Origin of the sequence: Arthrobacter sp. 18067 (assembly GCF_902706295.1) — a bacterium.
In the GTDB taxonomy this organism is placed as follows: Bacteria; Actinomycetota; Actinomycetes; order Actinomycetales; family Micrococcaceae; genus Arthrobacter.
Window position 1 is genome coordinate 57,672 of sequence record NZ_CACSJJ010000005.1, and the last position, 115,343, is coordinate 173,014.

The window sequence follows — 115,343 nt, forward strand, 5'->3', positions numbered from 1 at the left end:
GCTGCTCTTTCCGCTGCCGTAACCACCCGTCAAGGCGATGTTGCGGATCCGGCCCGAGTCCTCGCCCTCAAGGGCATTCTTCAGATGGCGGACGTAAGCGCCGTGCTGCGCCTCGTCATACCCAGGCGCCAAGAGAAGTAACCCTGTCGAAGAGTCTCCAGTTGCCGAAGTTACTGGCTCCTTGGTGGGAGATTCGGCTACATGCTCAGGGTCTTCCGTGTCTTCGCTCTCGGAAACGGTCTGAGCAACAGAGGTGTCCATGCCAAGAATCCTATTTGGCAAATGCCTCATTTCTTGACGGCAACCGCACAGGCGCTCTGCCCGAATGAGCTGAACGTGCAGCAGCGATTGATGGTTCGGAAAACTCTTGTGATGTTTCAGCTAGAACCTGAGCGCAAGGAAGACCTCATCATTGATGCCCGATTGGTGGTCACTTGAAGCTGGCGACCTGCCATCGAGTCAGGCAGCTTCTCTACGCCCTCAGTGAGTAAACCGGCATGTTGCGACCCATCAGCGAAGCTAACTTGCGGGTGTTACCGACGGACGCAAATCTTCGCGCCCGAGAACCAAGAGCTCCAGCCCGGCTTCCAGGCACTTGCGCTCCGCGAGGACCCGCGTCTCATCGCTTATCTCATCTGGCGCGGCCATCAGATAGACGTCCGCTCCCAGTCTGCTTGCGACAGCGACGTCTTTTTGAAGCTGCTGATCCGTAAATTCAGACGCCGAGGTTTTCACCTCGCCGACGGCGAATTGGCCTCCATAGAGGCCGATCACGTCTGCCTCGTTTTTTACGTCATCGTGGAAAACCATGTCCACGCCGGGCAGGAACCAAGAGTGGGCTTCCTTCCGGGTTAGGGCGGAAATTGTGAGTAGATGGGGGAAAACACCTTGATCGCTGGCACGATCAACAAGACCATCCAATCGATAGAAAATGGTAGGTCCCGATGGAGTGCGTGTGTAATGCTGCGAGTCGTCACACGCCGGGCATGTCGCCTTGGATTTTGCGACGACAGTGTCCAACTCCAGGAAGCTAGACGTATGGCAAGTAGTGCACTTAATTTCCAACCCGCGTTCGGCCCAACCAAGTTCGCAAAGGCGCTCCAACGCAGCTGCTGCCTCCGGCCCCTTCATGCCTTCAACCCTAGTTACGTTCTTGTAAGCCCTCTTGCCTAGGACGGCCCAGCTTTGGGCGAGCTCCAAAATCTCTCTACCCAGTTCTTGCTCGCCCAGAACCTCAGCTAACTCCCGTGTGAGGCTCTTCGAACGAGGTGTTGTAAGTGCGCGGATAGCTTCGAAAAGGTTTGGCTCGAGCAGGGCATCCATTTCATTCCCACGTCGCTGAAAGGCAGCGGCCAGACTCCCCTTATCTGAGATTGAATGGCTTCTGACTTGGTCTTGAAGGAGTACCGCCAACACTTCAGGCAGGCGAGGAACATTCAAGTCAAACTTGAACTTTGCAGTTGCGTAGGCACCAACTTGAAGGGAGCCATCCCGCCACGATGCTCCGTCGATGATGAGCGAGGCAACACGATCTCTCCGCGGAAGCCCGTCAAACATCCGGCTTTCCAGCTGGACCAGGGTACCTCCTTCGACGACGAAGGTAACAGGCGAGTCGAATGCAACCGAGCTCTCCTGACCAGTGAGAAAGTGGGCGTCAGCACCCAGCACTACGCCGTATCTGCGATCGAAGTTAATGAACCTACGAACATCTGGGCGAACTGTATAAGAAAAGGGTGCCTTTCGTCGTTCAGTTGTCACGGGAAAACTTCGTGACGTCGTTATCTCGGACTCTTCACGTCGGAGGTGGAGACTCTCAGCGAGATCGTGCAGTTTGGCTTCGGGAGTGCTCAAACTTGTGACAATCACATCAGTTGAGAATTCGTTGGGCCGGTCCAGGCTAGAGAGCAAATGTTTGTCAAACTCCCAATGGAGGACGTCCTCGTACGGGACTAGGAAGATCGGCATGTTTGCAAAGGTGCGTGGACTAAGTGCCCGTGCATTCCAGAAGTGCCAATTGTCCTGAAGGTCGTCGCCACTCGTGACCCACAAGACTGTTGGCGTGCTAGGCACGGCAGGGCTTGCATATGTTTCGTTCAGAGAGACCATGGTTCTGTCCAGCCACGTATGGCCCAGAAGTTGGTCCCGTGCGATTCCATCAGGACTCTGATTAGCCAATGCAAGGTCCTGATTCTTCATCAGATCTAGATGTTCGTCTGATAATTCTCCTGCTGCCACGGCTTGCCACAACTCGCTGGAAGGCTGGCTGACTGCCCAAGATGTCGGGTGAGCGGGAGCTTCCAGCCAGCTGGGATGGGAGGTCAACCTGACTGGACCGTAGTTATCAATGTGGACAATCGATACCCACGGCAGGCCGAGTTCGGACGCTGCGGCTTCGGCCTCATCTATGCTGAGGTCGACGTTCACGAGTCCCTCAACAGCTGAGATGGAAACAATGTATTTTGTCCACTCATCAAGTTGACCTTCTTCACCAACTGGAAGGATAGGCTCAGTCACCCCACCCCACCGCGTGCTAGCTTCCTGGATAGCTCGCCGGAAGCCCGTACGGCTGTCGGCCTTCACTAGATAGGCCGCGCGGGCAGGAAGTATGGTAGCTCGAACCGGAACCAGACCTTGATATTCGACTTCGCTCACAAGAATAGTCTTCCAGCCTCATGAGCAATCTAAGGCATGCATCGCCAGGTTCGGATCGATCAGATATATCCACTCCGGGCCAAAAAGAATACCTGAGAGCGACAAGCAGGCCCTGAATGAAGACCCGCATCGTGGCAAGGAGTGAGTGATTGTCGGCGGGTGGTGAGAGTATCTGGACATGATGTTTGAGGATGACCGGACAGCCGTTCCGCGCGCTTATGTGGCGCTTCCCCACGACCACCTCTATGAGGACCATGACAAGGACCTGGGGTCGGCCATCACCTGGTGTCTGAGTCACGCCGATGGGGATCCGCGCGGTGTCGGGATCCAGTCGGGCGGTCGCGACGATCTGGAGGACGCGCCTATGCTCGCTGCCTTGGTCAAGGCAGGGGCAAAGATTTACACGGACTCCCGCGGAAAAATCGATGCGCTTCCGTCCGGGCCGGTGTTCATGTACCGGCCGCAGCCCGCGCACTTGTGGCAGGTGGAGAGGAAGCGGATGCCCTCGGCCGTTCTGGCATTCGGCATCACAGGACCTGCCCATCACGACCGGCACTATGGAACTGAAGGGATGGTCGGGGCTCAGCCGTGGATCACGGCGTTCAAGCCAGATCATCTTGGCGGCCCGGTAATTGAGGTCAAAGACCCGGTCATCGCTGACCCCGTCGTCGCAGCGGCCATGGACACGTTCACGAACAGCATCAATTCCAGCACCGGCCTATCCCACAGCAGCGACCGCTCCACCGTGACCGAAGGGCTGACCAAGCTCAAGGCAGCTGGCCACCGGTTCGACCCCAACGATCTGTTGGCCGGGGCGTTGGCGCGCAACTGGAGAGGTGAGGCAGCACTGGAACTGGTGACATTGGCTACTGAAATCAACGCCGGCAAGAAGAAGCGCTTCGACACCAGGCTCAACCCCGACATCTTGGAGATCTGGCGGAACAAAGCCGCGAAGGTAGCTGGCTAAAGCCCGAACCGCTACAAAATCCCACACTATCCGCTTTTATCTTGAAATATGGATAAAAGCCGATAGTGTGGGATTCATGATCCTGAACGCCCCTAATCCCTTCCGGCCCGGCGCTGGTCGGGTGCCCCCGGAGCTAACCGGCCGATCCAACGTGCTCGCCGACTACACAGCCGTTCTTGGTTCCGTGGCAAGCTCTGGAGAAGGCGAAAGGCCCTGGATCATTTCCGGGCTCAGGGGCGTCGGCAAGACTGTGCTGCTGAACCAATGCGGCAGAGACGCTATCGACGCCGGATGGATCGTCATCAAACTCGAAGCCTCCAGCAGCCAACCACTGGCCGTGCAACTGGCCAAGGAAATCTATGTAGCTCTCCGGAAAGCGGCCACGGCGTCGGAGAAAGTCAAAAAGGCATTCAAGGGAACCTTCGCGGTTTTTCGGTCCTTCCAGATCAAGGTCGACCCGAACGGTACCTACGGATTTGGTTTCGATGTCCAGGCTGCAGCCGGTAAGGCCGACAGCGGACAGCTCTCAACGGATCTGGCCGAAATGCTTGAATCACTGGGCCTAGCCGCCCGAGCCGCCGGAACCGGTGTGCTGCTGGCAATAGATGAACTGCAGGAAGCGCCCACCGCCGACCTGGAGGCAATGAACGTCGCCCTCCACCAGCTGGGGCAGGACCTCCGGCCCGTACCGCTGATGTTCCTCGGCACAGGGCTCCCCTCACTGCCAGCAGTCCTGGCCAAAGCCTCCAGCTACGCCGAACGGATGTACCTCTACCGGACCCTGGACGTACTGAGCCCAGAGGACACCAAAGAAGCCCTCCTCGCCCCCTCCCAACGCGAGCGCGTGACCTGGTCCGCCGGGGCCTTGGACATGGTCCTGGAAACCTCCGGCGGCTACCCCTACTTCGTACAAGCCTGTGGCAAACACATCTGGGACGTCGCAGCATCACGAACGATCGACATCGACGACGCCCGCATCGGAATCGGCAGGGCACGCGACGAAGTCGACGCCGGCCTCTACAAATCCCGGTGGGAACGAGCAACCAGCGCCCAACAGGAATTCATGAAAGCCATGGCCCGGGACAACGACACTCCCTCCCTGGTCAGCGAAATCGCCGCCCGCCTCGGCAGGGCCCAAACAGCGATTTCCGCCCCGAGACAATCCCTTATCCAAACCGGGCTCGTCTATACACCCCGCCGCGGATACCTGGCCTTCACCGTCCCCGGCATGGCCGACTACATCAACAGGCACGGACACTAGAGGCAAATCATGAAAAATGCCCTCTCCAAACGCCTGGACCAGGAAACCTCACGGATGCGCGCCAGCGACGGATTCAATCCCTTCCCCCTCGCCATCGCAGCAGCCATAGGTATGGCCGGATACGTCCTCATTGCCAGCTCCGCAGGGGCCGACGTTCCTTCAGCAGCGCGGGCAGCTGTCCTGGTCGCAGTGCTGGTCTTTGGTGTCTGGGTAGGGTGTGTCGACGCACGGTCCCACAGGATCCCGGACGCCGTGACCATTCCCATGGCGGCCGCCGTCGTTGCCGGCGTCACCACCTGCACGCTGCTAACCGGTGACTGGGCGCTCGCCGGGCAGGCATTGCTGGCCTCGGTGGCACTGGGCATCATGTACCTGGTGGCGGCCATCGCCGGGGGCCTCGGATTGGGTGACGTCAAGCTCGCCGCGATCCTCGGACTTGCCCTGGGTTTCAACAGTTGGACGACGGTGCTGTGGGGCGGCCTGCTTGGCCTGGTGTTTGCTCTTCCGCACGCGCTCGTAGTCCGAAAATCCCGCAGGCTCATCCCGTTGGGCCCTTACATGGCAGCCGGAGCAATCGCTGCGCTGGCGGCTGATCTCGTCAAGGCATGGATGGTGTCCTGATGCCCCGAATGGTAAAGCGTCCGGGAATGGCACCTACGTGCCGTAAGTGTGTAAACCATGTCCCACGAAAGGGATCATTGTGAAAATCGTTAAGGGACTGGCTTCCCTGGTACTGCTGCTGGTGCTGGTCATCGGCATCCCGGCGGTACTGGTTCTGATTGTCGGGAATCCTCTGCCATCAGGGGAGACCCTCCAAAACCTGCTCACGACGCCCGACTACGGCGGCCGCTTCCTATTCGGGAGCTTCCTGCCGATCGTCGCCTGGGTAGCGTGGCTGACCTTCGCCGCCTCAGTGATCGTCGAAGTCCCATCGGCCGTCGGCGGGATCCGGGCTCCAAGGATCAAAGGGCTGGGTGCGCAACAAGCACTGGCTGGTGCCTTGATCGGCGCCGTCCTTCTTATGTTCACCGCAGGCTCGCTCATCTCCGCGCCCAAAGCCCAGGCAACTGCCCCGGAACCATCGGCAACCCAGATCTCCGCCCCCGTGAGCGTCGAAGCCAACACACAAAACAAAGCCCCGGCCCTCAACCAAACACCCGAGCGGACCAAAGCACTTCCAAAACACACCGTCGTGGCGGGGGAGTCGCTCTGGTTGCTGGCAGAAACCTATCTAGGAGACGGCGCCCGCTACGGCGAAATCGCGGAGCTCAACTACCGCGTAGCCCAAGCCGACGGCGGGGCACTCTCCGACGGGCACTGGATAGAACCCGGTTGGGTCCTCAACCTCCCGGCGAGCGCACAGGCCGTTGAGAAGCAAGCCACCACGCACGTAGTCACTGAAGGTGAATCCCTGTCGTCGATTGCCGAGCACTACTACGGAGACGCCGGGGCCTTCGAGCAGATTTTCAAGGCATCGCAGGGCGTGGCCCAGCCCGGCGGCGGATCTTTGACGGACCCCGACGTCGTACTTCCGGGATGGGTGTTGACCGTGCCCGCTGCTGCGGTGGTTGCGTCGGCCTCCGCCGCGCAAGCGGCCACGCCCCCGGCAGTTGCAGCTGAAGTTCCGCCGCCGGAGGCAGTTCCTGCCCCTGCCGTGGAGGCCCCTGCGGCTCCCGCCGCACCCGTAGAGACCCCTGCGCCCGCGGCCCCGAGCGTGGAGCCCCCAGCGCCTGCAGTGGAGCCAGCCCCCGCTGCGGCGTCACCCATCCCGGGGGCGTCGTTGTCCAGCGGACCTGTTGCAGCAGATGAGGCAGAAACAGTCGAAGAGATACCTGTGGATTCTTCAGCTGAGGCCGAATTTCCGGTTCGAACCATTGGCGGGATCGGCGCGCTCCTGGCCTCCGGACTCCTGTCCGTCCTGGGACTTCGCAGAATCGCACAGCGACGGCGGCGCCGTGCCGGCGAGCGCGTGGCTGTACCTTCACGTGAAGACGAGAACCTTGAGCTTCAACTGCGGGCCGTCGAGGAGCCCAAAACCATCGACGACCTGGACCGGGCACTGAAGTTCCTCGCTGTGTGGGGACAGGACCACTCCATAGCTCTGCCTCAGATGTTCTGCGTTAGAGTCGCTGCCGACGAAATCGCGATCTATCTGGCAGCTCCGGCAAAGCTCCCAAGCCCGTTCGTTGCCGTCGATGACAGCAATACCGTCTGGACAATTGAACCGGCGACCATCGGAGATCTGGACCGCGAACCGACAGCACCCTACCCCGCCCTCGTCACGGTCGGGCAGGACGCCAAGGACGCTCATTTGTTGATCGACCTGGAATACGTTGGAGCCCTCGGAATTGCAGGTGAAGAGGAACTTGTCTCCAACGCTCTGACCGCGCTCGCCGTGGAGCTTGCCACCTCGAAGTGGGGTGAGCAGCTGCAGGTCACTATGGTGGGTGTCTCCGATGAACTGCCTGCTGCGCTCTCTACGGGCAAAGTCCGCCACGTCGATGACATGGATGCCCTTTTGGTGTTGCTTCGCGGGAAGGCCAAGGCAACGAAGGAGGCGTTCGCGCGCCTGGGGGTCAGCGGGGTCGAAGAGGCCCGGACCTTGGGTCGGGATGCAGAAGGTTGGATGCCTGAGATTGTCATCCTGGGCCAGCAGCCGTCAGCGTCGCAGCGGATTGAGCTGGAAGAGCTGGTCACCGCAATCCCACGGATCGGTATTGCCGCGGTGAGTGCCGGAAAGGTGACAGGGGATTGGGAGATCCGTATCGGCTCCAAGGGCTCAGCGACGCTTGAGCCCCTTGGGCTGGAGATGGTCCCGCAGCTCATTACCGACGACGAGGGCAAGAAGATCATGTCTTTGCTCTCCGTCGCTTCCCAGGACTGCCAGCCGGGCCCGGACTGGGCTGCCAGCAGCACCCAGGACGATATTGCCGTTGAAGATGTACCCGTGGCGGCGGCCGAAGCCGGGCAGGAGGAGCGCAAACTCTACGCCCTGCCCCCTGAAGATGCTGCTGTGGCTGAGCCCGTCCCCGAGGTCCAGGAGGAGGAGCCGGTCCCGTCGGAGCTGGTGGCTCTTATCGATCAGATTGACCCGGCAGTTGAGGGTGACGGAGCGCCGATCATTGCAGTGTTGGGCACGGTCTCGATCATCAACCCCCAAGGTGAGGCTCCCCGGACGCCGGGATCCGGATCCGTGTCCGCGGCCGCTGTGGCACGCTGCACGGCGCTGGCAGCCTTCCTGGCCTTGAATCCAGGGGCGTCGATGGAGACCTACCACGAGGCATTTTGGCCGACGGCTGATCCGAACGGGAAGACGGCTTCTTCGAACCGGAACAAGCTCTCCAACCTGACAAGGAACTACTTGGGCCAGCGTGCCACCGACGGCGAAATGTACTTCCCGCACGTAGGGCCGGCCGACGGCTATAAGCTCCACCCGGACGTCACAACGGACTGGCACGTCTTCTTGGATCTCATCGGCGAGGACCTGGCCAGGACCAGCACGCCGCGCCTTGTGGCAGCCCTCCGCTTGGTCCGTGGCCGGCCGTTCAGTGGCGTCAAAGACCAGCTCTACACGTGGTCAGAGCACGTGATTGATGGCATGCTTTCGGGCATTTGCGATGCGGCTCATGAACTGGCCAGAAGGTCCCTGACCACCGGAGATACGGCCAACGCACGGCTGGCAGGATCCGTGGGCAGGATTGTGGATCCGGCCAACGAGCAAATGTGGCGGGACGCCATCCTGGCCGAGCACGCAGCGGGTAATAGCGCTGGCGTCGAGGAGCTCGTGTCAAAGCTCCACACGTACCTTGATGGCTTCAACGAAGACTACGAGCCAGACGAGGAGACACAGGAACTCATTGAGGAACTCCGCCGTCACGGCCACCCGATCGCGAGCTGAATAACCACGGCGAGGACCGGACCAGAGCCAAACCCTCAATTAGTTGATATCATATTAACTAATTGAGGGAGTTTGAATGAAAGTCACCAAAGCGAAATTAGTGGATGTGCCAGCGCTGGCTTGGACGTCAGCGCTGGCTTTCACTCGTCTGGAAGGCCGCGACAGGCCACTGCGGGCCGCGCTCGAATACTTCCTTCAACTCACTGCCACGCTGGGACAACAGAACAACGGCAGCCTCTTCCATCACGAACGCCGTGTCATGGTCGGCATTGAGAACCACCGGAAACCGCAGCTGCAGTCCCGGCTGGTCGGCTCCCTGGCGCTCCTCGTCCCCATGCTTGTGGTGTACCTGGTGATTTCCCCGGTCGCTGGACCGGTGGTGGGCATCATCGCCGCGATGGTGGTGCTGTTCGTGCCGATGGCGCCGGCCTTCGCCCGGATGCTGGGGCCAGAAGCCCGTACCGCCGAACGGGTGCACCAGAAAGCCCTCAACGCGCTGCCCGAGGACCGGCAGGTATACACCTACACCCAGCTGGCGCGCCGACTCACTGCCCCGGCAGGATCAGCACAGGAGCTCCTGAGGGAAGTCCTTGACCAGCAAGTACCCCCGGGGGCTGCGATCTCCTGCATTGCAGCGGACCGGCGTCTGATCCCGATCTACGAACGAGTCGGCCTCCGTCAACAGGGCGACTCCTTGGCCATGCTCACCCCCGAACCCAGCGCTGGGGCAGCCGAGCACAACGGGATGACCCCCGAGGCAGGGGCAAGGGACACTGGAACCAAACGCAACCCGCCGGGTAGCAATATGTAAATCCGGGATCAGGCATACCTACACCAGCCGACGACGCCATATCGGCGTCCACGGCGGGAGCAGGGGCCACTTTGACTGACCACACCTGCGACGCCGCGAAAGGAGGACACCATGACCACGAATGAAAACAACACCGACGCGAAGATCCAGTTCGGTAAAGACCCGAAGGAAATGAGCAAGGACGAATTCGTCCAGCTGCTCAAGGACATCAAAGACGGGACCGTTACACCGGCAGTTGAGATCGACGACATAGGACAACGAAGCAATCTCCAGCCAGGAGACGCGATCACTTTCCTGCCAGCACCCAACGGGGGTGCCTAAGACATGTGCCGTCCCAAGAGTCACCCCCGCGGCGGCTACCAGTGCAAAGATCCAAACAGCATCGCCGCGGCTGCAGCCGGTGAACTCCAGGCCTACATAGGGGCCACGCCCTTCCGGCCTGAAAGCTCCGAACTGCTCTCCCTGGATTCCCGCCCCTCCTACTACTCCTCAGAAGAATGGCGGGAATACGACGACACCATTCGAAACGCCGGGGCGTCCCACGACATAGAACTCCTGGACGATAAGCCGGCAGATGGCCTGTGGGAAGGCGAAACGGAACCCGCTGGCGCCTACACGGTGCGCGGATCCGAAGAATGCATCAGATCCTGGGCCGCAGAAATCGCCGGCCGCTACAACCAGGACTCCGTCATGGTCGCCTTTGTCGATGAAGCCGGACCAGACCGGATGTACACATTCGGCGGAGAGACGAACATCGACGCCGACGACGCGCTCGATACCCTCAGGCTCGCCGGGATCCCCGGCGGCAGGGTCGTTGATGGCAGGCTGCAGATCCTCCAGACCGATGGCCAGCCTGACAAACTGGCCCTCTACGCCATCCAATGCCGCTACGGCAGCCCCCAATGGACACCCGTCCGGGCCGAATTCGTAGAAAAGAACACCGACTACGCCAGACACGCCCCCATCCGCGAAATCCAAAAAATCCGCCAGGACTACCGCGAGCGCCACGGCTTCACTGCACGGACGGAAATGCCGCACATGTCCGAGCTTGATGACATCGCCGCGGCGAAGGCCTACGGGGAAGCGGTCCATGATCCCCGGGATCCAGTGGTACGGCGTTCGTATCGTTCCCTGGGGAAACATGTGCAGGAGCAGTACTCAGACTTTGTCTCTGCTGGCTTCAGCTTTGAGCCATGGGAATCAGTCAGCAGCGAGCAACCCTATGCCGATTCGGCCGAAATGTTGGCTGATCTGCGGGAGTCCAAGCATCTGTTCTATTTCCGTACCGAGGTCTCGGACGATACGGAAGGTGCGTTGCCGGCAGGGCATCCCATGGCGCGCACCGTGACCGTTCCCGATGGGTGTGGGGGGACCAGGCATGTGCCGCTCAATGATGCCTTTCGAGCTGTGCACGACGCCATCGCCCATGGCGATGGCCTGATGTTCGGGCCTGAGGGTGAACGACGTGCGTGGTGGACACACCGGACATGCCTTCCCAAGGAGGCACGGCTCGCGTTGTTCTGTGAGACCAGGGGACAGAACACCTGGACTAACGCGGGACCTCACATGCGGGACGGTGATCGGGTACTGCAGCGCGGGGATCACGGCTGGCTGGCACAACCCGAGCGCCCCTATGCGGTTCAGAAAGCAGTGAGGATCCCCAAAGGTCTCTGCTGACAGGTGAGCTCCTTCAGGCAGTCCCGCCCACTCCCTTGCAAAAGCGGCGGGACTGCGATCTATCCGACATGATGGCGACTGAAACGCCTGACCCGAATGCCGCGCCGTCATATGTGACGCACCATGAGACGGCGTATCAGGGGAGTCCGAGGGTGTATTACGCTGAGCTCGAAACGTCATCCTGTTGTGGGTATGGCACCCGCGCGGGGCAGAAGAGGCGGCTAAATTTGCCGCTTCACGGGCTCCCCCACAAAGATGTGGAGAAACCTTCTGTGAATGATTACGAACGTGGCCTGAGCGCATGGGATGAATTTGAGCTGACGGGCGAAATTGCCGTACTTGTTCAGGCGGTCGGGCTCCTGCGCCGGGCCGTCGATACGGCACGGGGGGATCTCCTTGTGGAGCGAACGGGCAATCTGGGCCTGGTCTTGGGCCGGTTGTACGACCAGACCTATGATCTGGAGGCTCTTCGGGAATCCGTGGCACTCCTTGGAGCGCGTTCGGGTTCATTCGTGCCGGACCAGCGGGAGTACGGCTATGCCTGTGCGCTGCAGAAACTAGCCGCAGAGACCGAGGACTTGGAGATTCTTGATCGAGCGATCGGACGGCTGCGGTCGCTGTCTCTGCACGCGGCCACGGATGAGACTATGCGGGCCAGAGCGTTGTCGGCCCTCAGCACGGCGCTGCAGGACCGTTATGAGTACGGCTCCGATAAGGCGGCTCTCGCGGAGGCAGTGGATCGGGCTCGTGAGTCGGTGGAGATGACGCCGGCCGAATCGCCGCGCCGCGGTCCTCATTTGTCCCATCTGGGCCTTGCTTTGCGGATGACTTTCGAGAGTTCGGGGGACATCGCTGCCCTGGACGATGCCATAGATGCCAGCCGGGCCGCAGTCCAGGCCATAAATGATGATGTGCCCAGCAAAGATATTGAAATGAGCATGCTGGCCTTGGCATTGAGATTCCGATATGAAGCTCTGGGGGACCTGGAGGCACTTGAAGAGTCCTTCAAATGGCAACGCCAGGCGATAGCCCACCTACCGCCCGGCAATGGCAGGATCGCAGCGCATCAGTCAAATCTGGCCCTTGCTCTGTGGACCCGTGCCGACCGTACAGGCGATACGGCAACGCTGGACGAATCGATCAGAGTGGCTCGGAAGGCGGTGGCGTCAACGTCTTCGGAATCTTCGGACCGTAACCTGTACGCCAACAACCTTGGTCTGTCACTGATGACCGCAGCGCGGACAAGGAGGGAATCCAACGAGCTCGACGAAGCGATCCGAATCTTCCAGGACATCATCCGGAACACTTCCACCGACCGGACCCTGGTCCACGAAGTCGCATCCAACCTCTCTATCGCCTTACGCCAGCGTGGACGCGATGCCCGCGATTTACTGGAAGCGATTTCTGCGGTTGAAATGGCAAACCTTGCAGCACCCGAAGGGCATATAGGGCGAGTGCGGTACGGGACCCTGATAGGAGTTCTCCACCGTGAGGCTGCCTTGCAAGGAACAGACACCAACTCACGCCTGTCGGCTTCGGTCACCGCTCTACGTGCCGCCATTACCGATGCCGGTTCCGACAACCCTGACCGAGCCATGGCCCAATTCGAGCTTGCCTCCTCACTGATGGCCGGGCCACATGATCCCGCCGCACGGGCCGAGGCCTTGCGTCTTGTTAGGGAGGCCTCCTCAATGACCTCGGTCGCCCCACGGGTGGCAATCGATGCGTCGCGGTTCGCTGCTGAGATGTTGGCAGAAGACAACGAACTCGAAGAAGCACTGGAGTTCTATGAAAGGGCTGTCCACTCCCTATCCCGTGTTGCACCGCAAACCGCTGACCTCGCCGATCGGGGCACGGAACTGGAGCGGTTCCTCGGTATGGCGTCGGAAGCAGCCTCGCTGGCCCTTGAACTGGGTGATACCGGGCGGGCACTGAACTTGCTTGAGCGTGGGCGGAGCCTTCTTTTTGGGGCCTTGCTCGATGATGTGCCCCTCATGGGACGGCTCCGGATGCACCACCCCGAACTGGCGCATGAGTTCGAGGGGTTGCGGCAAATGGTCGACATCGGGGGAGTGGACGCCCTGTCCATCCCGGACGTGGAGGACCGACACCATCACCGGAAGAAATGGGACGAAGTCGTAGCCCGGATCCGCGCACAGGATGGATTCGAAGACTTCCTTCTACCTTCCGTGGCCGTGGAGACAATTCAAGTCCAAGACCCCGTCATCATTCTTCTCGGTGGCCGCGCCAGATGCGATGCTCTCGTCATTGCAGGAGGGACGATAGCCAGAGTCCCGCTACCAGGCATCGACCAGGCAACAGTACGAGCGAAAGCGCTGGTCCTACGTCAGCAAATTGATGCGTTAGCCGAAGCGAGCAACGCGGGCAGGCAAGCTGCCGAACACCATTTCACTGAATTGTTCGGGCAGAGTTCGGCATGGATCTTTGACCGAATCATCAGGCCACTCCTTCCGCACCTGGCCAACGCGACCCGGATCAATTGGATCCCGACAGGCGCCTTTTCCGGGCTCCCCCTACACACCGCCGGCGAACATGTGCCCGGGGATAACCTTGAGAGGTTCACCTCCAACTATGCCGCGAGCATCGGCTCACTCACACATCCGGGATGGAATCTCTCGCACAGCAGAGTGAGCGTAATCGGCGGCGAAGACCCATCACTGCGGGGCGCTGACCGCGAGGCCGCCGTGGTTGCCGAACGCTTAGGGGCGCAGGTACCGCTCAGCTCCGTCGACGCGACGGCGGAGGCCGTGCTCACAGAGTTCCGGCACTCCGGTGTCGTTCATGTGGCAGTCCACGGCTTCACCAACCCACGCAAACGATTTGAGGGCGGGCTTGCCCTGGCTGATCGCGATGTGCGGGCAATTGAGGTGGCACGGGCCGGTGCTGACCTCAACCTTGCCTACCTCTCGGCATGCGACACAGCATCCGCGGACGAACACCTCAGCGACGAACCGCTCCATCTGGCTGCGGCCCTGAGGGCCGCCGGTTGCGCCAACGTGGTCGCCGCCATCTGGCCCCTTGACGACCAGGCAGCAGCCCAGCTTGCTGAGGAATTTTATGCCGACGGGATCCCCACCGACCCTGCAGCAGCCTTGCACCGCGCCCAGCTGCGCCTATGGACCCAAAACCCGCAGCGGCCCTCAGCCTGGGCCGCCATGACACACTGGGGCCCGGCCCGGTGACTATTCAGCGCATCGTCTTGGACAGCGACGCCCTGGAAAGCAACTCATCCGGTGGTCAGCCCGCCCGGCCCGGAGCGCACTTCACTGCCTCACAGTCCATAGTCCCGGAGATGGAAGGCGCAACACTTGAGGTGCTGCATGTCCTGGGCGGCGACAACGAATTCCGGGCACTCGAGGGGTTACGGGTCGATGAATGCGATCAGCTGAACCGGCACCTGGAGCGGCATCCGGTAGAGGCTCTGGTGCTGGATTCGTGCTGGACCCCTGAAACAGGAGAGCTCCTGGCGAAAGGAGCGAGGACGGTCATTGGCATCCCGGCCCGAATCGGCCGCTCCGACGCAAACCAGTTCCTCTCAAGTTGGTTCCAAGCCATGGCAGAGGGCGCCGAGACCACCGACGCGTTTGAACGTGCCTTCATGGCCATCGCGGCGTACGAACTTCCCGACGACGTCCAACCCGTGCTCTTCTCGCGTGGAATCGATGCGTACGGCTTCCGGGCAGCGCGTCGAGGCAGCCTGGTGGACTTGGCATTCGGGACCAACCGCACAGTTGATGCCAGGCGAAAGGAGCTCACCTCCCGCCCCGGGCCTTCGCTTAGAGGAACCTGCCAGGTTAAGGTCTTCTCAACGGCGCGGATCGGCCGACCCCGACGGTCCCTCGGCCGCGATGACACTCCCATACTCTCAACCCACACCTTGGTGGACAACACGGCGTTCACCGACGCTATGACGGCGGCACTCGACGCGGACACCACAAACCGGCGAGCAGTCCTGGTGTACGTACACGGATTCAACACAGGCTTCCCTGAGGCCGCGCAGCGCGCCGCACAGATCCACGTCGATCTAACCGTCCCCGGAGCAACCGTTCTGTTCAGCTGGCCCTCCCGTGGAAGCGGAAACCAACGCGCCTATACCGCCGACGAAGACTCAGTCATCGCCGCCGAACGCCCTCTCTATGACCTGCTTGCCGAGCTACACAACCTGCCAAACGTCGGGCCCGTCCACGTGTTGGCCCATAGCATGGGCTGCAGGGCAGCTGTCAGGGTGGTGGTGAGGGCCGCTGAAGCCGCTGTGCCTCCTTTCGAACTGGGCGAGCTGATCCTCGCTGCGCCCGACGTCTCCGAAAGCTACTTCACGCAAGTCTCTCCTCTTCTGCCCGATATTGCCCGAAGGACAACCGTCTACACCTCCCTGCGAGACAGGGCCTTACGCACTTCCGAGTTCCTCCACAATGCCGCGCGCGTCGGCAACGGAAAGCCCAGCCTGTTCGTCCCGGAAATCCCCGCGGGGATGACATTCGTCGACGCCGAGAAAGTTGACGTCTCCTTCATCGGGCACGGCTACTACGCCGCATCAGCTCCCGTGCTCCGCGATCTCAGCTGGCTGCTGTACGGGCTGCCCGCCGATTCGCGCTTCGGCATCGAAAGCAACACTCCTGGACGACTAACGCTGCGATCCAGCCGCTGACCTCTGGTTCAAGGTAGCCGGGCACTGCCCCCAGGCAGCCAAGGAGACACACAGTTTTCATATTTGTTAGTGTCTTATCAACAAAAGTCGGGATCGACGTGGCGTTGATTCCATAAAGAACCCTCCAAATCCAAGGAAAGGCGATTCGATGAGCAAGCGCAATGATGATCTTGCAGAAGTGATTGCGGATCATTTTGGTGTGGAGGATCTGGACTCTTGTGAGGATTCCGAACTCGTGGAGAGCATCACGACATTGGTGAAGAAGATCCACGCGGCTGGCCTAGGGCCATCGAGTGTGAAGGGGTTAGTGAACACGGAGGGTGTCAGGCAGATTCTTGGTCTGGCCAGCATTGAATCTACGCGGGTAACAATGTCAAGAGACAAGGCTTTCCCCACTGCGGTTGTCACGGAAAAGCTATGGAAGGCCGACGAGGTTCGAAAATATAGCCTCGAACGGGAAAAGACGCGCCTTGGGGCACCGGGCAGGCCGCCTATATCCTCACGACGTCATGCAGAGGGAGCGTAACGGCGCGGCGCAATCCCAGCATTAATTCGGATCTTCCTGGTTTGCTCGGGGGTGATCCCCGCGAGTCGAGCCAAGTCTTTCACCGGAGTCGTTCCGCTTCCTGCCACCTGGACAAGAATGCGTTCTACTTCCCGCAGTGCCGTATCTGTTTCCCTTAGGGCCGCGGGTAGCTTGGAAGCGACGTTCATCAGCGATTCCAGTAGTTTCTGAGGCGGCAGATTCAGCTGGACTTCGGAATTTTTGAGCGCGTTCAGGCCGAGATCCCGAACCAAGTAGAGCCTTTGGCGTGATAAGCCGGCGTGGCCGGCTAGCTCGGTCGCCGGGAGCTTATTTTTGAATCCTTGGGCAACTAGAGTCGCGCGTTGGGAACGCAGGGACTTCAGCTTCTCCTTGGCTTCTCTGTAGGCGGCTCCTGCCGCTGCGAGTTCGATAAGAGTTGCAGGGGTTTCTGGGGTGGTCATGGAGCGTTCTCCTGTGTCACTTTCGGCGGTCTCGCCCTCGGGGTCCTGTTCGCTGATCCGACGGAGGCAACCCTATGGCGGCGGCTGAAAAAGTGTCAATAACGTTTGGTTTTGCTCCCACCTGGCTTGAGGCTTGTCCGACTGTCCATGCGAGCGCTGCTCCATCAGTCCTACGTCGCCGCCATAATCGTCGCCAGGTGAGGCTTCTCCTTGTCTGGTGGCCGGGTACACCTAGCGCCCGAGGGGTCGGGCCGGGGGCCGGCTAACTTGGTGTAGATGGAAGGAATGCTGACGTTTTTCACATTCTTTACCATGCAGAATCTACCAATCGACGCGGTCTAGGGAGGTATCGTGGTAAGCATGCGATCCACCCCCTTTGATTCTTTCCACCCTGGCGACCCTGTCGAAGCGGCACTCGTAAACTTAGCAAGAGCCGGGGTGAAGGGAAGCCCTAGCAACGTTCGGAAGGTCGCCAACCAACTGATTCGGCGGGTACCAGAAGGTATCTCTGACGCAGAAGCCTTCCGCATTGCGCTGCATGACGCAATCAGCGTAGTTCCTGGTAACGAATTGTTGATGTCAGGGGAATCACTCCCCATGGAAGCCGGCGGCGCAGGTCCACTAGTGGACGTAGACCTATCTCCCGACGGATCAGGCCTAGTCTTGCCGCCCAAGGTTCAAGCTGAATTGGACGAGATCGTGCTTGAGCGGAAAAGGGATAGCCTCTTAGCCCTCCGCGGCATGACACCTTCACACTCTGCTTTGTTGTCAGGTCCACCAGGCGTGGGAAAAACCCTCGCTAGCCGATGGGTTGCAGAACAAGTTGATCTACCTCTGGTATCTCTCGACCTAGCGGCCGTTCTCTCAAGTTACTTAGGAACCTCTGGAAGAAACATCAGGGACGTGCTGGACTTCGCCAAGTCGACGCCTTGCGTCCTATTGCTCGACGAATTTGACGCGTTGGCTAAAGCTCGGGACGACGACAGCGACGTTGGCGAGTTGAAGCGAATTGTGAACGTCCTCCTCGTCGAACTGGACCGGTGGGAGAGTCGCAGCTTCCTGATTGCAGCTACAAACCATGCCCAGCTTCTTGATCCAGCAATCGGTAGACGATTTGATCGAATCATCAATTTCCCATTGCCCGGGCTTAGGGAGAGAGAGCTCCTGATCGCAGATAAGGCAACGGGAGCTGTGGACACAGCAATTATCCTGGCAATCGCCGAAATCACCGAAGGCAGCTCACCTTCTGACTTGACCCGTTTGATCGAAAGAGCGGGGAGACGAAGCATCCTGTATGAGGCCCCGTTTGAACGAGTACTGCTTACAGAGCTAATCTCGGCCTCGCCTGCGTCCGGCAAGAAGCGCGACGTCATTTGGGAAAGACTTCACCGAGAATTTGGTCTATCGCTGCGAGCGATTGCAGACTTGGCTGGGGTTAGTCATCCGACTGTGTCCCAAGCAATTCGACGCATCGAAAAATAGGGGAAATATATGGCTGAGCTCGGCGAGACGGGACGCCCATTTCTGTACAAAGGCGAAGCCTTGCGGACTCCTGCGGAGAAACCCCCGGCTGGCGGCGGAGACAAATTTGAGCCCCAGACCGCCGTTCAGGCCCGTGCCATACTACTGCCACAGATCCGGTCGGTGCGCGAGGAAGTGGCAGCTTTAGATAACCAACTTCGCGTTCCAGGACATACGTTCATCGAAGCAAAGCTTCTACCGAACTACCTTGCGGCATCTTCATTCCCTGGCCAGCTCATTAACAAGCTTGGTGCCATGCCTGTCGGATCTCGGGCCGAGGAAGGCCTCTATGTCACGGCAACCACATCGAAAAATGCCATTACCCGACGACTTGTGCTCTCGGTACCAGACGATTCCCTAGCTGAGCTGGAGCATCTCATTGAATCACAGGGAACCAACCGAAGTGAGCGGGCCGCCTTTGAGGAGATTCGCAAGCTCGACGAGCTTTCCCTGCCCTCACAGGCTGTCTTGCGGGCAATCACCGAAGTTGAGAATCCAGAAGACGAAATTATTCTCTGGGAAACCGTCCTAAACCCTATCGGTCTGCAAGGCGAAGCCCTTGTCCCTGCAACTGATGCAGTTATTGATCGCTGGGCTGCCGCAGTTGAGAACGAAGGAGGCAGCGTTGAAAGGGGCTTTATCCGACAAGTTGGAGGATTGACTTTTGTACCCGTTCGGGCAGCAAAGGGATCGCTCGAAAACCTTTCGGGCTTCAACGCACTTAGAATCGTCAGACCCATGCCAGCAATCCCGCCTCGACCTATCTTTGGCACTAGATCGTCCGCGGTGTGGCACGGACCAGGCTCGCTGGCGACAAGAGCCACCGGCTTCAAGATCGCAGTGTTCGATGGTGGGCTTAATGAAGCAGCGAACTCCAAGAACCACATGGTTGCGGACTCAATTGACCTGACAGGCGGCCAATCCCATCCCGATTCCCTCGTGCATGGAACAGCTGTCACCGGAGCCGCCCTGTACGGTCTAGTGCGTTCTGGAGATCAAACCAGTGCTCCCCCGCTCCCTCTTGACAGTTTTCGTGTACTTCCCGCTCCTGCAATCCCGGGTGACATGTACGGTTACTGGGTACTAGACCGGATTAAGGAAGTGGTTTCTCGGGACGAGCACAAGATCATTAACCTGAGCCTCGGTCCTACGCTGCCTGTCAAGGACGATCTTGAGCCAAACCGCTGGACTAGCGAACTGGATACGTTGGCCTGGGAGCGCGATGTCATGTTCATCGTGGCTGCCGGAAATGACGGACATCTCGATCCTGAGAGCGGCAGGCACCGAGTTCAAGTTCCTGCCGATATGGTCAACGGGTTCAGTGTTGGCGCTTGCGATGTTCCCTCACCGGACCGTCCCTGGCACCGCTCTTCGTATTCATCCGTGGGTCCCGGGCGCTGGGGTGGCAGAGTCCAACCGCTCGGTGTTCAGTTTGGTGGGTCCGATGCCCAAAAATTCCCAGTACTGGCAGCAGACGGGACCTTTCTGGAAGCAACTGGAACCAGCTTCGCTGCGCCCTTGGTCACCTATGCGATGTCTGAACTGGCGATCAACCTTCCGACTGTCAATACCAATGTCCTGCGAGCATTTGGTGTGCATTTTGCGGAACGACCAGCTAGGGGCCACAAGCAGCTTCAACCCGAAGTTGGGTACGGTCGAATTCCCAGCGATTTCCTCGGTACGTTGACCTGTTCGGCCGATGAGGCTCATGTCTTATACAAGGACTCCAGTGAACGCGGTGAGCTGCATGCCTACAAGCTACCAGTCCCTCGCGGCCTCTCTGGGAAACTTGAAGTCCGAATCACCCTGGCCTACCTATCGCCCGTCGAACCCACAGAAGCAACGGAGTACACGCGGGCCTCAATAGACCTCACCCTCCGACCGCATGCATTTATGCACCGTTTCACCTCGCCCCACAACAACCGGATATTTCAGACTCTCGATCGTCGGAGCCAAGAGGCACTGCAGCTGATCGGACAGGGGTGGCGAGAAAGCCAAGAGCCAGTCACAAAGTCCTTGGGCTCATCGAGCGGAAGAAACGAGGCCAGCCTTCGCGAAGGTGGAAAGTGGGAGACGCTACGGCACTACCGTTTCACTCTCTCTCCCGATGACGTCGAGGATCCCCGAATCGAACTGACATACCTGACACGAGGGCGCGGTCAACTGGACAATTCGCCGAGCAAGCTGCCGTTTGCGCTTCTGATATCCGTGACTGATACATCTGGAGCTGGTCAGCTGTATGACAGCGCGGTCGCACAATTCCGTGCACTTCAGCCGGCCGGCCGTACGCGAGCCAGAGTCGGTCTAAGGTCGCAAGCGGAATCCCTCTGGGAGGAGTGACAGGAGGAGACCCCTGCCGCGAGCCTTGCTCGTCCCTGTCCGCGCACTCCTGGCGGCGTGGGCACTCCTGGCGGCGTGGGCACTCCTCGTGGATTCTCAATTGCCGAAGCCCGATCAAATAGCGGTTGACCGAAGCTTCAACGAGATTATCCCCGACCCACTTTGGAGGTCCCTGGGAAGAACCAGCAAGGCCCCGAGACACTCCACATCATGGGGAAACGCCTGATGGCATCCCCCACGACGCTGTTATTGGCTCAGTCCATTATTGCTTCTCTTGGCGCCCACGGCTGCCCCGCCGCGCGTCTTTCTGGCCTTGGTTGCCTTCCCGGTCGTCACGGCTGCGTTGGGGTGTGTGCCCTCGCTGCGAGCGGCCGCGAGGCGGCCACATATCTGGTTTCGTTGGCGCCGGTATCGGCGAGTGACTCCGCCAACTTCTCGCGGTGTTCAGCGGAACCGTAGCCGTCTTGTACAGCGGGTTCGGTCTTCAGGCTCTGGTCTTTTGGCCGGCTACTGTCGTTGCCGGTGACGCGGTTCTCGATCTCGCGGCCGATGCCCTCCATGCGGGCGAAGAGTTCCTTTTCGGCGCGCTCGTAGCGCTGTTCCTGGTTTGAATATTTGCCGCCTTTGAAGCCGCCCTCTTCGAGCAGTTTTGCTTCGTGCAGGTTCTTGGCGGCGTTCGCGAAGGCGGGGTCGTTGAAGTGTTCTTCGCCGACCCCGTTGATGCCGTCCTTGCCGATGATGAACATGCGCTCTTGGACGGCGGCGTTCCGCTATCTCCAGCGCCTTGGGGGTTTTCGCGCTGTGGGCGTGCTGGAGTGCTTTGGCCAGTTCGGGGTTGGCCAGGTATTCCACGGGTACTTGGTGGCGTTCCATTTCGGCGCGAGTTCGCGGCTTGGGCGCGGAGTTCTTCTGCGCGGGCGGCCGCGATCAGTTGCGAAGCCTTCTCGTGTTCAATATCCTTTGCGCTCTTCTACCTCTCCGCATATCTGGTTGTCTTGGTCTTTCGCGGTCGCGGCTGTGTTGATGCATCAGCGATTGCCGCAGTCCGCCGTCAATTACGTCGTCGATTCCGTCTGATTCACTCATTGGTGTGCCCGGAACTTACTGACGCAGCAAAAAGCGCCGCGTTAGGAAGACCACGATTGTCAGATCAACAGCCAAGAGCCAGACGGGGCGCCTTTGTCGCCCAGTCTACGGCATCGCGTCGCTTCAACAGATCGCAACTTCTTCCCCAAAACCGGCACCACACGCAGGGTGGAAGGGAGGCAACCTTCTCAGGCGTTGTGCTGAGAATGGATTGTTCGCAGTGTTTGGAGACCGGGCGTGTCGTCCTGCATGTATCTGGCGGATGGCTGAGAATGATACGCCGGCAGCGCGCGCTATGGAGCGCAATGAAGCATGCTGTTGGTTACGAGGGCATTGATGTGTTCGCGGGCCTGGATTGCGGCGGTTCGCCCCTGACCCAGGTGGAGGGTAGTTGCGTGGCCATATCAGTCGAGCTTTCGAAGCTCGTAGCCCAACGCGTCCGCAAGAGCGATGAGCAGGAGCTCGCTGGAGGGGAGCTGCATCTCGGAGCCTCGCCGGCGTTGTTCAACCAGCTCGTGCTCCTCCGTGTTGGTGCAAGTGCAGTCGGCGGTGATCCTGTCAGACTCGCCGCGGGCACTCTCCAGGGGCTCGTCGTCAGTCATGGAAGGATCCAGCACCCATTGACCTTGGTCTCTGACGAGATTCAGCACGACGGCATCCTGGATCAGATGTCCGAATTCTGGGGCTGTGGCTTCTATGCGGGTCATGGCAGGGTCCTTTCAAGCTTTCGGTATGGAACACAAGCAGGGCCCGGAAGTGCGGGCTCTATGCTGCGTCGATAAAACGCTGGATGGTGCACTCAAGAGCGAAGTAGGCCGCTGCGGCGTTTCTTGCTTTGGCAGCCTCCATCGCGGCGACGTCTTCTTGCGCGTGACTGAGGAGAGTCTTGAGCTCATCAGTGCTAAGTGTCTTGGTCGCCACCTCGGCCCCTTTTGTTAATTTTGTATAAATATATTATGTGGCGCTCGCATCCGATGTCAACAACCTTGCGATTAACCCCTGGCGAGCATCACTACTGAAGTAGGTGGCGACCGAAGTGCTTTTTCAATGGGGGTGATCCACCCGTCACCTAACTTCCGTCTTTGAAGAGCGCCAAGGAAGATCACCTACCAGGGATGGCACCCACAGCGGGTCAGGCCTGCAGCTAATGGGCGAGCCGCTCACTCTCACTCCTATGGCTGCTGAATCAACACGGCCGGATAGGCCGGCTGGTGGCCGCCAAGCCCTCCGGGGTGTGGCATAAGCCAGACCCCGGAGGACTTCTTCTAGGCCTTCAGCAGTTCAAATGCGCGGGATTTCAGGTTTACGACGGGGGCGCTGAGAGCGCGCATCGCCCTGGCGGTATCGAGGCTCGTCGTCCACTTGTTGCGCTGAACGGGGGCGAAGTGATCGACGTACTCAGTGACAGCCTGGTACCCGGCCCAGCGCGTTCCACGGATCGCCTTATTGGTATTGGCTTCGGTGAAGAGCCTTTCCAGCTCGTTAGTCCGGTCTGTATGGCGACGCTGGGTGGTTGCGGGAGCGTCAGAGGACGGGGCGGGGAAAAGCTTGTCCACAATGCCCATGAACGCGACATCGGTCAGGGTCTGCTCAATCATCTGCTCCGCCTCGATCTGGAACGCGTCCTGATATTTGAACGTCAGACCGAGGGCCTGACGGGCTTGGGCGATGGCTGCTGAAGCACCGCGGGTGTGGCGCACCGAGAAGGTTGACCGCGCGGCTCGGAGGGCGGCAGCCTGCGTGTTGGCGCAGACGACCCGAACTGGCGTGACGAGGAATCGGAATGCGGAACTGCCGTCGTGACTGTTGAGGGCGGCAAGGTAGAGGTCAACGCAGTCGACCCCGCCAATGTTCATATGCTGGGGCATCTTCATTGTGACGAAAACTTCGCGCCCGCCCTTGAGGGATCCGGCAGTTTCGAAGTGGGCCCCGGATTCGTCGACCAGAGCATTGAGCAGATGCGTGTGCTCCTCATTCTGGATGGGCTGGTACTTCTTGCCGACGACCCCGAGAACATCAGGGGTTCCGCTTACCGGGTTGGTTCGGACGGTGGCGAACTGATCCGGAACACTAAGAGTAGTGACGCCTTCCTCGGAAAGCATAGGTTCGGTGCGGAGGGCGACCTTTCGAACGTCCCAATTGGTAAGCAGCGCCAGGTCCAGCGCCTCTTGAGCATTCATTGCGCCCTTGGTGACGGTGCCGAGTCGGTGCCATGCGTCCTCGCGAGCGGAGACGAAAGCGGCTGTGCCGTTCTGGAAGATTTCGATGCGGTGAGTCATGGTATTCCCTTGCTTAATTTGTTGATCTGACATAAACATATTAACCAAGGGTCTCCGTCAGTGTCAACACTGTTGCGAATTTGGGTGCGGCGAGGAGGGTATTCCGTGCTCTTGATCCCGCTGCTTGGCCAGTTCAGGCGCTCGCGGACTCGTTCATTGGCCTACCAGGAACTGTTATTGCATGTGCGCGCGCCGCGGACCTTTGATCCGGCCGGCACCTTGGCGATTCATGCCATGTTCTCTAGGCATGGTGTTCCTTTCAGATGAAGTACTCGCTAAAGGAGGGGTGTCAACGATGGACCCGCACGCTCACACCCGTCCGTGGGGCAGGGAGGGACGAACGGTGCAGGCGATGACTGTAACTGGGAGAATTGCTCGTGGCTGTGGAAGAGGTAATAGATCTTCTGCGGCTCTACAAGTAGATTTGCCATCGCATGGCAGGTGGCCACGTTCGACAGAAACCGAACGAGCGCTGGAGGTGGCGGACGTACGTCTGAGTACAGGAAGGACGGCCGTTGAGAACCTGTTTCAGGTTGTCGACATGCATAGGGGCGTAAGTTCCGCGGATCGGCGGCAAATTGATGCTCACAGGTGAATGGGGGATTCTGTGCAGCTGGTGGCTTATCTAAATGGTGAGCGGATCGACGCAACGCAGGTGGCCCATGAGCAATGGCGCGCGCTCGTGGACGACCGCAATTATGCGAGCCTGGTGCTAATCGAGTGTGGGCTACGCGCCAGCCGGGTTACGCTACGTGGGCTGCAATTCTTCAGGCACCACCGTGATGTGGCCTGCTCCATCGAGCACAAAGCCGAGTCGGAGCAGCACCTAACAATGAAGCGGGCGCTGAAAGACAAGATAAACGCGGCTGCTGGCTGGCACGCCGAGGTTGAGCATGCCCATCCGGAGCGGGCATGGATCGCTGATGTCATGTCCATCCATATCAGCGGCAAGCGACTCGCGTTCGAGGTACAACTATCGCCGCTGAGCGAAGACGAGTACATTCGCCGATCACAGCGATACGCAGACGACTGTGTTGGTGTGGTGTGGATCGTTCCCGACAACCTCGACTGGTTTCGCATTCAGATGCCGATGATCGTGACGGGATTCGGCAAAACCAGCGCCCTGCCCGAGCCGCCCGAATTGCTTATGGACCTGGCCCACTTCCAGCCGGTGTTCGGCAAAAGGGCATCCGTGGGCGCAGCACTGGACGCTATTCTGGCCCCTTCCTTCCGCTGGCCCTATGGAACACCAGAGCACCAATTGGATGAGATCTCGAAGCTGGAGGAGATAAGGGCAAAGGCTGCGGCTGAACACCAAGACAGGCAAGCACGGCTGGCCGAAGAGAAGGGCCTGGACGAGGAGAAGGCCAAGCTTCAAGCCGAAGAACTTGCGGCCAGGTTCATCGCGTCCGCCGCAACTCCGGCCATTAGTGCGGCGGGACCGGTCCGCGCTGCGAACCGCATTTGGGCCACCGAAGTCCGCTGCCTGAAGGCCGGCCATCCCATGCTGATCTGGCGGCTGACGGAACCACCCCCGAAGAGAACGTCCGACGGCCCGATGTGGCGGCCTACGATGGAGAACTTCGACAACGTGCGTGCTCATGTCGATACATGGTTGGCCGTTGCCGGGAGCAGCCTGGCTAAAGCGAAGGTCTTTCGGGTGGGTGGCTGGCCGGTACACCGGACGTTCGTGTGCCCCGAATGCAACCAACTTATTCAGGGCCGATGGGTGTCCGCGCTCCCACCGGCAAAGTGGACGCTCATCGCAGAAACAAGCGTTTCCACCGCCTGGGCCCGCGACGTGCCTTATCGGAAGACGCCCGCTCAAACGACCCACACTCAAGAGAAAGCACCAGCGCAACGGCCGCCCGTGAAGGTCGAAGAGAGTGACTGGAGATTCATTGGCCCACGCCGCAAACCGAACTGGATTACCGAGGCGGGTAGCGAGGAACTGCCTTATTTTCTGGTTGCCAAGAAGGCCCATGCAGAAAGAATGGAGCAGCTCAGAGCTAGCCCCCGATACCGCGTTAGCCCTAACGGATTCCGATTCGAGTGCGCAGACTGCGGAGGAGAGTTCGAGGACGAGAAGGAGGGCATCCACGCTGATGGGGGATGTCTCATTCTTGGCGCCCGTGGATTGGGCGGGCGGTGACTACGGAACATGGAAGCCTCTGGCCGTCAATGTCTGCCAGCCCCCGTAGAGTCATCCCATGATCAACGAAAATGAACCCTTGCCCGAAGACATTTTCGCAAAGCTGCCCGGTTCCGCTGCTGTGATGAGCCACGCGGTGTTCGTGGATAGTGACCGTTGGAAGCGCGCGCTTACCGCTCGCGGGTTGCCGCCAGCCGAGGGGAAGCTCGGCAACGCAAAGCGTATATCGGTGACCCGCAAGGAAGTATTCGACCTTGGGGATCAGGCTCCGACAGTCGCGAACGCTTTCCAGTTGTTCTTTTACTCTCTGGCTTGGGGCTTGGGCACGCGCGCGCCCCGGCTTCATCAGCGGCTAGACGGACTATCCGCCGAACAGGAAAAAGCCGGGAAGCTTCTTGTGACAGCTTGGACTTTGGTTAGGAATGGAGCCCCTACCGGCGAGGCATACGGCACCTTGACAACCAATCGAGGCGCGGGACGAATCCCATGGTTTGGACCAGCATTCTCCACCAAATTCCTCTACTTCGCCCAGGGCAGTACCGCGCATCCACGCCACGTGATTCTGGATCAAGTTGTGTCAAATAATCTGCGGCAGGACGCGTGGCCACAAGCGCCGAAGGCAGGATGGTGGCCAGAGACCTACGAAAGGTATTCCGGCTTGCTGGGTCGCTGGGCCGGTCAAGCAGGCGAACGGCTTGAGGGCACACGCCTGGTCCGAGCCGATGAGATTGAACTGACCCTCTTCCGGCGGCATCGGTCGAACGGATAGAGCGCTGATGGAGCCGAAGACAAAGAAAAAAGTTGCCCTCCTTTTCAGCAGTGCACTGTCCAGCACAAAACTCCGGAGGGCAACCCCGCGCACAGCCGACCGGTCGGCCAGCAGGGCCACGATTCCCAGCTTGTGGTTGATGCATGGATAGAGCTGAAGACAGCGAACTGGAAGGACAGGCTTCGATTAATGAACTACTTGATGAACCTGTGGGCGTCGCATTCATTCAGATGGTCCTACCACTTCATATCCAGCTCTCGGAGGGCAAAATCCGGCGTTTATGAGCACTATCCTGCCGAGTAGCTTGAGGACATGAACAATGAAGCTGAGCCAATCAGTATGACTGTCTACCCGAAACCAGACGGAACGTGGTAGGTGCTAAGAGGTAGGTTTGGTCGCCTTCCACGCCCGCCTTTGAGATTGATGAACACAGCGCGCTCGAGAACAACGGGGGAATGACGCAGCCAGAACTCATCTTCGAAGCACGATAGGACACAGGTAGATTGGGGCCACGAAGAACGCCCGGCACGAGATGCACCGGGCACTCTTGTCAGCCCATGTCGTCCGGCGGGACATCGCCAACGGATACGAATGTGGCTATGTACTCGAAGTCATACAGCGACGGGAGTTGGATCAGCTCGCCGGTGAACTTGTCCGCGAGCACCGGCCCAGCTCCGCAGTACAGAAAACTAAGGTCTCTGCCGATGGTCCATTCCCGATCTCCGTCGACGATCAGCCAGTGCTGTGCGCTCTCGAAGCCGTAGTCAGCGATCATGTACGTTCCCGCGCCGTCGCCCCTACCCAGGTCAAGCCGCGCCCGCGCGACGATTTGGCGGGCGTCCTCGAAGCTGACCTTTGGCTGCACAGTTTCGGCTGAACTCAGAAGCTGCCCATTACTGCCATGACAGCGTCTCCCAGCACCGAGCCCAGGGCGTCGCCCGCAGCGCCCACACCAATGCTGTGTAGTGTCTGTAGGAAGCCCTTGAGCTTGTTCGTATCGGGAACTGGACGGTCGACCTCCGCTTGGATTTCCGCGACGACCTGAGTCAGTTTAGAGTCGTTTTCGGCGTCCAGTTCCAGCAGCGGACGAGCTTGCTGAAATGAATCGACGATCTTCTTGATCTTGTTTACGGTCTCTTGCGAGATGCCCACAGACTGATTGACGTAGTTGCTGTTGGCCGCAATGTTGACGCCGGTTGATCCGTGAACAGTGACATTGGTGTTGTTCGCCAGCGTTTGGGAGCGGTTCAGATACGACTGGACATCAGCGGAGTAACTGTCGGCGCAGTCGATACCATCAGAGGTCAATGAAGGACGCAAAATCTCACCACCCCATGCTGCGTATCCCTTGACCAGTTCCTTGTCTTGGAGGTAATCCGCTGCGGCACTCAGCTCGTCTTGCGTATAGGAGACGCCAAAGAAGGACGCGCGGGGGTCATCGACGAAGTCGGACAGGCCGGATGGTTCTCCTACGCTGCTGAGCCAATCAACAATGCCGTTGCGTAGGGCAAGGCGTCGTTTCCCGGCATTTGTGCTTGCTGTTGCAATTTCCCGCGCCTTCGCCGTAGCGGCACCGGTGGCAAAGACGCTGTTCATCGAGGGAACGTTTGCCCGGTCGATATCGTCAGCGAGCCCCGAAGCCCAAAATTCCTTCAAGATGCCGTAGAGCAGATCCTCATCAGCGTCCAGTTCCTGTGCCGCATCCTGCAGGCTCTTACCGCTGCTAGTCGGCTTCACAGACCAAACCAACAACCTGTATGCAAGCACGTCTTCCTTAGCCGCTGACCAACCCTGTTGTTGTAGCACCTGACCCCCTTGATTTGTTCGAACGGTTCACACAACACATTAATGCGAGCCGCCGACATTCTGTTGTTCGAAGAGTTCTACACATAGAGGGAAGAATCGGGTCATACAGACCCCTAGAGCGCTCGCAGTCATCGGGTACATGCGCGTTTCAACGTCGAAACAAGATGTGAGCCCAGAGATGCCACAGGCACTTGAAGCAGCGCGGCACGGCTGACCCCTGATCATCTATCTCGAGAATGCCGCGTCAGCCAAGAACCTGAAGAATCGCCCGGCGCTCGCTGAAGCTGGGGCGCTTCGATGCCCTGGCAGTCTCGAAGCTCGACCGGTCGAGCATCGGGGATCAGGTCCTAGACCACCAGGCAGGTACAGCGGCCTCGTCCGACGGTTAGTCGCGTCGGATTTGAAGCCTGCCCAGCGGGTTGGCGTCACCGAATATTTGCCCGGTGTGGTCCGGTCACGGGCACATTGATTTCATGGCCCTGTGAGCGCAGGTACACCACATGGCTGGCTGTTTCGGAGACCGCCAGGCGCAGCGAGAATGACCGCAGGGACTCCCAGCCCCGTGACCACGTCAAGTGGCGGGCAACGTCCCATACGGTGTCGGGATGGTTCCGATTCAGCACGCCGAGGACTTCGGCGGAGCGTTCCCGGTGGTGCTGGATCAGCTGTGCGGCCCGCCGTTGCATGCCGATAAATCGGTATTCGTGCGCAGGGCAAACCTCCATCTCGTCCTCGAATGCGATCAGGTCCAGGGACTTGTAGTAGTCCGCCAGCGGATTGGGTGGACCGGGCAGCTCCAGCGATATGTGGGGAGAGATGCGCGGCAGGACATGGTCCCCGCTGAATATCAGGCCATGAGGCTCATCCACCAAACAGATATGCCCCGGCGAATGTCCGGGAGTGGTGATCACCCGCATCTCTAGCCCTTTGATGGGCACGAGGCTACGGTCGCTGAGTCGTAGGTCTGGATCTGCGAGGTTCTTCACATGCACCAGGCTTGTGCTGTCCATGGCCACCTCAGCTAGCCGGTCAGCCGGCACGCCCCACAACGTAAGTTCCTCGCTGTGGGCCCGCAGGAAACGATCAGGGTCATCGTAAGCGGCGAGCCGGTGCACTTCGTGCTCGCCCAGAGCAACCCAGGCACCGGAGACGTTACGCAGACGGGCAGCCATCCCCAGATGGTCCGAGTGAAAATGGGTTACCACAATGCCCGTCAGATCCGAGAGCCCAAGGCCCGCCTGCCGCAGACCGGCCGTCAGATGCTCCATGCCGACATCACTGTCCCAGCCCGGATCGATCAGAACCGCCTCACCGTCGCCCAAGAGCAGGTAACTGAGGGTGTAGCGCATGGGATTGTCGGGGAATGGAACAGGGACGGACCACACATTCATGTTGAGTTGCTCCACGGGTGGCAGCACTTTGTTCTGCCACGCTTCCTTCTGGGCGTGACCCGTGACGGCAATCTGTGGCAGACTCATCAGTTCCTCTCGAGGACTCAAAAAATACAAAGACACGGACGGAACCGACTCAGTTTAGTCAGTTCGGAGGTGAACATAACTGGCTCGCAGCACTGACGGTCTCATTAAGGAAAAACTCCCTAGTCTTCGGTCAGATCATCGCCCCTGCCGTCATATGCGCGGGACACGCCTCCGTCGGCGTGTCCATTCTTCCGCGGTATGGATAGTGAATTCCCGTTGAACCTCCAAACCGCATCGTCCTGGCCTTGCCATGGCAACTCTCGCCGGACCGGCCAGGACCTCGCGAGTCATTTTGGTCAAAGAGGCTGAATGGAAGTGCAGGGTGAACGGCGCGTTGGCGGGCCCTATAGGCGGATCATAACTGACTTGAGCTCGGTGAACGCATCTAGCGACTGTGCGCCGAGTTCGCGGCCATGGCCTGACTGCTTGAATCCGCCGAACGGGAAGGTCAAATCCAACTCGCCGTGAGTGTTGATCCATACGACTCCAGCGCGGAGTCGCCGCGCCAGGGTGTGGGCACTGGATACGTCGCGCGTAGCGACCGCGGCCGCCAGCCCGTACGGCGTGTCATTGGCGATTCGTACAGCTTCATCCACATCGCTGAACGGGATGAGCGCTGCCACCGGGCCGAAGATCTCCTCCCGTGCGATCCGCATACCGTTGTTCACGCCTTCAAACAAGGTAGGCTCCACGAAGTAGCCACGGCTGTTGACCGGTTCGCCGCCACTGGCGATCCGACCGCCCTCATCCTGGCCGGTCGTCACATAGCCAGTCACCCGGTCAAACTGCTGCTTGGACACGACGGGACCAAGTGTGGTGCCGTCATCAAATGGATCACCGATCTGATAGGCGGACATCGCCTTGATGAGAGCTTCTGCGAACTCGTCATGCACGCTGTCCTGAACCAGAATGCGTGTTCCTGCCACGCAGACCTGGCCGGACATCGCACAGAACCCGCTCGCAGCGTTGCGCGCCGCCAATTCGATGTCCGCGTCGGCCAAGACGATGTGCGGTGACTTCCCGCCGAGTTCCAGAGTGACACGCTTCAGATTTCCTACCGAGGCTCCGAGGATTTTCTTGCCTGTCTCGGTCGAGCCTGTGAAGGACACCTTGTCGATGTCCGGATGGGCTGCGATCGCAGTCCCGGCCCGCTCACCGAGCCCGGTCACGACATTCATCACGCCAGGCGGCAGGTCGCATTCGCCCAGGATCTCGGCAAACCTCAGCGCCGTCAGTGATGTCTGCTCTGCAGGCTTGAGGATGACTGTGTTCCCTGTGGCGAGCGCTGGTGCGATCTTCCATGATGCCATCACCAGTGGGCCGTTCCACGGGACGATTCCAGCGCAGACGCCCAGGGCCTCGCGCACGGAGTAGCAGTGCACGGAGTCGCTGACAGGATTGACAGTGCCCAGGATCTTGGTTGGCCACCCAGAGTAGTAGCGGAATGTGAGGGCGGTGCTGGCAACCATGCCACGAGTGATGCTGATCGGTATGCCGCCGTCCAGAGATTCCAGCTGTGCCAATTCCTCGGCATGGGCCTCGATCGCTTCAGCCATGTCTAGCAGTACTTGGCTCCGCGCATGTGGGTTAAGGTCGCGCCAAGTCGATTCCTCGAACGCGCGGCGAGCTGCCGCCACGGCCAAATCGACGTCCTCGGAGTCCGCAGCGGCTATCTCGGCGATCGTCTCCCCATTGGCCGGATTGATTGTTGTGAACGTACGACATGATTTGGCGGCCACCCATTCGCCGCCGATCAGCATCGGCTTTGCGCCTGGTCCATCAACAAAGTCGATCTTCGGCGGCGCGGCGACCTCGAAGTTTCTCATCATGTGCTCTCCTATTGTCTTGTGACGGTCGACAAACTTATTTTGGGGTGAGACCGATCATTGAGCGATTTCAACCCACCCAGGTTTAACGCCGCCTGCTCGCCGGCAGCCAAGCCGGCGAGCAGGCGGCGGTGGCGTTAGCCGTTCTTGGTTCCCGGGATGGCCTTGATCTGGATCGGAGCGTCGCCCGTTGCGGACACCAGCTCGTTGCCTGTGACCTTGACCATGTAGGTGCAGTTGCCTGGGAATTGTTGTTGCGTGTCCCCAAAAGTCGAGTAGTTGACGGGGCACGTCAGGCCACCATGGGTATCATGGGTGACCTTGCGCAGCGCGGAGACGAAACCGGCGGGGGATGTGTCATTTTCCTTCGCCGCGGCGATTAGGCCCGTGACCGCCGTATCGGCGGTGAACCAGCCCCACTCATGGCTGACGGAGGGGTACGGTTTTGACCAACCGGCATATGTCCTGAGCGCGTCCATCATCCGCGTGACCCCAGGGGTTTTCAATGAGGCGGGTGTGTACCCGGCTGCCATGTACAGACCCTGGGCAGCAGCGAGGCCTGCCGGGTCGTCCAGAAGCTCCTGGCCATAGCCGCCTTGGACGAATGAGGCCTTGAGTTCAACTCCAGCGCCCTTGAGGGCTGTGAACAGCGAAAGGCTGTCAGCGACCTGCATTTGAGTACCGACCACGTCGCACTGGGCATTCTTGATCGAGAGCGCCATGGTGCTGAAGTTGGCCGATCCAGGGTCGAAGCTGAAGTCCACAAAAGGCGTGGGCATTCCGGCCGCCTGCACCGAACCGCTCATGGCCTTTCCGTTGGCGATTGTCGACGGAAAGTTGTAGCCGACCCCGCAGTACGTCGTTCCGCCTTTGCTCTTAAAGAATTCCGGGAGACCTTGATAATTTGGAAAATTGTTGTCGGAGCTACCAAACGTTGCAAAAATTGTCTTGTTATTTGGGTCTGCGCACTCAGGGCCGTCGATGCAGTCACCCACGACGGCAATTTTATTCTGCACTGCATAGCGGTACGAGCCGTAGAAGAACGCGCCGGCTGCAAGAACGATGTCGGCGTGGTCTTGCTCGTGGAGCCGTTGGAGCGCCGCAAGGGAAGTCTGCGGGCTGGTCCCCTCGTCCTCACTGACCAGTTTCAGAGTCACACCTGGTATCTCATGACTGGCATTGGCCAGCTCGATGCGTGCCTTGGCTGCATCGATGGTCTTTTGGCCGAAAGATGACGCTGCCGGGCCGGTCAGTGGCGTCATGATTCCAAGAGTAATTGTGGTCCCGCCGCCGCTGTCGGAGGCGGAAGTCGAGCCACAAGCCGCGAGCGTGCTTGCGGCCAGCAGCGCGGTGACCGCCCCCGTCAGCATTTTTAGTTTGGTCATAAGTACAGAGCCTTTCCTTGGCGTGGACGCCCTCAGTGCACGACGTCGTGTGATGTTGCGATGCCTACCACCTGCTTTTGAGGCTCCGTCATTGAGCCCCACTCTGCGCGTTACCTCCGGACCTCGTTGTTTATTGACAGCTCAACTAACATCCCGAACCACGAACCGCGTCCTTGACTGCGGCTAGCGTCGATCGCCAAAAGCCACCATTAGCTCTTTGCGCGTCAAGTTGGATGGCACGGTCACTACCATGTGAATGACGTCACTTGTGCATACACTATTACAGACATCGTGACCGACGTCACGAAGTATTTCTCAAGCGATCGGGTCATCCCGACGAGGAAAGGTGACAGAAGATGCCAACACAGACTCGAGCCGCAGTGTGCTGGGAAGTCGGCCGTCCGTGGGAGATCGAGGACTGCACGCTAGCCGACCCGCGGCAAGGCGAGGTGCTCGTTAAGCTGGAGTTCGCAGGCCTTTGCCATAGCGACGATCACAACATCACGGGAGACTTCCCGGCCGCGCTGCCGGTCGTTGGCGGCCACGAAGGTGCCGGAGTCGTTGTCGCGGTCGGGGAGGGCGTTGACCGGGTCCAAGTCGGCGACTCGGTCATGCTCCTTCCCCTGCCTTCGTGCGGGAAGTGCCGCTATTGCGCCGAGGGGCGCAGCTACATCTGCGACGCAAATCTGGATGTGATGACGGGCGCCCGCGCTGATGGCTCGTTCGCGTTCACCTCTGCAGACGGCCAGCCGATCGGTGCATATGGGCAGCTCGGAACATTCTCGGACTACACGCTCGTGCAGCAGATCCGAGTCCAGCGCTACGAACGAGACATCCCAGGGCCTGTCGCTGCCATCACGAGCTGTGCCGTCATCACCGGCTATGGCTCCGCGGTGCGCGCAGCGGGCATCCGGGACGGCGACACCGTCGTTGTGGTCGGCGTCGGGGGAGTCGGGATGAGCGCCGTGATCGGTGCAAAAATTTCCGGTGCTGCGCATGTGGTCGCAGTCGACCCTGTGCCATTCAAACGGGAACAAGCGCTGAAGCTCGGGGCGACGCATGCGGCTGCTGACATCGAAGAGGCTATGGGTATCGTTTCGACCCTCACAAGGAACAGAATGGCCGAGGCGGCAATAATCACCGTTGGTGTCCTTCACGGCGACATGATCGGCCCAATCACGCGTCTGGTGAGCAAGGGTGGCAATGTGGTTGTGACCTCCGTCTCTCCGCTCGGTGAGGAGACAGTGTCGATTCCTTTGGTCGAGTTCGCCATGTCGGCGAAGAATCTGATTGGGGTGGTCATGGGCCTCACCCGACCCACGGCAGATATCGACCGGATTCACGCGTTATACCGTGCCGGCAGGATCCCGCTGGATGACTTGGTGACCCAAACGTACAAACTCGAGGACATTAATGTCGGCTACGAGGACATGCACAAGGGCCTAAACCTCCGCGGCGTGATCCAATTCTGAGGCGGACGTGATGCGGGCGGGGCACAATGTGCCTCCGCCCGCATCACGTCATCCAAACCGAGAAAACCATTGGTCCGAGCGGTGTCGATCCTGAACGGCGAGTGCCGTCGAGCCTCTTCGCCCGCTACATCAACTCGGCCGGGGAATGTTTGATCCGACGTGAGATCAGTCCTTCCAGGCCTCGATGACTCTATCGAACTTGGCGCGATTCAACCCCGCATACCCGAGGCGCCACTCGGGCCATGGGCATGCCCGGACACTTCGCGGGATGGCCATTTGGTGCCCTAAAAAACTTCGTGACGTCATTCGATATGTCTGCCATACTGCATCCATAAATGTGGCCAAATGCTATGGATCACGCGCATCCATGTTGGCCGTCGAGGAGTGAACAATGACGTTGATGATCGACTATGACCGCTGTCAGGGACACGGACGGTGCTCCCTGATTAGCCCCCAGCTGTTCGACCTGACCCCCGACGACGGCCTGGGTGTCGTCCTCATCCCAGAACCAGGTTCCCAGTTCGCGCAGATTGTGGCTCAGGCCGTAGGGAACTGCCCCGAGCAGGCGATCAGCTACGTGGAGAGGAGCTCATCATGATGGGTTCGTCGGATCCGTCGGCGATGCCGGTCGAAGAGCTCACACCGCACTTCGATTTGTTCGAGCCTTCACACAGCTTGCGTCTGTGGGAGGTCCTCGACTTCGCGCGCACGTCCTGCCCCGTAGTCAAGACGGACGCGGATGACGGCTACCACATCGTCACGCGCTACGACGACCTACGCGCCGTGTTGACAGACGCCGAGACCTACAGCTCAGCGGAGGCGGGCCTGCGCGGCACGCCGATCCCGATGCCGCCTTTGACGGAGGACCCGCCGAACCACATTGAGTTCCGGCGGGCGCTGAACCCCTACCTCATGCGAACTTTCCTCGCCCGCTACGAGGAAGATATTCGCCGCCACGCAAGCGAGCTGCTCGACAAGCTCGTCCCCCGCGGCCGATTTGAGTTCATGACCGAGTTCGCAGTCCCGTTCACGACAGGCAACCTCGCCAGAGTGATCCTCGATGACGACAATGAGGTCCGTCTACAACGCGCAATCGACCTCGCCACAGAGATCAGCAGCTACGGCTGGAATGAAGCCTTCTTCGAGCTGGCAAGTCTTGCGCAGGAACTCCTTGAGGAGCGGCTGGCCTCCGGCAGCGAACGGGACGACATTGTCAACGCTATCCTGCGGGCCACGGTGCACGGACGTCCATTGACGATGGAGGAACGGGTTGGGGCGACAACCATTCTGTTCACAGGGGGACTCGACACCACGAAGGCCGCCCTCGGCAACATCGCCCGGCACATCGCTGACGACCCATCCCTTGAGTCACGGGTGCGCGACCCCGAGTGGATCAAGGACGATCTGGACGAGTTCCTACGCCTGGACTCGCCGATCGCCTTCATGGCCCGCACCGTTACCAAAGAGACGGAGCTGAATGGATGCCCCCTGAAACCGGGTGACAGGGTTGCGGTGCACTACGCATCGGCCAATCGGGACCCATCGCGGTTCGCGCACCCGGCGGAGCTGGACTTCGAGCGTGAGCGCAATCCACATGCGGCATTCGGCCTGGGTCCGCATCGCTGCATAGGGCTGCATTTCGCCCGGCTGCAGATCGAGATCGGCTTTCAGGAGCTATACAAGAGAGTCACCCGAATCCGTATCCCAGAGGGTGAGACTGTACACACGGCGACAGGCGTGGTGCAGTCGCATGAGTACCTACCGATTGAGTTCGACGCAGTCCAGATGGACCAGGCCGTCGCCAGCTAGACCGAAGCTACCTAGAGCAAGACGCCGAAATCCCTGTGTGGACGGGAATCCGGCGTTTTGCTGGATGGATTAGGGCTACTGTTGGCGGGCGACAGTGTGCTGGTCAGTGAGTCCTGGGACTGAGCCTGGGTGGGTGGGTGGCCGGGCGAGTAGCGGTAACAGACCCCTATTTGGTTTCATCGAGAGTCAACGCGCAAACGTCGCCGGGGACGGCGCATTCGGACGCAAACAATGCTTCGAATTATCCATAACTATCCTATCTTTCAGATAAGTATGGATGGAGGGGGATTCATGAGTCTGAATGCCCTGCATCCCTGTTCTGCCGCTACTGAGTGGCGTTGATCGTTCTCATCCCTTGGCCAACGTCGAGTCGAGGGCCGGCGTGCGCGACGTCCAAGAGCCCGCTATTTGCGCTGGCGTGCATTGGCCTGCTTACAAGGTGCAGCGACCAGCCTTCGCCGTTCAGTCCGTCAAGCGGTCGCCGCCCGTGTGATGAGCGCCGGTCAAGTGCGGACGAGGGTTCTGAGGAGTCTGAGCAGAACGGAAATTGAGGCTAAGTCCACAGGGCCGGCCCCTGTGACTTCGGCGGACATGTCCTTGATCCGAGCTAGCTGTTCTTGGCGTCCGCGTTCCCATGCCAGGACGCGCTCGAGGGAGTCTGCGCGTCCTAACTCGCCGCTAGAAGTGCTCCGCAAGACGGAGATGGCCATGTCAGCCGCGACTGAGTACACATCGGCGCGCAGCGCGGCCCGAGCGAGTGCGTCCCAGCGGCTCCCGCGGGGAAGATCGGTGATCCTCAGAAACAATTTTAGGGCGCCGATGCGCTCGAGCACGGTGGAGTACAAATCGGCAATCCTCTCGAGGGGCTCATCGATCTGTTCTGCGATTAGGGAGATATCCAACAAATGGACGCTCATGGCAATGCCGACTCCGCTGCGCGCCAGATCGGACGGAATCCCTATGGCTTCCCAGCGTGCCTGCAGGTCCTGTGCTAAGTCGATGTCATCGGCCCGCAGGTAAACGAGGCTTCTATTCCCCAAAAGGTCCATGGTGGGCATTATCCTGCTCAGGGCCTTTTCTACCGGTTGGTCCCTATGATCGTGGCTCATGTACCAGCGCGTCGCCCGATCCAGAATTCTTCGTACATACAATGCCAATTCCGCGCCATGATCGGACGGAACGGCTGGAGGAAGCTCGGCGATCCTGCCTGCGACCCGCTGGAGACCAAAGGCCTCGCGTATCACCATGAAGGCCCTTGCGAGGGCGGCCGCGCTCCCGGCGGTTTCCTCTATGGCCCGGAAGGCGAAGGTGATTCCGCCCTGGTTGATGATGTCGTTGGCGAGCACGGTGCTGATAATCTGCCGGCGGAGCGGATGTGATTGGAGCTCAGTTCCGAAGCGGTCTACGATGCGGGACGGGAAGTAGCCGCGAAGGACTTGATTGAACCAGGGATCGTCGGTGACGTCGCTGTCGTTCAGTTCCTTGGCCAGTGCGATCTTGGCGTATGCAGCCAGCACCGACAGTTCTGGAGAGGTGAGTCCCTGGCCTGTCTGCAGGCGTTCATGGAGCTGGTCGGTGGTGGGCAATGCTTCAAGAGCACGGTCAAGGCCGGCGGCTTTTTCCAGCCAGTCCATTGTCCGTTCGAAGCCCGGGCTCCAGTTCAGGACGAGCTGGCGGTCGTTAACGAGCAGGGTGTTCTGGTCGCGGTTGTTCTTCAGCACCAGGCGCGCGACGTCGTCGCTGAGGGAATGGAGGAAGTCTGTGCGCTCGCTGGCGGCCATCCTGCCTGTCGCGATCATGCTGTCGATGAAGATCTTGATGTTGACTTCGTGGTCGGAGCAGTCCACTCCAGCTGAGTTGTCGGTGGCGTCCGTGTTCAGCATGACCCCGTTCAGTGCGGCTTCCACCCTGCCTCGCTGGGTCACGCCGAGGTTTCCGCCCTCGACTATGATCCTTGTCCGGAGTTCGTTTCCGTTGATGCGGATCCAGTCGTTGGCTTTGTCGCCCACCTCGGGGTTGGTCTCGGAGGAGGACTTGATGTAGGTTCCGATTCCACCGTTGTAGATAAGGTCCACTGGTGCCCGGAGGGCTGCCCGGATGAGCTCGGGCGGGCTCATTACCGTCGTGCTCGGCGGCAGCCCCAGTGCCAGTTGGGCTTGCGGGCTGATGGGAATCGATTTGGCTGTGCGCGGATGCACCCCGCCACCGGGGCTGATGAGCGCGGGGTTGTAGTCGGCCCAGGACGAGCCCGGCAATTTGAAGAGGCGGCGTCGCTCCTCAAGGGAGGCCGCTCCATCGGGTGCGGGGTCTAGGAATATGTGTCGATGATCAAATGCGGCTACGAGTTGGACGTGTTCTGAGAGCAGCATGCCGTTGCCGAATACGTCCCCGCTCATGTCGCCGATGCCTACCACCGTGAAGTCTTCGTTCCGGCAGTCGAATCCGAGGTCGTGGAAATGCTGAATCGCGGACGCCCAGGCGCCCCGAGCCGTGATGCCCATCCGCTTGTGGTCGTAGCCCACTGAACCGCCCGATGCGAATGCGTCGCCCAGCCAGAAGCCGTACTCGCTGGCCACTTCGTTGGCGATGTCCGAGAACGCGGCGGTGCCCTTGTCGGCGGCCGCCACAAGGTAATAGTCATCGTCGTCATGACATACCACTTGCGCGGGGGGAACGACGCGTCCTTCATGGCCCCGGGCACCACGATCGTCAGAGGACCCTGCGACGTCCGGCAATGCCAGATTGTCCGTTACATCCAGCAGCCCGCGGAGAAAGTCCTTGTAGCTCGCTATGGCCTCGGCGAGCCACGCGGGGCGGCCGGCGTCCGGATCTGGAAGCCGTTTGGGGTAGAAACCACCCTTCGCGCCGGTCGGGACGATCACTGAGTTCTTGATGATCTGGGCTTTGGCGAGCCCGAGAACTTCGGTGCGAAAATCCTCGCGCCGGTCCGACCATCTCAGGCCTCCGCGGGCTGCGGGCCCGAAGCGAAGGTGTACGCCCTCCACGCGAGGCGAATAGACCCAGATCTCGAATTTCGGCCGCGGGTAGGGTGCACCAGGAAGGTGGGAAGGCTGGAGTTTGAAGCTTAGGTATGGCCGGTCGCGGTAGAAGTTGGTTCTTGTTGTGGCCTCGATGAGGTTCAAGAAGGTTCGCAGCAGGCGGTCCGAATCCAATGAGGTGACGGCGTCGATCGCCTCGGAAGCCTCCGAGCGGGCGGCCGCTGTATCCCGGAGTCGTTCGGCGATTCCAAGCCCCGGGCGGAACTTTGCCTGGAACAAGCCCAGCAGCGCGCGGGCAGCCCGAGCGTTGTTCAGGAAAGTATCGGCGATGAAGTCATAGGAGTTTGTGGTCCCCAGTTGTTGGAGATACTTGGCGTAAGCGCGGAGGATCGCGACCTGCTGCCATTCAAGGTTCTCTTGCAGGACCATGGCGTCGAAGCGGTCTGATTCCGTGTCACCGCGCATGGCTGCTCCGAAAGCATCTGCGAGCAGGGAGCTAGTTCGAACGGGGTCCACACCAAGCGGATACCTCACGCCCAGGTCATACAAGAACAGGGGCCTGTCCGTACCACGCAGGATGTCGAACGGTCGCTGGTTCTGCACTTCAAGGCCTAGATTGTGGAGGTACGGCAGGATCTGCGTAAGGCTCTGGGGGCTTGTGAGGTAGAGCCGGATCCGCAAGTCAGCGCCCGAGGCCAGCCTGCGGGCAGATTCCGGCCGCGTTGTTAGAGTCAGCATGGGATCATCGAGGGGGCGTCCGCCGGTTCCGTCCAGATTGAACATCTCGAATCGTTCGATGTCCTCTATTGCGTCCTCAAGGGCGACATCCGCGCGATAGCTGGCAGGAAATGCTGCTGACCAAAGAGAGAATAGCCGGGCGGCTTGTGCGGTGGGAAAGTGGCTCCGGAGTGCCTCATCCAGTCCCTCGGTCCAAGTTCGCGTGGCGATGATGAGGCTACGTTCAAGTACAGACGGATCGATGGTGCCGGGCCCTAGTCCTGCCGGCAGGAGGATCCGGAAGAAAACACGGGCCATCGGCGAATCGCTCAGCCAGACGTCGAACTCAAGGGTTGGAGCGTTAAAAGCGTCCTTGAGTTCCTGCGCTAGGCGAAGGCGCACTGCGGTGCTGTAACGGTGGCGGGGAAGGAATATAAGGGCCGATGCGAAGCGGCCATAGTCGTCGGTACGCAGGAACAGCCGTGTCTGTCGGCGTTCCTGAAGCCGCAGGATCTCCGTCGTGAGTCGGGTCAGATCGTCAACGTCGACCTGAAAAAGCTCATCGAGGGGAAATGACTCAAGGACGGCCAGCAATTCAGTGCCCCGACGTGATTCTGCGATGAAACCGAGGCGCCTACGCACGGCGGCGACCTTTTCCCGGATCATTGGTATCTGACCCACGGATTGGGCTGCCGCTCCTGGAGCGAACAAACCGACAAAGCGCTGTTCACCCGCCACGGCCCCGCTGTCGTCGAAGATCTTGATGCGGATCTCATCCAGATATGAGGGCCGCTCTACTGTGGACCGAAGGTCGGACGTGGAAATCGTCAGGATCTCGCTGGTTCTGAAAGTCGGTTCGTCTGTGTCATTGGACGGAGTGTGCGCATGCAGAAGACCCAGCTCCGTCCCCGCCCTCAGCCGAAAGACGTCAGAGCCTCCCGCGGTTTTGAGCTCGTGTTCGCAGTAGCCGAGGAGCGTGAAGTTTCCGCTCTCAAGCCAAAGCAGGAAGTTCCTGAGCTGCTCGGAGGAAGGCAGGTACCCGCTGGGTAACCGGTCCAGTGACGCGATGGCGATAACCATCTGGGCGTGTACCTCACGTGCGTCCTCTGCAACAGTGCGAACGTCGGTGAGGACCCTCTGCAGGCCCGCTACGAGATCCTCGGCGCGGGACGAATCGGTTAGTCCGCTAATCTCCACGGCGATCCAAATCTCCGCGGTGCCTTCCATAGCCGCCGCGGGCTCGGGCGCATCGTGCTCCGTCAATGCGGCGGCGCTTCCGGCGTTGAAACGTGTGCGCTGCGGCCCATGACGGAGCTCGATGATCTCATGGCTTGCCGGATCGCGATGAACTTCGAACGTGGGGTGGACGACGAGTCGGATCGACATGCCTTCTCGGATGAGCTCTGCGGTGACCGAGCGCACCATGTGTGGCATGTCATCGGCCACCACGAACAGCATCGCGGTAGTGCGCTCATTGACCACTGCGACCGTGAACGTTCTAGGTGGTCGGACCGCGGCCAGACGGAGGTGTTCACGCGCGCGGAACTCAAGCGTTTCTACGCTGTGGTCGTGGATGTCATCTGCGGCCACATGCTCGTAATAGGCGGTGAAGAATTCTTCGTCAGTCGGTGACGGCCCTCCTGCGAATGAGTCCGACGGTGTGGATTCGTGTGGCATACCCTTTCACCTCCAGCGCGCGGAACCACTCCGACTGGCTATACGGGACGGCTCCTCGCGCTTTTCTTCATGATGGCCATCTCCGCGCTCGCAGTCCAGAGGCCTCAATGACGGATTTCGGATGCTTTCGGCAGACCCTAGCCGTTCTCACGGATTCCGACCGGGCATTTCGAAATGTTCAAGTAACTTGATCAAGCTTCTTGTACAGTTGGGGGATGACGCACGACCTACTGGCGGACCAACTTATGACAGGCTCCTTTTTCGAGGCGCTGATCCCGCTGCTGCGGAGACGGAATGCCGAACGAACGCTTTCCCCGGGCAAGCTGGGAGTGTTGCGACATTTGGCGGAGCAAGGGCGGGCGACGACGTCGGAGCTGGCCGCGATCATTCAGGTCAGCCCGCAAGCAATTTCGCTTGCAGCGCGTGAACTTGAACGTCTACAGCTCGTCATGCGTGTGCCTGATGCAGAGGACCGGCGCCGGATTTGGATCGAGATCACCGAGGTCGGCCGGCAGAAGCTGGCCCAGGAGTTGGCGGCCGGTGAGGGGTGGCTTGATCAGGCAATCAGGGAGAAGCTGACCAAGGATGAGCGGGAGACTCTCCATGCGGCCATCGTCATCCTCTGGAAACTCGGATTGGAAGTATCCGTTGACTGAACCGCGAGCGCGCCTGGTACCGGCTCTGGTCTACGCGGCGCTCTCCACCTCAGTCGTGAGCTCGCTAGGCATGCTGTTGGTGCCCACAATTTCCCGCGAGATGGATGTTTCGGTGGGTACGGCGCAGTGGATGCTGACTATCAACCTCCTGGTCGGCGCGATCGCGACGCCCGTCATGGGTCGTCTGGCCGATGGACCTCACAAGAAGCGGCTTCTGCTTTGGGCGCTGTCGATAATCCTCATCGGGTCCATCATCGCCGCGGTGGCACCAAATTTCACGGTGTTCCTGATAGGGCGTGCACTGCAGGGGCTGACTTACGGGATCGTTGCAGTGACAATCGCCTTGGCCCGCCGATATGTCGCTGCTGACAAGGTGCGGTTCTCTATTTCAAGCCTGTCCGTGACAGTATCAACCGGTTTGGGGATCGGATACCCCTTGACCGGCATCATCGCGGGAGTGTTCGACTTCCGGTTCGCTTTCTGGTTCGGCGCTTTGTTCGTGGTCACCGCCATCATTGTGGTCTTCCGAGTCGTTCCGGCAGGACCTGATGAACGTGCCCCGCGCGCACGACTGGATTATGCCGGTGCAGGCCTGCTCGGTCTTGGCCTTGGGGCTTTGCTCCTGGGTATCAGTGAAGGGCCGAACTGGGGGTGGGGCTCTCCTTGGATCATCGCCACGTTCGTTTTCGCTGCAGCCGTTCTAACAGCTTGGGTGGGGGTTGAGCTGCGGACGCGGCATCCGCTGGTCAACCTTCGGGTCCTTCGGAACGGAGATGTGCTTCTGGCAAACGGCACGGGTATGGGGCTCGGGGCCGCGATGTATATAGGAATCTCGATCTCCGGTCTGGTCGCCCAGGCCCCGGATTCCACGGGATATGGCGTCGCGCTGCCATTGTTTTGGGCCGGTTTTGTGATGTTCCCGCTGTCCGTAGGAAGCTTCACGGCGAACCGTTTGGTGCGCCGATTATCGCGCCGGATAGGTCTGACCACTCTGCTGCCGATAGGCGCTGGCATGGTGATGGCAGCCGGAATACTCCTTTGGTTTGCCCATGCTGAGCTTTGGGAGATCCTTCTCGGAATGCTAGTGATGGGGCTGGGTATGGGGACAATCAATGCCGCCATGCCGGCGCTGATCGCTCGTAGCGTCGCTACCGAGGATCTCGGTAGTTCGGTGGGCTTCAATCAAGTCCTCCGCACTGTGGGAAGCTCGTTCGGCACCGCTGTTTCGGGCGCCGTGCTCGCAGCAAACATCGCGCCGGATTTTCGACCGACCGGTGCCGGAATCACCACGACGCTCGGGATCGGCGCAGTCCTGTGCGCGGCGGTGTTCCTCACCTTGATCATCCACATCCTGACGACGAATTCCCGCTCGGTAGCCGCCGGCCGGACTGATGCCCGAGTAGGTTGAACCCTGTACAGGGCCGCAGGCGAGGGCGCCGATAGTGCATCTCAGCCAGCTGTTCCGCCCCACGGGTTCAGGCCGCCCAGAGCATCCTCAGCGGATCCCTCATGCATCGTCAAAAGCATGGACAGGAGGGCGAGTGCGGAAGGGCAAATCGTTTCTCATACGGCCCCGGGGGGCCTCGCATTCTTTGTCCGGCTAGCCAAGGAACGGGCGACGCTTAGCCTGGCATTGGCAGCAAATTTGCGGGGGTCGTGCCCCATGCCCTGTCCTTCAGCGGACTACAGGCCCAGCACCACCTCCATGGCTGGAGGTTTCAACGGGCGGACTTGGCTAAGGCCACGGATCGCGCCGCGGACAACGTCCTAATGCGGCGTTCGGTCAAGTCTGCGGGCAGAATCAGTCCCGCGGCGACTGTCAGAGCCAGGAGCATGAGAATGCTGCCAGCAGTGAGCGCGGCGCTGACCTCCGCCGTCAGGTGCTCCTTAACTGGTCCAGAAGGGACGGTAGCCGCAGCCGCGACCGCGATGCCAAGCCCTAGACAGGTGCCCACTTGGTGGAACGTGTTTACCAGGCCGGACGCGGCGCCCGCGTCGGACACTGGCGCATCGACGATGCCGAACGAGGTAAGAGGGGCAAAGGCCAAGCCTTGCCCGGCTCCAATAAGGACCATTGGCAATGCGACGTCCGTCCAGTACTCGGCCTCGATCCCGACGCGGCTCAGCCAGAACATCCCGGCAAGGGTCAGTAGAATCCCGGCCAAGAGAGCAACCGAGCTCGGCAACTGCTTTATGAGACCCGGGAGGCATATTGCCACAGTGAAGTTCACTGCAGTCATGGGAAGGAACCCTAATCCGGCCTGGAGCGGGTCGAAGCCAAGTGCTTCTTGCATGAACTGGGTGGTGAAAAAGAAGAATCCGATCATAGCGCCCAGGTAGAGGAAGCGCGCCACGTAGGCGCCGGTTCGGCGGCGGCTCCGGAACAGGCTCAGCGGCATGATGGGCTGGGAAGCCCTGCGTTCGGACAGCACGAAGACGATCAGGAGCACGACGCCGGCGCTGACGGTTGTGAGCGTAACCGGCGACTGCCAGCCTGCTTCAGCGGTGTTGATGATCCCGAACACGACTGCGCCCACACCGAGGGTCGCGCTAAGCGCTCCGAACACGTCGAAGCGACCGCTGGCCCGTCCCGTCTCGGAGAGGAACCGGGGAGCTAGGACGACCATCGCAGCGCCGATGGGCACGTTGACGAAGAAACCTGCTCGCCAAGAGACCCAGTGGGCCAGCGCCCCGCCGATGACCAAGCCAAGGCTGGCGCCGATCCCCGCAGTCGCACCATACAAAGCTACGGCCCGGGTCCGCTCACGGCCTTCGGGAAAGCTCGCGGTCAGTAGGGACAGCGAAGCAGGTGCCACGATCGCCGCTCCGATACCTTGGATCGCCCTCCCGGCGATTGCCCACCAGCCTGTAGGGGCCAATCCGATCAGCAAGGACGCGATCGAGAACACCACTAGACCGAACACGAATACGCGCCGCCTTCCGAGCAAGTCACCAGCCCGGGCGCCGAGAAGGAGGAGACCCCCGAGGGTTAGCGTATAAGCGTCTTGAACCCAGGAAAGTTCACCGGTGCTGAGCTGCAGATCTGCCTGAAGGCTCGGCAGCGCAGTGAAGATGACTGAAGTGTCCAGCAGGATCATGAAGTAACTGGCAAGGATTATCGCCACAATCGCGGTCGGATTTACAGTCGTTGTCGGTGTACTTTCCATGGTTTCAATGCAAGCGTGATTTCTTAGGGGCTGGGAGTCACTATCGTTCCGGGTACTGCCATCCCCTCCCTCGAACATCAGCCGACACGTACCGTGGATGTCATGACACATAGCGACGACGTGCGGAGGTTTCTGACCTCCCGCCGAGCCAGAATCACGCCTCAAGAGGCAGGACTGCCCGTCTACGGTGGCAACCGCCGTGTCACCGGCCTACGTCGCGAAGAAGTCGCGATGCTCGCCGGGATGAGCGTTGACTACTACGTCCGCCTAGAGCGCGGAAACCTCTCCGGCGCCTCCGACGGCGTCATCGAGGCACTCGCCCGGGCATTGAAGCTAGACGACGCCGAAACGGCCCATCTTTTCGACCTTACCCTCGCAGCCACAGCTTCCCCGCGAGTGCGGCGCAAGCGCAGCCCCCGGGCATTGCGGCCAAGCGTGCAACGGGTCATCGATGCGATCACGGCCGCGGCCTGGGTGCGTAACGACCGCGGGGATGTCTTGGCCGCCAACGAACTCGGCCGAGCCCTTTACCTGGATCTAATGGCTGAACGAACCATCCCGCCGAATACCGCAAGGTTCACCTTCCTGAACCCGAAAGCGCAGGAGTTCTTCGCCGATTGGGAACGCAGCGCGGACGACATCGTCGCCGTTTTGCGGTCCACAGCCGGAGAAAACCCCTACGATAAAGACCTCACAGACCTAGTCGGTGAACTCTCAACGCGCAGCGAGGAGTTCCGCATCCGGTGGGCTCGGCACGATGTGAAGCTCCACCGGAACGGCCGGAAGCGGCTCAATCACCCAATCGTCGGGGACCTGGAGCTAGGCTTCGAGGCACTAGAACTACCCGGTGACCAAGGACTGCGTATCAACGTATACATGGCGGACCCGGGAACGCCGTCAGAAGATGCGCTGAAAGTCTTGGCCAGTTGGGCAGCGACCCAGCGCGAGATCACGGCGACCCTAAAGGAGAAGCAATGAACCGCTCGTCCTTCTACGGGTATCTAGCGGATGTTATCTTCCTCGGAGGCCACGAGGCGTAGATGGTGGGCTGGATTGCTGTCCTTGGTATCACGGCCGCGACAAGGACCAGGCGCTCGTCCTGTCGCCCGACGATATGAGCTGGGGGTTTCTGAGCTGGTCGCCAGTTGTTTCAAGGATTGTCGGTCGTATTCATGTCCGATGGCCAGCTTGCCCGAAGAGCCGACGGTCGATGCCTTTCGGCGGTGGATTTGAGGGAGCGCTGGGGGTTAGCTGTGGTCGGCCGCCCGGCACGCGTCGATCTCGGCCTGAACGATTGCCCCGTAGTGCGCCGCAAGTGCGTCGACGTCCCAACTGTCGAACAAGCCCAGCGTGCGAACCGCTTCACCGAAACCCAACATGAGCGCTACTACCGTGGAGGCGTAGCGCCGCTCCGGCGTCGTGTCCCTCATCAGCCCAGCGATACTTGTCAGGTACCGCTCGCGGGTCTCCAAACGGACAGCTTCCGGCGTGGGGGAGTCCTGGATGGTGAACGGTAACATCGCCCAAGGCTCCTGGAGCCCGCGTTCCCGCCGCATCAGAATGCGTAAAACGAGCGCACCGCCAAGGTCTGATACCGGCATATCCGGTTCGTTCAGCAGCGATTCGTCAGGCTGGGCTGCCGCGAACAGCTGTGCCTTAGAGCCGTACAGCTTCATCACGAGCGCTGCGGATACGCGGGCGTCGGAAGCTATGTCCCGGACGGTCACTGCACGATAGCCTCGTTCGCCGAACAGCCTTCCTGCGGAATCCAGAATGGCGTCCCGGCTGGAACCGCCCACCTGTCTGGCGGCGCTCATGCTTCCACCAGTTGTCCGGCCGTGCTGTCTAGCGCGAGGTCGGTGCTCATCGAGCGGTTGCTCACGGCCAACTTCCGCGCCATGGCTTGATGGGTCAAGGGATGAAGCATGGTCACTATGTATCGGCCGTGGAGGGGCAGCGGCAGCGAATATCTGCCAGCGGGGTCAGTCTTCGTTGTCGCCAGATGTTCCCCGGAGCCCTGCAGCAGCGTCACCACAGCGCCCTCTATGGGGCTGCCGTCGAGAGTGGCCACGCCAGCGAGTTCCAACTGCTTGTTCAAGTGGAAGTCTTGCCGCAGCGTGCGGCCGTCGAAGTCAAACACCTCGGCCAAGGGTGCCCAACCAGCTGCATTGGCCACCACCAGATATTTACCGGAGCCCGGCAGAGCGACAGAGTAGTTTCCGTCGCTGTCCACCCGGCTCCAGTCGACCGGCTCGCCCGAGGTCTGCAGGACGGTGACGACGGCGGGTGCCAGGGGGAGCTGATTCGCGGTCAGGACGCGGCCCTGCAGCACAAGTTCGCGTGTGACCTCGGCCAGGATCGCGGGCTTCGCCGCGACGGTGCGGGGAATGAACATTGCTGCGCCCATGGATGCTGCCGATGCCAGGGCCGCCATCCAAAACACGTCCTTAAAGGATTCGAATGACGGGAGGCGGACTGTTCCAATGGTGATTGTCACCGAAGTGAGGATGGCTGCGACTGCGGCACTCGACGTCGAGGTGCCGATCGAACGGACCAAACTGTTGAGCCCATTCGCGGAAGCAGTCTCGGTGATGGGCACGGCTCCCATAATGAGGGTGGGCATGGCCGCGTACGCGATGGCCGTCCCAATACCGATGACGGTGGAACCGATGATGACCCAAGCGATGGAGTCCCAGAAGAAAACCCGCCCCACGTATCCCGCAATCATGACCGCTGCCCCGGCAATGAGGGCAGGCTTCCCGCCAAAACGTTTGATGATGCCGCCAGAAACCGGGGCAAACACCACCATGGCCAGTCCCGACGGGACCATGCACAGGCCGGCCGTGATGACGTTCAGCTGGAATCCGTAGCCGGTGGAGGTGGGCAGTTGGAGCTGTTGGGTGGTCAGGAGCATGTTGGCGAACATGGCAAAGCCGATCAGCAGTGAGGCGAGGTTCGTCAGCAGCACCGGCCGTCGGGCGGATGTTCGGAGGTCCACCATCGGTTGGCCGGCTTTGAGCTCATAGGGCACCCAGGCCGCCAAGAGCAGAGCGGCGGCAAGGAACAACAGCAGCACCGGCTCCGAGCCCCAGCCCCATGCACCTCCTTTGGAGATGGCCAGGAGCAGTGCAGCCAAGGCCGCTGAGAGCACCACGGCTCCGAGGTAGTCGAAGCGGCCCGGGGTCCGCACCTTGGACTCGGGAACCACCATCAGCACGGCAGCGAGCAGCAGGGAGCCAGCACCGGCGGACACCCAGAAGATCGATTCCCAGCCCAGGCTTTCGTACAGAATCCCGGCCAGCGGCAGCCCCATGGCGCTGCCAATCCCCAGCGTGGCACTCATTAGCGCCACTGCCGATCCCATTTTCTCCTTGGGTAGTTCATCGCGCATGATGCTGATTCCCACAGGAATCAAGGCCGAGGCGAAGCCCTGCAGGGCCCGTCCGAAGATCAGCCAAAGGAAGCTCCCGCCGACTGCCGCAAGGATGGAACCCACCACCATGATGGCCAGGCACACCACCATCATCTTTCGTTTGCCATACATGTCCGCACTGCGGGAAACGATCGGGGTGGCCACCGCGCTTGAGAGCAGTGTTGCCGTGACGAGCCACGATGCGTCCTCGGCGGTGACGTTGAGGATCTCGGGAAAGTCCGGCAGCAGCGGCACGACAAGGGTTTGCATCAGGGCAACAACGGTGCCGGAAATTGCGAGGACCGCAGTGATGGCCCTTGGCGATTGGGGCACGGTGCTTTCTTGCGTCATAGCGCCGAACTTTCCGCAGGGGTGGGGCGCTCAGCAGATGGTGAACGCGTGTTTACTCTCCTAATGAGTGAACCACTGTTCACCCGTCCTGGCAAGCGCAGCGAGAGTATTGCTGACGTCATCAGCCGGATCGCCGGCGAAGTAGATTCATTCTTGTGAAGCTGAACCATGACATGCATGATGACACCGTGAGTTCCCGGCCTGTTCTCTACCTGCTGGTAGGCCTTCCTGCTTCTGGCAAGACAACTGAGGCTCGGAAGTTGGAGAAGACCCGTCACGCCCTCCGCCTAACCGCGGATGAATGGATGCTTCCCCTGTTCGGCCACAGTGATTCCGAGCGCCAGCGGAACATAGTCGAAGCTCGACTCATTTGGATTGCGCTAAAGGCCCTCCAAAGGGAGGTCAGTGTGGTGCTGGACCTTGGTCTCTGGGCGCGCGATGAAAGATCTGCGTTGGTTTGGCTATCCGAACGTCTAGGTGCGGAGTCATCAATCCTGTACCTCCCCATAGACGAGAAGACGCAACTCGGACGGGTGACTCGGCGTTTCCTCGAATCTCCGCAAGAATCATTCCCCCTCTCGGCTGAGCGACTCGCTGGCTTTCGCCACTATTTCCAGATTCCTCAGGAAACTGAGCTTGACGGCACGATTCGCTTTGACCCTCCCCCTGGTTGGAGCACCTGGTCCGAATGGGCTTCCAACCGTTGGCCTACGCTTCCTACGCTTGAGGAAATTAGAGAAGACTCCCAATGCCAAACAGAGAGTTAGCGCCTTAGGTGAATCACCGACGATGGAGCAGCTAGGAAGCATGGCGGTGTTCTGTCGAGATCTGTTGCGCAAGGCCACGTTCGCTTCCGGGTTGGCGCCGAACTCCGCGTCTAGCCTTGGGGACCGCTGGACCGCCTGCATCGGCCCCGCCACGAAGTCGTCATGGGCAGCTGGAGGACTTGTGATAAGCCCCATTACCGAGTTCGCTGCACCTGACTATTCTCATGGCTTTGTCCCCTGAGCGATCGGATGGATGCGCCTACGCTTTGAAGGATGGCGCGAATGTGTCGTGCTCCCGACGAATGAAATCAGCGATACGCTCGCCAATGAGGATGGCGGTGGCTGCTGGGCCTCGGCTTGGGGCAGTGGGCAAAATTGAAGTATCGGCAATGCGGAGACCCTCTACTCCGTGGACGCGGCCGTACTGATCGACCACAGTGTCTGGGTCATCTGGCAGACCAAATTTCGCGGTTCCGCAAAGGTGGATGGCGGTTCCGAGGTGTGCGCGTATCCAGGCGTCAAACCGGTCATCGTGCTGAAGTGTGTCCTCCGTCAGTTCCGTGAGACTCTCGAATATCTGGCTGAACGCCGACGACTGAAGAAGTCGGATAGCAATGCGGATGCCCTCCCGCATCCGTTCTATGTCGCTTTTCGTAGACAGGTAGTTGAAGTCGATACGGGGCTGGATATCTGGATCCGCTGATTCCAATGCAATTTTTCCGCGCGAGGTTTCAGCCTGCAGGGATACGAGGAAGGCAAGGTCGTCTTCGTTGCGAACCTGTTCGGTCAATCGATTGGGAATTAGGCCATCCGGCCCGCCGATGCCGCTTGTCTGCTTCCCCGTTAACATATAGCCCATGGGCTTGAGGAGCGGGATTATTTCAAGGTCACCTGTGCAGGGAGAACCACTGGCCGTGAAGTTGAGGACTCCTGCCATCGATTGTGTTGTGTCGTAGTCGATCAGGGAGATCTTGGACCTCCAGCTAATGGCTATATTGGGGTGGTCGCTGAAGTTTTTTCCCACCCCAGGCAAGTCGCGGATAACCGGAATGCCGAAGGCCTCCAGCTCTGCTTTGGGTCCCAGCCCGGAAAGAAGCAGGATGTGTGGCGTCTTGACTGCGCCAGCGGCGAGAACGATTTCTTGGGCTTTGATCGTGGTCAGAGCTCCGTTGCGAAGAACTTCGACGCCAGTCGCGCGGGTACCTTCGAATAACACCCGACGCACCAAGGCATTTCCCTCAACGGTCAGGTTGTCGCGATCCCGTACCGGATTGATGTAGGCGAAGCCGGTGTTGATCCGTTGGCCGTTAACGCTATTAGTTGGCATGGGGCCGTAACCCGGCTCATCTTGACTATTCTTGTCCGGTTCCATCGGAAAGCCGAAGTCTTTGACGGCACGTGCAAAAGCACTGATCACGGGATGATCTTGCGGTGGCCGCGAGATCGTCATAGGACCAAGGGCGCCATGCCCTTCTCTGTGCCCAAACTGAAGATCCCTCTCAAGTCTTTGGTAGAAGGGCAGCACCTTGTGCCAGGTCCACTCGTCATTTCCTCCCGAGGACCACTTGTCGAAGTCATGCTTTCTCGCACGGATGAAGTAAGTTCCGCTTATTGCCGTTGAGCCACCAAGGATGCGGCCGCGGGCTATGGAATAGGGGCGGTCGGGCGTCAGATGGCCCATGAACGACCAGTTGTTGGGATGACCGGGCATGGCCCCTTGCACCGTACCGGCATTGAGTAGCTCAGGAGGGAACGACTCCCTGCTCTCAGGGACCGGTCCCGCTTCCAACAGCAGTACGGAACGTTGTGGGTCCTCGCTCAGCCGGGCGGCCAGCGGAACTCCTGCAGCACCGGCCCCGACCACGAGGACGTCAAAATGCCTGTCGCGGTTTTCATCTCCGTGTATCTCTCTCACCCGGCCCCCCGCCTGATCTGCTATGCGCTACCCGATGGACAAATTGGCCGTTCTTGGGAAGACACTGCCCGGGCCACCTCAGTTGGGGTTTCTCCTTACATCCGGAAGCAAACAACGTAAAGACCTGCCTTTCAGCGCACCGAACCAAACGCCGGCCCCGTAAGCCAGATCGTCCAGCCGGCGTGCGACGGCAAACCGGAAAGGATCGAGCCGAGGTCGTGTGCGGCGGTATTCCAATGCTGCATCAGCTATGGCGGACACTATGAGGGCTCGCCGCAGCCTGCGGGAGAAGATGCTGCCAATGACTGCCAAGGGCCACCAATGGCGAACAAAGAGTGCTGTGGTTTGTGTTTCTGCGGCCAATACTCCGCGTAACGCCAGGCTGGCCCCGAGCCGGATCGGATGCGCACTTTTGCCGAGTTTCCTCGAAATGCGCCAGCCGGCGAAGGCAGAAATTGCCCCCGCTGCTGGAACCGACCATCTGCGCTGGCAGAGGATTGCCCCGACAACCGCGACCGACCATGGCACGAAAACCGCTGGCGCAATTGCTTCGGAATGCCGGAGCGAAAGGATGTGAGCCGAGCTTCCGTAAAAGGCTTTTCGTGTCAACCAGTCAATGACAGTCTGACGGTGCTCATGCCACACTTCCGCCTCAGGTTCAAACCGCACCCTCCACCCGTGCTCCACTAGACGCCATACAAGGTCAACGTCCTCTCCTACGTGGTTGTCTGGTGTGAATCCTGCCTCCAGGGCGTCGACTCTGGCGAGAAGAAAAGCGCCTGGAAGCCAGGAAACCGGAGAACGCGGGCGGACCGTGGCCGGGTAAGGACCCAGGTCGAGCGACGATCGGGCCTCCTCATATCGCTCAATCCAGTTCATTCCTTTGCCGCTGTCCAATCCGCGTACGCGGGGACCGGCCAGGGCAACCCTTGGGTCATTGAAGTGCTTAAGGAGTAGCGGGATGGTGTTTGGTGCGATGACAATGTCGGAATCTGCAAAGGCAACATACTGGGTGGTTACACGTTTGAGCCCTTCATTGCGGGCACGGGACACGCCGCCGTTGACGACCAGGCGTACGAGCTGGACGTCGTGCTTCTTGGCCACGGCACTGATGGCTTCTGGATCGGGAGAGCAGTCATCTACGACAATTACTCTGTGCTGGCTTCCGATGCTTGACAGCAATCTATCCAAGGCAAGGGGGCGTCCGAAAACCGGAATAACCACCGATACTGATGAGATGTCGAGGTCCGGGAGGGACGATAGCACCGGGTCGGCCATGCCGGCCTCTAGCAGCCGGTCAACCAGCAAGGCAGTGCCGGGGTCGGTGACGACAGCTGTTCTGTTCACAATCATCTGGCTGGCTGTTTTCGAAAGGTAAAGCACGCGTGTGGGGGAACCGCCAACAAGTTCCCGGCCCTCGCCGGCAATCCTGACTCGCCGGTTCAGTTTGACTGCGAATCCCGTGGCTAGTTCTGGTCGAGGGGCGCTCATGCCCAGTCCTCGGGTGCATGAGATCGTTGTGAAAAACCGAATCGGCCATCGAATCGTGTGTCGACGAATTCGTCCACGAGGTTTCGCGATTGGAGTTGCTTTGAAACTGGCTGGGCTAGGCAGTCAGTAGACATCGGGCTTTCCTTTTGTTGTGCTCATCGTCTTTTATACGAGATCCGCGGGCTGTGACCAGGAAATCCGTCGCTTTCTTAGATTTGAGTCTGCGACGTGGCCTTTTGCATATTGGCTGTGAGCATTCCGTGCTTGTCCGTGACGCCTTCTGAGATGCGGCGCAGAGCGTTCTCAGCCATTTGCTCCAGCGAACGCCGACCTTCAGCAGCGCTTGCTCCGGTGGGATCCCCGAGCACTCCGGAGGGGGAGACGGCGCTGATCCCTTCGGCCTTCAACTGGGGGAGAATGTCAGGAAGCAGCCCCATGTTGCCTGCCCTGCTTCGTTCCAACCGGACCGTGTCTGGCCTGAGGTGAAGCATGAGCGAGGTCTCCGTCCGTCCGGCGTGAAGATCGCCGCCTTCGGCGACGCAGGGCAGCCAGGCAACGTTATGTTGCTCGGCGACCAGCTGGGGCACAGCCTTTGAAAGAGCAGCAATGTTTCCACCGTGTGCGTTGATGAGGATGATTCGTCCAGCCCAGGTGGATAGGGACCGGACAAGCTCGACTACAAAAAACGACAGCGCAGCAGACCCAATGGACGCCGTCCCGGCGAAGGACTGGTGCTCCCCACTGGAGCCGTAACTCACCGGGGGAGCCACAAATGCATGGTGGGGGACTCTGGAGGCGACCGCCTCTGCGACGGCGGTTGCGACGACAGTGTCCGTGTTCAGCGGCAGGTGAGGCCCGTGTTGTTCGGTAGACCCGATTGGGACGATGACCGTGGGTCGCTCACGAACATCAGGCCAGGCGAGGTCACCAAGCTCTTGCTGGCCGAGTATCACGAAAGAACTGTCGCAGGAACGCCCAGTTCTCGAACAAACCCGGGGGGAATGACAAGGTGCTCCGGTCGCAGGTCATGCACCGAAGGGACGCTAAGTCCGAGCAGTGCAGAGTCGATGCCTCCGCGCATGATGTCGAGGACGTTTTCCACCCCTGCCTGTCCGTTCGCGGAAAGTCCCCACAAGTAGGCACGCCCGATCATCACAGCCCGGGCACCGAGGGCCAGCGCCTTGACGACATCACTGCCGCGGCGGATCCCGCCGTCAAGGACGATCTCTACGTGCTCGCCCACGGCAGTGGCAATGGAAGGTAGGACGCGGATGGGTGCCGGGGTGCCATCGAGGTTGTTGCCTCCGTGGTTGGAGACGGAGATCGCTGTGACTCCCGCATCGACGGCCCGCAGGGCGTCATCGACACGGCAGATGCCCTTCAGCATCACGGGGCCGCCCCATTCCGTGGTGATCCATTTAATGTCGTCCCAGGTCGGTGGCGGCGTTTTCATCCATTCGTAGTACGCGCCGAAGAATGTGGGCCCTTTCTCGCCCACAGGGACGAGATTGGGTGCGGTCAGGTCCGGCAAGTCGCGGGCGAAGGACGCCAACCAGCGGGGCTTGAGCGCCACTTCGGGGGCGAGCCTGATTGCGGCTTTGAGGTTCACCTTCTCGGGGATCTCCGGGCTTCCCCAGTCGCGTCCCATCGAGAAGGACCAATCTGTTGTGACGATCAGGCCTTTGGCCCCGGCGGCACGGGCTCGGTCCATTCGACTGACCATTTGGTCCTTGGTTCCGGTCCAATACATCTGGTAGAACGTCTGGGGATTCGCTGCGGTTACCTCTTCTATGGGCTTGGACGCGAACGAGCTCAGACCCACGGCGGTGCCACGGGCGGCGGCGGCACGGGCAACTGCGATTTCACCATCGGGGTGAACGGCCTGTACGCCAGTCGGTGAGATGATGACCGGGAGAGAGATAGGCTGACCCATCACTGTTGTAGCCAAGTTCCGCTCGGCAGGGTGGCCTACGACGTGCGGTGCAAAGCCGAGTTCACCGAAGGCACCGGTGTTGTCGTCGAGTGTCAGTCCACGCTCAGACCCGGCGACCAAGGCCGCGTAAACGGAGGCAGGTAATTTCTTTTTGGCGCGACGCTGCGCCTCGGCTACGGATTCGAACCAAGGGTTCTGCGCCCAGGGATTCTTAAACATGTTTGCCTTTCGAAATGGTTCTGGGGGCTACGGCTGGAAGCCGGCGAGCGGACTGGCGGCGCAGGCCGAAACGGGGGGAGACGATATGTCCGGCCGCATTCCGATCTGCACCATGACAGGCTGCGCACGCTTTGGGAGCGCAGAGCGCGAGTGGTCTTGACTGGGTTGCGGTCTGCTGCGTTCTCCAGCCAGGGCAGCTTCGCCGTAGCCCTGGACACATTCGGGGTCCGGTCCGTCCAGGGGCAGGCCCGTGAAGAATTTTGCGGCCATGCAGCCGCCGCGGCAGGCATCGAAGAACGAACATTTGGTGCAGGCGCCGGAGGTTTGTGGGGAACGGAGTTCTGTAAACAGCGCCGATTCCTGCCAGACCTCCTTGAATCCTCCTTCGCTGAGCACGTTGCCGGCGAGAAAGGTTTCGTGGATGGCGAATGGGCAGGCGTAAACGTCTCCCACTGGATCGATAAGGCACACGACGCGGCCGGCGCCGCACAAGTTTAGGCCCGGCAGGCTCTCCCCAAAGGGCGCGAGATGGAAGAAAGAGTCGCCGGTCAGGACGTTTTCTCCGTTGGCAATCAGCCAGTTGTAGATGGTGCGCTGCTGTTCGGGCAGCGGGTGTAGCTCGTCCCATACGTCGGCCCCGCGGCCGGAGGGGCGGAGTCGGGTGAGACGCAAGGTGGCACCATGCTCATCGGCGATGCGTTTGAACTCATCAAGCTGGCCAACATTTTGCCGGGTCACAACGACGGAAATCTTCGCATCCTTGAAGCCTGCTTCTTTGAGGTTTTCCAAGGCACGGATTGCGGTGGCGTATGACCCGGGTCCTCGGACGTAGTCGTTGACGTCGGCCGTTGCACCGTCGAGGGAGATCTGGACATCGACATAGGGTGTTGAGGCCAGAAATGCAGCCTTCTCCTTGTCGATGCGGATGCCGTTCGTGGAAAACTTCACGCCAACCTGGTGGTCGACCGCGTACTGAAGCAGATGCCAGAAGTCCGGTCGAATGGTGGGTTCGCCACCGCCGATGTTGACGTAAAAGACCTGCATGCGCTGAAGTTCGTCAATTACGGCTTCGCACTGCTCCGTGGTCAGCTCGCGCGGGTCGCGCTTGCCGGAAGAGGACAGGCAGTGGACGCAGGCCAGGTTGCATGCGTAGGTCAGCTCCCAAGTCAGGCAGATCGGGGCGTCGAGTCCGAATTCAAATTGGTCCACCAGGGATCCGCCCGTAGGACGAACCAGTGGGGTGGTGATACCTATGCTCATTGCTTGTTTCCTTCACTGGCGCGGATCATGTCGGTTGCGGCGAGACTATGCAACGCGGCGATGTACGCGTGCCACTGGGCTTCGGGAATCCCAGCTTGCATCAGCGCTGCCCGGACGGTCGTGCATTGATTCAGTGAACGCACAACGCTGACGAGTTCGGGTTTCTTGAGGAATGTCAGTTTTCGGTTGCCGAAATGGTAAGCCATCGCACCGAACGGCTCTGGCCGCAGCGCGACGGCCGGCGACAATCCCCACTCTTCATCGAGCATGGTGTCAATGACGGTCGTTGTCATGGGGTCTACCCGCCGTCTAGTAGACGCCGCACATTCCATCGATGGACACGTCTTCGACCAAGTCTTCGATGACCAAGTCGGCGTCCTCAGACGTAGTTTTCTCATGGTTCGGGTTCACATATTCCACAGTTTTTCTCCTGTACCGACGGATCTCCACAGAGGTGCGGAGAGGTAAGAATCAGAATAATGGCACTCAGCGCCAAAAAGATAGGGGCAGGTGCGAAGACTGCTAAATTGTTCTTACAATGACCACAACCACGAATCGCTCCCCGGGCCGTCGGGCCGTTACGGATCATGGCTCGATTGAGCGTGCTGCCTTCAGGTTGTTTGAGGAACAAGGCTTTGACGACACGACAATGGAGCAAATAGCCGAGTCCTTGGGCGTAGGACGTCGGACTCTTTTTCGCTACTTCCCCTCCAAGAACGACATACCCTGGGGCCAGTTCGACCAAAGCTTGCGCGACTTTGCCGCGCAGCTGGCAAGCGTTCCGCTGGAGGTACCGGTTTCGGAGGCCGTTCACCAGTGTGTCGTGGCCTTCAACGATTTCGATGAACAGTCCTTGCCCCAACACCGAATCCGAATGAGGCTGATTCTGGATACGCCAACACTCCAAGCGCACTCCGCCCTCCGGTATGCCGCTTGGCGGACCGTAATCGAGGACTACGTGGCGGCCAGGCTGAACATGAGGCCGGATGGGCTAGTGCCCCGACTTGCCGGACACGTGAGCCTGGCGTTAGCGGTCTCATCCTATGAGCAATGGCTTTCTGAACCCGACAGTGACCTGACCAGCATTTTGCGGTTGGCGATGGGCGAGCTGCGGTCATATCTTGACTAGGCCCCACGCAAAGCGATGAGCATCCTCCTGTGCGATCCAGCCCCTAACGAGCTCAGGTGTAATCATGACAAAAGGCCTCCTGCATCGATTTAGTTATGTTGGTAACGGCGATGCCACTTTCGTCACGCTTATCGGGAGAAGCCCTAGACGGGTTTGACTTTGAAATTGGTGCACAATCGGTGCCTCCGGCGACAGTGAGCCTCGACCAGGTGCTACCTCTTCGCAAGGGTTGGTAATCGCTGGCGTCCGAGACTCCCTGCGATACCGCGAGCACCCGCCCGGCGGGTGAGCGCAAGGGGCTCGTCGGGGGAGTTATGCGCGGCGGCCCGTACGTGCCCTGCTGGGACAGTCGGCGCTCGAGCTGCCCTACATCCCTGTAATCGACTGGGCAATTGGTTTCCTCAGGCATCGCTGGTGTCTGATCTGCAGCGGCTTGCAGCCGATCTGAAATCCGCCTTTCCACACATGCGCGGGTTCTCCCGCTCAAACCTTTTTACATGAGAGCATTCGCTGCCGTCTGGGACTTGTCGGATCCATCCGTGCTCAACCGCGGTGAAAGGGCTGCCCTGGGGTCACATCATCGAGCTGCTCAAGCTGAAGGATCCCGTGATCCGTGACTGGTACGCAGAACGGGCTGTCGAGCACAAATGGCGGCTGGAAGTCCTTGAGCACCAGATCACGACCGGCCTACACCGCAGAGTCGGGGCTGCTCCGAACAATCTCGAAGAACGCCTCTCCGAGGATGGAGCGGCGCTGGCCCGGAGTGTGGTCTAGGATCCGTTGGTTTTCGACTTCCTCGGCCTGACCAATGAGGTCGAAGAACTGGCCATGGAGGAGGCCATGACTCAGCGGATGTCGCACCGATCGACGAGCGCTTTTGAACAACGGGACTTTGTACATTCTGGCCAATGGCAGGACGGATCATCCAGAGACCCCGGCGCCCAAGGACAAATATTGTGTGTTGGTAATCGCCTTTGATTCGCCCCACGCTTCCGATCCGCTTCGTGCTTCGAATGGACGTCCATGAATCCTCGCCTGACACCACCCCCGCCCCGCCCGGCTCCGCTGGAAGGAATTCTCGTGGCGGACTTCTCTCGAGTCCTTGCCGGACCGCTCGCCACCATGACACTGGCTGATATGGGTGCCCGTGTAGTCAAGGTTGAAAGGCCAGGCAGCGGAGACGACACTCGGAGTTGGGGGCCGCCGTTCTCAGCTACCGGATCCACCTATTTCGAAAGCGTGAACCGCAACAAGGAATCGTTGCGTCTTGACCTGACCGACCCGGCCGACGTCTTCCTTGCCCGCGAGCTCGCTCTTAGAGCTGACGTCGTCGTAGAGAATTTCATGCCGGGACGAATGGAAAAAATCGGCTTGGGTTACGAAGAGCTCTCGGGCATCCGTCCCGACCTGGTGTACGCCTCAATCTCCGGATTCGGCAGCGCCGGAGGCGCTGCCCTGCCCGGTTACGATTTTGTGGTCCAAGCCCTGGGCGGCCTCATGAGCATCACGGGTTCGGCTGATGACGGGCCGGTGAAGTCGGGCGTTGCCTTGGTGGATGTGCTGACGGCAAAGGACGCTACGATCGGCATTCTCGCGGCGCTGCAGGCACGCGGCGTAAGCGGGATGGGCGCCCGCGTGGAAGTCAACCTGCTCTCCAGCCTGCAGGGCGCGCTGGCCAACCAGGGACAGGCTTATCTCGGCGCGGGAATAGTCCCCACCCGCATGGGTAACAAGCACCCATCGATTGTGCCCTACCAATTACTGGAATGCGCTGACGGGCCCTTGGCGGTGGCCTGTGGAAATGACAGACAGTTCGCCAAGCTCACCGCAATTTTGAGCTTGTCCAAGTTGGCGCATGATCCCCGTTTTGCCACTAATACCGCCCGGGTACAGCATCGCCGGGAGTTGACGGCGCGCCTTGAACAAGCTCTTTCCGCTGCACCGGCGTTGTACTGGCAGGAGCGACTCACCAAGGCCGGAGTCCCGGCCGGCCACGTCTCAACCATCGCCGAGGGACTCGAGTACGCCGAGTCCCTCGGCCTGTGTCCGATCCTCGAAGTGCACGATTCTTCCGGGGTCACGGTAGGTCGCCAGATCAGGAATCCGATCACGTGGTCCCCCGTATTCCGTCTGCGCAAACAGGCACCGCCGGAGCTAGGGGAACACGATCACAGCATTCGTTCCTGGTTGGAATCAGCAGGGAGAACAGCGGCTTCTGACTAGCGGGGCGCCCGGACCCTGGCGATGCCGCGGAGGCCCAACAGCTGGCTAGGCCTTCCGCACCGCCAACCAGAGGTGGGCTGCCACGTCCGGGTCGTCGAGATCGGCCTGGATGAGCTTGGCAGCAATGGCAATCCGGTGACGGAGCGAATTCCTGTGGAGTTTCAACTCCCGCGCAGCCTGTTCCCACTGCCCACGATGCCGAAGGTAGCTGCGGACGGTCGAGATAAGGTCAGCTCTTGCGTAGTTACGCAACGCAATTACCCAAGCCTCCGCTCGGGGATCCACGGCGGCCGTCGACGGCGTGGCTACGGTCCCGGGGGGCACTTCCCTGACGAACGCACTCATTTCTCCCGCCTCCGCCGCAACCCGCTGCAGCGTCATGGGCTGGCTCAGAGCCGCCGCGGTACCAGAAGAAAGCCGTCTGGTATCAGAAGGGGCACCCTGCGGGACCTTCAAACTCCCGACCTGCCGGCTATCCGTAGAACCCGGGCCGGCGTCAAGGAGGAAATACTCCAAATCATCCTTCAGGAAACGCAAACGACAATCCCGCACTGACGTCTCCAACCACGGCATTACATGGACGCCTTGCAGGCTCGCAAGCATCGAAGCGGGATCGGCGGAAGAGCGGGCATCCGCATCTGCCTTCAGGACCAACAGCCGGACATATCCAACGGGTAAGGGGACGCCCAGATCAACCGCGAGTGCCTTCCCGGCATCAAGATGCCCACCCAGCAAGAGGGTAGCCACCGCTGAGTCGAGCCCTGCCGCCGTTGTCAGGGCTTCCGCCTGTTGCTGAGCTTTGAGCGAAAGCAGGACACACACAGTCTGAATCACCTGCCGGTCAGCTTTGGTGAGTTTCCGGCCGGCTCCGAGCGCCAAAAACCCTGCGATCTTGCGCCCAACGAGCACCGGATGCTCGACGACGTCCGTGCCGTGTATCTGAAAGGTCGCAGCTGAGTGGAGCCCCGCCATGTTGAGCCGGGCGGTTTCAAGGCGAAGCTGGGGCAAAACCCCACGCATCGTTGGCGGCCATAGCGTCTCTTCTCCTGAATCCACCGGGAGGTAGACGGCCCATCCCCCGAGTGCCTGAGCGAGCGCCATAACTACCGAGGCCAGAGCGTTCGGCAGTGTTGCCGCCCGCGCTAGAGCCGTTTGGGTACCCAAGCTGGCAATTAGGTCGGTCTGGCCGGCTTTCGCTATCAGGTCCCAGTACGCCCTGGAGACGTTCATGAACGGCACCCCGCTCGGCACCACCAGCAGTTCCAAACTACTCCGCGAACAGCTTGTGACTAGGGCTTCTGGTATCTCATCGAGGCCTGCACCCAAGCCCAACCCTAGTGCGGCAACCTTCCGTTCCGCCAAGCGATGAACGTAGGCCTGGATCTTGTCAGCAGTTCCCCTGGCTACGGGGATCCCTGTCGTGAGTAACAATTCGCCGCCCTCGAGATACGGCGTAGGGTCGTCGAGCTCTGAGATATGGACGCCGGAGATCTGGCGACGTGCTACCTGGTGACCACCGGCGGGACGGAGATCGTCGCCGAGATGATGATGAAGCTGAGCCAGACTAATCATGCGACGAGGGCCTTTCGATGACCGTACCTTTGGGCAACATCCTTGGATGATCTAACCGAACTTATGAAGAATACTGGATGGATCATCCAATGTAGATGCCGCTCCGGACGGTTACTTTGGAGTCCATGACAACCAGCGCAGTCCCTCTCGTCCAGGCTCGGCATGTCGGGACCGCCATTCCTGGCCCCCGTTCAAAGGCTCTCCATGCCCAGCGTGCGGACCAGGTAAGCTCCGGTTTCGGAGTGACTCTGCCGGTCTTCATCGATCGTGCCGAAGGCGGCATCCTTCAGGACGTGGACGGGAACCGTTTCATCGACTTCGCTTCGGGAATCGCGGTGACCAGTGTCGGCGCGACACACCCGATGGTCCAAGCCCGCGTTGCCGAGCAACTCGGGAAGTTTACTCACACCTGCTACATGGTCACCGAGTACGACTCGTTCACTAAGGTAGCAGCCTGGCTCAACAAGCACGTTCCGGGCAACTTTGACAAGCGGACAGCTCTCTTCTCCACCGGTGCAGAAGCAGTCGAAAACGCCATTAAGATTGCCCGGGCTGCCACTGGACGGAACAAAGTCCTGGTATTCGAAGACGCCTATCACGGCCGTTCTCTGCTGACGATGGCAATGACCGCCAAGGAAAACCCGTACAAGATGAACTTCGGTCCGTTTCCGGGCGAAGTGCTCCGCGCTGCAACCAGTACGTCTCTGCAATCCAAGACCACCGACCCGGGCGAGGCCACTGCTGAGGCCCTCATGCAGGTCGAGCGGCTAATCACTGCCCAGGGCTCGGACGGTTTCGCCGCGATGGTCATCGAACCGATACAAGGGGAGGGTGGGTTCATTGTTCCGGCTCCGGGCTTTCTGGCAGCGCTCCGCGAGATCGCCACACGGAACGGCATCGTGTTCGTAGTGGATGAGATTCAGTCCGGCATGGGACGGACCGGAAAGCTGTTCGCCAGCGAATACGAAGGCATCGCCGGTGATATCACCCTGACGGCCAAGGCGCTGGCTGGCGGGCTGCCCTTAAGCGCTGTGACTGGTCGTACAGAACTCATGAACGCTGTGCATGCAGGAGGACTCGGCGGTACCTACGCGGGCAACCCGCTAGCGTGTGCTGCTGCGCTGGGGGTTTTTGATGCCTTCGAAGACGGAATCCTGTTGGAGAACGCTCGCACCATCGAGGTGACCACACGGGAAATGCTGGAACCTTTGCTCAAGGAAGTAGACGCCGTGGGGGACATCCGCGGCCGCGGCGCCATGCTGGCCCTTGAATTCGTCGACCCCACGACCAAGATGCCGCGACCGGACCTGGCTGCCGCCATCAACGCGCACTGTCATCAGCAGGGCGTGCTTACTTTGGTTTGCGGTACGAACGGCAACGTCATCAGGCTGTTGCCACCGCTGGTCATTGCCCACGGACTCTTGCTCGACGGTCTCGCCGTCCTTCGGGACGCAATCGTGGCAGAGTCCCGCATTCTCCCTAGTACGGGCGTCACAATTCTCTGATCTCGTCCTTCCCACCGAACATTGCTGGAGAACCACATGCTCGACACCTCTGACCTTCTTAACCTGGATTCCCTGTTCAGCGCCGAAGAACTCAACCTACGAAACGATGTCCGCGCTTTCGTGGACAGCAGCATCCGCCCCCACATCGCAGAGTGGTATGAAAACGCTGTCTTCCCCCAAGAGATCATCCGCGAGCTGGCGCGGCTTGGTTTGTTGGGCATGCACCTCAAGGGCTACGGATGCCCGGGCCGCTCCGCTATCGAATACGGGCTGGCAGCCATGGAACTTGAGGCGGGCGACTCCGGCTTGCGCACTTTCGTCAGCGTGCAGGGTTCCTTGGCAATGAGCGCCATCCACAAACATGGCTCGGAACTGCAAAAGAACAGGTTGCTGCCTCCCATGGCCGCCGGTGAGGTGGTGGGCTGCTTCGGCCTGACCGAACCCACAGCGGGTTCCGACCCGGGCGGCATGCAGACGTTCGCCCGCCGCGAGGGCGACGCGTGGATCCTCAACGGTTCCAAACGCTGGATCGGCCTCGCCTCAATTGCCCAGATCGCTATCATTTGGGCCATGACAGACGATGGGGTTCGGGGCTTCATCGTCCCCACCGACACCCCCGGCTTCAACGCCACGCCTATCGAGTCGAAGCTTTCCATGCGCGCATCTATCCAGTGCGACATAGAACTCAATGACGTGCTCCTTCCCGCGGAGTCCATCCTCCCTGGGGCTAGGGGACTCCGCGGACCCTTTGAATGCCTCAACGAAGCTCGATACGGCATCATCTGGGGTGCCATGGGGGCCGCCCGCGACAGCTACCTCACGGTCCTCGAGTACTCACAACAACGCCTTCAGTTCGACAAACCGTTGGCCAGCTACCAACTGACCCAGGAAAAACTTGTCAATATGGCACTCGAAATCAACAAGGGAATGCTGCTCGCCCTGCAGATCGGTCGCCTCAAAGAATCCGGCCAACTCAAACCGCATCAGATTTCCATGGGCAAGCTCAACAACTGCCGCGAAGCGATCAAGATATGCCGGGATGCCCGGGCCATGCTCGGAGGGAACGGCATCACCTTGGACTACGCACCCTTCCGCCATGCTAACAACCTAGAGTCGGTGCGCACCTATGAAGGCACGGACGAAATCCATACCCTCATCCTGGGTAACCACATCACCGGCATCCCCGCATTCCGCTAGAGGCGAGAAAATGAAACCCGCATTAGAACTTCAGCACTATGTTTCCGGTCGCTGGCGTGCCGGCACCGGAAGCACCATCACCAGCATCAACCCCGCGCGGCCGGACGAGACAATCGCCCAAGGCTTGCAGGCAGGACCCACCGACCTCGGCCATGCCGTGGACGCTGCCCACGCCGGTAAGCACGAGTGGGCACGGACTCCGCCGCACGAGCGTGGTGCTGTCCTGCTCCGCGCTGCGGCAATTTTGGAACAGTACGCGGCTGCCTGGGGAACAGAGTTGGCCCGCGAAGAAGGCAAGACACTGACTGAAGGCCAAGGAGAGGTGCTGCGGGCCGCGCAGATCCTGCGGTATTACGGCAACGATGGGGACCGCGAGGCCGGTGCGGTGTTTTCCTCCCCGCGGCGTGGCGAACGTATTCTCGTGACACGAAAGCCACTCGGAGTTATCGGTGTCATCACACCCTTCAATTTCCCGATCGCGATCCCTGCTTGGAAAATCGCCCCGGCCCTCGCCTACGGCAACACAGTCGTGTGGAAGCCCGCCAGCACTGTGCCATTGTTGGCCATGAGACTAGTCCAAGCGCTCGATGATGCCGGCCTGCCGGGCGGTGTATTGAACTTGCTGATAGGACCGGGTCTGCTTGGTAACGAACTCGTAAAACATCGTGGCCTCGACGGGCTGACGTTCACAGGGTCGACCGTAGTCGGCCGGTCATTGGCAGCGCAGGCCGCCGGACATGGTGTGCCGATCCAAGCCGAGATGGGTGGGAAGAACGCCGCCATCGTCCTTGCCGATGCTGACTTGGAGCTTGCCGTGGAACAAGTCCTGCTGGGCGCTTTCCGTTCCGCCGGGCAAAAATGCACCGCCACCTCGAGGCTCATCGTGGCGGAGGGCGTCGCAAGTGACTTCCTGTCCATGCTACGGGCCCGAACCGAAAGCCTCGTCGTCGGCGACCCTCTGGATTCCAACGTTCATATGGGCCCGGTAGTCAACGCCGCTGCTTATGACTCCATAAATAGGGGTATCGAAACTGCTCTGAGTCAAGGAGCCGAAGTGTTGACGGGAGGCACACCCTACCCACCATCAGACCTCACTGCCGGCTACTTCATTCAGCCGACCATTTTGGAGTTGCCCCGGGAAGGTTCCATTGATGTCTGGCGCGAAGAGCTTTTCGGTCCGGTGCTGAGCGTGCGCAGAGCATCTTCGACCCAGGCCGCCTTTGATTTGGCCAACGACAGCGAATTCGGGTTGTCCGCGGCCCTTTTCACCCAAGACCTTTCTCAGGCACTTCGAGGACTCGACGAACTCGATGTAGGTATCCTCCACGTCAACTCCGAGTCTGCCGGCGCGGATCCGCACGTACCGTTTGGCGGAGTCAAGAAGAGCGGCTATGGGCCAAAAGAGCAAGGCCAATCAGCGCGAGAGTTCTTCACCCATACGACCACTGTCTATCTTCGGGGCGGTCGAAATGGGTCATGAGACTGAAACGGAGCCTGCACATACAATCCTTTTGCGGGCCGGAACCGTTGGCCCTAGCGCACACTGTTTGGGAGCATCCTCATCGTCGGATCAGCGACATGTTCGCAGGTCACCACTTCAGCTGCCTGCCTTGCTTTGACGACGCTCCAGGACCTATTCCAGAAGAATTCGCAGCGGTACAAATCCCGACCGCGATTCGGATAGTCTGTGGCCCGGAAGGGAAAGCTCTCCGCAGTTCTGACAGACCTGGCGGTTGCAAAAGGAGCTGGCAAACCTATGCTGCTAAACAAGGAATTTCCGGGCCACGTTGCACACAAAATGAGGGGGCAACGACGGTTCAGATTCTCCGCTATCCCGTTCGTTTCCGTCTGCCAGGAGACTTGTCCATGTGCTGTGTCACCTCCCGAGCGACCACGCTGGCCCATCGATCGGCGACTGTCGACCAAGTAGTCCGCAACTCGTCTTCGTCCCGTTGCATCGGGTCCACGACCTCGGGTCGGGTTAGCCCGAGCAACCTGAGAGCATCGCTGTCGGGGCGAGCCCAGTCAGAGGCGGTCTTCGTTGTAGCCTCAAGATGAAACTGAGTGCCCCACGCCACCCGTCCCAAGCGGAACGCCTGATTCGTACATCGTTCGCTCGTGGCGAGTGCAACGGACCCGGCTGGAAGTTCAATGATCTCCAGAAAGTGCCACTGAAGGGCCTTCGGTTGCGGTGGCAGAGTGCCGAAGAGTGGGTCATCGGCCGCAGCATCGGTCAGCCGTAGTTCGCCGAGGCCAATTTCTGGATAGCGGGCACGGATGACCGAGCCGCCTGCGGCGACGGCGAGTAGCTGCCCACCAAGACATACACCGAGAAGGGGTACTTCGCGGTCCAGGCAGGCGGAAATAAGCTTCCGAACTCGGGGGAGCCACACTGCGGTTTCGTCGTCGGTCGGTCCCGGGGTGCCGCCGAGGACGACGACTCCGTCAAATCCGTCTGGCGCGTTCGGGACCTCACGGCCAGTTTCGGGGCCGACTATGACCATGCCGATTCCCGCAGCGTGGAGCCGGTCGCCGATTATGCCCACACCAGCATTCGCTTCATGCTCAACTATTAGTACTCGTGCCATTAAGTCTCTCTATTTTGTACGTTTGGGCAAAGGAAGTGATGTGCGTTTTCCGAGGCAAGTACTGACAATTCACATCACGGTCCATCCTCGCGCTGGGAGTTGTATTTCGTGCGGAACGAAGTCGTTTCTCATCGTTTCTCAATTGCGATGTGCTGCAGTTCCGGCAGGGCTCGGGTGGCCCCAAACCCAACTCAAACGTGACCGGCGTCCTTGTGCGCGGGCGGAATTGGGCGGACCACGCTGCTGGCGCCGAGGCGTCATCTCCATCCATCGACCCCGGCTCAAGTTCGTATGGATCCAGGGACCAGGACGAGTGCCGTGGGTTCGTCGGTTTCGATGCGGACGCCTGCTGACCTCCATATGAGTACTGTCTCGCGTCCGCCATATGCATTTCTTACGAGCCGGAACTAGTAGCCATGAGTACCTGGTTTAGACCTTTCACCGGCCAGCAGCAGCCCAACTATTCCAACTAGCCAGGCTTAGGACCCTCCGGGAAATATGTTTCGGAGTCGTGTCGGATGCCATCCGGGTCCCGGTACGCAGCTTCGGAGCAACTTGGTGTACTCGGACTGCGGGTTGTCGAGCACCGCGCCTGTCTCTCCGACCTCGAGCACCCTACCGTGCTGCATGACAACGCAAGTATCAGTCAACTGTCGGATGACCGCTAGGTCATGACTGATGAGGATGTATGCAATGGAGGTCTCAGACCGGATTTCCGCGAGCAGGTTGAGTATCTGTGCCTGGATCGAAAGGTCCAGCGCCGAAACCGACTCGTCCAGAATTATGGCACTAGGCTCGACGGCCAGCGCACGCGCGATCGCCACCCGCTGGCGCTGTCCTCCCGAGAGCCGTCGTGGAAGCGCTCGGCGTTGGCGACTGTCAAAACCTACCATGTCCGCGAGATCGTTCATTCGGCTGAGCCGGCCCTTCCGGTTCAGCTCAGGCCGGTGAAGTCGCAAAACCTCGTCAAGACATGAATCAACGGTCTGTCGAGGGTCGAGGGTCGAGTATGGATCCTGAAAAACGATCTGTAACTCGCGGGCCCGACGACGTCGTTCGGCCACTGATGCATGAGGCATGCGGTCTCGACCGCCCACCCGGATGGTGCCTGCCGTGGGCACCTCCAATCCCACAAGCATCCTGGCAATTGTGGTCTTGCCCGAACCTGACTCGCCCACGATGCCGACGGAGCCGCCCTCAGGGACGGTAAACGTGACGTCGTCGACAGCTACATGGTTCCCGAAGCGCTTTTGCAGGCCAGAGACCTCCACGATGGAAGCGGATGATGTCATAGAACTGCACCTTCTGTCGCGTTTAGTATGAGGTCATCTGCCCGGAAGCAGCGCACGGCTCCTCCGGGTTCGTGTTTGAGGGTCGGCTCGCTTGCTATGCACTCTTCGGAGGCGAAGCGACACCGGTCGGAGAATGCACAGCCGTTTTGAACCTCGAACGCGGCGCGTGGCCGCCCCGGGATGGCGTTCAGGCGCTGGACACGGCGTGAGACGTTGGGTTTGGCCCCCAGAAGCCCCGCAGAGTAGGGGTGGCGAGGATGTTCGACAAGGTCCGTGCTCCCCTGAACTTCGACGATCTGTCCTGCATACATGACGGCGGTTCGATCGCAGATCGCCGCGGCCAGCTCGAGATCGTGAGTGATAAACATCAGAGCCATTCCTCGGCTCTTGCAAAGATCATCGATGATAGCCATCACATCAGATTGGGTCGACACGTCGAGTGCCGTTGAGGGTTCATCGGCGAGCAACAGCCGAGGTTCGCTAGCAAGCGCCGCGGCGATCATGACGCGCTGTAGCAGCCCCCCGGAAAGTTCATGCGGGTATTGCCGCAGGCGTCGGGTCCCATCGGGGATGCCAACTTCGTCCAGCAATTCGATGACCTTGTGTTCGGCCGCCTTCTTTGAGGATCCACGTGTGTTCACGAGACCCTCAACCAGGAAATCACCGATTGTTCTGACGGGATTGAGGTGCACGCGAGGATCTTGGAATATCATCGCCATCTCTGCTGCTTGAAACCGGCGGAGGGCAGCGTCCTTCAGATCGAGAACCTGCCTGCCATCAAAGAGGATCGATCCGCTGACAACCGCCCGTCTGGGAAGCAGCCGGGCGATTGCTCGCGCGGTCATTGACTTGCCGGACCCGGACTCGCCAACGATCGCTACGGATTCGCCGGCCTCAAGCTCCAGATCGATACCACGCAGAACAACACGGCGTTCCTTATCAACGGGAAGGCTTACTTTAAGGTCCTTAATCGAGAGCAAGCTCATGCTGCGATCGCCTCCCCTCGTCGGCTGATTCGTTCTCCGAGAAGGCTGAATGAACAGATCGCGATGATCAAGCAGAGTCCAGCGGACACGGCTTCCATCGGGTAGCCCTGAAGGACTCCGGTTTGACCGTTCGCTAACATGATCCCCCAGTCGGCGGCTGGCGGCTGGATTCCCAAGCCGAGATAGGACAGCCCGGCGATGTCGACCGTCGCCCAGGCCACTGTTAGTACGGCCTGGCCCAGCACAATCGGCATGATGTTAGGTATGACGTGTCGTACGCAGATTGTGAGAGCCGAGAAACCCTGGACGCGAGCAGCCGCAACATAGTCCTTGCTGATCTCGGTGATGGCTGCAGAACGCACGATCCGCGCCATGTATGGGGTATAGGCAATCGAGAGGGCGATAACAGTCGACTGAATGCCGGGGCCGACGATGGCCACGACCATTACGGCAAGCAGAAGGCCAGGGAAAGCCAAGGAAGAGTCAAGAATTCCAGCGAGGGTGGCATCGATCCACCCTTTACGCCAGGCTCCAACGATAGCCAGAGTCATTCCGGCGGTGCTCGCAGCAGCGACGATGATCAGCGGCCCGAGGAAGCTGGACCGCGCTCCGTGGAGAAGTCGGGAGAAGATGTCGCGGCCTTGTTGGTCGTATCCGATCGGGTGTTCGGTGTCGGATCCGCCGTATGACAGGGATAGGTTAACTGCGTTCGGGTCGTGGGGGGCAATCAGTGGACCAAATGCCGCTAGACAAGCGAAGAGGATAACTAGCAGGACTGCGACGTGTCCGACCACATCCAGGCCTGGGATGGGACGGATGGTCCGTAACACGCGAGCTGGCGCGATTGGTGTATTCAGGGCGGTCATTTTCTGCTCCATGAAGTTTGGACTCGGGGATCGAGAGCGGCGTACAGCAAATCGACGACTACGTTGGTCACGGCAAACACGGTGACCAACAGGAGCGCAACAGCCTGCGCGACGGGGAAGTCGCGGCCTGTAACCGACGTGATGAGGAGGCTGCCGAGCCCGTTCAGTTGGAAGGCGCTCTCAACAATGGCTGTGCCGGCGACTAGCCCAGCAAACGACAGTCCAATGACGGTGCTTATCGGGATCGCGGCATTGCGGAAGACATGCCGGCGGACAATGTGCTGAGGTGTCAGCCCGCGAGATCTGGCGGTCTCGACGTGTTCACGTTCATGCTCCTCGCGCATTGAGGCTCGCGCTGTCTCCCCGATGACGGGCCACCACGCGATGGTGAGGGCGACGGCGGGCAGGACGAGGTGGTGGATGCGATCGCCAATGTCTGTGCCTGGGCCAAAGACCGGAAACCACCCGAGCCCTACAGCGAAGACCGAGATAAGAAAGATGGAAGAGACGAACGCTGGTGTTGCAAGGGAGACTGTCATTGCCGCCATGATGCCGTCGTCAATGGGACCACGACGGAATGCCGCGATTCCTCCAAAGAGGACACCGACGACAACAACGAGAATGAGAGTCATGATGACCAGCAAGATCGTGGTCGGCAAATTCGCAAATATCAGGTCGAGAACCGGTCTACGGCGGGCTATCGACTCGCCGAAATTGCCCTGGAAGGCGTCAGTAATCCATTGCAAGTAGCGATGAAGGAAAGGGTCGTCCAGGTGGTATTGCGCCGCTAGCGCTGCCCGGAGTTCAGGAGAGGACGGTCGTCCTGCCGTAAGGAAGCTGATTGGATCGCCAGGTGCGAGGTAGAGACTTGCGAAGATGACGAAGCTGGCTCCCGCGACCGTCAGGACACAGATGATTATGCGTCTTGCAAGGAATCGGCCCATTGTCATCGCCTCGCCTGGTTTGCAGCGTCGGATGACACGAATGACCTGAACAGGTGGGCAAGGCCGGCGCGGGAGGCTGACTCCACGTTCTCGGGTTTCGGTGTGATCACAGCGTAAAGGAACAGCCCGTCTAAGGTAGCCGAGAGGAATTCCACGAGCTCAGGTTCAGGCTCCCGGCCGAGAGCAGTCAGCAGCGCAGCGTAGGCGCCCTCCTGTGCCGATTCCCACCGCGCGAATGCCACCCGATCAATAGACAGACGGGGAATCTCAAGAGTCAGGGCAAGGCCCGCCAGAGCCCGATCGCGACGTACGTGCGATCGCTCCGCGACTTCCTTCACAAGAATCTCGGTGAGCATATCGATGTCACCCGAAGCCTCGTTGATACGGGTTTGGAGTTGCCCCATCTGTTTAGCTTCATCGGCAGCCAGGGCGTCCAATGTTGCGGAGATCAGGGAGTCGGTCGAACTGAAGTAGTAAGTAATTAGCCCTACGGACGCTTCCGCTTCCGCGGCCACGCGTCGATGGGTGACGGCGCGCACGCCCTCAAGGGCGATTACTCGGAGAGTCGCGTCCAAGATGTTGGAGCGCCGAAGCTCTCCGCGCGACATTGCATTAGAAACCATGAAGTCAAGATACACGAGTTGAGCTTGTGTTCAACTTAAACCTGTGCAATCGTTCAATTTGTCGCCGATGACGTCGACACTCCACACCTCATGAAGGGTGCGCAATGACAACCACCATCTGGCGGAAGCCAGCCGTCACCGCGGCGGCACTCATCGCCGCCGTAACGTTTCTTACCGGCTGTGTCGGGAAACCGCACGACTCGGTCAACGTCCCGGATGACCAGAGCTGGGCAACCTCAGCACCGGCCGCAACCAAGGATGTCGACAGCATCAAATGGAACCTGGTCGGCGGTGAACCGGCGACTCTCGACCCGGTGAAGGTATTCGCAGGGTCCGATTTGCAGGTTGCAGCCAACTTGTGCGAAACCCTGCTCACCATGACCGACACCGGAGGCGTCAAGCCCGGACTCGCCGATTCGATCGTCCAGCCATCACAAACCGAGTACATCGTTCACCTGCGCGACGGAGTCAAGTTCAGTGACGGCAGCGCGGTAACGAGCAGCGATGTGGTCTTCAGCCTCAACCGAATCTTGGATTCCAAATCCGGGTCCTACTGGGGCGCTTTCGGAGAGAATGTCGCGTCGGTCACAGCAACCGACGAACACACAGTGACGATCCAGATGTCAAAGCCCGACGCCATCTTCTACCGCATGCTCACGACACCTCTCGGGCAGGTCATCAAGAAGGCCTACGTTGAAAAGGTCGGCGACGCCTACGGCAGCCCAACGGGAGGTGTGATGTGCACCGGACCTTACACTCTGGAGAAATGGAATCCAGGCGACACCATCGTTCTGAAGGCGAATGAGAGTTGGTGGAATATTCACGAACAGCCGTTGCGGACCAAATCGGCGACGTTCACGTTCCTCACTAACAATTCGACAATCACCTCAGCGCTGCTGAACGGGGACCTCGACGGGAACATGGACATCGCCAGCACCAGCCTTATGCAGCTTCAGAACGCAAACAACGGGAAACTATATGCGGGACCCTCGACCCGGCAGTTCGTTCTCATCCCTACTCAACTCGGGGTTGACAGCAAGAGTCCATTGGCCGACCCGAAGATCCGTCACGCTCTCGCCAAGTCCATCGACTACAAAGGCTTACTCTCTACGGTTTGGGCTGGACTGAGCAAGCCGCTGCGCACGATTGTCCCTCCGGGAGGCTGGGGTTCCGGCGCCGACATCTACAAGCCCGCATATGAAAAGTTCACGGACCCGGTACGCGATATCGAGGGTGCTAAGGCGCTCCTCATGGAAGCTGGAAACCCGCGCCCCAAGATCGTGCTGGCAGTCCCCGGAGACTTCCAGCAGTACAAGACGGTCGGTGAAAGCATCCAGAGCAACGCCAAAGAGGCTGGCTTCGACGTCGAGCTACGTGCACTTCCGTCCGCCGAGGCCAGCGCCCTATTCACCCAGGAGGACGCCCGTAACAAGGTCGATGCTTTCCTATCGGACTACTACGCCGATATCGCAGACCCGACCGAGCTCTACATGCAGATCGGTATCCCCGGTGGAGCAGCGAATTTCAACAATTACAACAACCCCGTGGTGGCGGGCCTGCTCGAAGAGGCCCGGAGCACCGCCGATGACACCAAACGTGCAGAACTGACAGTGAAGGCCCAGTCAGTTATGACCGAGGAACTCGTTTGGTTCCCCATCGCGTATCCGCTGCAAAGCGTGTTCCTGAACAACCGCCTCGGCGGGTCCACGGCGGCGTTCCCCTCCGTGCTCTACACGCCATGGCTAGCAGCCATTGGCGGGGTCTGACTGAAAGGACACAATCACGATGGACTTGGCGAACGCGCTTTGCTCCCTCGCGTCGGAACCTAGGTTTCCGACAATTCGAGAAATTGACGCTCGCGTCGGTGCGTTGGCTCGCGCCTTCCCTTCCCGGGTGCAAGCCGAAACTATCGGCCTATCCCGCGAGGGCCGGCCGCTCCACCAACTGACAGTCGGGTCAGGCGCACGTCACGCCGTAGTCATAGGAATGCCACACCCAAACGAACCGTCGGGAGCGCTTGGTGCGCTGGGTCTGGCCGAATTGCTGAGTCGAGACGACGCCCTCCGCGAAGGTCTGGGCCTGACGTGGCACATCTTGCCCTGCGCCGACCCCGATGGCGGCGTTCTGAATGAATCCTGGTTCGCGGGGCCGTTCAGTCGGCAGTCGTACGCTGGCGGAATATACCGCCCTCCACGGAATGTGGACTTCGAGTGGACTTTCCACCGGAGTGACCTGGCTGAACCCGGGCTGCCGCCTATACCGGAGACTCGGGCGGTGATGGGACTGCTTGATGATGTGCGTCCTGAGTTGCTGGTCTCGATGCACAACACTGAGGCAGGCGGCCTATACGCCAACGTCACCGAGGCCTATCCGTCAATCGTAAGTGGGTTCCGGGAGACCAGTCGCCTCACCGGTCTCCCCGTCGACCAAGGATTCCCGGAAGCCCCTGCGGATATTCTTGCGCCCGGGATCTTCCACGAGAAGCCTTTGCTCGAGGGCGGGGTGATGATCAGCAGCACTGACTACGCCGCGAAATATGGCACCTTCGGGGTGGTGGTGGAAGCACCGCTTTGGAACGTCCCCTCAGTAGCTGACACCTGCTTGACACAGACCACGGCGGCACAGCTGTATGGCTCTATCGAGAAGGAACGCAACGAGGTCCGTGGTGAGTACTTCGGCTGGCTAGAACGCCTCGACCGGCACACGCACCTGGATACTGCGCGCTGGCGCGCCGTCCATGCCGGTTCCGAGCATGTCGCCCAAGTTTGGCATCCCCCGGTCGATGCCGGCCAGCGTCTCACGGTCGCTGAAGTGTCAACGGTCAAGCGGTTCCGCGATCTGGAACGCCTGCGTCTTGCCGGCCATATTGTCGCCGCAATCGCCGACTCCCCAGAATGCGACAATGAATCCGGACAAGCTGTGCAGCGCGCGGCTACGGTCGCTATAGAACGATGGGTGGGAACCGCAATAACCGGTGTGTTCTGCGGTTTGGAAGCAAGCGTCGCAGCACACGTGGGAATCGCCCTTGCCAGCGCAAAAGCCCTCGCCGGTCGAAGCTGACGCCGGTACCCGGCCACGGTGTTGTTGACCGAGGCCGGGTACCGGCTGCCATTTCGTTGCAGGCGAATCCAGGCCCCCACGTGAGGTGGCCGTCCAGCCGATTCCACAAGGCGGATGGCGTAGGGCTTACCGGCGTCATGAGAGTCGCCGGCATTTCGCACGCCACGATTTCGTGTCATGTCCACCGAGCTCGAAGAACCCGCATTAGGAGATACGGGGTCGATGCAAAAACCTCCGCGGGCGGCGTCGGCGTAGCAAACCCTCAAGTCGTACATGAGGTGAGTGGACCTGAACCCCAGACTTGGGTGCAGCTCTCACTCTGGTGCTCGTTTCCACTCTGGCCCTACGCTTGTGGCTTGCTTGGCGTGAAGAGGTTGACTAAATTGCCATCCGGATCGCGGAAGAGAAGCGACTTGTTACCCCAAGGCATGTAAGCGGGTGCGTTGATGAAGACTTCGATGACAGATTGAAGCCTGGCGTACTCGTAATCCACATCATCGACGAGGAAGTCCAAAATGATTGAACGGTTCGCGCAGGCTTGTGCAACCCCCTCGCCGAGCATCGGAACTGTGGCGGAACTCGCAATGGCGAGTACACCCATTTCCGTACGCAGCTCGGCAAATAAGGGGTGCAGCCTTACGACCGCCACCCCGATGACGTTCTCGTAGAAGCTAACCAATCGGTCGACGTCGTCTGTGATGATGCGGGTAGCCGCAAACTCCATGTTCTTCTCCTCAGTTCGTTCTGGTGTCAACGGCCAAGAAGCCGCGAAAGCAACGCTACGAGGATTACCGGACACTTTTAGCCCGGTATTACATATGAGATTGAATGTTGTTATGTCTGTTCCATCAGGGCGCATGCTCCGTGTAATCGAGATGCTTCAGTCCGCACCCCTGCGTACAGTTCGAGAGCTCGCCGACGGTCTCGGCGTGGATGAACGCACCGTCAGACGCTATGTCCGGAAACTCATTGATATGGACATACCACTTGAGTCCGTGCGTGGACGCTATGGCGGATACCGACTCGCGGCAGGCTATCGGCTGCCTCCTTTGATCCTCACAGATATCGAGGCCGTCGCCGTGGTCCTGGGTCTGTCTCGTGCGCTGGATGTATCAGATGACCCGGACATATCAGAGCGCACCGTATTGGCGAAAATTCGACGAGTGCTCCCAGCTGCGTCTGAAGAGCGTTTCGACCGTCTGCTGGAAGCGATCACATTCGGGCGTCCGTCTGTACTTGCCGCCCCGGATGCTAATGTCCTGCTGGCAATTGCCGACGCTATAGGCAAAAACTCTCCCTTGGAACTGCGGTACCGGAGTTCCAAGAACGAACTCTCAAAACGGACGGTGCACCCCTACGATTTAGTCTCTTATTCGAGCCGGTGGTACCTCATCGCGCTGGATGTCTTAAGTGATGAAGAGAGGACCTTTCGCGCGGACCGCGTCCTAACCGCCCGGCCGGCGCAGGGTTACTTCACAAGACCCACAAGACCCGATGTGGTGAAACGGCTCGTGGAGGGCTTTGCCTCCGCCGATTATCGCTGGCGTGCAATCTTGAGAATCCAAGCGTCCGAGGAACGGATCCGAGCGTACCTGCCAAGCGCAATCGCAGTCCTCAAGGACCTCGAAGGCCCAGTGAAGCCCGGTGAGGAACGGTGGCATCACATTGAAATACACGCGGAGCGTCTCGACTGGTTGCCTGCAATCATCTCTGCCCTAGGCTGCCCGGTTATCGTCGAGGGCCCCGCTGAGTTGAAGGCACTCCTCCTGTCCAACGCGAAACGAATGCTCAGCTACATTGGCAACGCATAAGGCTATCAGCCACTGGGGTGAACGAAGCCTTGATCCGCTCATTTGTTGCCGCTCGCGCAAGGGCAGACCCCGGCACTGCGGTCACCGTGGTTGGAGCAGACAAGAAGAAAGACCCGCTCAGCCTCGGCCTCGAGCGGCGTTGACGGATTCAGTCAGGCACTGAACATTAGGCGCCACTACTGAGTCAAGAACACTCGGTCGAATCGGCCAAAGAATAACCCGAAAATACTTACAAATGAACAAAGACCAGGGTTTCAGGGGCCGTTAGATTTCAACTGGATGAATGCAACGAGATTGGTTTGGGAGAGTCATTTGTGAAGATCACGGTCCGGGCTTCCCCGCTGTCCAACAGCCGTGTCAGGCGCGGCATGGCTGAGATGCTCAAGGGCGGCGTCATCATGGACGTCGTAAACGTCGAGCAAGCCCGCATCGCTGAGGCTTCCGGTGCCGTAGCCGTCATGGCGCTTGAGCATGGTCCGGTCGACGTCCGCAATCAGGGCGGCTTTTCACGTTGGTCCAATCCCGACAGGATCGATGCGATCCTCGCAGTAGTGTCCATCCCGGTGATCGCCAAGGCACGCATCGGCCATTTCGTGGGGGCCCAGGTTCTGCAATCCTTTGGCGTTGATTACATCGACGAATCCGAGGGGCCGACCCCTGCGCACTACCTCAACCACATCGACAAATGGAAGTTCAGCGTTCCCTTCGTCTGTAGTGCCAGGAACTTCGCTGAGGCGCTTTGCCGCATCACCGAGGGTGCGGCCATGATCCGGTCCGGTACCGCGTCGCACATCCGCCAGATCCAGGCGGGGATCGCCAAGCTCGCTGGTCTTTCGGAGGACGAGCTGTCCGTTGCGGCCAAGGAATTGCAGGCCCCTTATGAACTGGTGCGGGAAATTGCCGCTACCGGGAAACTCCCCGTCCCGCTCTTCATCGCAGGCGGCATTGCCACCCCGGCTGACGCTGCGATGATGATGCAACTCGGGGCAGACGGCGTGTTCGTCGGTTCGGATGTTTTCACGTCCGGCAACCCCTCTGAGCACGCTGCTGCGCTGGTGAGGGCCACCGCGTTCCACGACTATCCAGAGATTATTGCCATGATTTCCCACGGACTGGGCGAATCCATGGCGGGCGTCCGCGCCGCGGGGATCCCGCAGGGTCCCGCCTTGCCGAACACGGCTGATGAACGGGGTATGTACGCGTACAAGAGGTGGAGCCTGCTCAAAGGCGAACCCGTCGAGGTGCGGTTCTCCGGAAAAACCGTACGCAGCGGATTCGTTGACACCGCGATGCCAGATGACTCTGCGTTGTGGCTGGCAGCAGAAGGAGCAGATGGTCGGAGGCTCTTCGAAGCCGCCGATGGATATGAAGTCTGGGTCGCGTCTGAGCTTTTCCGGAAACTCGCGTAGGAACCAGGTCGTTGTAACCTTCCTCGATGAGTAAGAGGAAGTAGATAATGCAAGATCAAATGACCGAGTGCGAGGTCGTGGATGCCTCTCCGGGACCGCTTCAGGAGCTCCTGACGGAGGCCGAAAGGTTGATGCGCTGGGTTGCAGCGGTCCCTGGATCATCCGGAATTTTGGTGACCCGGCATCATGCTAGCCAGGGCATGGCTTCACTCGATAGGGGTGTGCCTTTCGGTCAGACAGTGGAACGAACCAAGGTTTGACTGGCGTGATGGCGCCGCACCTGGTCCGTCGGAAATTACTGTTGTCGGACCGGCTACAGGACAACAGTGGAGTTTGGCGGTTTCGACGAACCGAACGGCGGGGGCCTCTGCCATGGTGGCTCCATGGATATCGCAAACAGGCTCTTAGAACTGGCTCACCAGACTGTGCGCCCCGGTCAACCCGGGTTGGCAATCGGTATTTATACGGACGGTGAGTTGGCCCAGCACGCCACGGCAGGATTGGCGAGCGTGGAGTTCGATGCTCCGGTCACCACCCATACCCGGTTCGACATCGCGTCCGTCAGCAAGCACTTCACCGCCACGGCGGCGTTGCTTCTGTGCCGGGACGGCAAACTATCTCTTGACGACGACATCCGAGTGCACTTGCCGGAGCTCAATCTGCAAGTACCGGTCACCGTCGCGCAGAGTCTGCGACACACCGGCGGACTTCGTGACTGGTTGGCCCTCACCGAACTGGCCGGCCGTCCGCTCACCCGGATGACGCAGAAACAGACACTGGCCTTCGTGGCTGGGGTGACCGGCCTGGACTTCGAGCCTGGCAAGCAGTTTTCCTACTCCAATACAGGCTATGTTCTGGTCGCATCTCTGGTTGAGCGCCTGACCGGGATGACTTTGGGCGAGTTCACCACGGAGCGGATGTTCATCCCGCTGGGCATGTCCGAGACCCTGTTCCGGGAGGACAGCCAGCTGCCTCTGCTTCGGTTCGCCAACGGTTACGACGTCGGCGAAGCAGGAATGCGTAGGGCGGACACGGAGGAGTGCGCTGTGGGTGACGGTGGCCTGGCTACGAGCCTTGCCGATTTGGCTCCCTGGTTTGGATTTCTGCTCGACGGCAGGGTGTTGGGTGCGGACCTGCGGGATGGCCTTCTGGAGCGCGTCAATGACATCGGCGGGGGGCCACGATCGTATGCTTTGGGCCTGTCACATACGAGTGTTTGTGGGGAGCCGGCTTTCGGGCACGCAGGTGGGGTTCCCGGATACCGGTCCCAACTCCTGTTCCTTCCCAGGTGCGGTATCGGTGTGGCGGTCCTGACTAACAATTCGTCGATCGCACCCAGGCCCGTGGCCGCGGAGGCACTACGACTGGCAGCCGGACTGGTCGCGGAGGAGCCCGCGGAACGGGTGGACCGAACGGCCGCGACTGCCGGGCTCACCGGCTACTGGATGGACCCAAAAACAGACCGGACCATGCGCGTCGAAACCACCCGAGGCGGCCTCCTGAAGCTGTCCGGTGAGATAACTTCAGCCGAGCTCGCTTTGACAGTGGACGGCACCTGGCACGGCCAGGGCGCTTCGGCTGACTCCAGACTGCAGGTGACAGGAGACGGCCTCCGGCTCGGCTCAGTGAACCGACCGGGAGATGACGCCCTGTACCGGCGGTGTGATCCGCCGGTCATCGGCGCGACTCTGCCCACAGCTGTCTATCGCAGTTCTGAGTTGGGCGTGCTGGCCACCGTCACGGCGAAGGGCGAGCTGGAGCTGGGACTTCAGATGGTTACGCAGATCAAACCCGCTCCTGATGGAGCGTTCACGGCGGGCGGTCTCACCCTCCGGCTGGACGGTGACCACCTGCTGATCAGCACCCCGGGTGTATATCGGATGCCTTTCGCCCGGCAGCCGGACGGGACAGTACCGCTCGGTGTCCCGTCCGGGTTCAACGTCGCCAGTTGAACCGGGCCGGAGCATCTTAGGCAAACAAGGGCTCACCAATCCTGGGGACCGCGGCGAGCAGTTCGCGGGTGTAGTCCTGCTTGGGTGTGTGCAGGACATCGGCTGTGGCTCCGGCTTCTACCAGACGGCCGGTGCGCAGCACGGCGACATCGTCGCACAAGTAATGTACGGCGGCCAGGTTATGGCTGATGAAGAGCAGCCCGAAACCCCGCTCGGCCTGCAGCTCCTTGAGCAGGTTCATCACAGAGCCCTGCACGGATACGTCCAGGGCCGAGGTGATCTCATCCGCCAGGATGAATGCCGGTTCGGCGGCCAGTGCACGGGCGATTGCCACCCGTTGGCGCTGGCCGCCGGACAGGGCTCCGGGGTACTCGGCGGCCTTGGCAGAGGGTAGCTGCACGGATTCGAGCAGCCCGGCTATCTGGGCGGATCGGCCGGCGACAGTGCCGGGGCGGCGGTCTCTGCGCTCGGCCGCGCGGATGGCCTCTACCAACGATGCACCGACACTCATCCGCGGGTCTAGGCACGATGACGGGTCCTGGAACACCATCTGAACCCGCCTGCGAAGGGCCAGGGCACGGCCCCGTGCATTGACGAGTTCGGTGCCATTCAACGCAATGGACCCGGAACGGGGTTCGCACAGGCCGACGGCGGCGCGGGCCAGCGTTGACTTGCCCGAACCGGACTCGCCCACCAGCCCAACGCTGCGGCCGGCAGGCACGCGCAGTGAAACGTCGTGCACGGCCGTAAACTTTCGGGCACCGTGGCCAAAGCTCACTCTGACCTTGTCAAACACCAATGCGCTCATGCGTGTGCTCCTTCGCGCTCAATTGCGTCCTTGTCCGCTGTGGACTGCCTCCGCGCTGCGAACCTGTGTTCCAGGTCGAACCGGAGATCCGTATCAAAGTCCTCACCGTCAGCGATAGTGGGCATCGGCACGGACCGTTCCGTTTCCAACGTGGGAACAGCTGCCAGCAGCGCACGGGTGTAAGGATGCCGGGCATTGCCAGCTACCAAGTCCTCGGTGCTGATGTCTTCAACGATCCGACCCCGGTACATGACCATGACGCGCGTGCAGAATCCTGTAATGACAGCCATGTCATGGGAGATCATCAGCACAGCCGATCCCGTTTCCCGGTGCACCCGGTGCAGCACCGTCAGGACTTCGCGCTGCACTGTGACATCCAGGGCAGTTGTGGGCTCGTCCGCAATAATCAGCGCAGGGTTGCCCATCAGCCCCATGGCGATCATGGCCCGCTGGCGCATGCCGCCGGAGAGCTCGTGGGGGTGCTGTTTGGCCCTGCGCTCCGGATCAGCGATTTGCACTTGGCCCAGAAGTCGTACGGCCTTATGCCATGCCGCGCGGCGGCTGAGCCCGCCGTGGAGGAATCCGGGCTCGGCCACTTGTCCGCCAACCCGCAACGACGGGTTGAGGGAGGACATGGGGTCCTGAAACACCATGGCCAAACGGGTCCCCAGCAGCCGGGACACTGCGCGCCGGGATCCGGCCGGGGCTGTGCCGCGGTAGATCTCCTGTCCGTCAAAGCGGATGCTTTGGGCGCTGACGTGCAGTGGATGATCGGCGAGTTGGGCCACAGCCATGCAGGTCATTGACTTGCCTGAGCCGGACTCGCCCACCAGGCCTACGAGTTCTCCACGCCCCACATCGAAACTGACGCCACGCACCAGTTCGGCCCAGCGGGATCGGCCCGGGGCTGCAATCTGAAGGCCGCGCACCTGCAGGACTGCATTGTTGTCCTCGATGGTCAGCACTGCGCTGATTTCCCGGGGCCGCAGCCGTGGCAGCTTGTCGCTGAAAGTCCTCGTGACGCCCGTGGCGCGGGCGATTGTTTCGCCCACCATGGTGAAGATGATGCCGGAGACGACGACGGCGATCCCCGGTGCCAGCGCGGTGGCGGGGTTGACGAAGATCTTGAGAAGTCCCTCGTTGAGCATCCTTCCCCAGTCGAACTCAGGCTGCTGGACGCCCAGGCCCAAGTAGGACAATCCTGCGAAGGCGGTCAACGCGCCGCCGGCTGTCACCGAAGCATTGACGATCAGGGGTGCTGCGATGTTGGGCATGATGTGGCGCAACAGCATGCCGGCCCGACTGACGCCGAGCACGCGTGCCGCAGCCACGAAATCCCTGCCGCCCACAGAGGCTGCCAGTGTGCTGGTGAGCCGGGCGTAGGCGGGGAGAATGGCCAGCCCGATCGCGAAGACCGCCCCCAGGACGCCCTGGCCAAAAACGACGGACAGCACCACAGTGATCAGCAGGCCCGGGAACGCGAGGGCAAAGTTTACTCCTGCCAGGATGGCTCGCCCCAAGGGACGTGGCAACACGCTTGGCAGCGCACCCAGCAGTGCCCCGCCCAGGACGCCCATGGCACTGGCCGCCAGGGCCATCAGGACGCTGAGCCGGGCCGCCGTCATGGTGCGGGCAAACACGTCGCGCCCGCCGGCATCTGTGCCGAAGGGGTGCGTCGCACTGGGTTTCTGGGACAGTGCCGCCGGGTTGGTGGTGGTGCTGATGTCCCCCCAGATCACGGGCCCAAGAACCACCAGGAACAGCAGCACTGCCATGCCGGCCAGGGCTGCAAGGCCAGTGGGTGTCAGTAGGGCCGAGCGCCAGCGCCCGGTCATTCCAGCTGCGCTCATCAGGAATCCTTAATCGTGGAGCGGGGGTCCAGAACTGCCAGCAACACGTCTACCGCCAGATTGATCATCAGTACGATTGCGCCATAGACCACCACGAGCGCCTGGGCCAGCGGAAAGTCTTTGGCCCGAATGGATTGCACCAGGGTCATGCCCAGTCCCGGCCAGGCAAAGATGCTCTCCACCAGCACGGTCCCGGCAATGAGCGAGCCAAGGAACAACCCGGCGTTGGTCATGGTGGACGTCATCAGGTTGGGCAGGGCGTGCCGCAGGTACTTGCGCAGTACCGGCATCCGTTTTCCGGCTGCAGTGCGCATAAAGTCTGAGCTGAGGACGTCCATCGCCTCCGCACGGACAATCCGGGACAATGCAGCGATTGCACCGATGGACAGGGCTGCAACCGGGAGGACGTAGCTGGCAGGTCCGCTGCGCCCGGCCACCGGCATCCAGGGGACGTTTACAGCGAACAAGTAGACCAAGCCCACGCCGATCAGGAACTCCGGCGCTGAAGCGATGAGCCCGCTGGCGCTGTTGAACGTAAGCTCCAGTCCGCGCCGACGTCCACCCTTGGTGAGGGCCGCGGCCAGCAGCCCAACAGGAATGGCGATCGCCAGCACCACCAGAACGGTCAGGAGTGCCAGTTCCACCGTCGCCGGAAGCCGGCTGGCGATCACGTCTTCAACGGGCATCCGCAAGCTGATCGACTGTCCAGGGTCGCCGGTGAGCAACCCCTTCCAGAAGGCCAAATATTGCGTTGCCAGCGGCTGGTCGAGGCCCAGTTCCTGCGTCCGTTCCGCAACTTGGTCCGGACTGGCCGTGGGGCTCAACGACTGTCGGGCGGGATCGCCGGGGATCATTTGCAGCATCAGGAAGGCCACGGTAATCAGGATCGCAATGGAGACCAAGAACTGGCCGCCGCGCCGAATAGCGAAGCGGGGCCATGCATTCGGGGCAGCCTGTGCCCGGGTAGTGGTTGGGGTCGGGGATATTGCTGTGGCGGTCATCGGATCGGCTCGCCTACCTCTTGACCCGGACAAGGGGGCCGCTGGCCAACGTGTCGAACACTGCCGACGCTTTATGTAGGTAAGTGGTGGACGGGGCGGAAGCAAAAGGAACTACATCAGCGGAGGTGAAGAGGGACTTCTCAGCCTCTCCCCAGGCGGCACACGCCTGTTCGCCCGTGAGGGCGGAGGCCTTCGCTACACTTGATTCGTAGCCAGCATTGCGGATTGAACCGAAGTTAAGCCCTTCACCTGGGGCCGGGCCAGAGATCAAGGGCACGATGGTGCTGGGAACGGAGACGTTGACGTTTTCCCAGGCGATGTCCCAGTCGGCGTTGTGTTTGCCACTGAGGAGCTGCTCTATCATAAAATTCTCGTCCCCACCCTTGATGGACACAGAGGCCCCCAACTTAGTCCACTGCTGCTGCGCGAATTCTGCAGCGGCATTCGAGGTGTCGGTCGCATTGTTGTAGATGAACGCCAGTTCCAGGACCTTGCCGTCCTTGACCCGCTTTCCGTTGGCGCCTGGGACCCACCCGGCGGCTGTCAGCGCAGCGGCCGCGCCATCAAAGTCCGGCTTGGGAAGCGCTCCGGTGGTTTCCATCTGACACCCCACCGGGGAAACGCCGGAGAGTTGTTTGCTGACTGCGCCCTTGTCCGCAGTGATGATCTTGGCCAGGTTGGGAATATCGACTGCTTTGGTCAGGGCCAGCCGGACGGCAGGATCGGACGCCGGTTTTCCTGTCAGTTGGTTGTAGAACATTTCGCCCATGGGGCGGTCGGTACTCAGCGTCGCCAGTCCTGCCGAGGCCAAGCGGTCCTCATCGGCGCCGGAAATCACTGCTGCATTCAGCTCGCCTGAGAGGAGCAGGTTGGCGGCAGTGCTCGGATTCGTGATGACCTTGAAAGTGACCTCCTTGGGCACGCCAAGCGTCTCCGACGTTGTCTGGTTGTCAGGGCCCCAGCTGTAACCTGCGCGGCGGGTGAGGGTGTAATGATCGTTCGGCACGACTTCAGCCAAGGTGAACAGGCCAGTGCCATCAGATTCCGTCGCCACGGCATCCGGCTTTTTCAAACCTGACTGGCACAGGATGCCGATCGAGGCGGTATTGACCAGCATGAAGGGTGATGGTGTAGGGGTCTTGAGAGTGACCGTCCCGGTGGTGTCGTCGGCTGTGGCAACAAGGTCACCGGGCACAGAGAAACCTCGCAAGGGTGAATTGTTCGCCTTGTCGGCCACGAAGGTAAAGTTATCAGCGACAGTTTGCGCGGTCAGGGGCTCGCCGCTGGAACAGGTGATGCCCTTCTTGAGCGTGTATACCACTTCACCAGGCTGCTCGCTCCAGGATTCCGCCAACCAGGGCTTGACGGCCCCCGAGGCAGGGTCGACGAAGACCATTCGGTCGTATAGGTAGTTAATAACTCGGCTTGCCGACGTCGACACTGTCATCAGAGGGCTGAGTGTGCCGGGATCGGAATCAAGAGCCATGGAGAAACTGCCATCCTTGGCCAGCTCATCTCCGCCGCTGCCCGCCGAGCCTTCACCCGAACAAGCGCTCAGCGCGAGGGCGGCACTGCCCATCAGCGCGAGCACCGTAACAAGTCTACGATTCATAGTTCCTCCACAATTCCAGGCAACCGACCGTGCGCCGGCGCCGTAAGTCCTCCGGACAACCCTTCCTCGGGCGGCCGCTGAATCCATTGGTTGATCCGACAAACACTGCCATTTGATGTCGGCGGATCCGCTAACGGTTTCTGAGGCGAACATGGCACAACGGAAGCCAGGGGGTACGGCACCAACGGGTGGCCAGCGAGTGAATGAAGGGGACGTGGTTACTTCAGCGTTTAGATAATGTGATCAGTCAAGAGCCGACAAAGCTGTCGGTGCCGGGCTTGAAGTCAGGACTCATTACGGGTAGTAAGAACTCGCGAGGTCGCTGATCCGACGCGCTCTTGCCAGCATGGGAAGATATGAGCCGTCTATGCTGTCTGTTCTACCTCGGGAGTGTGTTTTGAGCACGCTTGCAGCCCAAGCAATGTCGGCAGAGCTAGGGGCCAACGCGGCGTTGATCGTGGGAGAGGTGCCAGCGGCAAGGCATAATTTACCCGTCATCCCCATTGAAAGTGTTGTCCGACAAGCAGTTTCCAGATCCCTTCCTTTCGCATCTACGGTGGGGCCGTCGATTGGCCCTGGTAGCCCTGCAGCCCGTGAGGCAACGACTAGCCGTCCACGGGCATAGGCCAGCGCCATGGCGTCATCGGATGCGCCCGTGTCTCTGCGGAAGTCGCCGATGCCGAAGGCGAGCCTAAAGGTCCCAGGAGCGCGGGCAATCGCTGATGCATTATCTACGCCCAACGCAGTCTCAACGAGTGCGATGACGGGCGTCTTGGAAGGGAGCTGCAGGGACGTTTGGACCACCTGGTGGGGTTCTTCGGTCATGGCTAGCATGACGCCTCGGAGTCCGGGCTGGCCGGCTACGGCCTCAAGGTCTGCAGCCCAGTCCTTGGTCCCTTCAGTATTGATCCGGACCCAGGCCTGCGCGCCGTTATCCAACGCGACAGCTACCCTTTCCCGGGCGGCGGCCTTGCCGGCCTCGGGTACACCGTCTTCAAGGTCGAATACGACGGAATCGGCTTCGGAGGCCAGCGCGGCATGAAGATCACATTCCCGGGATGCCGACGCCAGCAGCCAAGAACGGGAGAGGTTGGCTGGCAGATTTGCGGCACGAGTGTTCCTGACAAACATGCGCGAAGACCGTTGAGTTGTCTTTGAATCCGTGAGCATCATTGGTCCTAAACGGTGGCTTTGGTGGGAGGCTGGGGGTGGGTCAGATATTCGGGACGGAGCAATTGATCCAGTTGTCCCTTGGTCAGCAGTTGGCGTTCCAGGACGATGTCGGTCACGCTGCGGCCGGTGGCCAGTGCAGTGCGGGCAATGGAGGTGGCGGCGTCGTAGCCGATGAAGGGGTTCAGGATGGTGACAATTCCGATGCTTCCTTCGACCTGGGACCGAAGAAACTCGGTATTGGCGGTAATACCGTCTACACAGTGGCTGGCCAGTGTTGTGCAAGCCGCGGTGAGGTGGGTGAGGCTCGCGAACAGGGACCGGCCGATGATTGGTTCGAAAGCGTTGAGTTGGAGTTGGCCCGATTCAGCGGCCATGGTGACGGTCAGGTCGTTGCCGATTACTTCGAAGGCGACCTGATTCACAACTTCGGGGATCACGGGATTCACTTTGCCGGGCATGATGCTTGACCCGGCCTGGCGTGGTGGGAGGTTGATTTCGTTGAAACCAGCGCGAGGACCGGAGGAGAGGAGTCTGAGGTCATTGCAGATTTTGGACAGCTTCACCGCTACACGCTTGAGGGTTCCGGAGAACTGGACGAAGGATCCGCAGTCTTGGGTAGCTTCGACGAGGTTCGCCGCTGTCACAACCGGCAGACCCGTTATCGAGCGCAGATAGGTGCAGGCAAGGGCGGCGTAATCGGGGTGGGTGTTGATTCCCGTGCCGATGGCTGTGGCTCCCAGATTGACTTCGTGCAGGAGTGTTGCGGCTTCTTGGACGCGCAGTTGGTCTTCCCCGATCATGACCGCGTAGGTGCTGAACTCTTGTCCCAGCGTCATCGGAACGGCATCTTGAAGCTGCGTTCTCCCGACTTTGAGGACGTCGGTGAATTCTTCGGCTTTGCGTTCGAAGGAGTGGCGAAGGTGGTCCATGGCGGCCAGTAATTCCCGGGCACCATGGATGGCAGCGATCCGCAAGGCAGTGGGGTAGACGTCGTTGGTGGACTGTCCCATGTTCACATCGCCGTTCGGGTGAATGGCGATGTATTGGCCCTTTGGCAGACCGAGGTGTTCCAGAGCGCGGTTTGCTATGACCTCATTGGCATTCATGTTCGTGGACGTACCAGCGCCACCCTGGATGACGTCAACGACAAACTGGTCGATGAACCGACCGTTTTCGATTTCGGCGCACGCTTTAGTGATAGCGCTCGTCTTACTAGGGCTGATCAGCCCGAGGTCGAAATTGGCGAGTACAGCTGCGTGCTTGACCTGGGCCAAAGCCTTGACGAAGACGGGGTAGGAAGAGATGGCGGTGCCTGTGATGGGGAAGTTCTCAACGGCACGCAGCGTTTGGATTCCCCAGTAGGCAGAATCGGGGACATTCCTGGTGCCGAGGAAGTCAGTCTCCTGCCGCCCGTTGGGTCCGGTCGTTGGTGTCGGTGCGGCGTCGGGATGCGTGGTCATGTCAGTGCTCGGTTCACTCAGCCAGCTGGGCTGGCTCTCGGGTAGTGGGGTTGCCGGAGACCATCTTGGGGGCTGATGGCCTCCGGCAGCTTTGGGTTCACGGCGGAGCTGGTGCTGGCCTCCCAATTCAGCCGGGACAGGCTGAATTTGGGGGCGGGCCCGGGGAGATCCCCGCTGTGGGTGGTTTAGGCGGGAAGGCCTGCTATTGCGTCGTACCCGGATTGTTCTGCTTGAGTAATCCGAGCGTCGAAGGGGAGCGCTGCGAGGGCGGCGAGGCGTTCCTCGTTCCATTCCAGGCCTTCAACGCATTTTTCCTGAAGGACCGGGAGCACGGAGATCAGCTCGGTAAGAGCAGGGGACAACGAAGCCACGATGGAGGGTGTGTTCGAATTGAAATCTGGTTCACCGCCGGCGACGGCCAGGCTGACTGTCGTTGCTGCTGCTCGTATCGAGAAGCTGACTTGGCCGACCATGCTGGGCACGACAGGGTTGATTTTTCCCGGCATGATCGAGGAACCGGGCTGGAGTTTCGGCAGGATGAGCTCCGACAGTCCGCCGTTCGGTCCTGAGCTCAGGACCCGGAGGTCGTGGGAGAGTTTGTACAGGATCGAGCCATAGCGGGCGGTGGTGTCGGCAAGGACTGAGTATCTGTCGGCGTGCGCGAACGCGTCTATGAGGCTTGGGCTGGAATATAGGGGCAGCCCGGTGACGGTCGCCAGTTCAGCTGCAACTTCCGAGGCGAAGCCTGCCGGTGCGCCCACGCCGGTACCCAGAACAGTCCCACCGAGAGGAACAGCGAAGAGGGTTTGGGCTGCAACGTCGAATTGATCTGCGAAGCGCTCCGTTACGAGGGCTTGTGCCCTGTGGATTTCGGGCACGGAGACCAGGACAGCGTCCTGCCAGCCGGTGCGTCCCATCCGCTCCAGGCCTGCGTGTCGTTCGGCCAGCCGGTAGAAGCTGCCTGCCAGGCTTCGCAGGGCTGCGGCAACATTGAGTGCCTGCCGGGCCAGTAGGATCCTCGCCGCTGTCGGATAGGCATCGTTGGAGGATTGCGACCGGTTCACATGATCATTGGGATGAATGGTGAGCGAGGTTTCGGCCGGTAGGAGCTGCATCGCTCTGGTGGCCAGGACTTCGTTGACGTTCATGTTTGTTGACGTTCCGCCGCCGGTGGCGACGACCCGCAGCTGGAACTGTTCCAGAAGCCCTCCCTCGGCGACCTCGATGGCGGCTTTGGAGATTGCGTTGGTACGGGTCGTGTCAAGGAGCCCCAACCGGCAGTTGGTGCGTGCTGCCGCCAGTTTCACTTCGGCGAATGCCTTGATGAAATCGGGGAGCTGATACAGCCGAAGCCCGAGTGCCGGCGAGTTCTGGAGTGCGAGCGATGTCACTTTGCCCCAAAGGGGGGACTGCACATTGGTGGTCGGGTCTGACACTTTCTTGCCTTTCGATTGGATGGCGGCGCGCTCGACTAAGGGCTTGGGCGTCGCCAATGCGGATGGCTATCCTGCTCAGTGATGAATGTTGAGCGGGGCAGCTTCCGTGTAGTGGGTATTTGTTTGAAGATGACGACGTCACCAGAGGCGGTGAACCTAGCGAGGTTGCTGGCTCATCTCATAGGACTCGGGCGAGGAAGGCTTTGGTCCGTTCGTTCTGGGGGTTGTTGAGCAGTTCATCAGGGGTACCCCGTTCGACGATCCACCCATCGGCCATGAAAACAACGACGTCGGCTGCTGCGCGGGCGAACTCCATTTCGTGGGTGACAACGATCATGGTCATGCCGGAACGGGCGAGGTCATTCATCACCTGGATCACTTCGCCGACCAGTTCGGGGTCCAGCGCGGATGTGGGCTCGTCGAAGAGCATCAGCTTCGGTTCCATGGCCAGGGCGCGGGCTATAGCGACGCGTTGCTGTTGACCGCCGGAGAGCTGTCGTGGGTACGCCTCGGCTTTGTTTTCCAGCCCGACCCGTCGGAGCAGGTCCATCGCGCGGGCCTTTGCCACGGAGCGCTTTTCCTTCTTCACCCGGGTTGGTGCTTCGATCAGGTTTTCCATGACCGTCATGTGAGGGAAGAGGTTGAACTGCTGGAACACCATGCCGATCTCGGTCCGTCGCCTGCAGGCTTCTGATTCCTTGATTTCATGGAGAACATTGCCGCGAAGTTCGTAGCCGACGTGTGCGCCGTCGACGGTGAGTTCTCCGCCGTCGATTGTTTCGAGGTGGTTGATGCATCGAAGCATGGTGCTCTTGCCGGAACCGGACGGGCCGATAAGGCAGACAACCTGTCCTGACTCGACGGTGAAATCGATGCCTTTGAGTACTTCGTTGTGACCGAATGCTTTGCGGACGCCCGCTACGCGGACCAGGGGGGTGCTCATCGTTTACGCTCCGTTCGTACGGCCGTGAGGGTGGAGTTTCTTCCGGCGCGTGTCTGAATCCATTTAATGAGGGAAGACGAGGAACTTGGAGTGCGGGTGTTGCCGCGTCCGAAGCGTCGTTCCAGCATGCCCTGCAGTACGGTGAGTGCTGCTGTTAGCACCAGGTACCAGAAGGTGGCCACGATGAGCAGGGGGATCGTTTGGTAGGTCCGTGCGTAGATGGTCTGTGCGGAGTTAAGCAGGTCTGGGACCGCGATAATGCTTACCAAAGACGTTGTCTTCATCATGCTGATGACTTCGTTGCCCATGGGAGGGATGATTGCGCGCATTGCCTGGGGGAGGATGACTCGGCGAAGGGTCATCAGGGGAGGCATCCCCAGCGCTGTCGCTGCTTCGCGCTGGCCCGAGTCTACTGAAACGATTCCTGCCCGGACGATCTCGGCCGTGTAGGCCGCCTGATGCAGGGACAAACCCAGCAGGGCTGCGGTCCACGGGCTGATGACGTCATTGGCGGACATGCTGAAGAACATCTCGCCGCCTGGGATGCCTATCCCGAGTTCGGGGTACAAAGCGCCCAAGTTGTACCAGAACAGCAACTGTACAAGGGTAGGCGTTGCCCTGAAGATCCACACGTACGCTCCGACGGCCCCTGACATGATGGGGTTGGGGGAGAGCCGACAGATTGCCAAGAGCACTCCGAACACGGTGCCGATGACCATTGAGGTGATCGTCAGGTTAATGGTGTTCAGGATTCCGTTGAGGATCGAAGTGCTGAAGAGGTACTTTGCAACCACGTCCCATTCGAACCGGGGGTTCGTGACCATGGAGTTCACGGCGATGAGTGTGAGCAGAAGGACAACGATTGCGCCCACCCAACGTGAAGGGTGGCGGAGCGGTTGGACCTTGTAGCCGGAAGTGACAGCTTTCAGGTCAGTGCTCTGTTGAGAAGCCATTAGAGAGTTCACTTTCAATTACTTAGCCGGGTTAATCTCGGCGGTGGGGATGGCGTTGTCCTCAAGCCCCCACTTCTTGAGGATCTTTGTGTAGGTGCCGTCGTCCATGAGGTGCTGCACTGCTGCGTGTACGACCGGAGTGAGTGCTGAGTTCTTAGGCAGGGCGGCGGCGACGGTCGTGCGCTTGTATACGCCGGCCACTCTGACGTCGGGATTCTGCTTTGCGCTGTATCCCACGATGGAAATGCTGGCGTACATGACGTCGGCACGTTCACTGCTGATGGCAAGCACTGATTGGTTGTTATTCGGGTAGGGCTGAACTGTGTAGTCTTCAAGCCCTGCGGCTTTGCAAATGCCTGCACTGTCGGCCAACGCAGTCTGTTGGACGGAACCCACGCTGACTGCCACGCGGCGTCCGCAGAGATCTTCGAGCTTGGTAATTTCGAAGTCTGTCTTCTTAGTCGCCAGGAATCCCTGGCCACCCTTGTAATAGGAGACGAAGTCGATGCTCTTCTGACGTTCGGGGGTGACTCCGATGGTCGCCAGAGCCATGGTGTACCGGTTGGCGGCCAGGCCGGGAATGATGGTGTCGAGACCGGCTTCGGTTGTTTCGAGTTTGACGTCGAGCACCTTCCCGATCGCGCGGGCCATGTCCAGATCAAATCCGACCAAGGTTTTGCCGTCTTCAGCGACGTAGGTCATGGGCGGGCTATGCGGGTTAGTGACCACGGTGAAACCGGAGTCGCGCAGATCCTGGGGGACGCGCGCCGCCAGCTCAGCAACGGGCTTGACCTCTGGAAGGGCAGTAAGCTCCGAAGAGGCTGCACCGGATTCGCTTGAATTTGATGCGGCATTGTCAACGACTGGGCCACATGCACTCAGGCCCAGTGCGACGATGGAAGCCAAGGTAACAGCGACAGATTTCTTGTGTAAGGACACGGCGATGCGACCTTTCATGAGTGGGGATGTCTACCCCCCAAATGTAATCCGCGTTACACTGAAGTGTCAATAGATGTAATGGAGATTTCATGAATTCAATATCGATCGAAGAGCGTTTGGAAGCTAACCGGGAGAGCATGTCGCCCGCGGCTCTCCGCGTTACGCGGTTCCTGGTGGAGCATCCGGAGCGGGCGCTGATGGCTACGGCCTCTGAGATTGCAGAGGCCGCTGAAACCAGTACCGCAACGGTCGTCCGCGCGGTCCAAACGCTGGGATACGCTGGCCTGCCCGGTCTCCGGAAGGACATCGGTGAACGCTTGGCTGGCCACTACGACCGCCGAACGCGGTGGGAAGACCGCTTTACTCGTGTCAGTGCCGACCCGAAGTCTGTTCTCGATTCACTTCTTCACGACGCCACCGACCTGATGGGGGAAATGCGAAGCGCCGACCACGATGAGTTCCTGGCCGCCGTGAAGCTCCTCGCTGACGCCGACGTCATCACCTTCTTCGGGTGGGGTGCCGGAGGGACGATGGCCGAGTACGCGGCCCTTGGCATGGTTCGGCTGGGCTCCTCAGCGACCAGCGTTGTCCAGTCGGGGTACCTCTTGGCAGATTCTCTCTCGAGGCTTCAGCCAGGGAGCGCCGTTGTTGTGCTGGCACCGCTGCTTCATCTACACGAAATCGATGTGGTACTCAGCAGGGCATCGGCTGTTGGTGCGCATTGCATCCTCATTACCGAGGTGTTGGGCGAGAAGCTGCGCGCGATGGTCGATCACGTGTTGACCTTGCCGTCATCGCAGCGATTCACCGTGAGCGAGAACTTGGCCCTGCTCCTGGTCTTGGACGCACTGCTCCTTGGCGTCGCAGTGTCCAACCCCGATCGCGCACGCTCCACCTGGGAAGTCATCAACGAAGTACGCGGCGCCTTCTCGACGGAGTCGATCGGATCACGGCGACTTGGGCTTACTTCTTCGGACGACTAACTGGCTGAAGGGAACGCCGGTTTCAAACTTCATCCCCATCGCCCGAGTAGCGACCCGCAATAGCCGAGGCCACGAGCCTCTTGAACTACTCGGGGCTGAGGTTCGAACCCCGCGTTCGTGCAACACCTCCAAGGAGCGGCATCCGGCTCGATTTCCTAGAGCGGCACCCGCCCTTTGGTAGCCTCAGTACACCCGCCTCTGCGGCCCAACATGCTATTTATCAAGAGAGGACACCGCCGTCGATGAACTCAGTTGACCAGGTCAACGATGCGGTGATGCCTTGGGATGGCATCACCGTTGGAGTATTGCTCGACACCTTGGGCCCCGACGTAGTACGCCCTTTGGCGCTGCCGCACGGCCCCTCGGTAGTAATCGGTTCGCCGTCGATCCATGACACAGACCAGGCTCACGTTGAGCTGACCGATGCCGTCCTGCTAGTTCCCGGCCGACCCAGCGTGGATCTACTCAACTGGGCCGTGGATGCACACGTCGCTGCGGTAGTGGTGCGTGCCAGCGCGGCGGACCCTGAACCGATGACCACGGCAGCCAATCGCGCCGGAGTGACGCTGCTGGAGTGCAGCGAAGAGCTCTCCTGGGGTCAGCTGTATATGCTGATCGACGCATTGCGTGCGGTTACCGGTCCGGTGCTCGAAGAGGATGACCGGGCTGCCGACCTTTTCTCGCTGGCCAATGACATTGCTTTGCGGGCAGGCGGTGCCGTGGCGATCGAGGATTTGTCCATGCGGGTTCTGGCCTACTCGACGATTCCAGGCCAAGTGGTCGATGATCTGCGGCGGGATGGAATCCTTGGGAGGCGGGTACCGGATCACCCGACGAATGCTGAGGACTACTCGGTTGTCTTGCGCGCTGAAACGGCGATCTGGATCCGTGACCAACTCGATTTCCGGCCTCGACTGGCAATCGCCGTCCGCGACGGCGGCGAACCACTGGGCAGCATCTGGGTGATAGAGGGCGAGAACCCTATAAGCGCTAAAGCACCAGAGGTGCTGGCCGAAGGCGCTCGCTTGGCTGCTCCGCATTTGGCCAAACTCAACGTCGCTGCGGACGCAGATCGGCGGCAGCGGGCGGAGCGGTTGGGGCAGTTGTTCCGCGGAACCGGACCGAGACGGAGGATTGCTGAGTCGCTCGGTCTGCGCTTTGACGCCGCTGCGACAGTAGTGGTGATCGGCCGGGACGAGAACCCCTCGACCCATTCACGGGGGATGTCGGCGGCATCGGCCGCTGTACATGTCAGCGTTCTGCTGCGGATGGCGCTGTCCTCCTACCGGATTCCGGCCGCGGTCGGATCCCTCGACGGCCAGATGGTTGCTGTCATCGGAACAGCAGCTGAGTCGCCAGTATTGCAATCGATTACCACCACAGTGCTGGCTCGGTCTGAGGAGAGTGTTGGAGGTGGTTGGCGGGCAGGGATCAGCCGCACTCTGGAAAGCGTGGCTGACGTGCCTGCCGGATTCGCCCAAGCAAAGCAGGCACTCGGTGTGGTGAGTGGGCCATTTGGCCATGGGGAGATCGGTAAACATCAAGAGTTGGGCGCGTCATTGTTCCTTCTTGAGGTATTTGACGCATTGCAGTCGCAGTCTGCTTTGGACGCCGAACCGCTCTCCGTAGTCGCCGATCACGATAGTCGGCAGGGCACCGACTACGTCCGGACACTCAGCAGTTGGATCGCGGCGCACTACGACGTCGCCCGTGCAGCGGAGGCACTGGTGCTGCACCCCAACACCTTGAGGCATCGTCTACGCCGATTGGCTGAAGTCGTTGATATCGAAGACCCAGACGTGCGGCTGGCGCTCGCTTTGCAGCTGCGGCTGCAGGAGATCAATGCAGAGATGATTGACTGAAACCATTGGCGGTTCGCTGGCCCCATAAACCTTTTCGACCGGCGCTCCGGTCGAATTACTCAAGACCGCGGCACCGAACCAATCACGGCACCCCTCACAGGGCAAGAACGAGCGGGTGAAGCCAGCCCTTACGCCGGTACCGGCACTAGGGGACCGCTGGCCTCATCACCCGGCAGAAAGAGGATCCGTTGTCACCTAATTGGGTGAGTCCTTCGAGATCCAGTCGTACGCCAAAACCCCGGGCGGCGGGTCCTCAGTGACCAGATTTTTCACGAACTCCCCCCGCTCCTGCTTGTGGAGTTCATTGTTCAGTTTGGACGGGAACCCGTAACTCCGGCACCAGCACACGTTGGCGTCAGGATTTTTGGGCCCTCCATGGCTTTCACGTCGTCGAACACCGTTTGCGGGGCGAATTTCGATTGGGGCAGTCTCGCCATCGAAATTCTTGCGGCACCGTGTCCAGAAATCCCGTCAACGTAGCCCTTCAAGTAGGCACCATGCTCAACGGTGAAAGGCGATGTTGTGCCGCGTTAGTGGGCGTGAGTACCGTCACACGAAAGGCGCCCGTGCCCATCCGCGCGGTTCAGGGGGACCAGCTCCGACCGCTGCCTAAGACGACATGACAAAGGTGTGTGAACCTTGCTAGTAGATGAGCTGAGCCTTTCAACAGGTCACGACGACCTTCCAGATTCCGAGGGAGACAACTTCATCCAGTTGATCGCTCCTGACGGTCGGCGCAGGGAGAACGTGGAATTCGACCCATGGGTGTTGGACGTTTCGGATGAGCAGCTTGCCTCGCTGTATCAAGACATGGTGGTCATCAGGAGGATTGACACGGAGGCCACGTACCTCCAGCGCCAAGGCGAGCTCGCCCTCTGGCCGCCACTCCTGGGGCAGGAAGCCGCCCAGATCGGATCCGGCCGCGCGCTTCGTGAGGACGACTTCGTGTTCCCCAGCTACCGGGAGAACGGCGTGGCATATTGCCGGGGGGTGAACCTCGGGGACATCGTTCGTGTTTGGCGTGGCAACGCCCACTCAGGATGGGACCCCTATGAGCTGAACATGGCCACGCCGCAGGTCATCATCGGCGCACAGTCACTCCACGCGACCGGCTACGCCATGGGCATCAAGAACGACGACAGCGACGCTGTTGCACTGACCTATTTCGGCGATGGCGCAACAAGCCAGGGCGACGTCAACGAGGCCATGGTTTTTGCGGCCAGTTTTCAAGTGCCCGTCATCTTCTTCTGCCAGAACAACCAGTGGGCAATCTCGGAGCCCGTGGGCTTGCAGGCCCGCGTTCACATATCATCCCGTGCTCCAGGCTTTGGCATCCCCTCGATTCGCGTGGACGGCAATGACGTTCTCGCCGTCCTGGCAGCCACGCGGATGGCCATGCACCGAGCCAGGACAGGCGGGGGACCTACGTTCATCGAAGCAGTGACCTACCGTATGGGACCGCATACGACGGCGGACGATCCCACCCGGTACCGGGACAAGGCAGAGATGGATCAGTGGGCTGCCAAAGACCCGATCTCCAGGCTTGAGGCCCTGTTGAAGAGCAGGGGAGTCCTCACTCCGGAACTCGAATTGTCCGTCACAGCAAAAGCAGACGCTGTAGCCAGGGAGATGCGCGAAGCCTGCATCAACATGCCGGCCCCCGCACCCATGGATGTCTTCAGCCACGTATACAGCGAGCCGAATTTAGCGCTGGACACCCAAAAGGAAAACTACGCCCGCTACCTCCAATCTTTCGCAGCTGACCACGTTGAAGGGACAAACCAATGAGCACCATGACCTTTGGCCGGGCGATCAACGCTGGCTTGCGTAAGGCATTGGAGGATGACCCGAAAGTCATCCTCCTGGGAGAAGACATCGGCAAGCTGGGTGGAGTCTTTCGCGTAACTGACGGGCTCCAGAAAGACTTCGGAAGCCATCGCGTGGTCGATACGCCCCTTGCCGAAGCCGGAATCATGGGATGCGCCGTTGGACTGGCGTATCGCGGGTACCGCCCCGTGGTAGAGATCCAGTTCGACGGGTTCATCTACCCCGCGTTCGACCAGATCGTGTGCCAGGTGGCGAAGCTGCACTACCGGACCCAGGGCAAGGTCACCATGCCCATCACCATTCGGGTGCCGTTCGGCGGTGGGATCGGTTCGCCCGAGCACCACTCCGAGTCACCGGAGGCCTACTTCACCCATACTTCCGGTCTGCGCGTCGTCGCTGTGTCCAACCCCCAGGACGCGTATTCCATGCTCCGGCAAGCCATTGCTTCGAATGATCCTGTGCTCTACTTCGAGCCGAAGCGCCGGTACCACATCAAAGGCGAAGTGACCGAACACCCCGAGCCGGGCAACGGACTTGCCCTGGGGAGTGCGCAGGTGGTGACCCGCGGCGGCGACATCACCTTGGTCACCTACGGTCCGCTGGTGCGAACGGCTTTGGACGCCGCCACTGCCGCTGCCGACGACGGCGTGTCCGTGGAAGTTATTGACCTCCGGTCCCTGTCTCCCATCGACTTCGACACGGTTGAAACCTCCGTCCGGAAGACCGGCCGCCTGGTGATCGCGCACGAAGCCTCCCAATCGGGCGGCTTGGGAGCCGAAATCGCCACCACCATCACCGAGCGCTGCTTCAACTACCTGGAAGCACCCCCGGTGCGGATTACAGGTTTTGACATTCCTTATCCGCCCTCGAAGCTGGAATCACACCACCTGCCGGATCTGGACAGGATTCTTGACGGAGTGGACCGGGCGCTGGGCCGCCAAAACTCCCTTTCGGCCTGGGAACGTGACCGCGATGACCATTAAGGAATTCAGATTGCCGGATCTGGGCGAAGGCCTGACCGAATCCGAAATTCTCCAATGGAAAGTGTCGGTCGGAGACATCGTCACGTTGAATCAGGTGATCGCAGAGGTTGAAACAGCCAAGGCCGTGGTGGAGCTCCCGTCTCCATACGCGGGCACCATCGCGATCCTCCACGAAGAACCGGGCACTGTTGTGGAGGTAGGTTCAACAATCGTCTCCTTTGAGCTTCCAAGCGATTCAGGCGATCTCACTCGCGGCTCCGAGGACCCTTCCGTTGCCGGAATGCCGAGCGATGACGAAGGTAAACGCGTGCCCAACCTGGTTGGATACGGGGCTGAGGCAGAGAAAAGGGGAAGGCCGCAGCGGAGAGCGCGTAAGGCGAATGGTTCTGCGCCTCCAACAACCGGCGACAGTCCTGCCTCCGCTGCAGTTTCATCTGCCAGCACTCTGGAACGACCCCGTTCTACCCCGCCTGTCCGAAAGCTGGCACGTGACCTGGGCCTGGTTTTGGGTGCCATTCCAGGGACCGGTCCAGGAGGCTTGGTCACCCGCGCCGACGTTCACGCAGCCACAGCGATCTCGGCGTTCAACCAGGAGCGGGAGCCGCAGCCAGAGGCCGCAGCGCCACGGGAGACCAGGATGCCGGTCAAGGGCATCCGGAAGCACACCGCTTCTGCCATGGTTTCGAGCGCTTTCACGGCTCCCCACGTCACGGAGTTCTTGACTGTCGACGTGTCCAACGGGATCGAGTTGTTGGCCAGGCTCAGGGGGAGCCGGGAGTACGCCGGCTACAAGCTGACGCCCCTCACGCTCGTCGCGAAAGCGGTCCTCCTCGCCGTGCATCGCAATCCCTCACTGAACTCCAGGTGGGATGAAGCCCGACAGGAAATCGTTCAATTCAATTACGTCAACCTCGGAATCGCGGCCGCAACACCGCGCGGCCTCACCGTACCGAACATCAAAGACGCCGACGGGATGTCCCTGACGCAGCTTTCAACCGCCTTGAGCGAATTGACCGACGTGGCCCGCGCCGGGAAGACGAGCCCGGCTCAGCTTTCCGGCGGCACAATGTCGATCACCAATATCGGCGTCTTTGGAATAGATGCGGGAACACCGATCCTCAACCCCGGAGAAGCGGCCATTTTGGCCGTTGGAGCGGTCAGGCAGAGGCCGTGGGTGCACCAAGGGGATGTCGCCCTGCGAAGTGTAATGACTCTGAGCCTCTCCTTCGACCACCGCTTGGTGGACGGTGAGCAGGGTTCCAGATTCCTGGCTGACGTGGGTTCCATCATTTCGGACCCCAGCATGGCCATTGCCATGGCCTGACGCAGGGCATTTGCGGAGACGAAATAACTGAACAAGAAAGCGGATCGCTCCAATGGAATGGGGGCGATCCGCTTTCATCGTTTGTGCAATCAGCCCTCGTCCAGTAGTTGGCTGATGCGGTACGGTACAAGCTTCTTTAGCAGCAGGGACGTGGTGGTCCGCCTGATTCCTGTGCAGTCTGTAATCTGCTGGCCAAGCCGGAACAGGTCTTCGGTGTCCCGCGCAACTACCCTGATGGCGAGATCAGCTTCTCCTGCCATTCCGTAGACCTCGATGATTTCCGGGATAGTGCGAAGGGCCTCAACGGCGGCGGCTAGTGAAGACTGCTCGACTTCTGCTGTGACGAGGGCCGATATGGGTAGCCCCAGCGAGTCGGGGGTGATTCGGGTGCTGTGCGGGCGAAGACATTCCGCAACCAGCTTCCGTTCGAGTCGTGCCTGGACAGTGCCGCGAGCCAGGCCTAACCTCTTCGCCAGAAAAAGGATCGGGACCCGGGGATCGTCGTCGAGGGCCCTGAAGACGGCCTTGTCTGTTGCATCGAAGGTTTGCACTGCGCGGGAATCCAGATTGGGCATGACGGCTAACGTATCAGTCCTATGACGATCGTCAAGTATTCCAGTTCAGGGTCGGCACTCACTACAATCGCGCCTGTTTCTTTGTCCAAAAGGCCGAAGGAATTGCTTCCAGCTCTGCCTCTGGCACCAAGGGGACGCGCCTACGGCCGCGTAATCTTCGATAAGACATCGAGGAGAGCTGCTCTATGGCAACTAGAACCCGTGGCGCGTCGGCACTGCAGGTAACCCACCACGAAGGCGGGAGGGCCGACCATGCCGGATGTACTGGACGTCGCAAACGCCATTGATCGAGGCTACTTTCCACCTGGATCCGGTGGGCGTTGAGGAATTGATCCAGCCCCTAGCCTTCCCGCTGGAAGTCACTGCGCCCAATGAATAGCCCCTGTCCCCGTGTTGTCCGACGAGGACCAAATAGCTGTCAATGACTCCTTGCGGTCGTGGAAGCTATCGGGACTCATTTCTAACGACATCCCACAAAAGGAGGTTCCGATCGACGGATCGACCGGAACCACCAGCAACGCGGCTGCGGCCGTCAAAGGAGTCTCACTATGAGGGTTTATATTTCGGTCGATATGGAGGGAATCTCTGGAATCGCGACCTATGACCAGATCATTCGTGGAGGAAGTGGTTATCATCGCGCCCAGCTGCTCATGACAGCAGAAACCAACGCTGCCATCGAAGGGGCCTTCGACGGCGGTGCCACTGAGGTCTTGGTCAACGACAGCCACGGGACCATGGACAACCTTCTCCACGAGCGACTGGATCCACGGGCGCGCGTGATCTTCGGTTCCCCAAAAGCGTTTTGTATGGCTGAAGGTCTTACTCCGGATTTTGACGTTGCACTGTACGTCGGCTATCACGCGCCAGCCGGCTCCGAAGGTGTTCTGGCGCATTCCTTTTCCGGCTACTTCGCCAGCTTCCATGTCAACAGTGAGGTCGCATCCGAAGCATCCGTTAATGCAATGTTTGCAGCCACGAGGGGCGTGCCTGTTGGCCTCGTCACCGGTGACGACGTTATCTGCGGCATTGCTCAAAGCACGTTCCCCGGGGTCCGGACCGTACAGGTGAAGGAAGCCCGGGGAGTCATGGCGGCCAACAGCCTATCCCCACAAGAGGCTCGAAAGCGGATCCGTGAAAGTTCCGCTGCTGCTGTACGCGGGGTTGGAGGAATGCGTCTTCTGCCAGTCCCGGATCGTATTCATCTGGAGATTGGTTTCCAGACAGCCTTGGCCGCTGAACTCGTGGAAGCGGTGCCCGGGGTAATTCGCACCAGCAACCTGTCAATTTCGAGGGAGCTGGATTCAACAGAAGAACTGCTGGGGATGATTGCCACCAGTTACAAGCTCGCGGGCGTCGCGGCCAGAACAATCTACTCGGCCGTCAGCAAGTCCTGAGACCCTGCGGAACTAGAAGTATTTCACCACTGGACCCAAGCCCTTATTGAGGACAAACAATGATTCCAAACAAGTGGCTGCCATCGTTGGCCGCCTCGATTCTCATCGCATCCCTGCTTCTGGTGGGGTGCTCTCCCGATCTGTCCAAATCCTCGGATGGGGATGGAATTCCTCAGGCTGGTGGGCATCTTGTCATGGCCCGCGAACTGGACGTGATGACTTTGATGCCAGTCGATGCTTCCGACAACCAATCCATTTGGACAGTCGAAGAAATCTACGACACACTCATTGTTCCTTCGGTGGACGGGGAGAGCCTCAAGCCGTCCCTGGCCACGGATTGGGTCCAGTCCGAGGACAAGCTTGCGTGGACGTTCACTTTGCGGTCCGGTGCCACTTTTTCGGACGGTACCCCGCTGACTTCTGCAGATGTGAAGTTTTCCCTGGACGCCGCTTCGGATCCAGATCTGCCATCCGGTTTCCTGAATGAGCAAATCGCCGCCGTGGAAACTCCTTCCCCGGAGACCGTGGTGGTCCGGACGAAGACAGCGTGGTCGCCCCTGCCGTCGGTGTTGGCTCTTTTTGCAAATTCCATAGTGCCGGCAAATTACGGCGGAAAGTCCAGGGAAGAGTTCGCCAAAGCTCCCGTGGGATCGGGGCCGTTTAGGGTGAAGAGCTGGACCAAAGGGCAGCAGCTGGAACTCGTCAAAAACACGTCCTACTGGGGTGCAGACCGCCCATATCTTGATGCCGTAACTTTCGTTGCCGTGGCGGATGCGAACACGCGCGCGACGCAGCTACAGGGTGGCCAGATCACCATTAATCAGACGCCTGCGGCGAGCAGCTATGCCGCGCTGTCAACAACGCCGGGACTGAAAGTCTCAGCATTCGATAGCAGTTACACCAGCTTCCTATCGCTCAACAACACCAGGGCCCCGTTCACGGATGTCCACGTGCGGCGGGCCATCGCCCATGCCATTGACCGCGAAGCGATACTCAAAGCCGCGCACTTCGGCCAGGGAACTGCGGCGGGTTCCTTCCTCAGCCCCACCTACTGGGCTTATGACGCAAACGTCAAGGGCAAACAGTTCAACCTCGAAGAAGCAAAGAAAGAGATGGGGCTGTCCTCCAAACCAGATGGTTTCAGCGCGGACATTCTGGTAGCCAGTGGCAACGTAACCCAATTGACCACTGCTCAAATCCTGCAGGGTGAGCTTTCGGAAATAGGAATCACACTGACCATCAACCAGATGGAGCCAGGGGCGCTGCGTGCGACGCGGAAATCAATGGACTATGACATGGCCATTAGCAGCGCCACAACCGACATCACAGACCCCGACGAGTTGGTTCAGTTCATCGTAGTGAAGTCCGGTGGCTCCAATGCCTTGTACACAGGATATGACAACCCGGAAGTCGCCGATCTGGCAACACAAGCGGCCAGCCTCAGCGACCAGGCCGAGAGAGTAAAGATCTACTCCAAAATCCAGGAGAAGGTCAACGACGACCAGCCCCTGGTGCCGCTGCTCTACCAGCCCATGCTCTACAGCTACAGCGATAAGGTCCACGGTTTCCAGCCGTCCATCACCGGCAACTACAACCTGGTCAACACATGGCTGTCGAAATAGCACCAGGTAACCAGCTGGCAGCACGGACACGTGCTGGGGCAGGTGAGGACAAATGACTCGGTTCCTGGTCCGCCGGCTGGGCCTCCTTGCACTCGTGGTCTGGGGAGTCGTCACGGCGACGTTCATCCTTGTCCATGCCACTCCGGGAGATCCGGCCCGAGCAACCCTGGGGGATAAGGCCTCCGAGTCGGCAGTTCAGGCTCTTCGGGCCGAGTGGGGTTTGGACCAGCCTCTGGGAGTGCAGTATTGGCATTTCCTCATGGATCTAGTGGGAGGCAACCTGGGAACGTCGTTCCAATACCGCTCGCCCATCGTCTCGCTGCTCGCCGAAAGACTGCCCACAACGCTCCTGCTCATGCTCATGGCGGTAACGTTCGCCGTCGTCATTTCCCTTCCCCTCGCAACCTGGGTTGCAGTCCGGGGCCGGGGCGGCGCCGACATTGGGGTGCGTATCTTCGGCGCTGTGGTGCAAGGAACTCCAGCGTTCCTAACTGGAACCCTGCTGGTGATCATCTTTGGCCTCAAGCTGCGGTGGTTCCCGGTGGGTGGCTACGGTAGCACAACGGCGGAACACCTGTATTCCCTCGTTTTGCCGGCTCTGACCATTGCCTTGGGGATCGTGCCCATGCTGCTCAACAGCTTGAGGGCCTCCCTGACTGATGCCCTGCAAAGCGACTTCGTTGCCTTCGGCCACTCCAAAGGCCTTAGGCCAGCCACGGTGCTGGCTGCCTACGCCATCCGCAACGGCAGCATTTCCGGGGTCACCATCCTGGGAATCCAAGCCGGTGCGCTTGCCGGCGGGGCCTTGGTGGTGGAAAAGGTGTTTGCCATTCCGGGAATGGGAAGCCTCATGTTGGCCGGAATCCTCGGTCGGGACTTCCCCGTAGTCCAGGCCACCACCCTTGTCTTCGCGGGAATCGTGGTTGTGGTCTACCTCGTCACCGACCTGTCCTATGCCCTACTTGACCCGAGAGCGAGACTGGCATGACACAGACGCTTCTTCCCCAAACAGCAAGCCAAGCCGGACTCGGCGGGAGCAAACCTCCGTGGCGCTTCCGGATACGGCCGTGGGGCCGCGGATCAAACGTCGAACTCCTCATCGGAGGCGTTATCTTCGGTGCAATGGTCTTGGCTGCAGTGTTTGCCCCGCTCCTGACCCCCCATGACCCGACGGCCCAGGACTTGGCCAATGCCTTGTCGGGGCCAACCGCAGCGCACCCGCTCGGAACAGACAACCTGGGCCGGGACACCTGGAGCCGTCTCCTTTTCGGTGCCCGCAGCGACTTGGGCATTGCGGTCATGGCCGTTCTCTTTCCCTTTGTCCTGGGGACCGTTGTGGGCGCGCTCTGCGGGTACTTTGGTGGCTGGTTCGACACACTGATAATGCGGATCGCCGATGTTGTTTCGGCTTTCCCGTTCTTTGTCCTGGTCATCACCCTGGTCTTCGTCTTCGGCAACGGGCCCATGAGTATTTTCCTGGCGATCAGCATTGTGAGCTGGGTTTCCTACGCGAGGATAGTGCGTGCCGAAACGCTGGTGGTCAGGGGCAGGGACTTCATTCAATCCTGCGAGACCGGCGGACTTAGCAACGCCCGGATCGTGATCCGGCATGTCCTGCCCAACACGATGACGCAAGCAATCGTTTTCGCCATGAGCGACGTCGTATCCAACATCGGTGTGATCGTTACGCTGAGCTACTTCGGGTTGGGCATCGTCCCGCCGACTCCTGATTGGGGACAAATGATCAGCGACGGCCAACAGTTCCTGGCTTCCGGAAACTACTCACTTGTGTTGATTCCGGGTGCAGCGGTTATTCTCGCCAGCCTCTCGCTCACGTTCCTGGGCGACGGGATCGCCAATGCCCTGCGAGCAAAGCGATGAGCGTCGTGTCAGGGCGGCAGCCTCTTCTGAAGGTGGAGGGATTGTGCGTTGATGTGTCCATCCAAGGCCGTGATTACGCTGCGCTGAAGGACGTTTCGTTTACGGTCCAGCGGGCGGAAGCCCATGGCCTTGTGGGGGAATCGGGTTCCGGAAAGAGCCTGGCCCTCCGTTCGCTCATGGGTTTGCTGCCCTCCAACGCCCGCGTCAGCGGTGGCAGCGCGTTCTTTAATGGCACGGACTTGTTTGCGAACAACGGCCGGAACTTCCGGAAGGTCCGTGGCACGGGCATATCAATGGTGTTCCAGGAACCCGCCGTGGCTCTGAATCCAATTGCCCGCGTTGGCACCCAGATAACGGACGGTATCGCCCAACGGAAGGGCTGGAGCCGAAAGCAGGCCCGGGAGTACGCCATCCACATGATGGGGTTGGTGGGGATACCCAGCCCGGAGTTGCGGGTGGACGCCTATCCATTCCAGCTGTCCGGAGGGATGAGGCAGCGTGTGATGATCGCCGCCAGTGTGGCCTGCGAACCCGAGCTGATTCTCTGTGACGAACCAACAACCGCACTGGATGTGACCGTGCAGGCACAGGTCCTGGCCCTGTTTGATGGACTGCGGGCTGAGCTCAACGCCGGCATTTTGTACGTCACTCATGACTTGGCTGTTGTCTCCGAACTCTGCAGCTCGATCAGCGTCCTGTACGCGGGCCGACTGGTTGAATCCGGAAGCGCGGCGGAGGTCTTGGGAAATCCGCGGGAAGACTACACGCGCGCCCTCCTGGCCGCTACGCCGAGTATTGACGAACCCGGTCAACGGCTTCGATCGATACCCGGGACCACACCGGCGCTGCGAGACAGGCCGGCAGACTATTCATTTGCGATGCGGATAGCGGACCATGCGCCGGACTCCCATTCGATCCTTGAGGAGCACTAGCAGATGTCCACAACCAAGCTTGCGCAGCCGGCTTCCGAAAACATCCTGGAGATGCGGGACATACGCGTCGAGTTCTCCACAGGTCGGGGTCGTGGCCGACGCAAGATCGTCGCCCTCAACGACGTCAGCCTCAGCGTCCCCAGGGGAACAATCCACGGGGTGGTAGGCGAATCAGGCTCCGGCAAATCCACTCTGGCCCGCGTTCTGACAGCTTTGGAGCGTTCTTTCACAGGAACCGTGGTTTTCAACGGTGAAGAGTTGCCTGTCCGGCGAACCAAAGAGCAGAGACGCCATATCCAGATGGTGTTTCAGGATCCGTACTCGTCGTTGGATCCCAGAATGACTATTCGTCAGTCCTTGGCCGAGCTGCTGCGGGTTCACAGGATCGTGGAATCGCGGGACGTCGGTAGGAGATGCCTTGATCTGATGGGCCAGGTCCAGCTGCCGGCCAGGGCACTGGACAGTTACCCGGTTTCCATGTCCGGAGGACAGCGCCAAAGGGTGGCTATCGCGAAAGCCTTGGCACTGGAGCCCTCGTTGTTGGTTGCTGACGAGGCCGTATCTGCCTTGGACGTGTCCGTGCAGGCCGGCATCGTCAATCTCTTGGCGGACCTGAGGGACGAACTTGGGTTGTCTGTTTTGTTCATCGCCCATGATCTGGCAGTGGTCCGGAATCTTTGTGAGAACGTTGCAGTGATGTACCACGGCAACATCGTCGAAGACGGGGACACCGAAAGTCTATTTACTGAACCTCGGGATCAGTACACCCGGACGCTTCTTAATTCGATTCCGCGGATCCGATACTAGCTCCTGAGTGGTATCAACCGGGATGTTAAAGACCTCTGCAGGAGCCGGATCCGGCTCCTGCAGAGGTCTTTAACGACGAGGTGGACGCTATCGCAGGGATTCGCGGAGGAACATCGTTTTCGCGGCAACTGCTGCCAACTCGTACGTGGTCCCGATCATCCCCAAGAGCTCCTCGGCAGACTCGACCTCCCTGGCGATTACCAGGTTGCTGACCCTCGACACACCGGGAACGGCTTCCAACAACTCGGCGGCCAAGGGGTTCTGGAAACCGATCTCGAGCCGGAGCTGGTCAGGTACAGGCAGTAGCCGGGTCTTCTCGATGCCTTGGACAGCAGCACGCGCACTCTTGCGGATGGCCGCGCGGGCGTAGGTGGGGGACAGGCTGTTGGCGGCCTGGAACCCGTGGGCAATCTTGACGGGAACAGTCAGTACACCCGGGAACTCGCGCTCTGCGATATCGCAGATGACGTCGTCGCCCGTAACCAAACCGACGGGGACGCCGCGGGTAGCTGCGAAGAGGCCATTGATGGATGCCTCTGAGGCGATCTCACCATTGAGCTTGAAACTGGTAAAGAGGCCCGAAAAACTATGGGCCAGCAGGCCTTCCACACCTGCTGGAGCGTGATATCCGATGTAGAAAGCAACATCGAAGTCTGCCGTCAGCCCTTCAGCCATGCAGAAGGCTGTGGGATTTCCGAAAATGACACGTGCCCGGGGGTCGAGGTCCTCGTGCAGGAGGTTGTTCATTGTCCCGTGGCTGTCGTTGACCAAGACCTCGGTTGCCCCGCCCTCGAAGGCGCCTCCCACGGCCGCGTTGGTCTCGGCCGTCATCAGGGCCTGTGCCCGGGGGTAGCCGGTACCACCACGAATAATTTGGTCGTAGGTCGCAACCCCGGAGATCCCCTCCATGTCAACAGAAATGTATACCTTCATGCGGTCTCCTTCGTGGGCGCTGCGCAGTGCAGCGGAGGTCAGCCGGTGCGCGTCATAGTAGCGCAGCGGATACAGTGTTCAGTTACTGAAGGACGGTTGCTGCAGGTGCGAGTTTGTACCAGCCAGTGCGGGTGACTCCTGACGCGATGTAGCCGGACGCGAAAGCAGATTCCAAGATTTCGCGGAGCTGCAACCGCCACATCGCCGCTTCCCGGGCGTCGGATCCCCGAAGTGCGACGATGTCCCGGGGTGCACGGCACCAGAGGTTTCCGTCCAATTGCACTAGCGCGGGCTTGGAGTCGGGTCCATATTCCAGAGCATTATTCAGCGCCTCTTGCGGCAGATTGACGTCGTCTACGAGGCCCTCGCTGCATCTAACGCTCCGGTCTGAGCTCAACGGCCAGACCACAACGAGCCTGTCCGATTCGTCGTTGGCGTTGATATCGTCCTGCATTGCACCGTAGAAGTTCCTCTCGTACTCGGAAGTCACAGCACCAAGTTTGGACAGATTGAAGCGCGCGTTCCGGCTGACCAAGGGATCGAAGGTCCATGTCATGGTTTCGATGCCGCGTGCCAGAGACCACGCCCTTTGGTGTTGTTTGAGGGCGAAACCCACACCTTGGTCCGCAATCCCGGGAAGGACCCCGGCTATCAGCGAATACGTGGACCCCTCGGGCGAGACAATGGCCACTGCCGCGCCACAGAGCACTCCTTCCGGGGTGTAGGCCGCAGAGACGTTGCACCCGGCGTGGGAGATGCTGCGGAGCAGGTCAAAGGGAATGGGTGCTCCGTGTGGCGACATTCCCCATATGGCCACGAGCAGTCCTTCGATGTCTTGGAGCCTCTCACGGTCGTGCTCGTCGACGATTCGGACGTTGGCCTTGGCCGCTGCAGAAGTAGCATTGACCTGGGCGCGCTCAGCAGAAGCATGGGCGTCGAGATTGAGTGACATGATTCAATCTTTGTTCGATCGAGGCGTCCTGGCTTTGTCCGTAAGGATCAACAATTGCCTTTTTTATTGTTCTAGAGGACTACGGCTGAATAAGAATGCTCCGCCCAGCCAGCGGCCGGACGGAGCATTCAAGGAGCGAAACGGCTATCGGAGCATACGGACCGAAGCTGGGGCCAGTTGGCCGTCCGACAGTTCGAAGGTGGCGCCTTCTGCGAAGGTGGGAGTCGCCGAGTTGACGAAGGGCACTATATCGACGTGCTCAAAGAGGCTCTTTTCGGCCGCTGCCCAATGCTCACAGCCAGCTTCTTCAGTGGCGCCGACGGCCTTTTGGACGTTTTCCAGATAACCGGCGTTGTTGAGGAAGGCAAAATTGCTGCCGTTGGGCGGGGTTGGGCCGGACACGAGGGGTACAAGCTCGTTGGGCAGGGACACACCGATAGGAACGAAAGCGGCGTTCCATCCGCCCTGTCCACCGAGGATGAGTGAACTGCCCTCTGCATCTGTAACTGGCCTGAGGAGAACGTCAACACCGATCCCGGACCAAACGTCCTTGATCAGCTCGGCGCCGGCGGCGAAGGTCGGCCCCATGGTGCTGGGGTAGAAGAACTCAATCTTCAGCGGAGTCCCGTCCTTGCTCCGAACGCCATTCGCGCCAACCTTCCAGCCGGCCGAATCCAGGGTGGCCTTTGCGGCGTCGATGTCATGCTCGGGGAGGTTGCCAGTGAGAGTGTCCTGCTTGCAGGGGCTGAGAACAGGTGCAATGAGACCCGTGGCGGGCTTACCGGCGCCGCTCGTTACTACCTGCCCGAGTTCGTCTAGCTTCAGCGCCTGCGTTAAGGCACGCCGCACTTTTTCATCCGCGCCGGGCAGCCCCGGTTTCTGGTTGAACCAGATTTGGCCCAGCGCTGTCACCAAATCACGTTGGAATGCCTTCTTGGCTTGGAGCCTCTGTTTGTCGGGCCCGACAATTGTGGCTGCATTCACTTCTCCGGACAACAGCAGGTTCGCTGCTGTTGTCTCGTTGGAGACAACCTTGAGGACGACTTTGTCCGGCAGGCCCTCCTGATCGGTCTTCCAATCGCCTGGACCCCAGGCATAGTCCTTGCGCCGGGTGAGGGTGTAATGGTCACCCGAGGCCACCTCGGTGAGCGTGTACATGCCGGTGCCGTCGGCGCCTTGTGCGAGCAGGCTTCGGTCTTTGGTACCGGCCGCGCAAACGATAGGCATATTGCCCACATTTCGGATCAGGAAGGGTTCCGGCGAAGGTGTTGTCACCGTGACAGTTCCTTTTTCACTGTCTGCCGTGGCGGTAGCCCCGGGAGCTACTGAAATGCCCGTCCGTGTGGAGTTGTTGCTGGGGTCACCGACGAAGTTGATATTTGCCGCCACAATTTCGGGCGTCAGCGCAGTACCGTCGGAGCATGTGACATTCTTGCGCAAGGTGAAGGTGGCCTCAGTAGTGGTGCCTTGCCAGCTTTGCGCCAAGCCGGCCACCACATTGCCGTCCGGATCAAAATTTACGAGGGTGTCGTAGAGGAACCTGGCGGTTTGCTGGGTTACGGAATTCGAGGCGAACAGTGGGTCCAAGGACCCGGGGTCCACACTCAGCCTCAATGTAAACGTTTTGCCGTTCGCCAGCTCGTTGCTATCTGTCTTGGGTGCAGAGCCGGAGCAGGCGGCCATCGTTAGTGATAGCGCACCGACAGTGAAGGCGCTTAAAGCCGCCTTGATCATGCCTTGTGTGTTCATGAGTGTCATTCTTTCGGCATTTGTGATCCGCGCCATTGGCTAAATCGACAAGTCTGCGGATCAAGGTTTGGTGGGTAGAACCATGGGCCCGCGGCCGGATCCAGGCGCTACCGGCCAAGTTAGTCGCCGCGAAGCAGATCAACGGCCAAGCGGGCCGCCTTGCCGATCGAGGCATCAATTGCCGGCTGCGGGTTTGCCAGCGTATCGGCCTTGGTAAAGACAGCGACGGCGTATTGGCGGTCGTCAGGGTACGTCACCACACCGACCTCGTTGCGGATAGCGGGAAGTGTGCCGGTCTTGCCTGCGACCACAATATTGCCATCGAAACCGGTCGCCATCCGGTGCCGCCAGATTTGTTGGGCCATCATCGAACGCACCCGCTCGCACACCTCAGGACTTCCGGCTGTGTCGGTCCAGATGGCGTCCAGCAGGGTGACGATGTCCCGTGGTGTGGAAGAAGGAGTCCTTGCGGGATCCAATATCCCCATCGACCAAATCTGCTCGGGAGTTGCCGCTCCCAGCATGGCTTCGACGTCGGGCCCCGTGCCAGGGTCAACGCCTAGGTCGGCCGCCATCTGAACATCCATGTCCTCACCGCAGCCGACAATCCGGGTGTGCTTGAGATTCAGGTCATCCAATACGGCGTCGACAGCGGCCTGCCCTATCCGGTGGAAGAGGACGTCTGTCGCAGCGTTATCGCTCATCGTCATCATGAACTTTGCAAGATCCCGCCAGCTCATTTCGACGTCGTCGGCACAACCCGCAGTTCCCAAACCTCCCACCCGGTATCGGGAGGTCACGGTAGTACGATCTGTTTCTTCCAAACGGCCTGCTGAAACCTCCCGCGAATAGGCAACGGCGAACGGCACCTTAAAGACGGAGGCCAGTACTACTGGCCCGTCGGGGTTCAACGAAACCTCTGGACCATCAACTACTCCGATCTCCCGTGCATGGACGGAGCCCGTGGCCCCTGCTGAAGCGAAGATTTCGGCAAGCTGCCCAGATCCTAGGCTCATGCGTTGACCCGACGATCGGCTCGGCCCGTGTGGACGAACAACGCCCGGCCCTGGCCATCATCACCGACAAAGACATGCGGCATGTGCAAGCCGAATTGTTTTTGTGCCGGCAATAGAGTGTCTCCTTCCGTGGCCACCAATTCAATCCTCTCGGGCCTGTCCCCGACCTCCGCGTAGACCCCCTTAGGTGTCTTCTCCAACCAAATCCGCCCCTCGGCGTCCTGACTCACGACCACGCTGCCAACGCGGGAGGAATACTCGCCAACGTACCGCGAAGCGTCAACGCGTGCGGGTGAGTCGGCCGGAGTGGGGAGTTCCGGCAACGTGATACCGGCAAACTCCCCAAGCGCACGGGCTGCGATTTCAGTGAAGACCGGGAGGGGTTCTCCTCCATTACAGAAGAGCGCAATCGAAACGTCCTGCTCCGGGCAAATCCGCAGAAAGGCTGTCTGGCCGATGGTTCCGCCGTCGTGACCGACTACAGGGCCACCGTCGTAATCAAAGAGCGAGAAGCCGAGTCCCCAGGCCGCGCCCATCCACCCCAGCCCCGGGAGCTGCACCTGCGGTTCCAGCATTGCCGCTGCCGACCCGGCGCCGAGAATCTGTTGACCGGCCGGCCCACGCCCCGAATCCATGTGCATCTGCGCAAATTTGAGAAGGTCGCGGGGCCGCATATTGAGCATCGAGCCAACGGGGGCGTTCGATCGACTCAGTGCCCAGATGGGGCTGGGCTCCGGCTCGCCGCCGTCTTCGTTCACGATGTGGCCTACAGCAGTGCGGAAGAGAATCGCTTCGTAGGGCCCGTTGGCCGCGTGGGTCAGCTGAAGCGGAGTGAACAGATACTCCCGCATGCACTCGTCATATGGCTTGCCGCGCAGCACCTCCACCAACCTGCCCAGCACGACATATCCCGCATTGTTGTATGAAAACATCTCGCCCGGCGCGAACAGTTGCGGAACGTCCCCCAGGAGATCCACCAGTTTGGCGACGGCGTCGTCACCCTTGCCAGTGTCAGTAAGGATGTCACCTTCGAAGCCAGCAGTGTGGCTCAATAACTGACGGGTGGTGATAACGGCCGCAGCAGACTCGTCCTCGAGACGGAATTTGGGCAGATAACGCCGTACAGGCGCGTCCAGGTCCAATGTTCCCTCGTCCACCAACTGCATGATCAAAGTCGCAGTCCACAGCTTGGTGATGGAACCCACTTGGAACAGGGAATCGGCAGTTGCCTCGACGCCGGTGTTCTTGCTGAGTACCCCGGCCGCGGTGTCGATCACCTCGCCGTTGACGGAAATTGCTACCGCTGCGCCGGGAACCTGATGCTCGGCCAGTAGTGAAGGAAGGCGGCCTTCCAGCCACGTGCGGAGTTCGTTTAAGTTCGTCATGCGCCAATGGTACGGCGCGGGAAGGGTGTCGAATTTTGTAGATCAGGACGACCTTGATAGCCAATCGTGGTCCGAATCGACAAAGCCGGCCCTTGCCGCTTGTCAGCCCGTCAGCAATTGTCCGATACGACCATGCCCGACTCAATAAGTGATCAAAACGAACAAAGGATCAGGGCGTGTCTGAGTCAGATAATAGAGACGCCGGTCTCGTGGAGGTCCAGTGAGATCTCTCAAGAAGCAGGAGTAAATAACTTTGAGTATTGCAACACGTGTCGTCGCGGATGCAACAGACAGTCCATGGACCGGCTTTGTGGCGCGAAGGATTGGGCGTCTGGTTGTTTCCCTCTGGGTGCTGGTCACGGCGTCATTCCTCATGATCCACCTGATTCCCGGCGATCCGGTCAGGGCGGCGCTGGGCTCGTCAGCTCCAGGCGCCTTGGTTGAGGCGCGCCGGGAGGCGCTGGGCCTCAACGATCCCCTGTGGCTTCAATACGTCCACTACCTTCAAGGTTTGCTGGGCGGGAACCTTGGCATTTCAATGACATCAGACCTGCCGGTAGCGCAAGTAATCGGCGACCGATTTCCTGCCACTTTTGAAATGGCCGGCCTTGCATTCCTGCTAGCTGTCCTGATCTCAGTTCCGGTCGGAGCCCTTATGGGCGTCCTGACCCGAGGTGGACGACGGCGGCGAACCGAACTGGCCTTCACGTCCACCTCCATTGTGGTGGCCGCCATACCAGAATTCCTTCTGGCCGTCGGCCTGGTGTTCTTCTTTGCGGTCCAACTGGGCTGGTTCCCCGTGGCCGGTCGCTCCGATGCCAGTTCGTATGTCCTTCCCGTGGTTTCCATGGCCTTAGGCTCAGCCGCCATGTTGTCCCGGATTGTGAGGGTGGAAATGCTCTCAGTTCTCAGCGCTGAGTACGTACGGACCGCGCGCGCCAAGCGACTGCCGGGCTGGATTATCTACTTCCGCCATGCATTGCCGAACGCGCTGACGGCCACGCTGACAATCGGTGGCCTGATGCTCAGCGCTATGGTGGCAGGCACTGTCCTCGTCGAAAACGTCTTCGCCTGGCCTGGCCTGGGCAGCACCATCGTCGCCTCCATACTCGCCAAGGACTACCCGGTTGTTCAGGGTGTGGTGCTGGTGTACGGGGTTGGCGTGCTGCTGGTGAATCTTTTGGTGGACGTAGCACTGGGAATGCTCGATCCACGTTCAACGATTAAAGAGGGCTGATTCATGCGTACTTCAAAGACGGTAACCGCATCAGGAATGGCGGCCCGATGGTTGGCGGCCCTGAAGACGCCTGTTGGCGCCGTTTCCGCTGCCATGCTCTTCATGGTGCTGGCCATGGCCGTGGTCGCCCCGATTCTATGGACCGGTCAGGCAGAGGAAATCAACACCAAGGCCATCCTTCAGGGACCATCACCCGAGCACCTCATAGGTACTGACAGCCTGGGCCGCGACTTGTTCTACCGGCTGCTGGTGGCCACCGGGCTCTCAGTTAAGCTCGCCTTGGCGGCAACAGGAATCGGAGTGGCGGCCGGCTTGGTACTCGGTACGGTCCCATCATTGTTGAGCCGGCGTATCGGCAGGCTGGTCACGGCCTTTGTCAACATCGCTGTCGCGTTCCCCGGGTTGCTGTTGGCCATGTTCTTTGCAGTGATCTTCGGAGTCGGCCAGACTGGCGCAGTGCTGGCCATTGGCTTGGCTACGGCTCCTTCCTTTGCAAGGTTGACCCAGACCCTGGTAGCTGCGCAGTCAGAGCGAGACTACATTGCGGCGGCGAAGCTGGCCGGGGTGGGCAGGGTTCGGCGTCTGCTTCGCCACATTCTCCCCAACATCGCCGAACCACTGGTGGTCACAGCAACCATCGGGGCGGGCGGATCTCTGCTGGCCTTCGCAGGATTGTCATTCCTAGGGCTGGGGGTCCAACCGCCGGCCTACGACTGGGGACGACTCCTTAACGAGGGGCTGAATGACATCTACCTGCACCCCATGGCGGCGCTCGCCCCTGGGCTGGCAGTGGTCGTCGCGGGGCTGGCATTCAATCTGTTCGGTGAAGCCGTTGCCAAGACGCTCGGCACACCAACTCCGATTTCCGGCAAGGGCGCTGCAACCCAGCACATACACCGGCCGAAAACAGTGGCACCGTCCACCGACGTCGAGCTTTCAACATCAAGCTCGGACGGCGACCCCGTGCTGACCGTCAACGACCTCTTCGTGAGTTTCCCCGGGCCTGCCGGACCCATCACCCCCGTCCGCGGCGTCAGCTTCAGCCTGGCACGGGGGGAGGCAGTGGGTGTTGTGGGGGAGTCGGGTTCCGGCAAGACACAGACCGCCCTGGCCTTGGCGCAGCTCGTGGAGTACCCGGGA

91 protein-coding genes and 2 pseudogenes (2 of these 93 cut by a window edge) are annotated in these 115,343 nt (G+C 60.2%); 45 read left to right on the plus strand and 48 right to left on the minus strand.

Annotated features, from left to right (window positions below):
- A protein-coding gene (locus GVL04_RS06630; RefSeq protein WP_159701423.1) for a hypothetical protein crosses the window boundary here: on the minus strand, nt 1-261 show its 5' portion. The gene continues 3,534 nt to the left of window position 1, outside the view; only the first 261 of its 3,795 coding nucleotides appear in the window; the start codon lies at nt 259-261; the stop codon falls past the left edge of the window.
- A gap of 258 nt (nt 262-519) precedes the next feature.
- Nucleotides 520-2,652 (minus strand): hypothetical protein, encoded by a 2,133-nt coding sequence (locus tag GVL04_RS06635; RefSeq protein WP_159701426.1) that lies wholly within the window; start codon nt 2,650-2,652, stop codon nt 520-522.
- A gap of 178 nt (nt 2,653-2,830) precedes the next feature.
- On the opposite strand from GVL04_RS06635, the gene GVL04_RS06640 reads away from it, so the two are divergent.
- The 10 genes from GVL04_RS06640 to GVL04_RS06685 all read left to right on the plus strand — a co-directional run bounded on the left by GVL04_RS06640 (nt 2,831) and on the right by GVL04_RS06685 (nt 16,461).
- Nucleotides 2,831-3,619 (plus strand): hypothetical protein, encoded by a 789-nt coding sequence (locus GVL04_RS06640; RefSeq protein ID WP_159701429.1) that lies wholly within the window; start codon nt 2,831-2,833, stop codon nt 3,617-3,619.
- Between the two features lie 76 nt (nt 3,620-3,695).
- Entirely contained in the window at nt 3,696-4,880 is a 1,185-nt protein-coding gene (locus tag GVL04_RS06645; RefSeq protein WP_159701432.1) for an ATP-binding protein, read from the plus strand.
- A gap of 9 nt (nt 4,881-4,889) precedes the next feature.
- Nucleotides 4,890-5,501 (plus strand): A24 family peptidase, encoded by a 612-nt coding sequence (locus GVL04_RS06650; protein ID WP_159701435.1) that lies wholly within the window; start codon nt 4,890-4,892, stop codon nt 5,499-5,501.
- Between the two features lie 79 nt (nt 5,502-5,580).
- On the plus strand, nt 5,581-8,778 hold the full coding sequence (locus tag GVL04_RS06655) for a LysM peptidoglycan-binding domain-containing protein (protein WP_159701438.1): 3,198 nt from the start codon (nt 5,581-5,583) through the stop codon (nt 8,776-8,778).
- Nucleotides 8,779-8,854: 76 nt separating this feature from the next.
- Nucleotides 8,855-9,589 (plus strand): hypothetical protein, encoded by a 735-nt coding sequence (locus tag GVL04_RS06660; protein ID WP_159701441.1) that lies wholly within the window; start codon nt 8,855-8,857, stop codon nt 9,587-9,589.
- 111 nt (nt 9,590-9,700) lie between these two features.
- A complete protein-coding gene (locus GVL04_RS06665; RefSeq protein WP_159701444.1) occupies nt 9,701-9,910 on the plus strand; it encodes a hypothetical protein in 210 nt (69 codons plus the stop codon).
- A 3-nt stretch (nt 9,911-9,913) separates the two neighbouring features.
- Complete coding sequence (locus tag GVL04_RS06670; protein ID WP_159701447.1) at nt 9,914-11,266, plus strand: hypothetical protein; 1,353 nt, start codon at nt 9,914-9,916, stop codon at nt 11,264-11,266.
- 272 nt (nt 11,267-11,538) lie between these two features.
- Complete coding sequence (locus GVL04_RS06675; RefSeq protein ID WP_159701450.1) at nt 11,539-14,469, plus strand: CHAT domain-containing protein; 2,931 nt, start codon at nt 11,539-11,541, stop codon at nt 14,467-14,469.
- Nucleotides 14,466-15,935: an alpha/beta hydrolase gene (locus GVL04_RS06680; protein WP_159701453.1), complete on the plus strand. Its 1,470-nt coding sequence runs from the start codon at nt 14,466-14,468 to the stop codon at nt 15,933-15,935. The genes GVL04_RS06675 and GVL04_RS06680 overlap by 4 nt, the downstream gene beginning before the upstream one ends.
- Before the next feature lie 148 nt (nt 15,936-16,083).
- Complete coding sequence (locus tag GVL04_RS06685; RefSeq protein WP_159701456.1) at nt 16,084-16,461, plus strand: hypothetical protein; 378 nt, start codon at nt 16,084-16,086, stop codon at nt 16,459-16,461.
- Here the strand turns inward: GVL04_RS06685 and GVL04_RS06690 are convergent.
- Complete coding sequence (locus GVL04_RS06690) at nt 16,443-16,922, minus strand: hypothetical protein (RefSeq protein ID WP_159701459.1); 480 nt, start codon at nt 16,920-16,922, stop codon at nt 16,443-16,445. The genes GVL04_RS06685 and GVL04_RS06690 overlap by 19 nt on opposite strands.
- Nucleotides 16,923-17,663: 741 nt before the next feature.
- On the opposite strand from GVL04_RS06690, the gene GVL04_RS06695 reads away from it, so the two are divergent.
- Both GVL04_RS06695 and GVL04_RS06700 read left to right on the plus strand, forming a co-directional pair.
- Nucleotides 17,664-18,404, plus strand: a complete 741-nt coding sequence (locus tag GVL04_RS06695; RefSeq protein ID WP_235036208.1) for an AAA family ATPase — start codon at nt 17,664-17,666, stop codon at nt 18,402-18,404.
- 9 nt (nt 18,405-18,413) lie between these two features.
- On the plus strand, nt 18,414-20,783 hold the full coding sequence (locus tag GVL04_RS06700; protein ID WP_159701465.1) for a S8 family peptidase: 2,370 nt from the start codon (nt 18,414-18,416) through the stop codon (nt 20,781-20,783).
- 332 nt (nt 20,784-21,115) lie between these two features.
- Here the strand turns inward: GVL04_RS06700 and GVL04_RS24885 are convergent, their stop codons facing one another.
- From GVL04_RS24885 to GVL04_RS06720, 4 genes are all read right to left on the minus strand, one after another.
- Nucleotides 21,116-21,529 carry a hypothetical protein gene (locus GVL04_RS24885; protein ID WP_327785614.1) on the minus strand — a complete coding sequence of 138 codons (414 nt, stop codon included), beginning with the start codon at nt 21,527-21,529 and terminating at the stop codon, nt 21,116-21,118.
- 744 nt (nt 21,530-22,273) lie between these two features.
- A complete protein-coding gene (locus GVL04_RS06710; RefSeq protein ID WP_159701468.1) occupies nt 22,274-22,576 on the minus strand; it encodes a hypothetical protein in 303 nt (100 codons plus the stop codon).
- A gap of 58 nt (nt 22,577-22,634) precedes the next feature.
- Nucleotides 22,635-22,790: a hypothetical protein gene (locus tag GVL04_RS06715; protein WP_159701471.1), complete on the minus strand. Its 156-nt coding sequence runs from the start codon at nt 22,788-22,790 to the stop codon at nt 22,635-22,637.
- Between the two features lie 344 nt (nt 22,791-23,134).
- Nucleotides 23,135-24,148, minus strand: coding sequence for a DUF932 domain-containing protein (locus GVL04_RS06720; protein ID WP_159701474.1), 1,014 nt, complete (start codon nt 24,146-24,148; stop codon nt 23,135-23,137).
- Between the two features lie 607 nt (nt 24,149-24,755).
- On the opposite strand from GVL04_RS06720, the gene GVL04_RS06725 reads away from it, so the two are divergent.
- On the plus strand, nt 24,756-26,300 hold the full coding sequence (locus tag GVL04_RS06725; RefSeq protein WP_159701477.1) for a competence protein CoiA: 1,545 nt from the start codon (nt 24,756-24,758) through the stop codon (nt 26,298-26,300).
- A gap of 58 nt (nt 26,301-26,358) precedes the next feature.
- The gene (locus tag GVL04_RS06730) at nt 26,359-27,069 is read left to right on the plus strand and encodes a hypothetical protein (RefSeq protein ID WP_159701480.1); all 711 of its coding nucleotides are present in this window, start codon (nt 26,359-26,361) and stop codon (nt 27,067-27,069) included.
- Between the two features lie 550 nt (nt 27,070-27,619).
- Here the strand turns inward: GVL04_RS06730 and GVL04_RS06735 are convergent.
- The 5 genes from GVL04_RS06735 to GVL04_RS06755 form a co-directional block, all read right to left on the minus strand.
- Nucleotides 27,620-27,934 carry a hypothetical protein gene (locus GVL04_RS06735; protein WP_159701483.1) on the minus strand — a complete coding sequence of 105 codons (315 nt, stop codon included), beginning with the start codon at nt 27,932-27,934 and terminating at the stop codon, nt 27,620-27,622.
- A gap of 14 nt (nt 27,935-27,948) precedes the next feature.
- Nucleotides 27,949-28,806: a hypothetical protein gene (locus GVL04_RS06740; protein ID WP_159701486.1), complete on the minus strand. Its 858-nt coding sequence runs from the start codon at nt 28,804-28,806 to the stop codon at nt 27,949-27,951.
- A gap of 494 nt (nt 28,807-29,300) precedes the next feature.
- Nucleotides 29,301-30,353, minus strand: a complete 1,053-nt coding sequence (locus GVL04_RS06745) for an MBL fold metallo-hydrolase (protein ID WP_235036201.1) — start codon at nt 30,351-30,353, stop codon at nt 29,301-29,303.
- Between the two features lie 344 nt (nt 30,354-30,697).
- Nucleotides 30,698-32,182, minus strand: a complete 1,485-nt coding sequence (locus GVL04_RS06750; RefSeq protein ID WP_159701489.1) for an aldehyde dehydrogenase — start codon at nt 32,180-32,182, stop codon at nt 30,698-30,700.
- Nucleotides 32,183-32,316: 134 nt separating this feature from the next.
- Nucleotides 32,317-33,564: an ABC transporter substrate-binding protein gene (locus tag GVL04_RS06755; RefSeq protein WP_159701492.1), complete on the minus strand. Its 1,248-nt coding sequence runs from the start codon at nt 33,562-33,564 to the stop codon at nt 32,317-32,319.
- A 356-nt stretch (nt 33,565-33,920) separates the two neighbouring features.
- Here GVL04_RS06755 and GVL04_RS06760 point away from each other — a divergent pair, with 356 nt between their 5' ends.
- The 3 genes from GVL04_RS06760 (at nt 33,921) to GVL04_RS06770 (ending at nt 36,845) form a co-directional block, all read left to right on the plus strand.
- Nucleotides 33,921-35,036: an NDMA-dependent alcohol dehydrogenase gene (locus GVL04_RS06760; protein WP_159701495.1), complete on the plus strand. Its 1,116-nt coding sequence runs from the start codon at nt 33,921-33,923 to the stop codon at nt 35,034-35,036.
- A 391-nt stretch (nt 35,037-35,427) separates the two neighbouring features.
- Complete coding sequence (locus GVL04_RS06765; protein ID WP_159701498.1) at nt 35,428-35,634, plus strand: ferredoxin; 207 nt, start codon at nt 35,428-35,430, stop codon at nt 35,632-35,634.
- Nucleotides 35,631-36,845, plus strand: coding sequence for a cytochrome P450 (locus GVL04_RS06770; RefSeq protein ID WP_159701518.1), 1,215 nt, complete (start codon nt 35,631-35,633; stop codon nt 36,843-36,845). The genes GVL04_RS06765 and GVL04_RS06770 overlap by 4 nt, the downstream gene beginning before the upstream one ends.
- 503 nt (nt 36,846-37,348) lie before the next feature.
- Here GVL04_RS06770 and GVL04_RS06775 read toward each other — a convergent pair.
- A complete protein-coding gene (locus GVL04_RS06775) occupies nt 37,349-42,238 on the minus strand; it encodes an NAD-glutamate dehydrogenase (RefSeq protein WP_159701521.1) in 4,890 nt (1,629 codons plus the stop codon).
- A 245-nt stretch (nt 42,239-42,483) separates the two neighbouring features.
- Here GVL04_RS06775 and GVL04_RS06780 point away from each other — a divergent pair, with 245 nt between their 5' ends.
- Entirely contained in the window at nt 42,484-42,894 is a 411-nt protein-coding gene (locus GVL04_RS06780; RefSeq protein ID WP_159701524.1) for a MarR family winged helix-turn-helix transcriptional regulator, read from the plus strand.
- Nucleotides 42,887-44,302 carry an MFS transporter gene (locus tag GVL04_RS06785; RefSeq protein ID WP_200846767.1) on the plus strand — a complete coding sequence of 472 codons (1,416 nt, stop codon included), beginning with the start codon at nt 42,887-42,889 and terminating at the stop codon, nt 44,300-44,302. The genes GVL04_RS06780 and GVL04_RS06785 overlap by 8 nt, the downstream gene beginning before the upstream one ends.
- 310 nt (nt 44,303-44,612) lie before the next feature.
- Here the strand turns inward: GVL04_RS06785 and GVL04_RS06790 are convergent, their stop codons facing one another.
- Nucleotides 44,613-46,061: an MFS transporter gene (locus tag GVL04_RS06790; protein ID WP_159701530.1), complete on the minus strand. Its 1,449-nt coding sequence runs from the start codon at nt 46,059-46,061 to the stop codon at nt 44,613-44,615.
- 102 nt (nt 46,062-46,163) lie between these two features.
- Here GVL04_RS06790 and GVL04_RS06795 point away from each other — a divergent pair, with 102 nt between their 5' ends.
- Complete coding sequence (locus tag GVL04_RS06795; RefSeq protein WP_159701533.1) at nt 46,164-47,039, plus strand: helix-turn-helix transcriptional regulator; 876 nt, start codon at nt 46,164-46,166, stop codon at nt 47,037-47,039.
- Between the two features lie 269 nt (nt 47,040-47,308).
- Here the strand turns inward: GVL04_RS06795 and GVL04_RS06800 are convergent, their stop codons facing one another.
- Nucleotides 47,309-47,878, minus strand: coding sequence for a TetR/AcrR family transcriptional regulator (locus tag GVL04_RS06800; RefSeq protein WP_159701536.1), 570 nt, complete (start codon nt 47,876-47,878; stop codon nt 47,309-47,311).
- A complete protein-coding gene (locus tag GVL04_RS06805) occupies nt 47,875-49,806 on the minus strand; it encodes an MFS transporter (RefSeq protein WP_235036202.1) in 1,932 nt (643 codons plus the stop codon). Before GVL04_RS06805 ends, GVL04_RS06800 begins: the two co-directional genes overlap by 4 nt.
- A gap of 191 nt (nt 49,807-49,997) precedes the next feature.
- On the opposite strand from GVL04_RS06805, the gene GVL04_RS24940 reads away from it, so the two are divergent.
- A complete protein-coding gene (locus GVL04_RS24940) occupies nt 49,998-50,591 on the plus strand; it encodes an ATP-binding protein (protein WP_159701860.1) in 594 nt (197 codons plus the stop codon).
- Between the two features lie 259 nt (nt 50,592-50,850).
- On the opposite strand, the gene mftG is transcribed toward GVL04_RS24940, so the two are convergent.
- The 7 genes from mftG to mftA form a co-directional block, all read right to left on the minus strand.
- Nucleotides 50,851-52,506: a mycofactocin system GMC family oxidoreductase MftG gene (gene mftG / locus GVL04_RS06815; protein ID WP_200846769.1), complete on the minus strand. Its 1,656-nt coding sequence runs from the start codon at nt 52,504-52,506 to the stop codon at nt 50,851-50,853.
- 78 nt (nt 52,507-52,584) lie between these two features.
- The gene (gene mftF, locus GVL04_RS06820; protein WP_159701542.1) at nt 52,585-53,997 is read right to left on the minus strand and encodes a mycofactocin biosynthesis glycosyltransferase MftF; all 1,413 of its coding nucleotides are present in this window, start codon (nt 53,995-53,997) and stop codon (nt 52,585-52,587) included.
- A 209-nt stretch (nt 53,998-54,206) separates the two neighbouring features.
- Nucleotides 54,207-54,950 carry a mycofactocin biosynthesis peptidyl-dipeptidase MftE gene (mftE, locus tag GVL04_RS06825; protein WP_235036203.1) on the minus strand — a complete coding sequence of 248 codons (744 nt, stop codon included), beginning with the start codon at nt 54,948-54,950 and terminating at the stop codon, nt 54,207-54,209.
- Complete coding sequence (gene mftD, locus GVL04_RS06830; protein ID WP_159701545.1) at nt 54,947-56,149, minus strand: pre-mycofactocin synthase MftD; 1,203 nt, start codon at nt 56,147-56,149, stop codon at nt 54,947-54,949. Before mftD ends, mftE begins: the two co-directional genes overlap by 4 nt.
- 27 nt (nt 56,150-56,176) lie before the next feature.
- Entirely contained in the window at nt 56,177-57,409 is a 1,233-nt protein-coding gene (gene mftC, locus GVL04_RS06835) for a mycofactocin radical SAM maturase (protein ID WP_159701564.1), read from the minus strand.
- The gene (gene mftB / locus GVL04_RS06840) at nt 57,406-57,702 is read right to left on the minus strand and encodes a mycofactocin biosynthesis chaperone MftB (protein WP_200846770.1); all 297 of its coding nucleotides are present in this window, start codon (nt 57,700-57,702) and stop codon (nt 57,406-57,408) included. The genes mftC and mftB overlap by 4 nt, the downstream gene beginning before the upstream one ends.
- Nucleotides 57,703-57,718: 16 nt before the next feature.
- Complete coding sequence (gene mftA, locus GVL04_RS06845; protein ID WP_235036204.1) at nt 57,719-57,829, minus strand: mycofactocin precursor MftA; 111 nt, start codon at nt 57,827-57,829, stop codon at nt 57,719-57,721.
- 118 nt (nt 57,830-57,947) lie between these two features.
- Here mftA and mftR point away from each other — a divergent pair, with 118 nt between their 5' ends.
- The 3 genes from mftR to GVL04_RS06860 all read left to right on the plus strand — a co-directional run bounded on the left by mftR (nt 57,948) and on the right by GVL04_RS06860 (nt 60,761).
- The gene (mftR, locus tag GVL04_RS06850) at nt 57,948-58,538 is read left to right on the plus strand and encodes a mycofactocin system transcriptional regulator (protein ID WP_159701567.1); all 591 of its coding nucleotides are present in this window, start codon (nt 57,948-57,950) and stop codon (nt 58,536-58,538) included.
- 552 nt (nt 58,539-59,090) lie between these two features.
- Nucleotides 59,091-59,312: a DUF1016 N-terminal domain-containing protein gene (locus GVL04_RS24635; RefSeq protein ID WP_235036205.1), complete on the plus strand. Its 222-nt coding sequence runs from the start codon at nt 59,091-59,093 to the stop codon at nt 59,310-59,312.
- A 249-nt stretch (nt 59,313-59,561) separates the two neighbouring features.
- Nucleotides 59,562-60,761, plus strand: coding sequence for a CaiB/BaiF CoA-transferase family protein (locus GVL04_RS06860; RefSeq protein WP_159701571.1), 1,200 nt, complete (start codon nt 59,562-59,564; stop codon nt 60,759-60,761).
- Nucleotides 60,762-60,806: 45 nt separating this feature from the next.
- On the opposite strand, the gene GVL04_RS06865 is transcribed toward GVL04_RS06860, so the two are convergent.
- Nucleotides 60,807-62,333, minus strand: a complete 1,527-nt coding sequence (locus GVL04_RS06865; protein ID WP_159701574.1) for a PucR family transcriptional regulator — start codon at nt 62,331-62,333, stop codon at nt 60,807-60,809.
- Nucleotides 62,334-62,458: 125 nt separating this feature from the next.
- On the opposite strand from GVL04_RS06865, the gene GVL04_RS06870 reads away from it, so the two are divergent.
- The 3 genes from GVL04_RS06870 to GVL04_RS06880 are packed head-to-tail and all read left to right on the plus strand — an operon-like array spanning nt 62,459 to nt 66,515.
- Entirely contained in the window at nt 62,459-63,838 is a 1,380-nt protein-coding gene (locus GVL04_RS06870; protein WP_159701577.1) for an aminotransferase class III-fold pyridoxal phosphate-dependent enzyme, read from the plus strand.
- Between the two features lie 36 nt (nt 63,839-63,874).
- On the plus strand, nt 63,875-65,035 hold the full coding sequence (locus GVL04_RS06875; RefSeq protein WP_159701580.1) for an acyl-CoA dehydrogenase family protein: 1,161 nt from the start codon (nt 63,875-63,877) through the stop codon (nt 65,033-65,035).
- A 10-nt stretch (nt 65,036-65,045) separates the two neighbouring features.
- On the plus strand, nt 65,046-66,515 hold the full coding sequence (locus GVL04_RS06880) for an aldehyde dehydrogenase (RefSeq protein WP_159701583.1): 1,470 nt from the start codon (nt 65,046-65,048) through the stop codon (nt 66,513-66,515).
- A gap of 349 nt (nt 66,516-66,864) precedes the next feature.
- Here the strand turns inward: GVL04_RS06880 and GVL04_RS06885 are convergent, their stop codons facing one another.
- From GVL04_RS06885 to GVL04_RS06910, 6 genes are all read right to left on the minus strand, one after another.
- Nucleotides 66,865-67,623, minus strand: a complete 759-nt coding sequence (locus GVL04_RS06885; RefSeq protein WP_159701586.1) for a type 1 glutamine amidotransferase — start codon at nt 67,621-67,623, stop codon at nt 66,865-66,867.
- Nucleotides 67,624-68,102: 479 nt separating this feature from the next.
- Complete coding sequence (locus GVL04_RS06890) at nt 68,103-68,915, minus strand: ABC transporter ATP-binding protein (RefSeq protein ID WP_159701589.1); 813 nt, start codon at nt 68,913-68,915, stop codon at nt 68,103-68,105.
- Complete coding sequence (locus GVL04_RS06895; protein ID WP_159701592.1) at nt 68,912-69,901, minus strand: ABC transporter ATP-binding protein; 990 nt, start codon at nt 69,899-69,901, stop codon at nt 68,912-68,914. Before GVL04_RS06895 ends, GVL04_RS06890 begins: the two co-directional genes overlap by 4 nt.
- Nucleotides 69,898-70,767, minus strand: coding sequence for an ABC transporter permease (locus GVL04_RS06900; RefSeq protein WP_159701595.1), 870 nt, complete (start codon nt 70,765-70,767; stop codon nt 69,898-69,900). The genes GVL04_RS06895 and GVL04_RS06900 overlap by 4 nt, the downstream gene beginning before the upstream one ends.
- Nucleotides 70,764-71,711 (minus strand): ABC transporter permease, encoded by a 948-nt coding sequence (locus GVL04_RS06905; protein WP_159701598.1) that lies wholly within the window; start codon nt 71,709-71,711, stop codon nt 70,764-70,766. Before GVL04_RS06905 ends, GVL04_RS06900 begins: the two co-directional genes overlap by 4 nt.
- 2 nt (nt 71,712-71,713) lie before the next feature.
- Entirely contained in the window at nt 71,714-72,319 is a 606-nt protein-coding gene (locus GVL04_RS06910) for a TetR/AcrR family transcriptional regulator (protein WP_159701601.1), read from the minus strand.
- Nucleotides 72,320-72,438: 119 nt separating this feature from the next.
- Between GVL04_RS06910 and GVL04_RS06915 the strand changes: the two genes are divergently transcribed.
- Nucleotides 72,439-74,100, plus strand: coding sequence for an ABC transporter substrate-binding protein (locus GVL04_RS06915; RefSeq protein WP_159701604.1), 1,662 nt, complete (start codon nt 72,439-72,441; stop codon nt 74,098-74,100).
- Nucleotides 74,101-74,119: 19 nt separating this feature from the next.
- A complete protein-coding gene (locus GVL04_RS24820; protein ID WP_268825366.1) occupies nt 74,120-75,394 on the plus strand; it encodes a M14 family zinc carboxypeptidase in 1,275 nt (424 codons plus the stop codon).
- A 343-nt stretch (nt 75,395-75,737) separates the two neighbouring features.
- Here GVL04_RS24820 and GVL04_RS06925 read toward each other — a convergent pair whose 3' ends face one another.
- Entirely contained in the window at nt 75,738-76,118 is a 381-nt protein-coding gene (locus tag GVL04_RS06925) for a VOC family protein (RefSeq protein WP_159701610.1), read from the minus strand.
- A 112-nt stretch (nt 76,119-76,230) separates the two neighbouring features.
- On the opposite strand from GVL04_RS06925, the gene GVL04_RS06930 reads away from it, so the two are divergent.
- The 3 genes and pseudogenes from GVL04_RS06930 (at nt 76,231) to GVL04_RS06940 (ending at nt 80,566) form a co-directional block, all read left to right on the plus strand.
- Nucleotides 76,231-77,205 (plus strand): YafY family protein, encoded by a 975-nt coding sequence (locus GVL04_RS06930; RefSeq protein WP_159701613.1) that lies wholly within the window; start codon nt 76,231-76,233, stop codon nt 77,203-77,205.
- 314 nt (nt 77,206-77,519) lie between these two features.
- Nucleotides 77,520-78,341, plus strand: a pseudogene (locus GVL04_RS06935) (pyridoxal 5'-phosphate synthase lyase subunit PdxS); the annotation flags it as partial.
- A 656-nt stretch (nt 78,342-78,997) separates the two neighbouring features.
- The gene (locus GVL04_RS06940) at nt 78,998-80,566 is read left to right on the plus strand and encodes a serine hydrolase (RefSeq protein ID WP_159701616.1); all 1,569 of its coding nucleotides are present in this window, start codon (nt 78,998-79,000) and stop codon (nt 80,564-80,566) included.
- A 16-nt stretch (nt 80,567-80,582) separates the two neighbouring features.
- Here the strand turns inward: GVL04_RS06940 and GVL04_RS06945 are convergent, their stop codons facing one another.
- From GVL04_RS06945 to GVL04_RS06990, 10 genes are all read right to left on the minus strand, one after another.
- Nucleotides 80,583-81,374, minus strand: a complete 792-nt coding sequence (locus GVL04_RS06945; protein ID WP_159701619.1) for an ABC transporter ATP-binding protein — start codon at nt 81,372-81,374, stop codon at nt 80,583-80,585.
- Nucleotides 81,371-83,224: a dipeptide/oligopeptide/nickel ABC transporter permease/ATP-binding protein gene (locus GVL04_RS06950; protein ID WP_200846771.1), complete on the minus strand. Its 1,854-nt coding sequence runs from the start codon at nt 83,222-83,224 to the stop codon at nt 81,371-81,373. Before GVL04_RS06950 ends, GVL04_RS06945 begins: the two co-directional genes overlap by 4 nt.
- The gene (locus GVL04_RS06955) at nt 83,224-84,225 is read right to left on the minus strand and encodes an ABC transporter permease (RefSeq protein ID WP_159701622.1); all 1,002 of its coding nucleotides are present in this window, start codon (nt 84,223-84,225) and stop codon (nt 83,224-83,226) included. Before GVL04_RS06955 ends, GVL04_RS06950 begins: the two co-directional genes overlap by 1 nt.
- Before the next feature lie 13 nt (nt 84,226-84,238).
- Nucleotides 84,239-85,837, minus strand: coding sequence for an ABC transporter substrate-binding protein (locus GVL04_RS06960; RefSeq protein ID WP_159701625.1), 1,599 nt, complete (start codon nt 85,835-85,837; stop codon nt 84,239-84,241).
- Between the two features lie 294 nt (nt 85,838-86,131).
- On the minus strand, nt 86,132-86,968 hold the full coding sequence (locus tag GVL04_RS06965; RefSeq protein WP_159701628.1) for a CoA ester lyase: 837 nt from the start codon (nt 86,966-86,968) through the stop codon (nt 86,132-86,134).
- A 47-nt stretch (nt 86,969-87,015) separates the two neighbouring features.
- The gene (gene aspA, locus GVL04_RS06970; protein ID WP_159701631.1) at nt 87,016-88,470 is read right to left on the minus strand and encodes an aspartate ammonia-lyase; all 1,455 of its coding nucleotides are present in this window, start codon (nt 88,468-88,470) and stop codon (nt 87,016-87,018) included.
- Nucleotides 88,471-88,655: 185 nt separating this feature from the next.
- Nucleotides 88,656-89,861, minus strand: coding sequence for a lyase family protein (locus tag GVL04_RS06975; protein WP_159701634.1), 1,206 nt, complete (start codon nt 89,859-89,861; stop codon nt 88,656-88,658).
- A gap of 223 nt (nt 89,862-90,084) precedes the next feature.
- The gene (locus GVL04_RS06980) at nt 90,085-90,849 is read right to left on the minus strand and encodes an amino acid ABC transporter ATP-binding protein (protein WP_327785615.1); all 765 of its coding nucleotides are present in this window, start codon (nt 90,847-90,849) and stop codon (nt 90,085-90,087) included.
- Nucleotides 90,846-91,802: an amino acid ABC transporter permease gene (locus GVL04_RS06985; RefSeq protein WP_159701637.1), complete on the minus strand. Its 957-nt coding sequence runs from the start codon at nt 91,800-91,802 to the stop codon at nt 90,846-90,848. Before GVL04_RS06985 ends, GVL04_RS06980 begins: the two co-directional genes overlap by 4 nt.
- Nucleotides 91,803-91,820: 18 nt before the next feature.
- Nucleotides 91,821-92,741 (minus strand): ABC transporter substrate-binding protein, encoded by a 921-nt coding sequence (locus GVL04_RS06990; RefSeq protein WP_159701640.1) that lies wholly within the window; start codon nt 92,739-92,741, stop codon nt 91,821-91,823.
- Between the two features lie 89 nt (nt 92,742-92,830).
- Between GVL04_RS06990 and GVL04_RS06995 the strand changes: the two genes are divergently transcribed.
- Nucleotides 92,831-93,724 carry a MurR/RpiR family transcriptional regulator gene (locus GVL04_RS06995; protein WP_159701643.1) on the plus strand — a complete coding sequence of 298 codons (894 nt, stop codon included), beginning with the start codon at nt 92,831-92,833 and terminating at the stop codon, nt 93,722-93,724.
- Between the two features lie 242 nt (nt 93,725-93,966).
- Nucleotides 93,967-95,586: a CdaR family transcriptional regulator gene (locus GVL04_RS07000; protein ID WP_159701646.1), complete on the plus strand. Its 1,620-nt coding sequence runs from the start codon at nt 93,967-93,969 to the stop codon at nt 95,584-95,586.
- 222 nt (nt 95,587-95,808) lie between these two features.
- Here the strand turns inward: GVL04_RS07000 and GVL04_RS24640 are convergent.
- Nucleotides 95,809-96,006, minus strand: a pseudogene (locus tag GVL04_RS24640) (GNAT family N-acetyltransferase); the annotation flags it as partial.
- Between the two features lie 219 nt (nt 96,007-96,225).
- Here GVL04_RS24640 and pdhA point away from each other — a divergent pair.
- The 3 genes from pdhA to GVL04_RS07015 are packed head-to-tail and all read left to right on the plus strand — an operon-like array spanning nt 96,226 to nt 99,720.
- The gene (gene pdhA, locus GVL04_RS07005; protein ID WP_159701649.1) at nt 96,226-97,374 is read left to right on the plus strand and encodes a pyruvate dehydrogenase (acetyl-transferring) E1 component subunit alpha; all 1,149 of its coding nucleotides are present in this window, start codon (nt 96,226-96,228) and stop codon (nt 97,372-97,374) included.
- Entirely contained in the window at nt 97,371-98,396 is a 1,026-nt protein-coding gene (locus tag GVL04_RS07010; protein ID WP_159701652.1) for an alpha-ketoacid dehydrogenase subunit beta, read from the plus strand. The genes pdhA and GVL04_RS07010 overlap by 4 nt, the downstream gene beginning before the upstream one ends.
- A complete protein-coding gene (locus GVL04_RS07015) occupies nt 98,377-99,720 on the plus strand; it encodes a dihydrolipoamide acetyltransferase family protein (protein WP_159701655.1) in 1,344 nt (447 codons plus the stop codon). The genes GVL04_RS07010 and GVL04_RS07015 overlap by 20 nt, the downstream gene beginning before the upstream one ends.
- 89 nt (nt 99,721-99,809) lie before the next feature.
- Here the strand turns inward: GVL04_RS07015 and GVL04_RS07020 are convergent, their stop codons facing one another.
- On the minus strand, nt 99,810-100,295 hold the full coding sequence (locus tag GVL04_RS07020) for an Lrp/AsnC family transcriptional regulator (protein ID WP_159701658.1): 486 nt from the start codon (nt 100,293-100,295) through the stop codon (nt 99,810-99,812).
- Nucleotides 100,296-100,843: 548 nt separating this feature from the next.
- Here GVL04_RS07020 and GVL04_RS07025 point away from each other — a divergent pair.
- The 6 genes from GVL04_RS07025 to GVL04_RS07050 are packed head-to-tail and all read left to right on the plus strand — an operon-like array spanning nt 100,844 to nt 106,931.
- Nucleotides 100,844-101,689: a M55 family metallopeptidase gene (locus tag GVL04_RS07025; RefSeq protein WP_159701661.1), complete on the plus strand. Its 846-nt coding sequence runs from the start codon at nt 100,844-100,846 to the stop codon at nt 101,687-101,689.
- Between the two features lie 59 nt (nt 101,690-101,748).
- A complete protein-coding gene (locus tag GVL04_RS07030) occupies nt 101,749-103,311 on the plus strand; it encodes an ABC transporter substrate-binding protein (RefSeq protein ID WP_159701664.1) in 1,563 nt (520 codons plus the stop codon).
- Nucleotides 103,312-103,363: 52 nt separating this feature from the next.
- Nucleotides 103,364-104,299: an ABC transporter permease gene (locus tag GVL04_RS07035; RefSeq protein WP_159701667.1), complete on the plus strand. Its 936-nt coding sequence runs from the start codon at nt 103,364-103,366 to the stop codon at nt 104,297-104,299.
- On the plus strand, nt 104,296-105,192 hold the full coding sequence (locus GVL04_RS07040; protein ID WP_159701670.1) for an ABC transporter permease: 897 nt from the start codon (nt 104,296-104,298) through the stop codon (nt 105,190-105,192). The genes GVL04_RS07035 and GVL04_RS07040 overlap by 4 nt, the downstream gene beginning before the upstream one ends.
- A 41-nt stretch (nt 105,193-105,233) precedes the next feature.
- The gene (locus tag GVL04_RS07045) at nt 105,234-106,124 is read left to right on the plus strand and encodes an ABC transporter ATP-binding protein (protein WP_159701673.1); all 891 of its coding nucleotides are present in this window, start codon (nt 105,234-105,236) and stop codon (nt 106,122-106,124) included.
- Nucleotides 106,125-106,127: 3 nt separating this feature from the next.
- Nucleotides 106,128-106,931, plus strand: a complete 804-nt coding sequence (locus GVL04_RS07050) for an ABC transporter ATP-binding protein (protein ID WP_159701676.1) — start codon at nt 106,128-106,130, stop codon at nt 106,929-106,931.
- An 87-nt stretch (nt 106,932-107,018) separates the two neighbouring features.
- On the opposite strand, the gene GVL04_RS07055 is transcribed toward GVL04_RS07050, so the two are convergent.
- From GVL04_RS07055 to GVL04_RS07075, 5 genes are all read right to left on the minus strand, one after another.
- A complete protein-coding gene (locus tag GVL04_RS07055; RefSeq protein WP_159701679.1) occupies nt 107,019-107,864 on the minus strand; it encodes a M55 family metallopeptidase in 846 nt (281 codons plus the stop codon).
- Nucleotides 107,865-107,946: 82 nt separating this feature from the next.
- Entirely contained in the window at nt 107,947-108,816 is an 870-nt protein-coding gene (locus GVL04_RS07060; RefSeq protein ID WP_159701682.1) for a hypothetical protein, read from the minus strand.
- Nucleotides 108,817-108,960: 144 nt separating this feature from the next.
- Complete coding sequence (locus GVL04_RS07065) at nt 108,961-110,565, minus strand: ABC transporter substrate-binding protein (protein WP_200846772.1); 1,605 nt, start codon at nt 110,563-110,565, stop codon at nt 108,961-108,963.
- Between the two features lie 119 nt (nt 110,566-110,684).
- Nucleotides 110,685-111,581: a serine hydrolase gene (locus GVL04_RS07070; RefSeq protein ID WP_159701685.1), complete on the minus strand. Its 897-nt coding sequence runs from the start codon at nt 111,579-111,581 to the stop codon at nt 110,685-110,687.
- On the minus strand, nt 111,578-112,966 hold the full coding sequence (locus GVL04_RS07075; protein ID WP_159701688.1) for a serine hydrolase: 1,389 nt from the start codon (nt 112,964-112,966) through the stop codon (nt 111,578-111,580). Before GVL04_RS07075 ends, GVL04_RS07070 begins: the two co-directional genes overlap by 4 nt.
- Before the next feature lie 253 nt (nt 112,967-113,219).
- Here GVL04_RS07075 and GVL04_RS07080 point away from each other — a divergent pair, with 253 nt between their 5' ends.
- Together GVL04_RS07080 and GVL04_RS07085 are read left to right on the plus strand one after the other, a co-directional pair.
- Complete coding sequence (locus GVL04_RS07080) at nt 113,220-114,203, plus strand: ABC transporter permease (protein WP_200846773.1); 984 nt, start codon at nt 113,220-113,222, stop codon at nt 114,201-114,203.
- A gap of 3 nt (nt 114,204-114,206) precedes the next feature.
- A protein-coding gene (locus GVL04_RS07085) for a dipeptide/oligopeptide/nickel ABC transporter permease/ATP-binding protein (RefSeq protein WP_200846774.1) crosses the window boundary here: on the plus strand, nt 114,207-115,343 show its 5' portion. 852 nt of this gene lie beyond the right edge of the window; 1,137 of the gene's 1,989 nt are visible here — the first part of the coding sequence; it begins with the start codon at nt 114,207-114,209; its stop codon lies beyond the right edge, outside the window.

What these genes read in the sequence shown, in the direction of transcription:
- GVL04_RS06640 (WP_159701429.1), top strand. Translation starts at nt 2,831, where the DNA reads ATGATGTTTGAGGATGACCGGACAGCCGTTCCGCGCGCTTATGTGGCG.
- GVL04_RS06645 (WP_159701432.1), top strand. Translation starts at nt 3,696, where the DNA reads ATGATCCTGAACGCCCCTAATCCCTTCCGGCCCGGCGCTGGTCGGGTG.
- GVL04_RS06650 (WP_159701435.1), top strand. Translation starts at nt 4,890, where the DNA reads ATGAAAAATGCCCTCTCCAAACGCCTGGACCAGGAAACCTCACGGATG.
- GVL04_RS06660 (WP_159701441.1), top strand. Translation starts at nt 8,855, where the DNA reads ATGAAAGTCACCAAAGCGAAATTAGTGGATGTGCCAGCGCTGGCTTGG.
- GVL04_RS06665 (WP_159701444.1), top strand. Translation starts at nt 9,701, where the DNA reads ATGACCACGAATGAAAACAACACCGACGCGAAGATCCAGTTCGGTAAA.
- GVL04_RS06670 (WP_159701447.1), top strand. Translation starts at nt 9,914, where the DNA reads ATGTGCCGTCCCAAGAGTCACCCCCGCGGCGGCTACCAGTGCAAAGAT.
- GVL04_RS06685 (WP_159701456.1), top strand. Translation starts at nt 16,084, where the DNA reads ATGAGCAAGCGCAATGATGATCTTGCAGAAGTGATTGCGGATCATTTT.
- GVL04_RS06690 (WP_159701459.1), bottom strand. Translation starts at nt 16,922, where the DNA reads ATGACCACCCCAGAAACCCCTGCAACTCTTATCGAACTCGCAGCGGCA.
- GVL04_RS06695 (WP_235036208.1), top strand. Translation starts at nt 17,664, where the DNA reads ATGACACCTTCACACTCTGCTTTGTTGTCAGGTCCACCAGGCGTGGGA.
- GVL04_RS06700 (WP_159701465.1), top strand. Translation starts at nt 18,414, where the DNA reads ATGGCTGAGCTCGGCGAGACGGGACGCCCATTTCTGTACAAAGGCGAA.
- GVL04_RS24885 (WP_327785614.1), bottom strand. Translation starts at nt 21,529, where the DNA reads ATGTTCATCATCGGCAAGGACGGCATCAACGGGGTCGGCGAAGAACAC.
- GVL04_RS06710 (WP_159701468.1), bottom strand. Translation starts at nt 22,576, where the DNA reads ATGACCCGCATAGAAGCCACAGCCCCAGAATTCGGACATCTGATCCAG.
- GVL04_RS06720 (WP_159701474.1), bottom strand. Translation starts at nt 24,148, where the DNA reads ATGACTCACCGCATCGAAATCTTCCAGAACGGCACAGCCGCTTTCGTC.
- GVL04_RS06730 (WP_159701480.1), top strand. Translation starts at nt 26,359, where the DNA reads ATGATCAACGAAAATGAACCCTTGCCCGAAGACATTTTCGCAAAGCTG.
- GVL04_RS06745 (WP_235036201.1), bottom strand. Translation starts at nt 30,353, where the DNA reads ATGAGTCTGCCACAGATTGCCGTCACGGGTCACGCCCAGAAGGAAGCG.
- GVL04_RS06750 (WP_159701489.1), bottom strand. Translation starts at nt 32,182, where the DNA reads ATGATGAGAAACTTCGAGGTCGCCGCGCCGCCGAAGATCGACTTTGTT.
- GVL04_RS06755 (WP_159701492.1), bottom strand. Translation starts at nt 33,564, where the DNA reads ATGACCAAACTAAAAATGCTGACGGGGGCGGTCACCGCGCTGCTGGCC.
- GVL04_RS06760 (WP_159701495.1), top strand. Translation starts at nt 33,921, where the DNA reads ATGCCAACACAGACTCGAGCCGCAGTGTGCTGGGAAGTCGGCCGTCCG.
- GVL04_RS06765 (WP_159701498.1), top strand. Translation starts at nt 35,428, where the DNA reads ATGACGTTGATGATCGACTATGACCGCTGTCAGGGACACGGACGGTGC.
- GVL04_RS06770 (WP_159701518.1), top strand. Translation starts at nt 35,631, where the DNA reads ATGATGGGTTCGTCGGATCCGTCGGCGATGCCGGTCGAAGAGCTCACA.
- GVL04_RS06775 (WP_159701521.1), bottom strand. Translation starts at nt 42,238, where the DNA reads ATGCCACACGAATCCACACCGTCGGACTCATTCGCAGGAGGGCCGTCA.
- GVL04_RS06780 (WP_159701524.1), top strand. Translation starts at nt 42,484, where the DNA reads ATGACAGGCTCCTTTTTCGAGGCGCTGATCCCGCTGCTGCGGAGACGG.
- GVL04_RS06790 (WP_159701530.1), bottom strand. Translation starts at nt 46,061, where the DNA reads ATGGAAAGTACACCGACAACGACTGTAAATCCGACCGCGATTGTGGCG.
- GVL04_RS06795 (WP_159701533.1), top strand. Translation starts at nt 46,164, where the DNA reads ATGACACATAGCGACGACGTGCGGAGGTTTCTGACCTCCCGCCGAGCC.
- GVL04_RS06800 (WP_159701536.1), bottom strand. Translation starts at nt 47,878, where the DNA reads ATGAGCGCCGCCAGACAGGTGGGCGGTTCCAGCCGGGACGCCATTCTG.
- GVL04_RS24940 (WP_159701860.1), top strand. Translation starts at nt 49,998, where the DNA reads ATGCATGATGACACCGTGAGTTCCCGGCCTGTTCTCTACCTGCTGGTA.
- mftF (WP_159701542.1), bottom strand. Translation starts at nt 53,997, where the DNA reads ATGAGCGCCCCTCGACCAGAACTAGCCACGGGATTCGCAGTCAAACTG.
- mftD (WP_159701545.1), bottom strand. Translation starts at nt 56,149, where the DNA reads ATGTTTAAGAATCCCTGGGCGCAGAACCCTTGGTTCGAATCCGTAGCC.
- mftC (WP_159701564.1), bottom strand. Translation starts at nt 57,409, where the DNA reads ATGAGCATAGGTATCACCACCCCACTGGTTCGTCCTACGGGCGGATCC.
- mftB (WP_200846770.1), bottom strand. Translation starts at nt 57,702, where the DNA reads ATGACAACGACCGTCATTGACACCATGCTCGATGAAGAGTGGGGATTG.
- mftR (WP_159701567.1), top strand. Translation starts at nt 57,948, where the DNA reads ATGACCACAACCACGAATCGCTCCCCGGGCCGTCGGGCCGTTACGGAT.
- GVL04_RS06860 (WP_159701571.1), top strand. Translation starts at nt 59,562, where the DNA reads ATGAATCCTCGCCTGACACCACCCCCGCCCCGCCCGGCTCCGCTGGAA.
- GVL04_RS06865 (WP_159701574.1), bottom strand. Translation starts at nt 62,333, where the DNA reads ATGATTAGTCTGGCTCAGCTTCATCATCATCTCGGCGACGATCTCCGT.
- GVL04_RS06870 (WP_159701577.1), top strand. Translation starts at nt 62,459, where the DNA reads ATGACAACCAGCGCAGTCCCTCTCGTCCAGGCTCGGCATGTCGGGACC.
- GVL04_RS06875 (WP_159701580.1), top strand. Translation starts at nt 63,875, where the DNA reads ATGCTCGACACCTCTGACCTTCTTAACCTGGATTCCCTGTTCAGCGCC.
- GVL04_RS06880 (WP_159701583.1), top strand. Translation starts at nt 65,046, where the DNA reads ATGAAACCCGCATTAGAACTTCAGCACTATGTTTCCGGTCGCTGGCGT.
- GVL04_RS06885 (WP_159701586.1), bottom strand. Translation starts at nt 67,623, where the DNA reads ATGGCACGAGTACTAATAGTTGAGCATGAAGCGAATGCTGGTGTGGGC.
- GVL04_RS06890 (WP_159701589.1), bottom strand. Translation starts at nt 68,915, where the DNA reads ATGACATCATCCGCTTCCATCGTGGAGGTCTCTGGCCTGCAAAAGCGC.
- GVL04_RS06895 (WP_159701592.1), bottom strand. Translation starts at nt 69,901, where the DNA reads ATGAGCTTGCTCTCGATTAAGGACCTTAAAGTAAGCCTTCCCGTTGAT.
- GVL04_RS06900 (WP_159701595.1), bottom strand. Translation starts at nt 70,767, where the DNA reads ATGACCGCCCTGAATACACCAATCGCGCCAGCTCGCGTGTTACGGACC.
- GVL04_RS06905 (WP_159701598.1), bottom strand. Translation starts at nt 71,711, where the DNA reads ATGGGCCGATTCCTTGCAAGACGCATAATCATCTGTGTCCTGACGGTC.
- GVL04_RS06910 (WP_159701601.1), bottom strand. Translation starts at nt 72,319, where the DNA reads ATGTCGCGCGGAGAGCTTCGGCGCTCCAACATCTTGGACGCGACTCTC.
- GVL04_RS06915 (WP_159701604.1), top strand. Translation starts at nt 72,439, where the DNA reads ATGACAACCACCATCTGGCGGAAGCCAGCCGTCACCGCGGCGGCACTC.
- GVL04_RS24820 (WP_268825366.1), top strand. Translation starts at nt 74,120, where the DNA reads ATGGACTTGGCGAACGCGCTTTGCTCCCTCGCGTCGGAACCTAGGTTT.
- GVL04_RS06925 (WP_159701610.1), bottom strand. Translation starts at nt 76,118, where the DNA reads ATGGAGTTTGCGGCTACCCGCATCATCACAGACGACGTCGACCGATTG.
- GVL04_RS06930 (WP_159701613.1), top strand. Translation starts at nt 76,231, where the DNA reads ATGTCTGTTCCATCAGGGCGCATGCTCCGTGTAATCGAGATGCTTCAG.
- GVL04_RS06940 (WP_159701616.1), top strand. Translation starts at nt 78,998, where the DNA reads ATGGATATCGCAAACAGGCTCTTAGAACTGGCTCACCAGACTGTGCGC.
- GVL04_RS06945 (WP_159701619.1), bottom strand. Translation starts at nt 81,374, where the DNA reads ATGAGCGCATTGGTGTTTGACAAGGTCAGAGTGAGCTTTGGCCACGGT.
- GVL04_RS06950 (WP_200846771.1), bottom strand. Translation starts at nt 83,224, where the DNA reads ATGAGCGCAGCTGGAATGACCGGGCGCTGGCGCTCGGCCCTACTGACA.
- GVL04_RS06955 (WP_159701622.1), bottom strand. Translation starts at nt 84,225, where the DNA reads ATGACCGCCACAGCAATATCCCCGACCCCAACCACTACCCGGGCACAG.
- GVL04_RS06960 (WP_159701625.1), bottom strand. Translation starts at nt 85,837, where the DNA reads ATGAATCGTAGACTTGTTACGGTGCTCGCGCTGATGGGCAGTGCCGCC.
- GVL04_RS06965 (WP_159701628.1), bottom strand. Translation starts at nt 86,968, where the DNA reads ATGTTTGTCAGGAACACTCGTGCCGCAAATCTGCCAGCCAACCTCTCC.
- aspA (WP_159701631.1), bottom strand. Translation starts at nt 88,470, where the DNA reads ATGACCACGCATCCCGACGCCGCACCGACACCAACGACCGGACCCAAC.
- GVL04_RS06980 (WP_327785615.1), bottom strand. Translation starts at nt 90,849, where the DNA reads ATGAGCACCCCCCTGGTCCGCGTAGCGGGCGTCCGCAAAGCATTCGGT.
- GVL04_RS06985 (WP_159701637.1), bottom strand. Translation starts at nt 91,802, where the DNA reads ATGGCTTCTCAACAGAGCACTGACCTGAAAGCTGTCACTTCCGGCTAC.
- GVL04_RS06995 (WP_159701643.1), top strand. Translation starts at nt 92,831, where the DNA reads ATGAATTCAATATCGATCGAAGAGCGTTTGGAAGCTAACCGGGAGAGC.
- GVL04_RS07000 (WP_159701646.1), top strand. Translation starts at nt 93,967, where the DNA reads ATGAACTCAGTTGACCAGGTCAACGATGCGGTGATGCCTTGGGATGGC.
- GVL04_RS07010 (WP_159701652.1), top strand. Translation starts at nt 97,371, where the DNA reads ATGAGCACCATGACCTTTGGCCGGGCGATCAACGCTGGCTTGCGTAAG.
- GVL04_RS07020 (WP_159701658.1), bottom strand. Translation starts at nt 100,295, where the DNA reads ATGCCCAATCTGGATTCCCGCGCAGTGCAAACCTTCGATGCAACAGAC.
- GVL04_RS07025 (WP_159701661.1), top strand. Translation starts at nt 100,844, where the DNA reads ATGAGGGTTTATATTTCGGTCGATATGGAGGGAATCTCTGGAATCGCG.
- GVL04_RS07030 (WP_159701664.1), top strand. Translation starts at nt 101,749, where the DNA reads ATGATTCCAAACAAGTGGCTGCCATCGTTGGCCGCCTCGATTCTCATC.
- GVL04_RS07035 (WP_159701667.1), top strand. Translation starts at nt 103,364, where the DNA reads ATGACTCGGTTCCTGGTCCGCCGGCTGGGCCTCCTTGCACTCGTGGTC.
- GVL04_RS07040 (WP_159701670.1), top strand. Translation starts at nt 104,296, where the DNA reads ATGACACAGACGCTTCTTCCCCAAACAGCAAGCCAAGCCGGACTCGGC.
- GVL04_RS07050 (WP_159701676.1), top strand. Translation starts at nt 106,128, where the DNA reads ATGTCCACAACCAAGCTTGCGCAGCCGGCTTCCGAAAACATCCTGGAG.
- GVL04_RS07055 (WP_159701679.1), bottom strand. Translation starts at nt 107,864, where the DNA reads ATGAAGGTATACATTTCTGTTGACATGGAGGGGATCTCCGGGGTTGCG.
- GVL04_RS07060 (WP_159701682.1), bottom strand. Translation starts at nt 108,816, where the DNA reads ATGTCACTCAATCTCGACGCCCATGCTTCTGCTGAGCGCGCCCAGGTC.
- GVL04_RS07065 (WP_200846772.1), bottom strand. Translation starts at nt 110,565, where the DNA reads ATGAACACACAAGGCATGATCAAGGCGGCTTTAAGCGCCTTCACTGTC.
- GVL04_RS07070 (WP_159701685.1), bottom strand. Translation starts at nt 111,581, where the DNA reads ATGAGCCTAGGATCTGGGCAGCTTGCCGAAATCTTCGCTTCAGCAGGG.
- GVL04_RS07075 (WP_159701688.1), bottom strand. Translation starts at nt 112,966, where the DNA reads ATGACGAACTTAAACGAACTCCGCACGTGGCTGGAAGGCCGCCTTCCT.